The organism is Alsobacter sp. P4_H11, assembly GCF_056400925.1.
Map to the genome: position 1 here is coordinate 1 of NZ_JBFUKI010000017.1, position 82,057 is coordinate 82,057.

The 82,057-nt window shown below is 69.4% G+C and carries 72 protein-coding genes; 39 read left to right on the forward strand and 33 right to left on the reverse strand.

The window, feature by feature from the left end; all coding sequences use genetic code 11:
- The 3 genes from AC1DSZ_RS22770 to AC1DSZ_RS22780 all read left to right on the forward strand — a co-directional run.
- Positions 1 to 1,065 (forward strand): OmpA family protein (locus AC1DSZ_RS22770; RefSeq protein ID WP_476840602.1); only part of this gene is annotated, 1,065 nt, incomplete at its 5' end.
- A 131-nt stretch (positions 1,066 to 1,196) separates the two neighbouring features.
- On the forward strand, positions 1,197 to 1,394 hold the full coding sequence (locus AC1DSZ_RS22775) for a hypothetical protein (RefSeq protein ID WP_188518416.1): 198 nt from the start codon (positions 1,197 to 1,199) through the stop codon (positions 1,392 to 1,394).
- A gap of 93 nt (positions 1,395 to 1,487) precedes the next feature.
- A complete protein-coding gene (locus AC1DSZ_RS22780; protein WP_476840603.1) occupies positions 1,488 to 1,937 on the forward strand; it encodes a deoxycytidylate deaminase in 450 nt (149 codons plus the stop codon).
- Here AC1DSZ_RS22780 and acpS read toward each other — a convergent pair whose 3' ends face one another.
- The 5 genes from acpS to rpoZ all read right to left on the reverse strand — a co-directional run bounded on the left by acpS (position 1,938) and on the right by rpoZ (position 6,607).
- On the reverse strand, positions 1,938 to 2,342 hold the full coding sequence (gene acpS, locus AC1DSZ_RS22785; protein ID WP_476840604.1) for a holo-ACP synthase: 405 nt from the start codon (positions 2,340 to 2,342) through the stop codon (positions 1,938 to 1,940).
- Entirely contained in the window at positions 2,339 to 3,091 is a 753-nt protein-coding gene (locus AC1DSZ_RS22790; protein WP_476840605.1) for a pyridoxine 5'-phosphate synthase, read from the reverse strand. Before AC1DSZ_RS22790 ends, acpS begins: the two co-directional genes overlap by 4 nt.
- A gap of 4 nt (positions 3,092 to 3,095) precedes the next feature.
- Positions 3,096 to 3,680, reverse strand: a complete 585-nt coding sequence (gene pyrE / locus AC1DSZ_RS22795) for an orotate phosphoribosyltransferase (protein WP_476840664.1) — start codon at positions 3,678 to 3,680, stop codon at positions 3,096 to 3,098.
- Positions 3,681 to 3,822: 142 nt separating this feature from the next.
- Positions 3,823 to 6,030, reverse strand: a complete 2,208-nt coding sequence (locus tag AC1DSZ_RS22800) for a RelA/SpoT family protein (RefSeq protein ID WP_476840606.1) — start codon at positions 6,028 to 6,030, stop codon at positions 3,823 to 3,825.
- A gap of 181 nt (positions 6,031 to 6,211) precedes the next feature.
- A complete protein-coding gene (rpoZ, locus tag AC1DSZ_RS22805; protein ID WP_188518421.1) occupies positions 6,212 to 6,607 on the reverse strand; it encodes a DNA-directed RNA polymerase subunit omega in 396 nt (131 codons plus the stop codon).
- Positions 6,608 to 6,953: 346 nt separating this feature from the next.
- Here rpoZ and AC1DSZ_RS22810 point away from each other — a divergent pair, with 346 nt between their 5' ends.
- Together AC1DSZ_RS22810 and AC1DSZ_RS22815 are read left to right on the forward strand one after the other, a co-directional pair.
- Positions 6,954 to 7,562: a LabA-like NYN domain-containing protein gene (locus tag AC1DSZ_RS22810; protein WP_188518422.1), complete on the forward strand. Its 609-nt coding sequence runs from the start codon at positions 6,954 to 6,956 to the stop codon at positions 7,560 to 7,562.
- Positions 7,563 to 7,671: 109 nt separating this feature from the next.
- Positions 7,672 to 8,277, forward strand: coding sequence for a uracil-DNA glycosylase (locus AC1DSZ_RS22815; protein ID WP_476840607.1), 606 nt, complete (start codon positions 7,672 to 7,674; stop codon positions 8,275 to 8,277).
- A gap of 10 nt (positions 8,278 to 8,287) precedes the next feature.
- Here AC1DSZ_RS22815 and AC1DSZ_RS22820 read toward each other — a convergent pair whose 3' ends face one another.
- The 3 genes from AC1DSZ_RS22820 to mdoH are packed head-to-tail and all read right to left on the reverse strand — an operon-like array spanning position 8,288 to position 11,882.
- Complete coding sequence (locus AC1DSZ_RS22820; RefSeq protein WP_476840608.1) at positions 8,288 to 9,289, reverse strand: hypothetical protein; 1,002 nt, start codon at positions 9,287 to 9,289, stop codon at positions 8,288 to 8,290.
- Positions 9,286 to 10,104, reverse strand: a complete 819-nt coding sequence (locus AC1DSZ_RS22825; RefSeq protein WP_476840609.1) for an FkbM family methyltransferase — start codon at positions 10,102 to 10,104, stop codon at positions 9,286 to 9,288. The genes AC1DSZ_RS22820 and AC1DSZ_RS22825 overlap by 4 nt, the downstream gene beginning before the upstream one ends.
- Positions 10,101 to 11,882 (reverse strand): glucans biosynthesis glucosyltransferase MdoH, encoded by a 1,782-nt coding sequence (mdoH, locus tag AC1DSZ_RS22830; RefSeq protein ID WP_476840610.1) that lies wholly within the window; start codon positions 11,880 to 11,882, stop codon positions 10,101 to 10,103. Before mdoH ends, AC1DSZ_RS22825 begins: the two co-directional genes overlap by 4 nt.
- A gap of 183 nt (positions 11,883 to 12,065) precedes the next feature.
- On the opposite strand from mdoH, the gene AC1DSZ_RS22835 reads away from it, so the two are divergent.
- From AC1DSZ_RS22835 to AC1DSZ_RS22850, 4 genes are read left to right on the forward strand one after another with little or no spacing between them, the layout of a single operon-like run.
- Positions 12,066 to 12,971 (forward strand): zinc-dependent alcohol dehydrogenase, encoded by a 906-nt coding sequence (locus AC1DSZ_RS22835; RefSeq protein WP_476840611.1) that lies wholly within the window; start codon positions 12,066 to 12,068, stop codon positions 12,969 to 12,971.
- 15 nt (positions 12,972 to 12,986) lie between these two features.
- Positions 12,987 to 13,394 (forward strand): 6-pyruvoyl trahydropterin synthase family protein, encoded by a 408-nt coding sequence (locus AC1DSZ_RS22840; protein WP_476840612.1) that lies wholly within the window; start codon positions 12,987 to 12,989, stop codon positions 13,392 to 13,394.
- Positions 13,384 to 14,436, forward strand: a complete 1,053-nt coding sequence (locus AC1DSZ_RS22845) for a glycosyltransferase family 4 protein (protein ID WP_476840613.1) — start codon at positions 13,384 to 13,386, stop codon at positions 14,434 to 14,436. The genes AC1DSZ_RS22840 and AC1DSZ_RS22845 overlap by 11 nt, the downstream gene beginning before the upstream one ends.
- The gene (locus tag AC1DSZ_RS22850; RefSeq protein ID WP_476840614.1) at positions 14,433 to 15,284 is read left to right on the forward strand and encodes a methyltransferase; all 852 of its coding nucleotides are present in this window, start codon (positions 14,433 to 14,435) and stop codon (positions 15,282 to 15,284) included. Before AC1DSZ_RS22845 ends, AC1DSZ_RS22850 begins: the two co-directional genes overlap by 4 nt.
- 9 nt (positions 15,285 to 15,293) lie before the next feature.
- Here AC1DSZ_RS22850 and AC1DSZ_RS22855 read toward each other — a convergent pair whose 3' ends face one another.
- Complete coding sequence (locus tag AC1DSZ_RS22855; RefSeq protein WP_476840615.1) at positions 15,294 to 15,836, reverse strand: cytochrome b; 543 nt, start codon at positions 15,834 to 15,836, stop codon at positions 15,294 to 15,296.
- Entirely contained in the window at positions 15,796 to 16,572 is a 777-nt protein-coding gene (locus AC1DSZ_RS22860) for a RibD family protein (protein WP_476840616.1), read from the reverse strand. Before AC1DSZ_RS22860 ends, AC1DSZ_RS22855 begins: the two co-directional genes overlap by 41 nt.
- 125 nt (positions 16,573 to 16,697) lie before the next feature.
- On the opposite strand from AC1DSZ_RS22860, the gene ribA reads away from it, so the two are divergent.
- Positions 16,698 to 17,810 carry a GTP cyclohydrolase II RibA gene (gene ribA, locus AC1DSZ_RS22865; RefSeq protein ID WP_476840617.1) on the forward strand — a complete coding sequence of 371 codons (1,113 nt, stop codon included), beginning with the start codon at positions 16,698 to 16,700 and terminating at the stop codon, positions 17,808 to 17,810.
- Entirely contained in the window at positions 17,807 to 20,146 is a 2,340-nt protein-coding gene (locus AC1DSZ_RS22870) for a hypothetical protein (RefSeq protein WP_476840618.1), read from the forward strand. Before ribA ends, AC1DSZ_RS22870 begins: the two co-directional genes overlap by 4 nt.
- Before the next feature lie 78 nt (positions 20,147 to 20,224).
- Here the strand turns inward: AC1DSZ_RS22870 and smpB are convergent, their stop codons facing one another.
- Both smpB and dapA read right to left on the reverse strand, forming a co-directional pair.
- Entirely contained in the window at positions 20,225 to 20,701 is a 477-nt protein-coding gene (smpB, locus tag AC1DSZ_RS22875; protein ID WP_188518431.1) for an SsrA-binding protein SmpB, read from the reverse strand.
- Between the two features lie 12 nt (positions 20,702 to 20,713).
- Positions 20,714 to 21,607 carry a 4-hydroxy-tetrahydrodipicolinate synthase gene (gene dapA / locus AC1DSZ_RS22880; RefSeq protein WP_476840619.1) on the reverse strand — a complete coding sequence of 298 codons (894 nt, stop codon included), beginning with the start codon at positions 21,605 to 21,607 and terminating at the stop codon, positions 20,714 to 20,716.
- 318 nt (positions 21,608 to 21,925) lie between these two features.
- Here dapA and AC1DSZ_RS22885 point away from each other — a divergent pair, with 318 nt between their 5' ends.
- Both AC1DSZ_RS22885 and AC1DSZ_RS22890 read left to right on the forward strand, forming a co-directional pair.
- On the forward strand, positions 21,926 to 24,007 hold the full coding sequence (locus AC1DSZ_RS22885) for a lytic transglycosylase domain-containing protein (RefSeq protein ID WP_476840620.1): 2,082 nt from the start codon (positions 21,926 to 21,928) through the stop codon (positions 24,005 to 24,007).
- A gap of 75 nt (positions 24,008 to 24,082) precedes the next feature.
- Complete coding sequence (locus tag AC1DSZ_RS22890; protein ID WP_476840621.1) at positions 24,083 to 25,015, forward strand: alpha/beta fold hydrolase; 933 nt, start codon at positions 24,083 to 24,085, stop codon at positions 25,013 to 25,015.
- A gap of 64 nt (positions 25,016 to 25,079) precedes the next feature.
- Here the strand turns inward: AC1DSZ_RS22890 and AC1DSZ_RS22895 are convergent, their stop codons facing one another.
- From AC1DSZ_RS22895 to AC1DSZ_RS22915, 5 genes are all read right to left on the reverse strand, one after another.
- Positions 25,080 to 26,471, reverse strand: a complete 1,392-nt coding sequence (locus AC1DSZ_RS22895; protein ID WP_476840622.1) for a porin — start codon at positions 26,469 to 26,471, stop codon at positions 25,080 to 25,082.
- 298 nt (positions 26,472 to 26,769) lie between these two features.
- Positions 26,770 to 28,041 carry a porin gene (locus AC1DSZ_RS22900; RefSeq protein ID WP_476840623.1) on the reverse strand — a complete coding sequence of 424 codons (1,272 nt, stop codon included), beginning with the start codon at positions 28,039 to 28,041 and terminating at the stop codon, positions 26,770 to 26,772.
- A gap of 205 nt (positions 28,042 to 28,246) precedes the next feature.
- Complete coding sequence (locus AC1DSZ_RS22905; RefSeq protein ID WP_476840624.1) at positions 28,247 to 29,641, reverse strand: porin; 1,395 nt, start codon at positions 29,639 to 29,641, stop codon at positions 28,247 to 28,249.
- A 239-nt stretch (positions 29,642 to 29,880) separates the two neighbouring features.
- Positions 29,881 to 31,011: a porin gene (locus AC1DSZ_RS22910; RefSeq protein ID WP_476840665.1), complete on the reverse strand. Its 1,131-nt coding sequence runs from the start codon at positions 31,009 to 31,011 to the stop codon at positions 29,881 to 29,883.
- Positions 31,012 to 31,187: 176 nt separating this feature from the next.
- A complete protein-coding gene (locus AC1DSZ_RS22915) occupies positions 31,188 to 31,673 on the reverse strand; it encodes a hypothetical protein (protein ID WP_476840625.1) in 486 nt (161 codons plus the stop codon).
- Between the two features lie 145 nt (positions 31,674 to 31,818).
- On the opposite strand from AC1DSZ_RS22915, the gene AC1DSZ_RS22920 reads away from it, so the two are divergent.
- Positions 31,819 to 33,018, forward strand: coding sequence for a lytic murein transglycosylase (locus tag AC1DSZ_RS22920; RefSeq protein WP_476840626.1), 1,200 nt, complete (start codon positions 31,819 to 31,821; stop codon positions 33,016 to 33,018).
- Positions 33,019 to 33,070: 52 nt separating this feature from the next.
- Here the strand turns inward: AC1DSZ_RS22920 and AC1DSZ_RS22925 are convergent, their stop codons facing one another.
- Both AC1DSZ_RS22925 and AC1DSZ_RS22930 read right to left on the reverse strand, forming a co-directional pair.
- On the reverse strand, positions 33,071 to 33,565 hold the full coding sequence (locus AC1DSZ_RS22925; RefSeq protein WP_476840627.1) for a hypothetical protein: 495 nt from the start codon (positions 33,563 to 33,565) through the stop codon (positions 33,071 to 33,073).
- A 63-nt stretch (positions 33,566 to 33,628) separates the two neighbouring features.
- On the reverse strand, positions 33,629 to 34,546 hold the full coding sequence (locus AC1DSZ_RS22930) for a histone deacetylase family protein (RefSeq protein ID WP_476840628.1): 918 nt from the start codon (positions 34,544 to 34,546) through the stop codon (positions 33,629 to 33,631).
- A gap of 137 nt (positions 34,547 to 34,683) precedes the next feature.
- On the opposite strand from AC1DSZ_RS22930, the gene AC1DSZ_RS22935 reads away from it, so the two are divergent.
- Complete coding sequence (locus AC1DSZ_RS22935) at positions 34,684 to 35,928, forward strand: multidrug effflux MFS transporter (RefSeq protein ID WP_476840629.1); 1,245 nt, start codon at positions 34,684 to 34,686, stop codon at positions 35,926 to 35,928.
- Between the two features lie 87 nt (positions 35,929 to 36,015).
- On the opposite strand, the gene AC1DSZ_RS22940 is transcribed toward AC1DSZ_RS22935, so the two are convergent.
- From AC1DSZ_RS22940 to AC1DSZ_RS22960, 5 genes are all read right to left on the reverse strand, one after another.
- On the reverse strand, positions 36,016 to 36,471 hold the full coding sequence (locus tag AC1DSZ_RS22940; protein WP_188518441.1) for a Ros/MucR family transcriptional regulator: 456 nt from the start codon (positions 36,469 to 36,471) through the stop codon (positions 36,016 to 36,018).
- A 173-nt stretch (positions 36,472 to 36,644) separates the two neighbouring features.
- Positions 36,645 to 37,796, reverse strand: coding sequence for a helix-turn-helix domain-containing protein (locus AC1DSZ_RS22945; RefSeq protein WP_476840630.1), 1,152 nt, complete (start codon positions 37,794 to 37,796; stop codon positions 36,645 to 36,647).
- A gap of 220 nt (positions 37,797 to 38,016) precedes the next feature.
- A complete protein-coding gene (locus tag AC1DSZ_RS22950; RefSeq protein ID WP_476840631.1) occupies positions 38,017 to 41,169 on the reverse strand; it encodes an efflux RND transporter permease subunit in 3,153 nt (1,050 codons plus the stop codon).
- Positions 41,166 to 42,302, reverse strand: coding sequence for an efflux RND transporter periplasmic adaptor subunit (locus AC1DSZ_RS22955; RefSeq protein ID WP_476840632.1), 1,137 nt, complete (start codon positions 42,300 to 42,302; stop codon positions 41,166 to 41,168). The genes AC1DSZ_RS22950 and AC1DSZ_RS22955 overlap by 4 nt, the downstream gene beginning before the upstream one ends.
- A gap of 103 nt (positions 42,303 to 42,405) precedes the next feature.
- The gene (locus tag AC1DSZ_RS22960) at positions 42,406 to 42,837 is read right to left on the reverse strand and encodes a hypothetical protein (RefSeq protein WP_188518444.1); all 432 of its coding nucleotides are present in this window, start codon (positions 42,835 to 42,837) and stop codon (positions 42,406 to 42,408) included.
- A gap of 270 nt (positions 42,838 to 43,107) precedes the next feature.
- Here AC1DSZ_RS22960 and AC1DSZ_RS22965 point away from each other — a divergent pair, with 270 nt between their 5' ends.
- The 5 genes from AC1DSZ_RS22965 to AC1DSZ_RS22985 all read left to right on the forward strand — a co-directional run bounded on the left by AC1DSZ_RS22965 (position 43,108) and on the right by AC1DSZ_RS22985 (position 51,394).
- Positions 43,108 to 43,293, forward strand: coding sequence for a hypothetical protein (locus tag AC1DSZ_RS22965; protein WP_476840633.1), 186 nt, complete (start codon positions 43,108 to 43,110; stop codon positions 43,291 to 43,293).
- A gap of 110 nt (positions 43,294 to 43,403) precedes the next feature.
- A complete protein-coding gene (locus AC1DSZ_RS22970; RefSeq protein ID WP_476840634.1) occupies positions 43,404 to 44,795 on the forward strand; it encodes an AmpG family muropeptide MFS transporter in 1,392 nt (463 codons plus the stop codon).
- A gap of 37 nt (positions 44,796 to 44,832) precedes the next feature.
- On the forward strand, positions 44,833 to 46,002 hold the full coding sequence (locus AC1DSZ_RS22975; protein ID WP_476840635.1) for an NAD(P)/FAD-dependent oxidoreductase: 1,170 nt from the start codon (positions 44,833 to 44,835) through the stop codon (positions 46,000 to 46,002).
- Between the two features lie 361 nt (positions 46,003 to 46,363).
- On the forward strand, positions 46,364 to 47,593 hold the full coding sequence (gene sbcD, locus AC1DSZ_RS22980) for an exonuclease subunit SbcD (protein ID WP_476840636.1): 1,230 nt from the start codon (positions 46,364 to 46,366) through the stop codon (positions 47,591 to 47,593).
- A gap of 3 nt (positions 47,594 to 47,596) precedes the next feature.
- The gene (locus tag AC1DSZ_RS22985) at positions 47,597 to 51,394 is read left to right on the forward strand and encodes an AAA family ATPase (RefSeq protein WP_476840637.1); all 3,798 of its coding nucleotides are present in this window, start codon (positions 47,597 to 47,599) and stop codon (positions 51,392 to 51,394) included.
- A 213-nt stretch (positions 51,395 to 51,607) separates the two neighbouring features.
- On the opposite strand, the gene AC1DSZ_RS22990 is transcribed toward AC1DSZ_RS22985, so the two are convergent.
- The gene (locus AC1DSZ_RS22990) at positions 51,608 to 52,123 is read right to left on the reverse strand and encodes a cupin domain-containing protein (protein ID WP_476840638.1); all 516 of its coding nucleotides are present in this window, start codon (positions 52,121 to 52,123) and stop codon (positions 51,608 to 51,610) included.
- Positions 52,124 to 52,395: 272 nt separating this feature from the next.
- Between AC1DSZ_RS22990 and AC1DSZ_RS22995 the strand changes: the two genes are divergently transcribed.
- The 5 genes from AC1DSZ_RS22995 (at position 52,396) to AC1DSZ_RS23015 (ending at position 57,043) form a co-directional block, all read left to right on the forward strand.
- Entirely contained in the window at positions 52,396 to 53,379 is a 984-nt protein-coding gene (locus AC1DSZ_RS22995) for a sialic acid TRAP transporter substrate-binding protein SiaP (RefSeq protein ID WP_476840639.1), read from the forward strand.
- A 19-nt stretch (positions 53,380 to 53,398) separates the two neighbouring features.
- Positions 53,399 to 53,905, forward strand: coding sequence for a TRAP transporter small permease (locus AC1DSZ_RS23000; RefSeq protein WP_476840666.1), 507 nt, complete (start codon positions 53,399 to 53,401; stop codon positions 53,903 to 53,905).
- The gene (locus AC1DSZ_RS23005; RefSeq protein WP_476840640.1) at positions 53,902 to 55,185 is read left to right on the forward strand and encodes a TRAP transporter large permease; all 1,284 of its coding nucleotides are present in this window, start codon (positions 53,902 to 53,904) and stop codon (positions 55,183 to 55,185) included. Before AC1DSZ_RS23000 ends, AC1DSZ_RS23005 begins: the two co-directional genes overlap by 4 nt.
- Before the next feature lie 217 nt (positions 55,186 to 55,402).
- The gene (locus AC1DSZ_RS23010) at positions 55,403 to 56,344 is read left to right on the forward strand and encodes a ring-cleaving dioxygenase (RefSeq protein WP_476840641.1); all 942 of its coding nucleotides are present in this window, start codon (positions 55,403 to 55,405) and stop codon (positions 56,342 to 56,344) included.
- Between the two features lie 75 nt (positions 56,345 to 56,419).
- Positions 56,420 to 57,043 (forward strand): alpha/beta hydrolase, encoded by a 624-nt coding sequence (locus AC1DSZ_RS23015; protein ID WP_476840642.1) that lies wholly within the window; start codon positions 56,420 to 56,422, stop codon positions 57,041 to 57,043.
- A gap of 3 nt (positions 57,044 to 57,046) precedes the next feature.
- Here the strand turns inward: AC1DSZ_RS23015 and AC1DSZ_RS23020 are convergent, their stop codons facing one another.
- From AC1DSZ_RS23020 to AC1DSZ_RS23030, 3 genes are all read right to left on the reverse strand, one after another.
- Entirely contained in the window at positions 57,047 to 57,463 is a 417-nt protein-coding gene (locus tag AC1DSZ_RS23020) for a response regulator (protein WP_476840643.1), read from the reverse strand.
- A 6-nt stretch (positions 57,464 to 57,469) separates the two neighbouring features.
- Positions 57,470 to 58,918 carry a sensor histidine kinase gene (locus AC1DSZ_RS23025; protein ID WP_476840644.1) on the reverse strand — a complete coding sequence of 483 codons (1,449 nt, stop codon included), beginning with the start codon at positions 58,916 to 58,918 and terminating at the stop codon, positions 57,470 to 57,472.
- Between the two features lie 161 nt (positions 58,919 to 59,079).
- Complete coding sequence (locus AC1DSZ_RS23030) at positions 59,080 to 59,667, reverse strand: TetR/AcrR family transcriptional regulator (protein WP_476840645.1); 588 nt, start codon at positions 59,665 to 59,667, stop codon at positions 59,080 to 59,082.
- 206 nt (positions 59,668 to 59,873) lie between these two features.
- Between AC1DSZ_RS23030 and AC1DSZ_RS23035 the strand changes: the two genes are divergently transcribed.
- The 4 genes from AC1DSZ_RS23035 to AC1DSZ_RS23050 all read left to right on the forward strand — a co-directional run bounded on the left by AC1DSZ_RS23035 (position 59,874) and on the right by AC1DSZ_RS23050 (position 65,174).
- Positions 59,874 to 60,158, forward strand: coding sequence for a hypothetical protein (locus AC1DSZ_RS23035; RefSeq protein ID WP_476840646.1), 285 nt, complete (start codon positions 59,874 to 59,876; stop codon positions 60,156 to 60,158).
- Positions 60,152 to 63,310, forward strand: a complete 3,159-nt coding sequence (locus AC1DSZ_RS23040; protein WP_476840647.1) for an efflux RND transporter permease subunit — start codon at positions 60,152 to 60,154, stop codon at positions 63,308 to 63,310. Before AC1DSZ_RS23035 ends, AC1DSZ_RS23040 begins: the two co-directional genes overlap by 7 nt.
- Before the next feature lie 17 nt (positions 63,311 to 63,327).
- Complete coding sequence (locus tag AC1DSZ_RS23045; RefSeq protein ID WP_476840648.1) at positions 63,328 to 64,482, forward strand: efflux RND transporter periplasmic adaptor subunit; 1,155 nt, start codon at positions 63,328 to 63,330, stop codon at positions 64,480 to 64,482.
- A 236-nt stretch (positions 64,483 to 64,718) separates the two neighbouring features.
- Positions 64,719 to 65,174: a hypothetical protein gene (locus AC1DSZ_RS23050; protein WP_476840649.1), complete on the forward strand. Its 456-nt coding sequence runs from the start codon at positions 64,719 to 64,721 to the stop codon at positions 65,172 to 65,174.
- 739 nt (positions 65,175 to 65,913) lie between these two features.
- Here the strand turns inward: AC1DSZ_RS23050 and AC1DSZ_RS23055 are convergent.
- Both AC1DSZ_RS23055 and AC1DSZ_RS23060 read right to left on the reverse strand, forming a co-directional pair.
- The gene (locus tag AC1DSZ_RS23055; protein ID WP_476840650.1) at positions 65,914 to 66,675 is read right to left on the reverse strand and encodes an anti-sigma factor; all 762 of its coding nucleotides are present in this window, start codon (positions 66,673 to 66,675) and stop codon (positions 65,914 to 65,916) included.
- Entirely contained in the window at positions 66,672 to 67,238 is a 567-nt protein-coding gene (locus AC1DSZ_RS23060; protein ID WP_476840651.1) for a sigma-70 family RNA polymerase sigma factor, read from the reverse strand. Before AC1DSZ_RS23060 ends, AC1DSZ_RS23055 begins: the two co-directional genes overlap by 4 nt.
- A gap of 161 nt (positions 67,239 to 67,399) precedes the next feature.
- Between AC1DSZ_RS23060 and AC1DSZ_RS23065 the strand changes: the two genes are divergently transcribed.
- The 5 genes from AC1DSZ_RS23065 to AC1DSZ_RS23085 all read left to right on the forward strand — a co-directional run bounded on the left by AC1DSZ_RS23065 (position 67,400) and on the right by AC1DSZ_RS23085 (position 72,756).
- A complete protein-coding gene (locus tag AC1DSZ_RS23065) occupies positions 67,400 to 68,179 on the forward strand; it encodes a DUF4394 domain-containing protein (RefSeq protein WP_476840652.1) in 780 nt (259 codons plus the stop codon).
- Positions 68,180 to 68,300: 121 nt separating this feature from the next.
- Positions 68,301 to 68,810 carry a cupin domain-containing protein gene (locus AC1DSZ_RS23070; protein WP_476840653.1) on the forward strand — a complete coding sequence of 170 codons (510 nt, stop codon included), beginning with the start codon at positions 68,301 to 68,303 and terminating at the stop codon, positions 68,808 to 68,810.
- An 83-nt stretch (positions 68,811 to 68,893) separates the two neighbouring features.
- A complete protein-coding gene (locus AC1DSZ_RS23075; RefSeq protein WP_476840654.1) occupies positions 68,894 to 70,039 on the forward strand; it encodes a 2Fe-2S iron-sulfur cluster-binding protein in 1,146 nt (381 codons plus the stop codon).
- Entirely contained in the window at positions 70,036 to 71,979 is a 1,944-nt protein-coding gene (locus tag AC1DSZ_RS23080; RefSeq protein ID WP_476840655.1) for a mechanosensitive ion channel family protein, read from the forward strand. The genes AC1DSZ_RS23075 and AC1DSZ_RS23080 overlap by 4 nt, the downstream gene beginning before the upstream one ends.
- A gap of 36 nt (positions 71,980 to 72,015) precedes the next feature.
- Positions 72,016 to 72,756, forward strand: a complete 741-nt coding sequence (locus AC1DSZ_RS23085; protein WP_476840656.1) for a transporter substrate-binding domain-containing protein — start codon at positions 72,016 to 72,018, stop codon at positions 72,754 to 72,756.
- Positions 72,757 to 73,230: 474 nt separating this feature from the next.
- Here AC1DSZ_RS23085 and AC1DSZ_RS23090 read toward each other — a convergent pair whose 3' ends face one another.
- Complete coding sequence (locus tag AC1DSZ_RS23090) at positions 73,231 to 74,145, reverse strand: EamA family transporter (protein ID WP_476840657.1); 915 nt, start codon at positions 74,143 to 74,145, stop codon at positions 73,231 to 73,233.
- A 130-nt stretch (positions 74,146 to 74,275) separates the two neighbouring features.
- Positions 74,276 to 75,481 (reverse strand): TadE/TadG family type IV pilus assembly protein, encoded by a 1,206-nt coding sequence (locus AC1DSZ_RS23095; RefSeq protein WP_476840658.1) that lies wholly within the window; start codon positions 75,479 to 75,481, stop codon positions 74,276 to 74,278.
- Positions 75,482 to 75,777: 296 nt separating this feature from the next.
- Here AC1DSZ_RS23095 and AC1DSZ_RS23100 point away from each other — a divergent pair, with 296 nt between their 5' ends.
- Complete coding sequence (locus AC1DSZ_RS23100) at positions 75,778 to 76,065, forward strand: hypothetical protein (RefSeq protein WP_308469376.1); 288 nt, start codon at positions 75,778 to 75,780, stop codon at positions 76,063 to 76,065.
- 215 nt (positions 76,066 to 76,280) lie between these two features.
- Positions 76,281 to 76,571 carry a hypothetical protein gene (locus tag AC1DSZ_RS23105; protein WP_476840659.1) on the forward strand — a complete coding sequence of 97 codons (291 nt, stop codon included), beginning with the start codon at positions 76,281 to 76,283 and terminating at the stop codon, positions 76,569 to 76,571.
- A gap of 105 nt (positions 76,572 to 76,676) precedes the next feature.
- Here the strand turns inward: AC1DSZ_RS23105 and AC1DSZ_RS23110 are convergent, their stop codons facing one another.
- A complete protein-coding gene (locus AC1DSZ_RS23110) occupies positions 76,677 to 77,255 on the reverse strand; it encodes a TetR/AcrR family transcriptional regulator (RefSeq protein WP_476840660.1) in 579 nt (192 codons plus the stop codon).
- A 322-nt stretch (positions 77,256 to 77,577) separates the two neighbouring features.
- Between AC1DSZ_RS23110 and AC1DSZ_RS23115 the strand changes: the two genes are divergently transcribed.
- From AC1DSZ_RS23115 to AC1DSZ_RS23125, 3 genes are read left to right on the forward strand one after another with little or no spacing between them, the layout of a single operon-like run.
- Positions 77,578 to 78,072: a (2Fe-2S)-binding protein gene (locus AC1DSZ_RS23115; protein ID WP_476840661.1), complete on the forward strand. Its 495-nt coding sequence runs from the start codon at positions 77,578 to 77,580 to the stop codon at positions 78,070 to 78,072.
- Complete coding sequence (locus tag AC1DSZ_RS23120) at positions 78,069 to 79,130, forward strand: FAD binding domain-containing protein (protein ID WP_476840662.1); 1,062 nt, start codon at positions 78,069 to 78,071, stop codon at positions 79,128 to 79,130. The genes AC1DSZ_RS23115 and AC1DSZ_RS23120 overlap by 4 nt, the downstream gene beginning before the upstream one ends.
- On the forward strand, positions 79,123 to 81,378 hold the full coding sequence (locus tag AC1DSZ_RS23125; RefSeq protein ID WP_476840663.1) for a xanthine dehydrogenase family protein molybdopterin-binding subunit: 2,256 nt from the start codon (positions 79,123 to 79,125) through the stop codon (positions 81,376 to 81,378). The genes AC1DSZ_RS23120 and AC1DSZ_RS23125 overlap by 8 nt, the downstream gene beginning before the upstream one ends.
- The last annotated feature ends 679 nt before the right edge of the window (positions 81,379 to 82,057 follow it).

Consider the following 82,057-nt stretch of genomic DNA (forward strand, 5'->3'; position numbering starts at 1 on the left):
CAGCCGCCCCAGCCGCTCGCCGCGCCCGGCGCTCCACCCGCGCCCCAGCCCGGACAGGCCGCAGCGCCGCAGCGTGAGCGCCGCGGCATGAGCCCCGCGGCCGCGGCTGCGATCGGCGCAGCAGCCGGCTTTGCGGGCGGTTACATGGCGTCCGAAGGAGCGCGCTCCTTCGAGGACGTTCGCCAGCGCCGTCGCGAAACCGTGCAGGACGGCGTCACCGTCATCCAGGAGCCCGGTCGGCAGATCATCCGCGACGAGGACAACCGCGTCTTCCTGCGGCATGACGAAACCGAGCGCTTCCGCGAGCTGGGCGGGCGCGACGTCCGCACCGAGCGACGCGGCGGCGAGCAGGTGACCATCTACGAGCGCGACGGCGAGCAGATCGTCACCGTCACGGACGACAGCGGTCGCCTGATCCGGCGCAGCCGCCGGGACCGGGGCGGCCGCGAGGTGGTGATCATCGACAACGGCTGGCGCGCGGCGCCGCGCTCCTTCGAGGAGGACGTGATCGTGCTGCCTCCGCCGCCGCTTCGTATCCCGCGCGAGCGTTACATCGTGGACGCCGACAACGCCGACGAGAGCCTCATCTACGAAACAATCGCGGCTCCGCCGGTCGCCCCCATCCCGCGTCGCTACACGCTGGACGAGGTGCGCTACAGCCCGGATCTGCGCGCCCGCATGCGCAGCGTCGACGTCAACACGATCAACTTCGAGACGGGCTCCTGGGAGGTCCCGCCGGACCAGACCGGGCGTCTCCGCGCGTTGGCGCAGGCCGTGAAGCAGGCCATCCAGCAGAACCCCGCCGAGGTATTCCTGCTCGAAGGCCATACGGACGCGGTCGGGTCGGACGTCGACAACCTGTCGCTGTCGGATCGCCGCGCCCAATCGATCGCCGCGATCCTGACGCGGGACTTCGCGGTGCCGCCCGAGAACCTGACCACGCAGGGCTATGGCGAGCAGTACCTGAAGGTGCAGACCGAGGGGCCCTCGCGCGAGAACCGCCGCGTCACGCTGCGGCGCATCACGCCGCTGCTGAACGGCCAGAACGCCGCGCCGGCCGAGTAAGCGCTGCGCAACGTTGTCCGGAGGCGCCCCGCCATGGTGGGGCGCTTCTGGAACCTCAACCGCGGCAGCGGGATTGAGAGGGCGAACGGCGGTCTCGCGAGACTGCCCCACGCTTGAAGGAGCCTTTGGCGATGCGCACGCTGATTGGGATGATTTTCGGATTCATGCTCGCCGTCGGCGTGGCCTACGTCCACGACAACGGCGCACAGCCCGGCCAGAACATGGTGAACTGGGACGTCGCCCACCGGAGCTTCCAGTCCGCCACCGCGCAGGTCCAGGACGGCTGGCGCCGCCTCACCTCCAAGGTCGAGGAGAAGTCCACCATCTGAGCCGCCCACCTGGCTCGGATGAGGTCCGAACCCTGAGCGCTTCCGCGTCACGCCCGGCCTGCTAATCTGGCCTGGCGCAATTTGGGAGGCGACATGCGGGTCGGAGCGAACTGGGCGAAGGCGATCGCGGCCGCGGCGGGCAGCCCCAACCGCGTCCGCAAGGTCGGCGCAGTCGTGGCGACCGCGAACGGCACGGAAATCACCGGCTGCAACGACTTTCCGCCCGGCGTGCGCGACATTCCCGAGCGCCACGATGGAGACGGCCGCTTCGTCTGGATGGAGCATGCGGAGCGCAGCGCCATTCTGGAAGCCGCCCGCCGGGGCGTCGCCCTGCAAGGCGCTCACATCACCTCGACGTTCTTTCCCTGCATCGATTGCGCCCGCGCGATCGTGATGTCTGGTTTCCGCTGCCTGGACACGCTGGCTCCCGCCTACGACGATCCCGTGTGGGGCGTCGCGTTCGAGCGCTCGCGCGTCATCCTTGAGGAAGGCGGCGTCGAGCTGCGCTTTCTGGATCCCGCCGCATTTCCGGGCGGCGGCTGACTAAACCGGAAGCGGCCGGGCCTCGATCACCACGAAAGCCTGCGCCATCGGGTGCTCGTCCGTCATCGTGAGATGGACGACCGCCTCGTGCCCGGCCGGCGTAATGGCCTTCAGCCGCTCGGCAGCGCCGCCCGTGAGGTGCAGGGTCGGAGCGCCCGAGGGCAGGTTCACCACGCCCATGTCGCGCATGAACACCCCGCGGTTGAACCCGGTGCCCAGCGCCTTGGAGCAGGCCTCCTTGGCGGCGAAGCGCTTGGCGTAGGTGCCCGCCCTGTCGGCGCGCCGGTCGGCCTTGCGCTGCTCGATCGGCGTGAAGCATCGCTGGACGAAGCGGTCCTTGAAGCGCTCGAGCGACTGCTCGATCCGCCGGATGTCGCAGAGGTCCGAGCCGATGCCGATGATCATGCCCGCGCGCGCCCCGCCACCATGGCGTTGCGCATGCGGATGATGGCGGCGTCGAGGCCGACGAACACGGCTTCGCCGATCAGGAAATGGCCGATGTTGAACTCGAAGAACTCCGGCACGGATGCGAGCCGCTCGGCGGTGTCGAAGTCGAGCCCGTGGCCGGCGTGCATCTCCAATCCCAGAGAGGCGCCCATCGCGGCGCCCCGCGCCAGGCGCTCGAACTCGGCTTCGGCCCGCTCGTGCTCGCCATGCTCCACGGCGTCGCACCACGATCCGGTGTGGAGCTCCACCACGGGCGCGCCAAGCCGGGCAGCCGTGCGCAGCGCTGCCTCGTCCGCCTCGATGAACAGGCTGACCCGGCAACCGGCTTCGCCCAACCTGCGCACGATGGGAACAAGCTCGTTGTAGCCCTTGACGATGTCGAGGCCGCCCTCGGTGGTCCGCTCCGTCCGTTTCTCGGGAACGAGGCAGACGGCGTGCGGCTTCACGGCCAGCGCGATCGAAACCATTTCGTCGGTCGCGGCCATTTCGAAATTAAGCGGCTTGGAGATTTCGGCGTTCAGTCGACGGATGTCCTCGTCGCGAATGTGGCGCCGATCCTCGCGCAGGTGCGCGGTGATGCCGTCGGCGCCCGCCGCGATCGCCTGCAGGGCGGCGCGCACCGGGTCGGGCCGCCCGCCTCCGCGCGCGTTTCGCAGCGTCGCGACATGGTCGATGTTGACGCCGAGCCGGAGCGGAGGGAGCGCCATGACGTCAGGCTCCCAATCCGCGGCTGCCCGGCTTCACCGCCGGCAGCGCCGCGAGTTCGGGCGGCAGCGCATCGGCCGGATAGGCCGGTATGTCGAGCTGCGCCAGGCTCACCAGCGTCGTGCCGATGTCGGCCTTGCCGTTGGACCGGTCGATCAGGCAGGCCGCCCCCACCAGCGTACCGGGATGCTGCCGGATGGCGTCGATGCATTCGCGCGACGAGAGCCCGGTGGTGACGATGTCCTCCACCATCAGCACGCGCGCGCCCTCGGGGATCTGGAAGCCCCGGCGCAGCTGGAAACGCCCGTCCTCGCGCTCCACGAAGATCGCCTTCGCGCCGAGCTGCCGGGCCGTCTCATAGCCGGGCACGATGCCGCCGACCGCGGGTGACACTACCACGTCGATCTTGCCGAACGCGGCCGTCGCCTTCTCGGCCAGGGCCTTGCAGAGCCGCGCGGTCCGTACCGGGTCCTGGAAGATGAACATCTTCTGCAAAAACACCGGGCTGCGCAGGCCCGACGACAGAATGAAGTGCCCTTCCAGCAAAGCGCCAGCGTCTCGGAACTCGGCCAGGACCTCGTCTTTGGTCATCGTCATGCACCCCATCATCGCTCCCGACGCATCGCAGATGGGCGGTGCGGACGCAAGAGGATCGCGCGCGGCAAAGGGTCAGCCGCAATGGGCCCCCTCGCCCCGGAACGGGGAGAGGGCTGGGCGAGTGGCGGCCCCGGCCTCAGCCGTTCACCCGCCGCACCTCGCTCACCACAGGCTTGGCCTTGAGCTGGTTCATGATCGCGTTGAGATGCTTCAGGTTCCAGACTTCCAGGTCGATCACCACGTCGCGGAAGTCCGACGCGCCCTTGCCGCTCACCGATATGGAATCGATGTTGCCATCATTGTCGCCGATGATCTGCGCGATCTGGGCTAGCGTCCCCGGCTCGTTGATCGCCGTGATCTCGATCTGCGCCGGGAAGCGTTGCGGTTCGGTCTCGTCAATGTCCCAGCGCACGTCGAGCCAGCGGTCCGGCTGGTCGTCGAAGGCCGTCAGCGCCGGCGACTGGATGGGGTAGATCGTGATCCCCTCCCCCGGTGCGAGAATACCGACGATGCGGTCCCCCGGCACTGCGCCGCCATTGGGCGCGAAGCGCACCGGCAGGTCGCCGTTGAGTCCACGGATCGGGATGGAGCGCTTGGCCGAGCTTTCCACGCCCGGCACCTTGAACACGAGGCCCTCGGCTTTCTTCAGGCCAAACCAGCCGCCCTCGGTGCGGTCGGCCTCCGGGCCGGCGACGCGCTCCTCCTTGTAGTCGGGGTGCACGGCCTTCACCACGTCGCCCGAGAAGATCTCGCCGCGCCCCACCGCCGCCAGCACGTCCTCCAGCGATGTGCGAGCCAGCCGCGGCAGCGCCGCCTTCAGCTTCTCCTCCGAGAACGGCTTCTTGCCGCGCTCGAAGGCGCGCTCGACGATCTGCCGGCCGAGCCCAGCATACTGCTTGCGCACCGCCGCCCGCGTGGCGCGCCGGATCGCCGCCCGCGCCTTGCCGGTGACGACGATGGATTCCCACGCCGCCGGCGGCGCCTGCCCCGGGGCGCGCGCGATCTCGACTTCGTCGCCATTGTGCAGCTCCGACAGAAGCGGGACGATGCGGCCGTTGACCTTGCAGCCCACCGCCGTGTTGCCGACATCGGTATGCACCGCATACGCGAAGTCGATCGGCGTCGCGCCGCGCGGCAGCGCGATCAGGCGGCCCTTGGGGGTGAAGCAGAACACCTGGTCGTGAAACAATTCGAGCTTGGTGTGCTCGAGGAATTCCTCGGGGCTGTCGCCCTCCGCCAGCGTTTCTACGGTGCGGCGCAGCCACGCATAGGCGCGGCTCTCGCGCGCAAGCGCCGCCTGGTCGCCGCCGCGGCCGTCCTTGTAGAGCGAGTGCGCCGCGATGCCGAGCTCGGCCACCCGGTCCATCTGCTCGGTGCGGATCTGCAGCTCCACGCGCTGCCGTCCCGGGCCGACAACGGTGGTGTGCAGCGAGCGATAATCGTTCTGCTTGGGCGTCGAAATGTAATCCTTGAAGCGCCCAGGCACGCCCGGCCAGGTCGTGTGCACGATGCCGAGCGCCGCGTAGCAGGCCGCCACATCCGCCACGATGATGCGAAAGCCGAAGATGTCGGAAAGCTGCTCGAAGGAGACGGACTTGCGCTCCATCTTCTTCCAGATCGAATAGGCGCGCTTGCGCCGGCCTTTCACGACCGCCTTGGCCCCGAACGCGCCGAGCTTGCCGGTGAGTTCGCGCTCGATCTCCTCGATCACGGCGCCGCTCTTTTGCGACAACTCTTCCAGGCGCGCTGCGATCATGTCGTGCGCCTCGGGCGAGAAATGTCGGAAGGACAGGTCCTCCAGCTCCTCGCGCATTTCCTGCATGCCCATGCGCCCGGCGAGCGGCGCGTAGATGTCCAGCGTCTCCTCGGCGATGCGGGTGCGCTTCTCGGGCGGCACGAAATGCAGCGTGCGCATGTTGTGCAGCCGGTCCGCCAGCTTCACGAGCAGCACCCGCACGTCATCCGCGATGGCGAGCAGGAGCTTGCGGAAGTTCTCAGCCTGGGCGGCCTTCTTGGAAACGAGGTCGAGCTTCTTGATCTTGGTGAGCCCATCCACCAGCGCGCCGATCTCGTGGCCGAACAGCTGGTCGATCTCCTCGCGCGTCGCCTCCGTGTCCTCGATCGTGTCGTGCAGCACGGCGGCCACGATGGTGGCGTCGTCCAGCCGCAGCTCGGTGAGGATGGCGGCGACTTCGAGCGGGTGCGACATGTAGGGGTCGCCGGACGCACGCTTCTGCGTGCCGTGCGCCTTCATGGCGTACACATAGGCGCGGTTCAGCAACGCCTCGTCGGCGTTGGGATTGTAGCGCTTGACCCGCTCGACGAGCTCGTATTGCCGCATCATGGGCGGCTGGCCTTCCCCGAATCCGCGTTTTTCCGCATCGCCGATCGAGTATCGGGCTCAGGCCTCGCCTGCGCAACACGAAGTTCGGTAAGCCTTTGAAAACGTGACACAAGGCCGCGAGCGCAACAAAAAAGCCCGGCCTGCAGGCCGAGCTTTTTCGAAATCGCCAGGACGCAGAGGCTTACTCGCCTTCGTCGTCGGTCTCGGCCGGCGGCACGAGGCCTTCGAGGCCGCGCAGCAGGTCTTCCTCGGTCATGCGGTCGAACTCGACCGCCTTGTCGTCGCCGCCGCCGGTCGCTTCCGAGGAGGCGCCGATCATCGGCACGGACTCGGGCTCGGGCTCGTCAACGTCGACGTGCTTCTGCAGCGAGTGGATGAGGTCCTCCTTGAGGTCCTCGGGGATGATGGTCGTGTCCGCGATCTCGCGCAGCGCCACGACCGGATTTTTGTCGCGGTCGCGATCGATGGTCAGCTGCGAGCCCTGCGAGATCATACGGGCGCGATGGCTGGCCAGCAGCACGAGTTCGAAACGGTTGTCGACCTTGTCGATGCAATCTTCGACGGTGACGCGAGCCATGAATGCTCCGTTGTGCCCAGATGTGAAACAGCGCTTGAAGCGGAGCGACGGCTGATACACTCTTGCGGCGACTCGTGCAAGCGGTCGCCATACACGCTTAACGTCTGAAACGAAAATCCGCACGCAAACCGTGTGTTTGCCATATCCATAAGGTATATGCCTCCATCGCTTGACTTCTAAAACGTGTCGCTCATAACAATACGCAACTTTTGGTTGAATGCACCGCCAGCCGATTTTTTTGCGCATTGCAATGACGCGGACGACGCCGACCTGATAAAGCGACGGGGTTGATCCCGCTCCGCATTGGGTCGCGCGAGGCCGACGGCGGCAGAAATTGGGAAAAGCCATGCAAACTGAGCGAACCGCCCTCTTCATTGACGGGGCCAACCTTTACGCCACCGCGAAGGCTCTCGGGTTCGACATCGATTACAAGCGCCTGCTCAAAGAGTTTCAGACGCGTGGATACTTGGTCAGGGCGTTTTACTACACGGCCCTGATCGAGGATCAGGAGTACTCCTCCATCCGTCCGCTGATCGACTGGCTCGACTACAACGGCTACCGCGTCGTCACCAAGCCCACCAAGGAGTTCGTGGACTCCACGGGACGCCGCAAGGTGAAGGGCAACATGGACATCGAGCTCGCGATCGATGCGCTGGAGCTCGCGCCACACATCAACCACATGGTGCTGTTTTCGGGCGACGGCGACTTCCGGTCGCTGGTCGAGGCCATGCAGCGCCGCGGCGTGCGCGTCTCGGTTGTGTCGACCATCACGTCCCAGCCTCCCATGGTGGCGGACGAGTTGCGCCGCCAGGCCGACGAGTTCATCGACATCGTCAGCCTCGTTCCCAAGATCGGCCGTGATCCGTCCGAGCGGGCCGAGCGCCCGGCGCGGACCTTCGAGCGCCGCCCGATGCACCGTGACGCTCCCCTCGACGAGGGTGGCCACGACGTGTAATCAGCCCCGCATGGCTGCAGCTTTTCAACCCCCCGGGCCCTGCGGCGCCGGGGGGTTTTCGTTTCACCGGCACGATCCCGACCGCGACTGCCCCATCTGCCCCCGGCTGATGGATTTCAGGCTTGCGGCGCGACAACGCGAGCCCTCGTGGCACAACGCGCCGGTGCCGAGCTTCGGCGACCCGAGCGCGCGCCTGCTGATCGTCGGCCTGGCCCCAGGCTTGCGCGGCGCCAACCGCACCGGCCGCCCCTTCACGGGGGATTTCGCCGGCGACCTGCTTTACGGCACGCTCAGCGAGTACGGCTTCTCACGCGGAACCTTCGCGGCGCGGGCGGACGACGGGCTCGTCCTGGTGGATTGCTGCCTCACCAACGCGGTGCGCTGCGTCCCGCCGGAAAACAAGCCGACAGGGCCCGAGATCAACGCCTGCCGCCCCTTCCTGAGCGGCGTGATCGACGCCCTGCCCCGCCTCCGCGCCATTGTGGCGCTCGGCCGCATCGCGCATGAATCGACGCTGCGCGCGCTGGGCCGGCGGCTGGACGACCACAAATTCGCGCACGCGGCGCGCCACCTCATTGAGCGCCCCGACAGACCTCCGCTGACGCTGTTCGATAGCTATCACTGCTCGCGCTACAACACGTCCACCCGCCGCCTCACGCCGGAGATGTTCCGGAATGTGTTCCAGGCCGTACGGGCGGAACTGGACCTGGGCTGAACGAAACCGCTCAGGGTTTCGCCGCGCCCGGAAGCGCGGCCGGCGGAGCTGCCGAGAAATGGCTGAACACCATGTCGGGCGCGCTGGTGTTGTGCCGTGACGCGACGAGCCGCCCGGCCCAGAGCTCGGTTGCGTCCGCGCCCTTCCAGTCCAGGATCGGGCTCTCGCCCCAGCCTTTGGCGCCCGGCGCGCGCCAGGCCGTACGGGCGACGTCGCAATTGTATTCGGTGGCGTACATCGAGCGCAGCGCCGCGAAGGGCGCCTGTCCGGGCATGGCGCGGTCGAAGCCGACATCCAGGATCTGCCGGTCCGGATCGATGGTGGACAGCCGCAGCGTCGCCGACCCGCCGGCCGCGAATGAGATCGTGAAGGTCCGCGACGCGGGATCGAAGCTGACCTCCCGCAGGGCTACTATCGGGCGCTCCTGCACCTCCACGGGACCGACCAGGAACGAGCTCCCATAAGCGCTCCACCGCATGTGGGCGGGCGGCAGCGGGCGCGCACGCCAGTAGCCGTCGGGCGGGTAGATCACCAGGATCTCCTCCGCGCGCTCCTGATGCAGCATCCAGAGTTGCACCACGTGCAAGCCGTGCTCGACACGGTCGCCGACGCGAAACGGAACGTCCGCGGGGCGCCAGAACGACGGATAGGCATAGCCGGTCAGCCAGAACTCGGTGCTTTCGAAGAACGTCACCCGACGCGCCTTGGCGGCGAAGGACGGATCGCTCGACATGTCGCAACTGGTGAAATCAGGCGCCCAGCGGTCCGCCACGATGGAGCCGATGAAGGCCGGGTGCACGGCCTGGATGCGGCAGCTCCGCACGTCCGGCGAGGCGAAGCGCAGTTCGATATTGTCCTTTTCGGCGCACAACACCGGCTCGCTCAGGTTGGTGACCCGCACCGCGAGATCGTCCGACGCAGCCGCCGCGACGGCCGGGGATCGGCGCAACGCCGCGCCGGCGACGCCGCCGATCGCTCCGGCCAGGCAGGCTCGGCGGGACAGGAGTGTCATGCGGGAGTCCTTTCGGCCGGGTGCGCCGCGGCGCCGTTCAGAAACGCGTAGACGTCGCCGGAATTGGCGGCGGCCGGCAGAGCGTCCAGATAGCGCCGGACCTCGGCGATCCCGACCGGCGCGCCGAACACCATGCGCTGGGTCTCGCCAAGCGCCACGTCGAAACGATAGTCGCCCAGCGCCTCCAGCCGGTCCAGCGCCGCCTGGGCGACATCGCGCTGGATGGTGGTGAACTCGAACGACAAGGCCCGGATCGGCCGCGAAAGTCCGGCCAGAACCTCGTTCTCGAAGCCCTCGACGTCGATCTTCACGAAAGCGGGCTCGCCGAAGCGCCTGACCAACGCGTCGAGCGTGGTCAGCGGCGCGGATACGACATGATCCCACACCTGACCCTCCCAGCCCGGCGCGCCATCTGTCGCTTGCACGAAGGCGCCCGAAGCGGTCGAGATGGTCGGGTTGCGGCTGTTGACGCGCAGCGCGATCGTGCCCTCAACGGCCCCGCAGGCCGCTTGAACCAGCGTCGTGCCCCGATCCAGCGCGGTGAGCATGCGCACCACCGCGGCGGGCCCGGGCTGCGGCTCCAGCGCGACCACGCGGGCGCCGAGGCGGCGGAAGCTCAGGACCCGGTCGCCCACATGCGCGCCGATATCGAACACGAGGTCGCCGGGGCGGATGAAGCCGCCATACAGCGCATCCATGGCGCGCCGATGCGCGAGGTCGAGATGGTACACCCGGACGGAGCGCGCGAGACCGCTGAACGTCGCCCAGCCTCGCGCCAGAGCGGGGCGCAGGCCGGTTTCGCCGGAGGGCGTCATGCGGCTTCCAGAACGGCCGGCTCGGCGGACCTGGACCCCAGCGCGCGGATCTCCGGCGGGGTCTCGATCTCCTCCGGAATGGCCCCGAGCCCGCGCGCCGTGAGCCAATCCTCGAAGCGCGGATCGGCCGTCAGCACCGCGAATGGGATCGCCAGCGGGTAGCCGATGAGAAGCGGCAGCCCGAGCAGCGCCGCCATGGGGGCGTTGACGAGCAGCAGGAGCAGCGCCGCCGAGCCGAACGCCGTTGGGGCCCAGAGCCCGCGCGCGGCCGTGCGCCACGACAGCGCATGCGCGTCCCGCTCCTGGCCGCTCCACTGCACGGACCGGCCGAACGGCAGCCCGACCATGAACTGCGTCACCCGGAACGTCGTGATCGCGCCGAGCAGAAACGAGAACAGGATCTCCGCGCCGGCGCTGGCCAGGAACCGCAGGGCGCCGCCATAGCGCCGCGCGCCGCCCCGGGTCAGCAGCACGTCCAGAATGCCTGCGAGCTTGGGCGTCAGCGACATCAGCAGAAACGCGCCATACACGACCATGGCGGGCTTGGCCGGGTAGCCGGCCGCCAGATCGGCGGCTTCGAACGGCTTCAGGGCCGCAAGCCCGAACATCAGCGTCCAGGCCGGGACGCCGAGAAACATCAGGATCGCCCAGGCGAGCTGGAAGCGGCTCATGAACTTCAGCTCAGGCAGGCCCACCAGCCGCCAATACTGCATGTTGCCCTGGCACCACCGCAGATCCCGCCGAATGAAGTCGAGCACGGTCGGCGGATTTTCCTCCCAGCTTCCACCCTCGACGGGAAGCACCCGCACTTCGTAGTGCGCGCGACGCATCAACGCCGCCTCGACCTGGTCGTGCGACAGGATAGGCCCGCCAAGCGGCGGCTTGCCGGGCAAAACCGGGAGGTGGCAGTGCTGAATGAAGGGTCGGATGCGCACCAGCGCGTTGTGCCCCCAGAACGGTCCGCAATCGGCGCCCCACCAGGCGCTGCCCATCGTGTAAGGCCGCATGCCCTGGCGCATGCCGAACTGGAACAGGCGCGCGAAGCCGCTCGTCGCCGGCAACCCGACCACGAGGCTCTGCAGAATGCCGAGCCGGGGCGACGCCTGCATGATCCGCACGAGCTTCACGACGCTTTCGCCGCTCATCAGACTGTCGGCGTCGAGCGGCAGCATGAAGTCGTAGTCCGCGCCCCAGCGATGGCAGAAGTCGCGCAGATTGCCCGCCTTGAAACCCTCGTTCACGGCGCGGTGGCGGTAGAACAGCCGGTGCGGCGTGTCGTCGTTCTCGCGCCAGACGTCGAAATTCGCCTGCTCTGCCGCGATCACGGCCGGATCGCTGCTGTCGCTCAGCACGAAATAAGAGAAATGAGCCCCCTCGCCCGTGGTGTCGATGCTGGCCTTCACGATGGCGAGCCGTCGGAAGGCGCGGGCCGAATCCTCGTTGCGCAGCGTCAGCAATACCGCCACGCGGGCCCGCACCGGATCGTCGCCATCGCCCGTCGCCGCAAAAGGGGCCACGGCGTGCAATCCATAGCGGCGCCCGTGCAGCAGCCAGAGGCCCAGCACGGCGTTCCAGAAGCCGAGCACGCTCCAGGGTGCGGCCAGCACGAAGCACCCCATCATGAGCATGTCGATGACGGTCCAGCCGCCCGACCCGAGCACGGCCGCGAAGGTGAGGCCGAGCGCCAGGAAGGTGAAAAGGTTCAAGCCGAGAACGACGCGGCGGCGCACCGCGAGTTCTTGGGTTGACTGAAACCCGGCCGGAGTGATCGATGCCATGGAGCCTTGGATGTCGGAGGCGTGCGGGGGCGAAGCGTGGATCGGCAGGAAACGGGAAAGACGCCTTCGGGACAAGCGCTTTTCGGCGAAGCCGCAGGCGAGTCCCCAAGCGACGCTCCCCGGTCCGGCGCCCACGCGCTGTGGTACGTCGGCCCGGGACGCGCGGATCTTCGTTCGGCGACCTTGCCGGCCATCGCCGCCGGTGAGGTGCGGGTCCGCACGCTTTGGTCGGGCGTGAGCCGCGGCACCGAGCGCCTCGTCGCAGCGGGGCGCGTGCCCCAAGGCGAGTGGCAGCGCATGCGGGCGCCCTTGCAGGACGGCGACTTCCCGTTCCCGGTGAAATACGGCTACTGCGCGGTGGGCGTGGTGGAGGAAGGTCCCGACGACCTCCGGGGGCGAACAGTATTCGCCCTGCATCCGCATCAGGACTATTTCACCGCGCCAATCGGCCTTGTGGCCCCTGTCCCCTCCGGCGTGCCGGCGCGCCGCGCGATCCTGGCCGCCAACATGGAAACGGCGCTCAACGCGGTATGGGATGCGGCGGTCGGACCATCCGACCGCGTGATCGTCGTGGGAGGCGGCCTCGTCGGCATGCTGGTCGCCGCGCTGGCGGCCCGCATTCCCGGCGCGGACGTCACCGTGGTGGACATCGACCCCGCAAGGGCGCCGGTCGCCCGGGCGCTGGGCTGCGCCTTCGCGCTCCCGGACGAGGTGGGAGGCGACGCCGACGTGGTGTTCCACGTCAGCGCCACTGCGGCCGGCCTCTCCTGCGCGCTGGATCGCGCCGGGCAGGAGGCGACGGTGGTGGAAATGAGCTGGTATGGCGACCGGGACGTCGCCGCCCCGCTTGGCGGCGCGTTCCACAGCCGGCGGCTGCGCCTCGTCTCGTCGCAGGTCGGGGCCGTATCGCCCGGCCGCAGGCCGCGCTGGAGCCACGCCCGGCGGCTCGGAGCGGCCCTGAAGCTGCTCGACGACCCGAGATTGGACGCCCTGATCACCGAAGAGGTCGCATTTCGGGATCTGCCGGCCGCATTGCCGCGTATCCTCGCCGCGGGCGCGCCAGGCCTGGCCACCGCCGTTCGTTACTGACATCTGGAGAAGCGCATGTACGCCGTCGAAGTTCGCGACCACATCATGATCGCGCACAGCTTCAAGGGGGAGCTGTTCGGGCCCGCCCAGCAGCTGCATGGCGCGACCTTCGTGGTTGACGTCGCGTTCTTTCGCGAGACGCTCACCTCCGACAACGTCGTGGTGGACATCGGCCGCGCGCACGACGCCCTGAAGGCCACTCTCGCACCGCTGAACTACAGCAATCTCGACGAGGTCGAGGCCTTCAAGGGCCAGCAGACCACCACCGAGTTCCTGTCGCGCCACATCTTCGACGCCATGGCGGCTGAGGCCCGCAAGGGCGAGCTCGGGCCGGGCTCGGACGGCATCGTGAAGATCCGCGTCACGCTGCACGAATCCCACGTGGCGCGCGCCTGGTTCGAGGGGCCGGTCGGTGGCGCCTGACGTTTTCTTCGCGATCCCGGGCGACGTCGACACGCCGACCGGCGGCTACGCGTATGATCGCCGTGTTTTGGCGCTGCTGCCTCAGCATGGCGTCGCGGCGCGCCATCTCGCCTTGCCAGGCTCCTTCCCTTGGGCCTCGGTCAGCGACCTCGCCGAAACGCAAAGCATATTGCAGAACACGCCGGACGGAGCCGTGCTGCTGATCGACGGGCTGGCGCTCGGCGCCATGACCGATCTGGTTCTCACCAGCGTTTTCAGGCCCATCGTGGCGTTGGTTCATCATCCGCTTGCGATGGAGACGGGGCTCTCCGACCGCCAGCGCCGGGCTCTGGCGTCGAGCGAACGCGCCGCCCTCGCCCGCGCGCGGCATGTGATCGCCACCAGCCCCGAAACGGGGCGCTTGCTGGTCTCCGACTTCGGCGTCCCGCCCGACCAACTCACCGTGGCGCTCCCCGGCTGTGATCCCGCGCCGCGCGCCACGGGCTCGCACGAAGCCGCGCCGGTGCTGCTGGCGGTAGGGGCGGTGAGCCCCCGCAAAGGCTACGATGTCCTGATCGGCGCGCTGGCGACGCTGCGCGACCGGCCCTGGCGCCTGCGCATCCTCGGTGCGACGGATCGCGATCAGGCCGAGATGACCCGGCTCGCCAACCTGCTGGAGACGCACGGCCTGACCGACCGGGTGCGCTTCGAAGGCTCCCTCTCCGGCCAGGCGCTCGAAAACGCCTACGCGACCGCCGACATGTTCGTGCATGCCGCGCATTACGAAGGCTACGGCATGGTCCTCGCCGAGGCCATGGCGCGCGGGCTGCCGATGGTGGTGTCCACGGGCGGGGCGGCCGGCGAGACCGTGCCGGACGGCGCGGCCCTCAAGATTCCGCCCGGAGACGCGCAGGCGCTCGCGGCTGCGATCTCGACCGTGCTGGACGACCCGCAAAGGCGCAAGACGCTCGGCGAAGCCGCCTGGCGGGCCGGCCAGGTCCTGCCCAGGTGGGACGACACGGCCGCCACCATCGCGGGCGTGCTGAAAAGGATCGGCGCATGAGCGGCTTCGACCCCACCTGGCTCGCGCTGCGCGAACCTGCCGATCACGACTCCCGCAACGCCGACCTGCAGGACAAGGTCGCGGCCCGCTTCGGCAAGCGCCGGGACCTGCTCGTCCTCGATCTGGGTTGCGGCACGGGATCCAACCTGCGGGCTCTCGCCCCGCTTCTGCCCGAGCACCAGTTCTGGCGGCTGGTCGACCACGACCCTGCCCTGCTGGAGGCCGCGCGCGAACGCCTTCAGGCTTGGGCGGACGAGGCAGAGGGCGGGCCGGGTGGCGAGCTCATCCTCACCAAGGGCCCGCGCACGATCCGGGTCCGGCTCGAACAGGCGGACCTGCGGGCGGGCGTCGCCCCGCTACTGAACCCCGCCCCTGGCCTCGTCACGGCCTCGGCGCTGTTCGACCTCGTCTCGCCCGGATGGATGGCCGGTTTCGCCCGGGATGTCGCGGCCAGCAAGGCTGCTTTCTACACCGTGCTGACTTATGACGGCGAAGCCGCCTGGGACGACCCGCCCCACCCTGCCGACGCGGCCGTGCTGGAGGCGTTCCACGCGCACCAGCGCGGCGACAAGGGCTTCGGCGCCGCGGCCGGTCCGGACGCCGACACGGCGCTCCGACAGGCCTTCGAGGCGGCTGGCTACGTTTGTGAGGAGGCCGACAGCGCCTGGGTGCTCGGCCCTGCCGAGCACGCCCTCATCGGCCAACTCGTGAGCGGCATCGCGCAAGCCGCCGCCGAGGCCGGACCAATCCCGGCCGAGGACGCGCAGGCCTGGGCGGCGGCGCGGTCCACCTCCCGCCGCGCCGTGATCGGCCACAAGGATCTCTTCGCGGTTCCAAGGAAGCGCTGAGCCGGCCGCTCAGCCGCCCGGCAGCATGCGCCGCAACACGCCGTCGCGGCTGATGAACACATGCTTCAGCACGCCCGCGAGATGCAGCGCGACCAGACCGGTGAGGATGAAGCCGAGCACCTTGTGGACGCCCAGGATCCGCGCGGTGGTCTCCTCCGACCCCGTGAAAGTGATCGGAATCGGAATGGTCCAGAACAGGTTGACGGGCGCGCAGCACATTGAGGTTCCGATGAAGCCAAGGATCGGCATCGCGAACACGATCACGTACATGGCCCGGTGCACCCACGTGGAAAGCGTGCGCTCGAAGGGAGACAGCCCGTCCTCGGGCGGCGGCGCGCCACGGGTGAGCCGCACCACCACCCGCACGGCGACGATCAGGAACGCGATAATTCCGACCGACTTGTGCACCTCGTAGAGCGCGTTGGTCAGCGCCCCCTCGCCCAGCCGCACCATCGTGAACGCGACGGGCACGAGGATGAACACGCAGGCCGCCGTGAGCCAGTGCAGCCACTTAGCGGCTGGCGAATAGCCGTCCGGTTTCGCTTTCGACATCGCTCGCCCTTCCCTGTCTCAGGTCGCAGTCGAACAGCACGTCGCCGTCCGCGAAGACATGCACGCGTGTCGCCGGCCGGCGCGCGCGCGCCAGCACGGGCTCGGGCGCCAGATCCAGCGCCAGGCGCCCGGCCCCGATGATCAACGGCGCCACCAGCACATGGAGGCGGTCCACCGCGTCCGCGTCCATGAAATGCGAGATCGTCCTGGCGCCGCCCTCGATCAGAATGCGGCGCATCCCCCGGCGAAACAGCGCCTCGACCACCTCGCCGGGCGCGATCACGCCCTCGCCTTCCACCACGATCTCCTCCACCCCATCCGCCGCCCGGCCCCGCTTGCGGGTGACCAGCAGGCGGCGCGCCCCGTCTGCGGCGAAACAGCGCGCATCCGCGGGAACGCGCCCATTCGGGTCCAGAACGACCCTGGCGGGGCTTTGTCCCGCGCAGCGGCGAACGGTGAGCTGCGGATCGTCGGCCAGAACCGTTCCGACGCCCACCAGCACGGCGTCCACGTGCGCCCGGATTCCATGAAGATGATCCAGCGCGGCCGAGCCGTTGATGTAGCGGGATTCTCCCGTCACGGTTGCGATCCGCCCGTCCAGCGATTGCCCCAATTGGGCGATCACATAGGCCCGGTGGCAAGCAGCCAGCCGCAACGGCGCGAACACATCCGCGTCATCGCCCAGCGTGCGCCGCTTGATTTCTGCATCGGTCGCGTGTGAATCCTGCTCAGGCATATATGCTCCCACGGCGCCGCTCGCGATTGACGGAGGCGTTTAGCTTGAAAGCCGGCGTCGCCAGCCTAACCTATGGCGGGAGCGCTGCGCTGGCGAGACGGGTCGGAAAAGGTTCGCGTCGACACATGGAACACCCTTCGCCTCTCGCCCACGCTTTCGGCGATCCCGCGCACGCCGCCGTTGAGCGCGCCATCGCGGAACTGCGGTCCGGCCGCCCGGTCACCATCGTGGATGGCGAACAGGCCCTGATCGCCATCGGGGTCGAGGCCCTCGACGAAACGGTCGCGCGCGCGCTGGATGACCTCGGCGCAGCCCATCTGGTGCTGCCGTCCGCCCGCCTGCGGCGCCTCGGCGTCGAGCGGCTCGGCCCCGGCATCCTGGCCCTGCCGCAAATCGACCTCGCCCGGATCGAGATGCTCGCCCTGAAGATCGACGCCCGCATTGATGCCCCGGTGGGGCCGGCCGGCCCGCTCGACGGCGTGGCGCTTGAACTCGCATCGCTCACCCTGATCCTGCCCGCCATGGTGGCGGTTCCGATCAAGCCGGAGCTCGCGCCGCTCGATCTCCTGCGCGTGCCGGCCGAAGCCGTGCGCTGCTACCGCCGGGGCCTCGCCCGTACCATCCGCGCCGTCAGCCGCGCGCCCGTTCCGCTGGAGGGCGCGCCCGAAACCGAGTTCGTGGTGTTCCGTGGCGGCGAAGGCCTCCGCGACCAGGTCGCGATCCTGATCGGGCGGCCCGACCTTTCGAAGCCGGTCCCGGTCCGGCTTCATTCCGCCTGCCTGACGGGCGATCTCTTCGGCAGCCTGAAATGCGACTGCGGCGACCAGTTGCGCGGCACCGTGAAGTTCATGTCCGAGAATGGCGGCGGCGTGCTGCTCTATCTCGACCAGGAAGGCCGCGGCAACGGCATCGCCAACAAGATGCGCGCCTACAAGCTGCAGAGCCAGGGCTGGGACACCTACGACGCCGACGAGTTGCTCGGCTTCGGCCTCGACCAGCGCCGCTTCGATTTCGCCGCCGAGATGCTGAAGCAGCTCGGCGTCTCTCAGGTCGCCGTATACACCAACAATCCGCTCAAGATCGCGGCCCTGCGCAGCGCCGGCCTCGAAGTGGTGGAAGACCGGCGCGCCTATGGCCGGCAGACCACCGAGAACGTGCTCTACCTCGCCTCCAAGCGCGACCGCGCCGGCCATTTCATCGATCTCGACGACCTGGCGGCGCATCGGCCAGCGGAGTGACTTCCACAACGGGGATCGCCGCGCCCGCTGCGGCACCCGGGCCGGAGCGCTGGCCGCTGCTGCGAGCCGCGCTGTTCGTAGCCCTGGGTTGGCTGACGCTCTCCTGGCCGTGGCTCTCCGGCCGCGTCACCGTTCCGTGGGACGCGAAGGCGCATTTCCAGGCGCAACTGCAATTCCTGGCGGACAGCCTCCATCGCGGCGAGGCGCCGTTCTGGAATCCCTTCGTGTTCGCCGGGCAGCCGCAGATCGCCGACCCGCAATCGCTGATCTTTTCCCCGCCGCATCTCCTGCTGGCGCTGCTCGATCCTTCGCCCAGCCTGGAGGCGGCGGACGGCGTCGCGCTTGGCATGCTGCTGCTCGGCGGCCTCGCCATCCTGCTCCTGTTCCGCGACCGTGGCTGGCACTGGGGCGGCGCCGTGGTTGCGGCGCTCAGCTTCGCATTCGGCTGTTCTGCGGCCTGGCGCATCCAGCACACCGGGCAGGTGCTCAGCCTCGCCTACCTGCCGCTCGCCTGGTGGGCGCTGGAGCGTGCGCTTGACCGGCGCTCCCTCGCCTACGGCATCCTTGCCGGCGTGGTCGCGGGCTTCATGGTGCTTGGCCGCGATCAGGTCGCGCTGATCGGCGTGTACCTCCTGGCCGGCGTCGTGCTCTACCGCTGGGCCTCGGCCGCGAGGCCGCTGGCAGCTATCCGGGCCAGCATCGCTCCGCTGGCGGCCGGAACGATCGGGGGCGTCCTCGTGGTCGGGCTGCCGCTGGTCATGACGGCGCTTCTGGCCGGCGACAGCAATCGCCCGGCCATCGACTATGAAGGGGCGGCGCGCGGTTCGCTCCACCCCGCTTCGCTCCTCACCGCCTTGGCGTCGAACCTGTTCGGGACGGACGGCCCGCTGGTAGACTTCTGGGGCCCGCCGAGCCCGGCGTGGGGCCCGGTCGACCTGTTCCTCGCCCGCAACATGGGCGACGTGTACTTCGGCGCCATCCCGCTCATCGCCATCCTGGCCTTGGGCGTCGCTGGCCGGGCTTTCGCAGCCCGGGAGATCCGCTTCACGCTCGTGTCGACGGCCCTGCTCCTGCTCTACGCGCTGGGACGCTACACGCCCGCCTTCGCGCTGATGTTTCACCTGCCTGGCGCGAACCTCTATCGTCGCCCCGCGGACGCGACCTTCGTGATCGGCGCGCTCGCCGCCATCCTGGCCGGCTATGGCGTGCACCGCCTTCTATCCGGATCGCTCGCCAAGCTTTCGCCGAGCTCGATCGCGATTGGCGCTGCGCTGACACTCGGCGGCCTCGCGGCTTGCGTCGCGACCGCCTGGGCGAAACATCGACTGGGCGCCGCCGTGCCGCCTCTCGCGATTGCTGTCGTGTCGCTGGCGGGAGCCGCGATCCTCCTGTGGTTGGCCGCGCGCCTCGCGCCGAAACGGCCGACACTGGCGGTGGCGCTCCTCACGCTCGGGCTCGTAGTCGACCTCGCGGTCAGCAACGGCCCAAACGAATCCACGGCCCTGCCCTCAGCCACCTACGACGTGCTGCGCGCCGACAGCCGCAACCCGACCATTGCACTTGTAAAACAGAAGCTCGCCGCCGCCGCCGCGCCGGACCGCCGCGACCGGATCGAACTCGCCGGCGTCGATTTCCATTGGCCGAACGCCAGCATGGTGCATCGGCTGGACAATACGCTGGGCTACAACCCGGTCCGCCTGGACCTCTACAGCCGGGCCACCGGCGCCCAGGATCACGTCGCGCTGCCGAGCCAGCGCACATTCTCTCCGCTGATGCCGGGCTACCGCTCGCGCCTCGCCGACCTGCTCGGCCTGCGCTTCATCGTCACCCGCGGCGACGTCGCCGAAATCGACCCGGCGCTGGAGCCCGGCGACCTCGACGAGATCGCCCGCACGGTGGATGGGCGCATCTACGAGAACCCGCGCGCTTTGCCCCGCGTGCTTTTCGCCGCCGAGGCTCGCAAGGCCGACTTCGAGGCGCTGCTCGCGAATGGCCGATGGCCGGATTTCGACCCGGCCCGCACGGTCCTGCTGCAGGATGCCCCCATCGCGAAGCCGCTGGCGCTGGGCCCCGCCGGCAAGGTCGCGATCAGGCGCTACGCCAATACGCAAGTCGTCGTGAGCGCGGCCTCCACGACGGGCGGCTACGTGGTTCTCAACGACGTGTGGCACCCCTGGTGGTTCGCGGAAGTCGACGGCCAGCCTGCGCCCCTGCTCCGCGCCAACGTGATCTTCCGGGCCGTGCTCGTGCCGCCTGGCGACCACGAGGTCCGGTTCGTATTCCGCCCGTTGGCTGGCGCATGGGATGAACTGAAAAGCCGAATCCGGGGACACTGATACGCCGTGCGCGTAGCCTCTCCCCACCAGGGGAGAGGGACAGGGTGAGGGCCGGCCGTATATTGAGCGCCCGCGCCCTCAGCCTTTCTCGCGCATGAGCCGGGATTTCTCGCGGTCCCAGTCCCGCTTCTTCTCGGTCTCGCGCTTGTCGGCGACGTTCTTGCCCTTGGCGAGCGCGATCTCGACCTTCGCGCGGCCCTTTTCGTTAAAGTAGATCTTCAACGGCACCAGCGTCATGCCCTCGCGCTGGATCGCAGCCGTGAGCCGGTCGACCTGTCGCCGATGCAGCAGCAGTTTGCGCGGCCGCTTGGGGACGTGGTTGAACTTGTTGGCCTCGAGATATTCAGGGATGTAGGCGTTGACGAGAAAGATCTCGCCGTTCTTCTCGCCCGCGTAGCTCTCCCCGATCGTGGCCTTGCCGCCGCGCAGCGACTTGACCTCCGTGCCGGTCAGCATGATGCCGGCCTCGAAGGTCTCGCCGATATGATAGTTGAACCGCGCCTTGCGGTTGTCGGCCGCGATGGTGTTGTTCGGGTCGTCCTTGCCCTTCGACATCGTGTCCTGTTCTCAGCCGTTCAGCAGCCCGGCATGCGTCAGCGCAGAACGAATGACCGCCTTGGTTGGTTCGCTCACCGGCACCATCGGCAGGCGCACGTCCTCGAACATCCGGCCCAGCGCCGACAAGGCGTATTTCGGGCCCGCCGGGTTCGGTTCGACGAACAGCGCCGCATGCAGCGGCATCAGCCGGTCCTGGATCGTCAGCGCCGTGGCGAAATCACCCGCCAGGCAGGCGTTCTGGAATTCCGCACAGAGCTTGGGAGCGACATTCGACGTCACCGAGATGCAGCCGTGCCCGCCATGCGCCATGTGGCCCAGCGCGGTGGCGTCCTCGCCGGTCAGTTGGATGAAGTCCGGCCCCATTGCCTGCCGCTGGAGGCTCGCGCGATCGAGCTTGGCGGTGGCGTCCTTGACGCCCGCAATGTTCGGCAGCTCCCAGAGCCGCTTCATGGTCTCGACCGACATGTCGATCACCGAGCGCGGCGGGATGTTGTAGATGATGATCGGGATGCCGATCGCGTCGTTGATGGCCTTGTAGTGCTGGTAGAGCCCTTCCTGGTTGGGCTTGTTGTAGTAGGGCGTCACCACCAGCACGGCGTCCGCGCCGGTCTTCTCGGCGTAGCGGGCGAGGTCCACCGCCTCGGCGGTGTTGTTGGAGCCCGCGCCGGCGATCACCGGCACGCGGCCGCGCGCCTGCGACACGCACCACTGCACCACCTGCCGGTGCTCCTCGTGCGACAGCGTCGGGCTCTCGCCGGTGGTGCCCACCGGGACCAGCCCATGCGTGCCGTTTTCGATCTGCCAGTCGACATGGGCCCGGAAGGCGGCCTCGTCGAGCTTGCCGTCCCGGAACGGGGTCACCAGAGCCGTGAAAGACCCCTTGAACATACGGCTCGTCTTCATTCCGGCGGTTCCCTTCCCTGCCCGGCCTTTACCGGCCGAACCTTCGCGCTGGCGTACACATAAACGCTTGCGGCGCGCCAGAAAAGGGAAAGCCCGCGCGGGTTCGTCCGGCGTCCTGCCGTCGCCGCCTTCCCGCCACGGTCGTCCGTCATTGCAAGCAGGAATTAGACACGGTGAAGTTGTTGGTTCACCATTCGTAAACGAGACCGGCCCAGTGTGGTCGGGGGCAACCACTCAGGTGACGCAATGGCCCGATCTCGAACTGCGCGGCTAACCGCCGTCCTGTTCGCCTGTGCGGCGCTACCAGCATCGAGCGTGGTGACGCGATCGGCGGACGATTCCATCCTCGCCTATGCGCGTCTGGACACGGACGTGACCGGGCTTGCGGCGAGCATCATCCCTGTCGCGGCCACGACGGGGTCTCTCGGCGACCATGCGCCCGCGCCTGTCGAAACGCCCGCCTCAGTTGCGCCAAGCGCGCCGGTTCTCGCCACGCCGCCGAAGCCGGCGGTCGACATGGCGGCGCTGAAGGGCGCCATCGATCTCTACCGCAAGGGCGACAAGGCGGCCGGCGACGCCGCTGCGGCCGCCATCGCGGACCCGACCGCGCGCAAGCTGCTGGAATGGGTGGCCATCCGCTTCGTGTCGCGAGACCTCGGCTTCGCCCGGATCGACGACTTTATCCGCTCCAACCCGGACTGGCCGACGCAAAAACTGCTGCGCCGCCGCGCCGAGGAGGCGCTCGTGGCCGCGCGGCTCGACACCAAGACGGTGCGCGCCTTCTTCAAGGCGCATCCTCCGCTCACCGCGGGTGGCAAGATCGCCCAGGCGCGCGCGCTGATCGAGGACAACAAGCCGACCGAGGCCGCCGCCTTGATCCGCGCCGCCTGGCGCGCCGACGAGTTCGGCCCCGACATGGAGAGCCGTTTTCTCGAGGCCTTCCCCGAGCTGATCGACGCCGCGGACCATCGCGCCCGCATGGAGATGCTGCTCTTCAACGAGGACTGGACCGCAGCGCTGCGGGCCGCCAACAAGGCCGGCCCGGACGCCGTGAAGCTCGCCAAGGCGCGGGTCGCGGTCGGCCGCAGCGACTCCAAGGCCGCCCAGGCGCTCGAGGAAGTTCCGAAGGAACTCCGCAAGGACCCCGCCTACCTGTTTGCCAAGGCTCAGCTTTTGCGCCGGCAGGACAAGATCGTCGAAGCCGGCAAGGCGCTGGCCGCCATCCCGAAGGACGCCGTGCGCCCCGGCGACGCCGACGCCTGGTGGGCGGAGCGCCGCCTCGTCGCCCGCAAGCTGCTGGACGCGGGCGAGCAGAAGCTCGCCTACGATGTCGCGAGCGGCATGCCGTCTGATTGCCCGGCGGAAGTCCGCGCCGACGCCGAATTCCATGCCGGCTGGATCGCGCTGCGTTTCCTCCATCAAACGGCCGCGGCCGAGAAGCACTTCGCCGAGATCGCCAAGGCGGCGTCGACGCCGATGACGATCGCGCGCGCCGCCTACTGGCAGGGCCGCGCCGCCGAGGCGGCCGGGAAATCCGGCGAGGAGTTCTTCCGCAAGGCCGCGCAGCACGGCATCGCGTATTACGGGCAGCTCGCCCGCATGAAGCTCGACATTGCCGAGCTCCCCGTCCGCCGCGTGCTGCCGAGCGAGCTGACGCTGCCGAGCCAGGTCGCGGCGCTGCGGGCCGTGCGCCTGCTTTATGACGCCGACGCGCGCGACGTCGCCCAGCCGCTTCTCGCGGATCTCGCCAAAACCCTCGACGATCCCGCCGAGCTCGACGCCCTGGCGCGCATCCCGGCCGAAAAGGGCGACGCCCGCGCGCTGCTGATCGTCGGCAAGGCGGCGACGCAGCGCGGTTTCCCGCTGGATGACAGGGCCTTCCCGACCATCGGAGTTCCGGACATCGAGCTCGGCGCGAACGCGGTCGAAAAGCCGCTCGTCTTCGCCATCGCCCGGCAGGAGAGCGCCTTCGACCCCAAGGTCGTTTCCTCCGCCGGCGCGCGCGGCCTCATGCAGCTCATGCCGGCCACCGCCAGGCAAACCGCCCAGCGCACCGGCGTGGGCTACGACGCCGACAAGCTCACGGCCGACCCGGCCTACAACGCCCGGCTGGGCGCCGCGCACCTGGGCGACCTCGTCGGCGACTGGAAGGGCTCGTACATCCTCACCATCGCGTCCTACAATGCGGGCGGCGGCAACGTCCGCAAGTGGATCGAGGCCTATGGCGACCCGCGCTCGTCCGGCATCGATCCGGTGGACTGGGTGGAGCGCATCCCGTTCACGGAGACGCGCAACTACGTCCAGCGCGTGATGGAGAACCTGCAGGTCTACCGCACGCGGCTGACCGAGCGTTCCGCCCTGCTGATCGGCGAGGACTTCAAGCGCGGCGTGAACCGCTGAGCCACGCCGCCCTCTAGACGCTCGACAACCGCGCCGCCGCTCCCCACCATGCGCCCGCATCAGGAGCGACGGCGCATGACGGACGATGGGTATCGCAGCATCTTCACCACCGCGCAGGATGGCCTGTCGCTGCATGCGCGGGACTACGGCGTGCGCAGCTCCGCGCGCCTGCCCATCGTTTGCCTCGCGGGATTGACCCGCAACAGCGTCGATTTCCACGACCTCGCTCTGGCGCTGGCCAACCACCGCCACCGGCCGCGTCGCGTGGTGGCGCTCGACTACCGCGGCCGCGGCCAGTCCGCCTGGGATCCCGAGTGGAAAAACTACGACGTCCGGATCGAGGTCGGCGACGTCATGGCCCAGCTCGCCGCGCTCGGCGTCGAGGAGGCCGTTTTCGTCGGCACGTCCCGAGGCGGCCTGGTCACGATGGGGCTGGCGGCCGCGCGCCCGGCGGTGATCCGCGCCGCCGTGCTCAACGACATCGGCCCCGTGATCGAGGCCAAGGGCCTGATCCGCATCCGATCCTATGTTGGCAAGCTGCCGGCTCCGCGCACCATGGCGGAAGCGGCTGATTATCTCCGCCACATCTCGGATGCGCGCTTTCCGGCGCTGGCTGCAGAGGATTGGGAGGTGCTGGCGCGCGGCTCCTTCGTGGAGCGCGACGGCAAGCTCGCGCCGAGCTACGACCCCGCCTTGATGAAGCCGCTCGCGAGCCTCGATCTCGAGGCCGCCTTGCCGACCCTTTGGCCCCTCTTCGCCGGCCTCTCGGCCGTTCCGGTGCTGGCGATCCGGGGAGAGCATTCCGACCTGCTGACGCCCGAGACGCTGGACGCCATGGAGAAGGCCCATCCCGCCCTGCAGCGCTGGATCGTGCCCGGCCAGGGACACGCGCCCCTGCTGCGCGACGCGCCGACCGTGAACCGGATCGCGGCCTTTGTGGCCGCGGTCGAGGACGGGCTCACGGTTCCTCAAACCGAGGCCGCGGGCGTATCGGCGGCCCCGAACTGAGCGCAAACGAAAACCCCGGCTCTCGCGAGCCGGGGTCCGGGACTTTGGACGCGATCCTGGAGGATCAGAAGTCGCGCTGGATCTTCAGGCGGCCGACCACCGCCGAGTCCTTGCTGAACACGCGGGTGACCGGGTCCGTCGCGATGGCGGTGAACACCGGGCCGTTGCTGGTCTTGAGGTAGATGTAGTCCACCTCGGCGCCGATATCGAAGTCCTTCACCGGCGACCAGGTCACGTTGGTGCCCACCGTCCAGTAGGAGAAGTCGCGCAGCGCGTTGCCGGGCACGCCGGCGCCGGCCGCGATGAACGCGCCACCGGGCTGGTCCACCTTGATGTAGGAGCCGAACAGCGCCTGGCGGATGGTGGGGGTCCAGTAGTGCAGGCCGGCGGCCGTCAGGCCCCAGGCGGTGGTGAGGCCGAGCTTACCCACGCCGGCGCCCGCGTCGTAGAACGTCGCGTCCGGGAACGCGAGGTTGCCGAGCGCGCCGACGCCCGACCCGAAGGTGGTGCCGATGCCGAAGGGGTTGGAGGCGATGTAGGTCGCCGCGCCCTTGGTGTAGGTGCCCTGGAAGGTCAGCGTGTCGCCCGCCGCGAAGGGCAGGTTGAAGGTCACACCGGCGTTGAGCGCGAAGCCGTACTTGGCGTCCGGCGAAGCGCCGTTCGGCGTGATGCCGCCAACCGCCGCGTAGTTGCCGATGCGAACCTGATGGATCGCGCCCGACAGCTGGGCGGAGCCCCAGCCCTGCTCGACGCGCAGATTGCCGACCACGTCCGGCACGCCGTCGCCCGTGTAGCGGTAGGCGCCCGTCGGGTAGATGTCGGCGATCGACTGGCGACGATCCACGTGGTCTTCGATCGACAGCGTGGCCGAGAAGCCGGCACCGAACGTGGCCGTGTAGGCCAGCAGGTTGTTGTTGAGCGCCGAGCCCGCCGTCGTGCCGATATATTCGAGGTCGCCGGCGTAGAAGTCGAAGAAGGACTCGGTGCGGCCGGCCGTCAGGCCGCCGAACTGAATGAAGGCGCGGTCGAGGTTGACCTCGGTCTGAGCCTGGCCGGCGTAGTCGACGCCCGTGCCCGTGAAGGCGACGCCCTGGCGCAGCGAGGAGCCCGAGAAGATCTGGCCGGTGCGGCGCGAGATATCGTAACGGACATAGGCGCGGACGAGGCCGTATTCGGTGGCCGTGCGGGCGTCCACATAGATGCGGCCCGTGGTGCGCGAACCGGTGGTCGCGTCGTTGCGGGCGAAGGGCTCGCCGTACTGGTACTCGTAGCGGGCGCGGCCGCCGATCTTGATGCAGGTGTCCGTGCCCGGGATGTAGAAGTAGCCCTCGCCCATGGTCGAGCAGACGCGGACATACTCGACGGGAGCCGACTTGCGGGACGGCAGGTCCGCCGCGAAGGACGCAGTGGTCGTGATGGCCGCCGCGGAAGCGAGCAGGATGGTGGAAACGCGCATCGGTCAGTCCCCTGTAGGCGCTTGGGATCGCCTTCGAATCTCGATGGGACCGACAATGTCCTTCGCACCCGCAGCATACAACCTGAGATTGTGTTTTGGCCTCGGCGACGCCTTTGTTCGGTCACGCCTGTGACGAAGCTGCAACAACCTGACCGACAACTTTCGGCAATGTTGCCCGCACTTTAGTCGGCTGCTGAATTGTTGGGCGACAGCAGGCTTAACATTGCGCTAACACCTGCCCGAACGCAAAGAGCCCCGGCGTCGCCACCGGGGCTCTCGTGGTCAGCTAGAGCGCTGATCAGAAGTCGCGCTGGACGCGCAGACGCGAGATGATCGTGTCGTCGGACTTCTTGCCCGTGAAGGCGCCCGAACCCTCGACCTTCAGGTAGTCGACTTCGCCAGCGATCACAAAGTCCTTGACCGGCGACCAGGCGACGTTCGTGCCCACCGTCCAGTAGGTGAAGTCGCGATAGGTGCTGCCGTTCGACAGGGTGGTCACCCCGGGAACGTCGACCTTGGCGTAGCTGCCGAACAGAGACTGGCTGACCGTGGGGGTCCAGTTGTGCAGCAGGGCTGCGGTGAGCGCCCAAGCGGAGGTCAGCTCGACCTTGCCGGTGGAGCCGTTCGACACGACGGCCCCATCGACCAGCGAGGTGAACGAAGCAAGGCCAGCGCCAGAGCTGATGCCGTTACCCGTCAGACGGGTCACGTTGCCCTTCACGTAGGTGCCCTGCAGCCAGAGCTGATCGCCCGCGCTGAAAGGCAGGTTGAACTGCAAGCCGCCGTTGACTGCGAAGCCGTAGTCGGAGCTCGGAGCCGCGCCGAAAGTCGGGGTTGGGCCGGCCAGGCGAACCTGATGCACGGCGCCGGAGAGCTGAGCCGCACCCCAAGCCTGCTCCATGCGGACATTGGCGACCACGTCGGGAGCGCTGTTGCCGCCGGTGGTCAGAGCCGGACCGGATACGTTGACGATGCCGCCACGGTTCTCAATGCCGTCCTCGATCCCGAGAGTCGCCGAGAAGCCCGACCCGAACGAGGCCGTGTAAGCGAACATGTTGTGCGGGCTGCCGTCGCCGGCCGTGGTGCCGATGATTTCGAGGTCGCCCGCGTAGAAGTCGAAGAACGACTGGGTGCGACCGGCCGTGAGGCCACCAAACTGAATGAAGGCGCGATCAAGACGCACGTTCGTGCCGTAGGCGGCGCCGGCGGGCGAGATGTCGCCGGACTTCAGAACGCCGGTGCCGCGAGCCAGCTCGAAACGCACGACGGCGCGCAGAAGGCCATACTGAGTCGCATTACGCGCGTCGGCGTAGATACGGCCGACAGCGGCGGAGCCGGTGATGTTATCGCTGCGGCTGAACGGGGTCGCGTAGCCGAAGTCGTAACGAGCGCGGCCACCGATCTTGATACAGGTGTCAGTGCCCGGGATGTAGAAAAAGCCGGCGCCGAACGTCGAGCACACGCGGACGTATTCAACCGGGGCGGACTTCTTGGACGGAAGATCGGCCGCAAAAGCCGAGCCGCCGACCAGGGCAGCCGCCGAGCCGAGCAGCAGAGTGGAAATGCGCATTGTTGAGTTCCCTGAATTTGCGAAACGTCGCATTCGAGAACATGACAGTGCCCGTCACCTACGATTCAAACAAACAGATTTTTGATGTTTGATAATTAGATAGATGCTGATTTTGCGGTTTGTTGCAAAACCGCAACTGCTTTGGACGCCCAAAAACGAAAGACCCCGGCGCAAGCGCCGGGGTCTGACTAAGCAAATCCGAAGATCAGAAGTCGCGCTGGATGCGGACGCGCGTGACGATCTGGCTATCCGAGCTGACCAGCTTGCCGGTCGGATCGCTCTTCAGCACGCTGGTCGACGAGCTGCCGTTTGCCCTGATGTACTGAACCTCAAGGCCGATATCGAGATCCTTGATCGGCGACCAGATCACGTTCGATCCAACCGCCCAGTAGCTCCAATCGCGGAAGTAATTGCCACTAACGTTCGCCGCAGTGGTGCTGTACTTCGCGCCGGCCGCAGAAGCAGCGTTGCTGAAGTCGGTCTTGACGTACGAACCGTAGACAGCCTGACGAACGGTCGGTGTCCAGTAATGCAGCATGGCGGCGGTGAGGCCCCACTGCGTGGTGAGCTCAAGCGAGCCGCTGCCGCCATTCGCAACCACAACCGCGTCCGGACCATTGCCGCGGAACGCGCCGACGCCGAAGGTAGCCTTCGCGAAACCGAAGCCGTTCGACGTCGTGTAGGTCGCGGCGCCCTTCGAGTAGGTCCCCTGCAGGTAGAGAGCGTCGCCGGCCGCCAGCATGGGAAGGTTGATCTTCACGCCAGCGTTGAGCGCGAAGCCGTATTCAGTGCTGGGAGCGTACCCGGCAGTCGCCGGGAGGCCGGCCATGCGAACCTGATGGAGAGCGCCCGACAACTGAGCCGAACCCCAAGCCTGATCGAGGCGGATGTTGGCGACGACGTCCGGAGCGCTGTTGCCGCCGTAGCCGGTGTAACCCGTCCCGCCGCCAATAAGGTTCGGGTCCGAAATCGCCTGACGACGCTCGACGCCGTCTTCGATCGCGATCGTGCCGGAGAAGCCACCACCGAACGTCGCCGTGTAGGCGAGGAGGTTCGTCGGTCCAAGCGCCGAGCCGGCCGTGATGCCGTTCAGCTCCAGGTCGCCGGCGTAGAATTCAAAGAACGACTGCGTACGACCAGCCGTGAGGCCGCCGAACTGCACGAAGGCGCGGTCGAGATAAACGCCGGTCTGCGCGACCGCGTAGTCGCCGGTGCCCGTGAAGCCCTGACCGATACGACCGGTCGTGCCCGAGGCGAGAGTGCCGTTACGGCGGTGAATCTCGTAGCGCACATAGGCGCGGAGCAGGCCATATTCAGTCGCGTTGCGCGCATCGAGGTACATACGGCCAACCGAACGCGTTCCGGTGACGTTGTCGCCACGCTCGAACGGCTGGTTGTACTGGTACTCGAAGCGAGCGCGGCCGCCGATGCGGATGCAAGTGTCGGTGCCCGGGATGTAGAAGAAACCGGCGCCGTAGGTCGAGCAGACGCGAACGTACTCGACCGGGGCGGACTTCTTGGACGGCAGGTCAGCGGCCTGGGCCGCGACGCCCGTCGCCAGCAGCGCGGCTGACGAAAGCAGGACGGAGGAAAGCTTCATTCTATGCTCCTGAAAATTGCCCCGCCGGGAAGCCCCCCAACGGCACGGATCTCACGGGAGCACCTTGCGGGAACGCACAGGCTCTATCAACAAAAGCAATCTTATAATTAGCATGCCTCAATTATAACCGGCTCTAGCTGTGCCCTTATGGCTACAGTTTCATGCACTCCAGGTTGTTAACTCAGTTGAAAATCAACCTAAGATGGCGGTGCTGGCCCGACCTGCTGTTCTTCGGCGCCTTAAAAATCCTGCTGCAGACGGAATCGCCCGGACCACGCCTGCCGGCGTCCCGGCTGGGCCGGAAAATCGGGATCGAGCCGTAGGATGCGCGCTCGCGCGAAGGCGATTTCCGCGCCGGCCTCCATGCCGGGGACGGGCGACCAGACCGCGTTTGCGCCGATCGTCGTGATCTGCGCCAGGGTTCCATAGGGCCAGGTCGCCTGCACGCCCTGCTGAGTAAACACGGCGAACCGCAGCGCCGGCGACCAGCGGTGAACCAGCGCCAGCGAGGATGCGCCCGTCCAGGTGAGCCGGGGACCCTGCCCGCCCAGCCAGAGATCGGCCGTGCGCGGCGTCTGGCCGCCGACCGACGCCCAGCCCCAGCCGGTGTAGTCGCTCGCCCCGTAGGCGGCGGCGCTCTGCACGCGCAGTGTGGTGGTGGGCAGGTATGCCAGCGGAAACTCGGCCGAGGACTGCATCGCGTAGCCCAGCCGCGCTCCGACGCCGTCGCGCGCTGGGCGGGTCTCGTGCAGGGCCAGCGCGACGTGGTGGCGCCCCCAGCGCGTCTCGCCCGCGGCCGTGAGCACCAGGTCGGGCCAACGCGCGCCGTGCTGGTAGGCGCCGACCACGCTGACGCGGCGCTCCACCGGATCCTCCAGAGAGGCCGTCGCCGCCCAGGAGCCGAACAGCGGCATGCGATAGCCCAGCAGGTTCACGGCGCCGCGGTCCGAACCGCGGCCATTCACGCCGCCGCCCATCAGGGTCACGCCGCCGGTCGGGAAGGCGCGGTCGAAATAGGAGATCGCGCGGCCCGCCGTCGCGCCGTTCCAGTCCAGCGCCGCATATTCGAGTTCGGGCCAGCCGCCGTCTGGGCCACGCGTGCGGTTGCTCTCGATGGTCATCCGCATGGTCATGAGAAGCGGGCCCGCCTCCGTCGGCGTGCCGGCCTCGAAACCCAGGGTGGCGCGGGTCGCCATTCCGACCGCGTCGTCCAGCCGATGAAAGCTTTGGCCCATTGCGACGTCGAAGCGCACCCGGCCCGCGAGCCTGAGGCAGACATCGGCGTCCGGTATCGCGAAAGAGGCCCATGCCTGATCGGGGCAGCGGGCCAAGCCGATGCCTGAGGCCGCAGTGGTCGGCGGCTCCGCCATCGCGATGCGCAAAGCGGACGACGATGCGAGCCCGAGGGCGATGCAAAACGCAAGACGCAGCCGTCGCACGGGCGGCCTCAAAAGTCGGTCGACATGAACACCGTCCGAAACGGACGAGCTTCAGCCTAGCAGCGGGGCCCCGCTGCGCCACCGACCGACCACAACCGCCGCGGTCGTCAGACCACGTGGACGTCGATCCGTCCCGTCCGGGGATCGTCGCGGTAAACGATCGACTTGCCGGGCACGTTCACGGCGCCGAGATCCACCTCACGGTCGGGCAGGATCGCGATCGCCCTGTCGCGGATGAAGACGATCACCTGGCCGCGGCGGGCCGCCTGCGCGGCCGCCATGCGCTTGAGCAGCGCGAAGATGTCCGGCCGACGCCATGCGGCCGGCTGGTCCGCGTCCACATAGGCGCCCACACGGCCGCCGCCGAACTCGACCGCGAACACGACCTTGGACTTCTCGGGCTTCAGCTCGGCCGGAAACTGCTCGTCCGCCAGCCACAGGCAGCCGAATGTGCGGCATTCGCCCGGGCGGGTTTCATAGATCCCGCAGCCCACGCCCTTGCGGCAACTCGGGCACCAGGTTCCGGCCGGCTTGGCCAGTTCCTCGACCCGAAGCACCTTGCAGCACAGCGTGCACGAGCCACATTCGCGCATGGTAGTCCCTTTCCTCGGCCGGCCCTGCATGCCATCCCGGCGCGCCCGACGCCAGCAAAACGAGGCGGCTTCGCTTGCGAACGGGCGCGGATGCTGCCAGCAGAGGGCGTCGGGCGACAGCGCGCCAGTCACCGCAGGAGGCCTCATGAATTGGGATCGTCGCCAGCTGATCGCGGCCGCGCTGGCGTTCGCGGCCGCCCCCGCTTTGGCGCAGGACGGCGGCGCGCAGCCGGACTTCGAGGCGCATCTCGCCCGGCTGGCCGCCAAGGCGCAAGCCGCCGGCATACCGCGCGAGGTGGCCGACGCGGCGCTGCGGGGGCTCAAGCCCGATCCGTCGCTCATGGGGCGCAGCACGCGCCAGCCCGAGTTCTCGCGCCCGCTGCAGGATTATGTGGCCGAAGCCGCATCTGCCGGCCGCGCCCGGCGAGGACGCGAACTCGCATCGCGCTGGAGCGGGCCGCTCGCGGCGGCCGAGGCAGCCAGCGGCGCGCCCGGTTCAGTGATCCTGGCGCTCTGGGCGCTGGAGACGGATTTCGGCCGGGAGATGGGCTCGCGCGACGTGCTGCGGTCGCTGTGCACGCTGGCCTTCGCGCGCCCGGAGAACGGCGCCTTCGCGGACGAGGTCGTGGCGGCGCTCGTCATGGTGCGCAACGGCGTGCCGCGGGAGAAGCTGCGCGGCTCGTGGGCGGGCGCGATGGGCAACCCGCAGTTCCTGCCCTCGGCCTACCTGAAATATGCGACCTCGCCGGAGGGACGCCCCAACCCGGACATCTGGAGCTCCGTGCCGGACAGCGTCGCATCCATCGGCGCATTTCTGAAGGGCTCCGGCTGGCGGCCTGGCGTTCCGGCCGCCGTCGAGGTGCGCATGCCGGCCGGCTACGACATCGCGGCGCTGCGCCAAGATTCGCGGGCCTGGGCGGCGGCGGGGTTCCAGGCCTCGGACGGGACGCCATTGCCAGCCTCCAGCGAGGCCATGCTGTTCCTGCCCTCCGGCGCGCGAGGGCCGGCGTTTCTGCTCTACGCCAACTTCTGGGTGCTGAAGGTCTATAACTTCTCGGACAGCTACGCGATGGCGGCCTCCATTCTGGCCGATCGCATCGCGGGCGGCCCCGGCGTTCGGCAGCCCTGGCCGAAGAACGAGACGCTTCTGGGCCAGGCGGACCGGGAGCGGCTGCAGCGGGCCCTGCTCGCCCTTGGGCACTATCGCGGAGCCGTCGACGGCCGCTTCGGCCCGGTCACCCGCGAGGCGATCCACGCCTTTCAGCGCCAGATCGGGTACAGGCCGTCGGATGGCTACCCGTCGGCCGAGATCCTCGCCCGCGCGGTTGCGGCGAGCGGAGGATAGCCGACGAAGATCGCCGGCTATGCCGCCCTGCCCGGCGCAGCCGGACGATCGTTCAGCGCCGCCCGAACACGAATCCGATCATGAACGCGATGCCGATAGCGTGCAGGGGCTTGTCGCGCACATAGCCCATCACCTCGTCGAAGCTCGGGACATGCACGTCGGCCGCGGCTCCGGACGCCACCCGCCGGGCTCCGCCGCCGCTCCGGCCGCCGCCCCCGCTGGAGGCGAAGAAGCTGCCGCCCGAGCGCACCGCGTTGCGCGCATCCATGCTCACCGTGGCGTCGTCGTCGAGGATCGCCGAAACGCGCTCATAGTCGGCGCTCGCCGCGTCGACGCGCACGATGAAGCCGTGGCTGGCGCCGCCGCCCTCCCCGCGCTCGGCGTCCGACTGCGCCAGGCCGCCTTCCGCCGCGGCGCTGGCCTCCAGCGTCACGCGATCCGGGCCATATCCGATGGCCGCGAGATCCCGCACCGCCTTCTCGGCGGCCGCACGGGTTACAAAGAAGGCGGTGGTGCGCCTCGTCTCGCCAAACTGGTTCTGGTCCATCGCGCATACTCCCTGATCAGGCACGAACAACCCGCAGAGCGACGCGGTCGTTCCGGCTTGTGTTCAAACCGGACGGCGACGTCCAATGAAGCCCGAAGCCGTGCGATGCAGGATCGCGTGCCGGCGCGCCACGCGCTCCACCTCGCGGTCGTAGCCGCCGCCGATCACGCCCGCCACGGGCCGGCCCTTGCCCAGGCACGTGCGCAGCACGAAGGCGTCCCGGGCCGCCAAGCCCTCGTCCGAAAGCGCCAGCCTGCCCAGCCTGTCCTCGCGGTGAGGGTCGACGCCGGCGTTGTAGAACACCAGGTCGGGCTGCACCCGGTCCACCAATCCAGGCAGCACGTCCGAAAGCCGCGCCAGATAGGCGTCGTCCTCCGTGCCGTCCGGCAGGTCGATGTCGAGGTCGCTGGTCGCCCGGCGCAGCGGGTAGTTCTTCTCGCCATGCATCGAGAAGGTGAACACGCGCGGCTCGTCGGCGAAGATGAAGGCGGTCCCGTCGCCCTGGTGGACGTCGAGGTCCACCACCAGGATGCGGCTCACGCTGCCATCATCCAGCAGCGCCTGCGCGGCCACCGCCACGTCGTTGTAGGTGCAGAACCCCGCCCCGTGCAGCGGGCCGGCATGGTGGCTTCCCCCGGCCGTGTTGCACGCGAGCCCTCGCTCCAGCGCCAGCCGGGCGGTCAGCACGGTGCCGCCGGCCGCGGCCCGCGCGCGCGCCACCACGGAGGCCGTCATCGGCAGGCCGATCTCGCGCTCGATGGCGCGCGGGATGGCGAGGTCGAAAGTCTGGCGCACATAATCGGCCGCATGCACGCGGCTGAGCTGCTCGAAGCTCGCCGGCTCGGGCTGCACGAAGTCGCCCGCCGCCACCACCCCTTCCTCCACGAGGATCTCGGCCAGGCGCCGGTACTTTCCCATCGGAAAGCGGTGCTCGGTCGGGATCTCGGCGCTGTAGGCAGGGTGGTACACGATGGGCAGCATGAGCCGAGGAACTAGGGCGGCGCCGGCGCGAAGCGAGAGCCGCGCCGACGCGGACCCGCCAAGCGTCCCGCACGGGTTCGCAGCCGGGCCCGATCGGTCTACAAGGGGCCATCCCCCTCCCGACCATCGAGCGTGACGTGAAACCAGAGCAAGGCTCTCCCGGCAGCCCTCATCCGGGCATGGGCTTCAAGGAATTCGTGGCGCTCGTGGCCGCCATGATGGCCACCAACGCGCTGGCGGTGGACGCCATGCTGCCCGCCTTGCCGGCGATCGGCGAGAGCCTCGCGATCGAGACCGCCAACCAGCGCCAGTGGATCATCACCGCCTATCTGCTCGGCTTCGGCGTCGCGCAGCTCCTGTACGGCACCTTCGGCGACCGTTACGGCCGCAAGCCCGTGCTGATGTTCGGCTTCGTGATCTATGTGCTCGCCAGCGCGGCCTGCGCTTTCGCGCCGAGCTTCGGCGTCATCCTGGCCGCCCGCGCCATCCAGGGCGTGGGCGCGGCGGCCACGCGCGTGCTGGCCGTCTCGGTGGTGCGTGACTGCTATTCGGGCCGCCAGATGGCGCGGGTGATGTCGCTGGCCTTCATCGTCTTCCTGGGCGTGCCCATCATCGCCCCCACGGTCGGGCAGGCGATCATCTGGGTCGCGCCCTGGCGCTGGATCTTCGGCGTGCTCGGCATTTTCGGCGTCACGGTCGGCGCCTGGATGTTCTGGCGGCTGCCCGAAACGCTGCATCCGAAGGACCGCCGCGCCATCTCGGTCGCGGGCGTCACCGGGGCCCTGAAGGTGATCGTCACCAACCGGGTGTCGATGGGCTATTTCGCCGCCATGACGTTCATCCTCGCCGGCCTGTTCGGCTTCATCAACTCGGCCCAGCAGATCTTCGCCGACGCCTTCCACGCGCCGCACCTGTTCACGACCGTGTTCGCCCTCGTGGCCGTGTTTATCGCGGTTGCGTCGCTGGTGAACGCCCGCATCGTCGGGCGGCTCGGCAGCCGGCGCGTGTCGCATGTGGCGCTGATCGGCTACATCGCGTTCACGTCAATCCACGCCGCCGTGGCCATCGCCGGCTACGAGACGATCTGGACCTTCGCGGCGCTCCAGTCGGCCACGATGTTCTGCTTCGGGCTGATCGGCCCGAATTTCGGCGCGATCGCGATGGAGCCGCTCGGCCATGTGGCCGGCACGGGCTCCTCCATGCAGGGGTTCTTCACCACCATCGGCGGCGCGCTGATCGGCTTCTATATCGGCCAGCACTTTGACGGCACGGTCACGCCGATCACGATCGGTTTCTCGGCCTGCGGCTGCGCGGCGCTGGCCTGCGCTTACTGGGCCGACGGCGGCCGCCTGTTCGGCGCGGCTCCCAAAAAGCCGGCCTGACCCGGACGCGAAAACGGGGGCCAACAGCCCCCGCTCCATGATCGCTCGTTCTGGAAGGCGGGCCCTCCCCCGCCCTCGACGGCCGGCTCAGGCGTCGGCCTTGGCCTTGCGCGGCTTGCGGACGGCCTTCTCGGGCTCGGACTTCCGGCGGTCGAGACCCAGGCCCATGTTCCGGGCCAGCGCCGAGCGTGCCGCCGCGTAGTTCGGGGCCACCATCGGGTAGTCCTTCGGCAGGCCCCACTTGGCGCGATATTCGGCCGGGGTCATCCCGTACTTCGTCATCAGGTGACGCTTCAGGGACTTGAAGGCCTTGCCGTCCTCCAGGCAGATGATCGCGTCGGGGGTGATGGACTTCTTCACAGGCACGGCCGGCTTCAACTCCACCGGAGCCTCTTCGACCTTGCCGGTCGCCACGTTCTGAATGGCGGAATTCACGGAGCTGATCAGGCCCGCGATATCGCCGGCCGCCAGGGTGTTGTTCGACAAGTAGGCCGAAACGATGTCGGCGACCAAGTCGAGCCTGTTATTGGTGTCGTTGGACACTGCGCTCTCCTGATGTTGAGAGCGTCTGTATAGTCGTTGTGAAAGTAGAAGGATAGAGGGATTGTGCAAGTTTAGCACGACGTGAACGTTTCGTAACGCTTCCCCTCGACCCCCAAGCACCGCTCCGCAACGCGAATCAGCTTTCGGATGACGGGTTCCACATCACGAAGACGCTAGCTTGGTGTGCGTGGGCGAAAGCCCGATGCCAGCCGAGCCGCGGCCGGCGGGGTGATCTCGCGATCGATTCCCGGACTTCCGCCCCGCAGCGGCGAACCCACGAGACGCTCATACTCGGCCTCGGCCGGGCCATAAGCCGCGCCAGCCACCGCTTCGAGCCGCTCGCGATCCCGCACCGTGATCCGGCCACGCCGGGCCCGGATGGCGCCGTCGCCTTCCAGCACGTGCAGAGCCTGCGTCACGCCGGCGCGTCGCACGTGAAGAATGGTCGACATCACGTCGTGGATCACCGCGATCTCGTCGCCGACCCGGTCGGCGAACATCAGGATGAGGCGCGCCACGCGCTGCTCGATGCTTCCGGCGCCCGCGCCCAGAAGCGAGAACCCCGTCTGTAGATGCAGGTAGTGCTGGTAGCGCAGCAGCATCGTCCAGGTGCGCGGCGCCGCCCGAAGGCGCGCCAGGAACTGGTCGGACGCGATCGCGAGCGCCTCGCCCTCGATCTGCACGACGCAGCGCATCGGGAGCCGCGTCACGCCCATCAGCAGCGAACCGCCGATCATGCCTTCGCAGCCGACCATCGCGGCCTCGATGCCAACGGTGTCGTCGCCGATGTTCAGCGAGCACACGCCGCTGAGCGGAAACAGGATCTGCTCGAGCTTCTCGTTGGGCTGCACGATGGTCGCGCCCTTGCGCAGCTCGACGCAGAACACGTGCGGCCGGAGGCGGTCGATCTCCTCGTCGGGAGCGCGCGACAACAGCGTATTGGCGTTGACGTTCACCTCCGGCGCGCCGCTCACCTTCTCGAGCACCGAGCGCGCGAGATCGAAGGAGCGGACCGGCTTTTCGAAGCAGGGCACGCCGCGGAACTCCGGCGGGATCACCGTGTCGCCGTAGCCTGTCGCGAAGATGAAGTGAATGCCGCGCGTTTTCAGCTCCGACGCCAACGGGTAGACCGTTTCGCCGCCGAGCCGGATGTCGAGCACCGCGGCGCTGACCGTCTGGCTGTCCAGGAGTTTCGTCGCGGCGGTTTGGTCGGCGACCGGGCCAACGACTTCCGCGCCCATGCCGTGCAGTGCAGACGCAATATCGGCGGCGAGGAAATAGTCGTCCTCAACGACGAGAACACGCTTTTTGACTGTCTGAAGCACAATGACAATCCTTTTGAGCAAGCGGCGAAGCCGCGGCCGAGCGAGGAGCCATCATCCGGTCCCGGTTTTCTCGGCGTGAGGGTAATGGTTAGGTCGGGACAAAAGTTCGAAACGGGGTTTCAGCCCGATGCAATGAAGAGATCCATCTTTGGCAATTTGACGATCGTGATCGCAGAAAGATGCGAAAACGCGCCAAAACTGCCCAGCCTTGTGCGCCAACCTACGGTTGTTCGGCAGAATGCCCTCGAATTGAGCGCTTGTTGAGCCTGGAATTCGTCTTTTCGCGCATTGTCTGAAAGAGTACGTAGAGCGGCGGAATAAACAGGATGCCGATGAAGGTGGCGGCCAGCATGCCGCCCCACACGGTCGCGCCGATCGCCCGCCGACTTCCCGCGCCCGCCCCCGTTGCGAAAACGAGCGGGACGACGCCGAGGATGAACGCGAAAGCCGTCATCAGCACGGGCCTGAACCGCTGCTCGGCCCCGGCGATCGCCGAATCGACGATGCCGTGGCCGGCCTCCCGCTGCTCCTTGGCGAATTCCACGATCAGGATGGCGTTCTTGGCCGCCAGCCCGACCAGCAGCACGAGCCCGATCTGCGCGTAGATGTTGTAGTCGATCTTGGCGATCCACAGCGCCGCGACCGCGCCGACGGCCGCGAAAATCACGGACACGATCACCGAGATCGGCGTGGTCCAGCTCTCGTACTGGGCCACGAGGAACAGGTACGCGAACAGCAGCGACAGCGAGTAGATGATCCAGGTTTGCCCGCTCGCCTGACGCTCCTGCAGCGACAACCCTGACCATTCGTAGCCGTAGCCGGCCGGCAACTGGGTGCGGGCGATCTCGTCCAGCGCCGCCAGCGCCTCGCCCGAGCTGCGTCCGGGCTTGGCCGCGCCATTCACTGTCACGGCCGGAAACAGGTTGAACCGCGCCACCGTTTGTGGCCCCAGCACGGTTGAGGTCGTCACCAGGCTGCGCAGCGGCACCATTGCGCCCGCCGACGAGCGGACATAAAGGCGGTCGATCTGGTCGACCCGGTCGCGGAACTCGGCGGCGTCCTGCACCTTCACCTGGAAGACGCGGCTGAACAGGTTGAAGTCGTTGACGTATTGCGAGCCGAGATGCGCCTGCATGGTGCGGAAGATGTCGCCCACCGAGACCTTCAGGAGCTCGGCCTTGGTGCGGTCCACGTCCACGAACACCTGCGGCACGCCGGCCGTGTATGTCGTGTAGGCGCGCCCGATCGGGTCCGCCTGGTTGGCGCGCAGAATGAGCCCGCCCGCCGCCGCCGCGAGTTCCTGCGGCGACTGCCCCCCCAGCGCCTGCACGCGCATGTCGAAGCCGCCGCTGGCGCCGAGGCCCGAGATCGCGGGCGGATTGAACGCGATCACGGTAGCGGACGGAATGGCCGAGAGCTGCCCCGTGAGCTTGCCGATGATCCCCTGCGCGGTTTGCCCCGCGCCCGAGCGCTCGCTCCAGGGCTTCAGCACCGCGATCGCCAATGCGGCGTTGGGGGCCTGCCCGCCGAGCAGGCTGAACCCCGCCACCGTGATCACGTTGGCGACGCCCTCGGTTTGCTTCAGCTGGTCGCGAACGGTGTTCACTACCGCCTGGGTGCGGTTCAGCGACGCCGCGTCGGGCAACTGCACGTTGAGGAAGAAGTAGCCCTGGTCCTCGTCCGGCAGGAAGCCGGTCGGCAGCACGCGCAACGTCCCGTAAGTCGCCGCGCCCGCCACGAGCACGCAGCCCACGGTCACCACCAGCCGGCGCGACAGCCAGCCGACGCCGCGCCCGTAGCCGCCGCGGGTGCGGTCCAGCGTGCGGTTGAACAGCCCGAGCAGGCCCTTGCGGGAGTGCTCGGGCTTTTTCAGCAGGATCGCGCAGAGCGCCGGGCTGAGCGTCAGGGCGTTGACGCCCGACAACAGCACGGAGGCCACGATCGTGACCGCGAACTGACGGTAGAGCTGCCCGGTGATGCCGGGCAGGAACGCCACCGGCGCGAACACGGCCGCCAGCACCAGCGTGGTGGCGATCACCGGCCCGGTGATCTGCTCCATCGCGCGGCTGGTCGCCTCCGGGGCGTCCATCTCGGGATGTTCCTCGAGATTGCGCTGCACGTTCTCGACCACGACGATCGAATCGTCGACCACCAGGGTGATCGCCAGCACCAGCGCGAACAGCGAGATCGTGTTGGCCGAGTACCCCATCGCGAGCAGCACCGCGAAGACGCCGATCAGCGACACCGGAATGGTGAGCATCGGCACCAGCGTGGCCCGCCAGTCCTGCAGGAACACGAACACGACCACCACCACGAGGATGAAGGTGATCGCCAGCGTGTGGATGATCTCGTCGATGGTGGCCGACACGAATGCGGTGGTGTCGAACGTGTTGGCGTAGGCGAGATCCTCCGGGAAGCGCTGCGATAGCCGCTCCAGCTCCGCCCGGACGCCCTTGGCGACGTTGAGCGCATTCGCGCCCGGCGCCTGGTAGATCACCACGAAGGCCGAGGGCGCGCCGTTGAGCTGCGCCTGCGAGTCGTAGGTCTGGGCGCCGAGCTCCACTTTGGCGATGTCGCGCACCCGCACCACCGCGCCGAGCGCATTGGTGCGGATGATGATGTTCTCGAACTCCTTCACGTCCGTGAGCCGCCCGCGCGCCAGCACGGTGAGCTGCTGCTGCTGGTCCGGCCCGATCGGCGCGGAGCCGATCTGGCCGGCGGAGGCCTGCAGGTTCTGCTGCTGGATCGCGTTGGTGACGTCGCTGGCGGTAATGCCGAGCGCGTTCATGCGGTCCGGGTTCATCCAGATGCGCATGCTGTAGTCGAGCCCGCCCAGCACCTGCGCGTCGCCGACGCCCGGCACGCGCGCCAGCGCGTCGCGAATGTTGATGGCCGCGTAGTTGCTGATGAAGATCGCGTCGTGCGTGCCCTTGGGCGAGTACACGTTGACGCCCAGCAGCATGTTGGAGGACCGCTTGCGCACCGTCACGCCCTGCGCGATCACGGCCGAGGGCAGGCGCGACGTCGCCAGCGACACGCGGTTCTGCACGTTCACGGCCGCGATGTCGGAATTCGTCCCCACCGCGAACGTAATGGTGAGCGAATACGAGCCCGTATTGGTGCTCGTGCTCTCCATGTAGAGCATGTTCTCGACGCCGTTGACCTGCGCCTCGATGGGCGCCGCCACCGTGTTGGCGAGATCCTCCGCGCTGGCGCCCGGATAGCTCGCCGAGACCTGCACCTGCGGCGGCGTGATCTCGGGAAACTGCGCCACCGGGATGGCCAGCATGGCGAGCAGGCCGGCCAGCGTGATCACGATCGAGATCACGATCGCGAATTTCGGCCGCGAGATGAAGAATTGCGGGAAGCTCACGGCGTCGGCCTCGGCTGGGCCCGTACGGGGTTAACCACTGCACCGGGCCGCACCTTCTGCAGCCCGTCCACGATGATGGTGTCGCCGGCCTGCACGCCGCTCTCCACCGCCCAGTTCTGCCCCACCTGCGTGGTCGCCTGGATGCGGCGCTCCTCGACCTTGTTGTCGGCCGTCACCACCAGCACCTGCTTGCCCTGCCGCGTTTCCTGCACGGCCGCGACCGGCACCACCGGCATGATGCGCGGCTCGGCCGGCCGCACGCTCACGAACACGGTGCCGCCCGGCAGCAGGATGGTCTTGGGATTGTCGAACACGGCCCGGATCGGCACCGTCCCGGTGGAGGGATCCACCTCGTTGCCGCCGAACTCGATGCGGCCCGTCTGGTCGAACTGGCCGCCTGTCGCCAGCCGCAGCGTCGGCACGAAGGAGGCGTTCAGGTCCTTCTGGCTCGCCGCGCCCGCGTTTTTCTGCACCTCGATGACGTCGCGCTCGCTCACCGAGAACACCACGCGGATGGGGTCAAGCTGAACCACCCGGGCGAGCGCGCCCGAGTCCGGCCCCACGAGGTTGCCGACCGTGATGTTGGCCTTGCCGATGCGCCCGGTGATCGGCGTCGCGATGCTGGTGTAGCTGAGATTGAGCTGCACGGTCCGCAGTTGCGCCTGCGCGGCGGCCAGCGCCGCCTTGGCGGTGTCCCGGTTCGCGACGGCCGTGTCGAGATCGGCTTGGCTGCCGGCGTTGCGCTCGCGCAGCTCCTGGCGCCGGTCGAGGCTGATCTGCGCGTTGCGCAGCGTCGCATCGGCGCTGTCCACCTGCGACTGGGCCTGCGCGACGGCGGCCTGGTAAAGATCCGGCTCGATGGTGAACAGCGGCGCGCCGGCCTTGACGTCCTGCCCTTCCTGGAACTCCACCTTGCGCAGGAAGCCCTGCACGCGCGCCCGGATGTCCACCGCCTCGATGGCTTCGAGCCGCCCGATGAACTCCGTGCGTGGCGCCACGTCCTCGTTCCGCACCGAGTCGACCGTCACGGCGGGAGGCGGCGCGTTGGCGCCGGCCGGCGCCTGGGCGAGCGCGCCGCCGGACGGAAACCCGAGAGCGGCGAATATCAAGGCGGCGTTTCGCAGACGCGTCACATCGAGCCTCCCCATGCGGATGCGAGGATCAACAAAGGATAGCGCCGTTCGTTCCTGCGTCTAGCCGCGGTTGTGCGCCGCAGCTTCTACAGCTTATCCGCCGTCAGGCTTCGGGCGGCGTCGGCCGTCCCGTCAGCCACCACCGCGGCTTGCCGCCCCACCGCACGCTGATGAAGTCGGGCGACTGCGACAGGCTGGATGAGATCGAGTTCTCCGACGTGGGCGCTCCCAGCGCCTTGAGGCCGTCCGCGAGCTCGCCGGTGCTCAGCGGGGTTTCCCGCTCGCTGAGCAGTTGGCGCGCCAGAACGCGCAGGCTGCGGCTGCGATGCGGCCGATCGATGCTCGACGGAGCGCCCTCGATCGCCTGGATCGCCTCCTCGAGTGCGAGGTAAACCCGAAACTCCGATACGTTCCGCAAAAGCTTGTCGCGCAAGTCATCCCGCAAGGCTTTCATGACGTCGAGCGGCCCCTTGTCGTGGGGCGGCCCTCCCTGCGGGCCGGGCCGTGCCGCCTGCTGGTCCTCGTCTGAATTCATCAGGCCTTTCCGCACTCGGGATCAAACTCCGACTCTGTTGTACATTTTCAATCCTTATCGTCCAACTCGGTTTTCCTTTATACACGGTATTGATGTCTTAATATTAATGAGAACGTTTTTATTTAAATTTGCAACGCATCCACATGTCCTTTGAAGACTACACCTTATGAGCCATGCGTATAGAGCCCGGGCACACCTCTTGCTCACCTTGTGGAGAACGCAGCCGTGCGTTTCATTTCTGAACAGGGAGCAAACGACGTGGAGGGGCCAATGCCTGAAATGGGAAATCTCAGCGACGAAGCGCTGATGACCTGGATCGTCAACGCGCTGATGGAAGCCCAGCGGCGGGGCCTCACCACCGTGATGCTCGCCGAACCGGCTCCGCTGGGCGCCGACGACGAGAGCCTGTCCTACGCCGACGAGGACGACGCGCCGGCCGGCTCTGTTCTGCATTGAAGCCCCGCCTGCATTGAACTCCCGATTCGAGACGCGAGGGTGACGCCTGGGCCCCCAGGCGTGTATCAGGCAGGGCCTGCCCTCCGGCGAGCGAATCGGCGAGCGCACCCATGAGCCAAGATAGCCTGCGGCCCGCGACCCTGCAGGACGACACTTTGCAGGACGACACCCTGCAAGACGCACCGGCGCGCCGCGCCGGCTTCGGGGAAGCGCTCAAGGTCTACCTGCATCCGCGCGTGCTGGTCGTCATCCTGCTTGGTTTCTCGTCCGGCCTGCCGCTGGCGCTCACCGGCACCACCCTGTCGGTCTGGATGACGGAAGCCGGCGTCAATCTGGGGACGATCGGGCTTTTCTCACTCGTCGGCCTCCCCTACACGCTGAAATTCGTCTGGGCGCCCCTCGTGGACGCTCTGGACGTCCCCGTTCTGTCCCGCATGCTCGGGCGCCGACGCGGCTGGCTCATCGCCACCCAGGCCGCGCTCGCGCTCGCGATCCTGCTGCTCGGCCTGCAGAACCCCGTCGTATCGCCCTGGTCGGTCGCCGCCGGCGCGTTGCTGGTCGCCTTTCTGTCGGCCACGCAGGACATCGTCGTAGACGCCTTCAGGGTCGAGCGGCTCGACTCCACCGAGCAGGCCGCCGGCATGGCCGGCTATGTGGCGGCGTACCGCATCGGCATGCTGGTGTCGGGAGCGGGCGTCATCGCTTTCGTGAGCTGGCTTGAAACGCTCGGCCTGCCACGCGGCCAGCTCTGGATGTGGGGCTACGTCTTCGGCGCCGCGTGCATGCTGATCGGCATGGCCGCAACCCTGCTGGCGCGCGAGCCGGAGGCCGAACTCTCGCAGGATCGCCAGAAGCCCGCCCTCGCCCGCGTGGCCAGCACGGCCATTGGCGCCTTCTCGGAGTTCCTCTCGCGCCCGCAAGCCTGGGCGGTTCTCTCCTTCGTGCTGCTTTACAAGTTCTGCGACGCTTTCGCGGGCGTCCTCACCGCGCCCTTCATCATCGCGATCGGCTTCGACAAGCTCACCTATGCGGCGATCGTGAAGGGCGTCGGCCTCGCGGCCGCGCTGGCGGGAGGGTTCGCGGGCGGCATGCTGGCCCGGGCCTACTCGCTGCAGGCCTGCCTGTGGATCGGCGGCGTGCTCCAGATGGTGTCCAACCTCGCCTTCACCGGGCAGGCGCTGGTGGGCGTCAATGTCCCGTTTTTGACCGGGACCATCATCGTCGAGAACTTCACGGGCGCGATCGGCACGGTGATCTTCGTCGCCTATCTATCGGCGCTGTGCGGCGCGCGCGCCCACACGGCCACCCAATACGCGCTGCTGACGGCCCTCACGGCCGTGGGCCGCACGTTCCTGGCCTCGGGCGGCGGCTTCATCGTCGAGCGCACCGGCTGGGCGTGGTTCTTCGTGATCACGGTCTTCGTCGCCCTGCCCGGGCTCGCGCTGCTGCTCTATCTACAAGCCCGCGGGCATTTCGCCGAATTGGCGCGGCGCGAGCGCTGAGCCGCCGAACAAACCGGCGGTGTCCAAGGAGAGCGAGATGTCGCAGCCGATCGTGATCGTCGGGGCCGGCCAGAGCGCCGCGCAGGCGGTCGTCAGCCTGCGCCAGTTTGGCGAAACCGCCCCGATCCTGATGTTCGGCGACGAGCCGCACCCGCCCTATCAGCGCCCGCCGCTCTCCAAAGCCTTCCTGGGCGGCGAAACCACCGCCGACCGGCTGGCGCTGAAGGCCGCAGCCTTCTACGCCGAGCAAGGCGCCACGCTGCATCTCGACCGTCGCATCGCGGCGATCCACCCCGCCGACCACGCGGTCGAGACCGTGGACGGCGGGCGTTTCGCCTATCGAAGGCTCCTGCTCGCCACCGGCATGCGCCCGCGCACTCTGCCCATCCCGGGCGCCAACCTCCCCGGCGTCCACCACGTGCGCGCCATCCGGGATGTCGACGCCTTTCGGGCGGAGCTCCTGCCCGGCGCACGGCTGGTCGTGATCGGCGGCGGCTATATCGGGCTGGAAACGGCCGCAAAGGCGCGGACGCTCGGCCTCGACGTCACCGTGCTGGAAGGTGCATCGCGGCTTCTTCAACGCGTCGTGTCGCCGGCGATCTCCGCCTTTTTCGAGGAACGGCACCGGCGCGAGGGCGTCCGCTTCCTGCTCGACGCCCGCGTCGACGCCATCGAGGGAGCCGCCCGGGCCACCGGCGTCCGGCTCGGGAGCGGCGAGGTCGTTTCCGCGGATGTCGTCCTGGTCGCGATCGGAGGCGTTCCTAACGTTGAACTGGCCGCCCAGGCCGGGCTGACGGTCAACAACGGCGTGGTCGTGGACGAGGCGACCCGCACGAGCGCACCCGACATTTTCGCGGCCGGCGACGTCGCCAATTTCCCCAGCCGGCTCTATGGCCGGCGCATCCGCCTCGAATCCGTCCAGAACGCCATCGACCAGGCCAAGGCCGCCGCATCCGCGATGGTGGGGGCCCCGGTCAGCTACGACCCCGTACCGTGGTTCTGGTCCGATCAATACGACGTGAAGCTCCAGATTGCCGGGCTGTCGGAAGGCTACGACGAGACCGTGCTCGACGGCGACCCGGCCTCGGGCGCCTTCAGCGTTGAGTATCGCCGTGGCGGCAAGCTCCTCGCGGTGGATTCGGTGAACGCGCCCCGAGCCCACTTGCTCGCCCGCCGGGCGCTTGCGGCGAGCCTTTCCGATGGCTGAGCGGTTGCGTCCGACGCCGCATTTGCACTTCGAGAGTCCCTCATCCCAAGCCCGGCCAAAAAATCTCGAGCACCCTCGATACCCTCATCCTGAGGAGCAGGCCGTCTTCGGCCTGCGTCTCGAAGGACGAGGGACTCCAGCCTGCACGACGATTTCAGCCTTCTGGACCCTCGTCCTTCGAGACGCCATGCGAAGGTCGCATGGCTCCTCAGGATGAGGGCGTTGAGGGTGTGTGAGAGCATAGGTTGTGCGCGCTCCCATGCCTCAGGCGGCGGGGTCCATCCTGGGCAAGGGAATCAGATACACCCGGGGTCGCGTGTAGCCGGCCCCCTTCGGCTGCCCGCCTCGGGAGCCGAACCGGATGCGCATTCTCCACACGGCGGACTGGCACATTGGCCAGACCCTGAATGGCTGGACGCGAGACGCCGAACACGAAGCCTTCCTGCGGCGCCTCCCCGAACTCGTGGATGCGCACCGGGCCGACGCCCTGGTGGTGGCCGGCGACGTGTTTGACGGCGTCAACCCGTCCGCCGAGTCCATGCGGATGCTCTACGAGGCCCTGGCAGACCTTCGCGCCCGCCATCCCAGGCTCATCACCGTCATGGTGGCCGGCAACCACGATCCCGCCGGCCGGCTGGAAGCGCCCGCCGCGCTGTTTCGCGCCATCGGCGTTCATGTGGTCGGCGTCGTCCACCGCCGCGACGGCGTGCTGGATCTCGATCGCCACCTCGTTCCCCTTCCCGGCCCGACCGGCGCGATCGAAGCCTATTGCCTCGCAATCCCGTTTTTGCGGGCCGCCGACCTGCCCGGGCTCGGGCAGGCTGTCGAGGGCGAGGGCTCGCCGGTGGTCGCCGCTACAAGGCGGGTCTACGCCGAGGCCGTCGCGAGCGCGCTCGATCGCGTCGGGCGCGTGCCGCTGATCGCCACCGGCCACCTCCATTGCACCGGCGCGCTGGAATCGGAGGGCGCCGAGCGCCGCATCCTGATCGGCGGCGAACATGCGGTGCCGCACGACATCTTCCCCGACGCGCTCGCCTATGTGGCGCTCGGCCATCTGCACAAGCCGCAGCAGGTCGGCCGGGCCCATGTGCGGTACGCCGGAGCGCCCTTCCCGCTTTCGGCGACCGAGCTCGGCTACGACCACGGCGTCACGCTGGTCGACGTCGCGGCCGGCTCGGCCCGGACCGAGCACGTCCCCGTGTCGCGCGCGGTGCCCTGCCTTCGCCTGCCCGAGGCGGGGTCGGTCACGCCGGCCCAGCTCGCCGACGCGGTGGCCGCCCTGGCGCTCGATCCCGATTGCCCGCGCGACAGCCAGCCGCTGGTGCATGTCGTAATCCGGCCCGACGGCCCGGCCGCGGGCCTCGCCGGCGAGGTGCAGCGCCTGCTCGAGGCCCATCCGCTGCGCTGCGCCGGCGTGAAGATCGAGCGCCCGGCCCCGGCCGCCGGCGAGGCCGTTCCGGCCCCGGCCATCAGCCTCGCCGAATGCGACCCCGCCGACCTGTTCGCGCAGGCCTTCGAGGCCGCGCACGCGGTGCCGCCCGGCCCGGAGCATCGCTCCGCCTTCGAGGACATCCGGACGGAGGCGGCCTGACCCATGCGCATCCTCGCCATCCGGGGCCGCAACCTCGCCAGCCTGGCCGACGCCTTCGAGGTGAACATCGAGGCCGAGCCCCTGCGCTCGGCCGGCCTCTTCGCCATCACGGGCGAGACCGGCGCAGGCAAGTCGACGCTTCTCGATGCGCTGTGCCTCGCTCTCTACGGAACCTGCCCCCGCTTAAGTGGTGGGGGGCCTACGGACACAGTACCGGAGATTGGAAAACCGTTAGCAGCGGACGACGCAAAGACCTGTCTGCGCCGAGGGGCGACTGAAGGCTTCGCTGAGGTGGACTATATCGGCGCTGATGGAGTCCGCTATCGCGCTTCCTGGACGGCGCGCCGGGCCCGCAATAAGCCAAACGGTGTCCTTCAAACAGCTGCCCGCGCGCTGAAGCGCATCGACGACGAGACCGTGGTTGAGGCGTCCGTGACCGGCGTGAAAGCCGCGGTGGAGCGGACCACCGGGCTCACCTATGACGAGTTCCGCCGCACGGTGCTGCTCGCCCAGGGCGAGTTCGACGCCCTGCTGCGCGCCGACGCCAACGCGCGGGCCGACCTGCTCGAAAAGATCACCGGCACGGCCATCTACCGCGACATCTCCCGCCGCGCCTTCGAGCGCTGCGCCGGCGCCGAGCGCGACGTCGCCGCGCTGGAGACGCGGCGCGACGAGCATCAGGTGCTGAGCCCCGAGGCCCGGGCCGCGCTGGGCCAGGAGCGCGAGGCGCTCACCGCCGAACTGGCCCTCGCGCAGGCCGAACGCGCGCGGCTCGACGCGCTCGCGGGCCGCCACCGCGCCATCGCGGCGGCCGAAGCCGCGCTGGTCGCCGCTGAGGCAGGGCTGGACAACACCCGGCTAGCCGCCGGAAGCCTCGGCGCCGAACGCAACCGCCTCGCCGAGCTGATGGTGGCCGAACCGCTGCGCGCGCCGCTGTCCCGCGCCGCCGAGAAGGCCGCCGCCAGCGCCGAACGCCTCGCCAAGGTCGTGGCCGAGCGGGACCGCTTCGGCCAGGCCGGCGAACGCCGCCGCCTCCTCGCCGAAGCCGCCGAGGCCGCCGCCGCGGACTTGCAGCGCGCCGACGCGCAGCAACTGGCCTTCGAGCCCGAATGGACCCGCGCCGCGCAGCTCGACTCGGCCGTGGCCGCCGCCGCCGAGGAAGCTCGAGCGGCCGAGCAGCGCCTGGCTGCCGCGAACGGCGAACACGCCAAGGCCGCCCGGTTGTTCGCATCTGTCGTCGCCGAAGCGGACGCCGCCAACGCCGCCTATGGGCGGACCGAAGCGCAGCTCGCCGGCATGGCGGCCTGGGCTGCGTTGGCGGCCCGTTGGGACGAGGCCAAGCTTCAGATCACGAAGCGCGGCACGTTCGCGGCCGAGCGCAACGCGCTGCAAGGAGCGCTGGCGCAGCACGACGCCGAGATCGTCCGGCAGAACGCGATCCTGTCCGGCATGGCGGCCGACGACGCCGCCTCCGCCGAGCGGCGCGCGACCCTGACGACGCAGATCGGCGAACGCGCCGCCGCGCTGGAGGCCCTGGACGAACCCGCCGCCGAGACCCGCGCCGGGCGCCTCGCCACGCTGGCGGACGCGCTGCGCTCCATGCGCCAGGGCGCGCAGGAGCACGTGCAGGCGACCGCCGACCAGGCGGCCGCTCAGACGCAGCGCGCCGCCGCCGAGGCCGCCCACGCGGCGGCCGCCACGGACGCGGAAGCCGCCGAAGCCGACCGGCGCGCCGCCGCGGCTCAGATCGAGGTGCTGCAAGGGCCGCTCGCCCGCGCCGAGGACGCCGCCTCTGAAGCGGCGCTTCATCTGCGCCAGCGTCTCACGCCGGGCGAGCCCTGCCCGGTCTGCGGCTCCGCCGACCACCCGGTCCATGCCGACGAGGCGCTCGCCCGGGTGGCCGAGGACCTGCGCGCCACCGTCGACGCGGCCCGCGCCCGGCTCGACGCGGCCGGAAACGCGCTGGTCGCCGCCAACGGCCGGCAGGCCAGCGCCGCCGCGCAGAGGGAGGACGCCGCCGCCCGCATCGCGCGCGCCGCCACAGCCCTCGCAACCGCCGAGGCGGGCTTCGCCGCCGCCGCCGCGGAGGCGCGGACCCACTGGGACCTGCTCGGCCAGGATGCGCCGCCCTGCCCGGCCGCGCCGGACGCTCTCGACCCCACCGCCGCGTCGCTCTGCGCCGCCGCCCGCGCGGCCTGCGCCGAGGCGCTGGGCCGCGCCCGCACGCTGCGCGCCGACATCGCCAGCCTCACGCGCCAACGCGACAGTGAGGCCGACGCCGCCGAAAGCCGCGCCCGCGCCCGCCGCGACGCCGAAACCGCGCTCACGGCCGCCCGCGGCGAGGCCCGCGACGCACGCACCCGCCTCGACAACACGCTGGAGCGGATCGCCTCCTCCGACCGCGAACTCGCCGGGCTTCTCTCGCCTGTCGGCGTCGGCTCCGCCGATCTGGAACGCGACCTGTCCAACCTCCAGCACCGGCTCGACACCCGTGTGCGCGCCTTCCGCGACGCGGAGCGCGCCCTTGCGGCGGCCGACGCCGAGTGCCGGTCCTGGCAGCCGCAGGTCGCCGAGCGCCGCCTGCGCGAGGACGCGGCGCGTCAGGCCGCCGAAGCCGCCGCGCGCGACCTGGCCGAGCGCGCCGCCGTGCTCGACGCCCGCCGCGCCGAGCGCACGCCCCTGCTCGGCGGCGAGCCCACCGCCACGCATCGCGCCCGCATCGTCGCCGCCCGAGCCGCCGCCCAGGACGCGCAGGACCGCGCCCTTCGCTCGAGGGCGGCCGGCGAGGCCGAACTCGCCGCCGCCGGCGCCGCCCTGGAGGCCGCCGAAGCCGCGCTCGCGCAAGCCGCTGCGGACGCCGACGCGGCCGAAGCCGCCGCCGTGGACGCAATCGCCCAGGCCGGCCTGCTGCGCGCCCAGGCCGAGACGCTGCTGGCCGTCCCGGCCGCGGACGTCGCGGCCCTGCGCGAGCGCCTCCTGGCCGCCGACCGCCGCGTCGCCGAAGCCGAAACCGCGCTGCAACTGCGCCGGACGGATCGCGACGCTGCGCTGGCCGCCGGCGCGCCCGAAACGCCCCTCCCGGAGCTGATCGCCCAGCTGGACGCGCTGGAGATTGCGCAGCGCGAGCGCCACGGCCGCATCGCGGCCGTCGAGGCGTCGCTCGCGCATGACGCCGCGCAGCGCCTGCGCGTCGCCGGGCTGGAGGCCGACATCGAGGCGGCAGCCGCCAAGGCGAAGATCTGGAGGGAGGTCAACGCCGCCATCGGCTCGCAAAAGGGCGACAAGTTCGCGCGCTTCGCCCAGAGTATCACGCTCGACATGCTGGTCGAGCTCGCCAACACGCACCTCGCGGCCCTGAAGCCGCGCTATCGGCTGCTGCGCGCCGGGCAGGATCTCGGCCTGCACATCATCGACCGCCACATGGGCGACGAGGCCCGCTCCACCCGCAGCCTGTCGGGCGGCGAGCGCTTCCTGGTGTCGCTCGCGCTGGCGCTTGCCCTGTCGGGCCTCGGCGGGCGGCAGTTCTTCGCCGACACGCTCTTTATCGACGAGGGCTTCGGCTCGCTCGACGCCGAGAGCCTCGACCTCGCCATCGACGCGCTCGAAACGCTGCAGAGCCAGGGCCGCACGGTGGGCGTCATCAGCCACGTCGAGGCCATGAAGGAGCGCATCCCCATTCAGGTGCAGGTCGTCCGCCAGGGCGCCGGGCGCAGCATCGTCCGCACCGCCCAGCCGGACGCCTGGGCGGCCTTGCCGGCATCGGCCGATGGGTCGCCGGCGGCGTTGAAGCCGGCGGCGTGAGGTCAGGGTCCCCTACAATGCCCCTCATTCTGAGGAGCAGGCCCGCTCGGGCCTGCGTCTCGAAGGACGAGGGGATCCAGAACGCTGATTGTTTGAGCCTCCTGGAATCCCTCGTCCTTCGAGACGCATCGCCAAGGGGCGATGCTCCTCAGGATGAGGGGATTGTCGGTTTTAGCCCGATCATCCAGCGCTGACGCTACACGCCGCCCGCCCCTATCCCCCACGCCGCTCCCGCACCGCTTTCGGCAGCCCGTCATGCGGCCCGAACGCCCGCTCGGGCGCGTCGTCCCACAGGTCCTCGCGGTAGTTCTTCCGCTCCGGGTTCAGCGGATACCGCACCTTGTTGTCGGACTTGGCCACGTCCCCCACCACCAGCAGCCGGACCACCGCGTCCGTGTCGTTGATGAAGGTGTGGCAGAGCCCCGTCCCGGCCGGGAAACCCACGCCGTCTCCCGGCTGCAGCCGGTGGAGCGCGCCGTCGAGCCACACGTCCGGCGCGCCTTCCACCACATAGACGAACTCCTCCTCGGCGCTCTCGGCGTGCGGGTAGGAGGTGCGCCGCCCCGGCAGCAGCCGCACATGGTGGATGCCGATCCGCCGGAGCCCGAAATGCCGCCCGAACGGCGCGCCGATGCCCATCAGCTCGTCGTCGCCCGGATAGTGGGAATCGTCCGGCCCCTCGATGGCGCTCCAATGCGCGATGCAATCCGGCCGCTTCGGCTCGTCCATGGCGATCTCCCTCGGTTGATCCCGCAGGCTAGCAACGCTCCGAGCCGACGCCCACCGTCGTGCGCCCCGCCGTCATTGCGAGCCAGAGGCGAAGCAATCCAGCCTGAAGGCCCGCCGTTAGGCCGGATTGCTGCGCCGCGCTCGCAAAAACGGGAGGGTGTCGCGGCTTTTCAGCCGTTTCGCAGACGCGGGCCCATAGCGCGCGCTGCGCAATTCGGTCACACTGCGAGGCTCAAGCACGGCTCGCAGAGGCCGGATCCAGGGAGATGAGCATGACGATCCTTTCACGCCGCACCGTCGTGGCCGGCCTCGCCGCCGGCGTCTTCATGCCGTCGATCGCCCGCGCGCAGGCGACCGTGGTGCGCTGGGGCGAGTCGCTCGCCGCAACGCACCCGCAGCTCCTGATGGCGGATCGGATCTCCAAGGAGGTCAAGGAGAAGAGCGGCGGCCGCATCGACATCCAGGTGTTCCCGAACGGCCAGCTCGGCACCGGAAAGGAGATGATGGAGAACGTCTCGGCCGGCGTGCTCCAGCTCACCACCGAGGGCGCGGGCGCGCTGTCGGTGTTCCTGCCCGCCCTGTCGGTGGTGGAAGCGCCCTATCTCTGGCGCGACGCCGCGCACCTCGCCAAGGTGGCGACCGCGCCGCTCTTCCTGAAGATGAACGAGGACCTCGCCGCCAAGCGCGGCATGCGGGTGCTCAGCGTCACCTATTACGGCAAGCGCCACCTCACCACCGGCTCCAAGCCCGTGAAGTCCCCCGCCGACATGGCCGGGCTGAAGATCCGCGTCCCGCCCGTGGACGTGTTCCGCGCCATGATCGAGGCCTGGGGCGGCCAGGCGACGCCGATCGCCTTCCCGGAGCTCTACCTCGCGCTGAGCCAAGGCGCCGTGGACGGGCAGGAGAACCCGCTGCCCACCATCCAGAGCGGCAAGTTCAACGAAGTGCAGAAATTCCTGGTCCTCACCGAGCACGTCATCACGCCGCGCATGCCCATCGTCAACGAAGCCTTCTGGAAGGGCCTCCCGGCCACCGACCGCGACATGATCAAGTCGGCCATCGACACCCACTCGGCCCTGCAGGACAAGGAGCTCCTCGGCCAGGAGGCGACGCTCGTCGGCACGCTGAAGGCCGGCGGCATGACGGTGGTCGAGCCCGATGTCGAGCAGTGGCGCAAGCCCGTGCTGGCCTCCGTGCCGAAGAAGTTCGAGGAGCGCTGGGGCAAGGGGACCTTCGACGCCCTCGCGGCCCTCTGACGCCGCATCCCCCGTGCGGATGATCCTCCACGCCTTCGATCGCGTCATCGCCTGGCTCGCCGCGATCCTGCTCGCGGCGCTGCTGGGCGTGGTGACGCTCGGCATCGTCACGCGCGCCATCGGCCGGCCATTCAGCTGGACGGACGAGATGAGCGGCTACCTCATGGTCTGGCTCTCCTGCCTCGGCTGGATGCTGGCGACCCGCAACAACGCCCATATCCGCATCCGCTTTTTCCAGGACAAGCTGCCCGACGCCGGCTGGCGCGGAACCGAGGCGCTGATCCAGGTCGCGATCGCGGTGGTGGGCCTGGTGATCGGGGTGCAAAGCATCCACCTCGTGCTGAAGAACTACGACATCGAGGCCGTCAGCATCCCGGTCTCCACCGCCTGGGTATACGCGCCGATGATCCCGGCCGGCTTCGTCACCGCCGGGCAGGCCATCGCGGATCTCGTCGCCCGGGTGTCGAAGCGCCGGCCGCCCCCGGCCGTGCCCGCCCCCACGGCGGCGCCGGAACTCGCCCCATGATCGGCCTGATGACCAAGATCTCGGCCGGCTGGCTGGTCGCCATCATCGCCGGCATGCCGCTCTACGCTTCCATGGCGGCGGCCGCGTTGGTGTTCCTGTATGCGGGCGGCATCCCGCTCGGCCAGCTGCCGCAGAAGATGGCCGGCGCGATGAACTCGTTCCCGATCGTCGCCGCGCCGCTGTTCATCCTCATGGGCAACATCCTGGCGGCGGCCCAGATCACGGACCGCATCGTCGCCTTCGCGAGCGCCATCATCGGCTGGGTGCGGGGCGGCTACGCGCATGCGAGCATCCTCACCAGCATGATCTTCGCCGGCATGGTCGGCTCGGCCGTGGCGGACGCCGCCGGCTCGGGCGCGATCGAGATCCGCGCCATGACCAAGGCGGGCTACAAGCCCGAGACCGCCGCCGCCATCACGGCCGCGGCCGCCACCATCGGGCCGATCATCCCGCCCTCGCTTCCCATGGTGATCTATGGCGTGTCGGCGGACGCCTCCATCGGCCGTCTGTTCGTCGGCGGCCTCATCCCGGGCGTGCTGATGGGCCTGTCGCTGATGGTGATGGTCAGCCTCGTCGCCCGCCGCGAGGGCATGGGCCGCAAGCCGTTCCAGGGCTGGCGCGTGGTGGGCCGCACCTTCCTGTCGAGCTCCTTCGCGCTGATGACGCCGGTGCTGATCCTCGGGGGCATGTTCTCGGGGATTTTCACCCCGACGGAGGCCGCCGCCGCCGCTTGCCTCTGGGCGCTGTTCCTTGGCTTCGTGGTCTACCGGACGCTGGAGGTGAAGGACCTCGGCCCCATCCTGATCGACACGGTGGAGACCACCGGCCTCGTCACCGTGCTGGTGATGGCGGCCGGCGCGCTCGGCTGGTGCATGTCAATCTCGCGCCTGCCGCAGACGCTGGCGCCCATGATCACGCACACGATCACGAGCCCGATCGCGTTCCTGCTCCTGTGCAACCTGCTGCTGCTGGTTGTCGGCTGCTTCATGGAAGCGCTGGCCGCGATGCTGATCCTGATCCCGATCCTGGTGCCGGCGGCGCTGAGCTACGGGATCGACCCGACGCAGTTCGGCGTCATGGTGATCCTCAACCTGATCCTCGGCACCATCCACCCGCCCATCGGCGTGGTGCTTTTCGTGGTGACGCGCATCGCCAACGTCTCGTTCGAGACCATGTCGCGCGCAATCCTGCCCTGGCTCATCCCGCTGCTCGTGGTGCTCCTCGCCATCACGCTGTTTCCGCCGCTCACCACCTGGCTGCCGAAGCTCGTCTTCGGCTGAGCGGCGCAGCCAACTCTCTGCCGCGAAGCGGGGGAGATGTCGGCAACGCCGACAGAGGAGGCGGTCAAGCGCCGCGCCCTCCTCATCGCTTGCGCGCCTGAGCGGATCACCGACCGCCGCCTTCGGCCGTTTGCACGGCTGCAATGGCGTCGAGCGGCCGGCGGTTTATCTCTGTGAGCAACGAAGGGGCCCCCGCCCCTTCCACACGGAGGCAGCCATGACCGACGGCAAGACTCAGAACGGCATCCACCACGTCACCGCGATCGCGGGCCCGGCCCGTCGCAATGTCGACTTTTACACCCGCGTGCTCGGCCTGCGGCTGGTGAAGAAGACTGTGAACTTCGACGACCCGGGCACGTACCACCTCTATTTCGGCGATGAGGGCGGCGCTCCCGGCACGATCATCACGTTCTTCCCGTGGGAGCATGCCGCGCCGGGCCGGCTCGGCGTCGGCGAAACTCAGCAGACCGCCTTCCGCATCCCCGAGAGCGCCGTCGGGTTCTGGACGCAGCGCCTCATCTCGGCCGGCGTCGATCACGAGGCGCCCCGCAAGGCGTTCGGCGAAACCGTTCTGTCCTTCAAGGACCCGGACGGCATGCGCCTCGCACTGGTGGCGGTGTCGGGCATCGAGAGCGAGCCGGGCTACGCGACCGGAGACGTGCCGGCCGAAGCCGCTATCCGGGGCTTCCACGGCGTGTCGCTGCTGCTCGATAAGGCGGCCACGACGGGCGCGATCCTGACCGACGTGTTCGGCTTCGCCGAAGCCGGCCGCGACGGCCCGGTGACGCGCTATCGCTCGAACGCCGCGATGGGCTCGGTGGTGGATCTTCACGAGGCCGGCGGCTTCCTGCGGGGCCGGCCGGGCGCGGGCTCGGTCCACCACGTCGCCTTCCGGGCCGAAAACGACGCCGCCCAGGCCGCCATGGTGGAGAAGCTCACCGCCGCGCACGGCATGCACGTCACCGAGCAGAAGGACCGCAACTACTTCCGGTCCGTCTATTTCCGCGAGCCCGGCGGCGTGCTGTTCGAGATCGCGACCGACGAGCCCGGCTTCGCCGTGGACGAGCCAGTCGAGAGCCTCGGGCAGGCGCTGAAGCTGCCGGCCCAATACGAGAGCTCCCGCCCGCGGATCGAATCCGTGTTGCCTGCTCTCAGCTAGGCGCATCCCGGCCGGCCCCGCGCCGGCCGGGGTTCGCGTCCTCTCCCGCAGGGTCCCTCCCCCGGAGATCGCCACATGACCATCGCGACCGAACTCTCCTTCCTGCATCGCCACGTCCCCGCCACGACGCCGGGCCGCGCGCCCCTGCTGCTGCTGCACGGCACCGGCGGCGACGAGAACGACCTGATCCCGCTCGGCGAGGCGCTGGCGCCCGGCGCGGCGCTGCTCTCCCCGCGCGGCAAGGTGCTGGAGCGCGGCATGCCGCGCTTCTTCCGCCGCCTCGCGGAGGGGGTTTTCGACGAGGAGGACGTGCGCCGCCGCGCCGGCGAGCTGGCGCGCTTCATCGGCGAGGCGCGCGACGCCTACGGGCTGGCCCAGCCGATCGCGGTGGGCTTCTCCAACGGCGCCAACATCGCCGCGGCCGTGCTGGAGCTCCATCCAGACGCGCTGGCCGGGGCGGTGCTGCTGCGCGCCATGACGCCGCTGGCCGCAGCGCCGACCGTCTCTCTCGCCGGCAAGCCGATCCTGATCGTTTCCGGCGCGGCCGACCCCATCATCCCGGCCGTCGACGTCGGCGCGCTGGCGGCCCGGCTGCGCCAGGCCGGCGCGGACGTCCAGCATGAGACCCTGCCGGCCGGCCACGGCCTGACGCAGTCCGACCTCGCGCTGGCGAAGGCATGGCTGGAGCGGCGGGGCTAACGATCAGGCGGATTCGACCACCCGGGCCGCGGGCAGCAGCGTGGCGAGCGCCGACACCAGCATGTCGGCGCTCGTCGGCTTCGGTTGCAAGGCGACGCTCGGATAACGTTGCGCGAACGCCGCCGGCAGCGTGAGCGCGGTGTGGAGCACGGTCGGGATCGAACGGTCGCTCAGGAGAGCCACAACGGGCGTGATCGGCCCATCCGGCAGGTTGAAGTCCAGGATGGCGCCGTCGATCGCCGCGCCCCCCGCGGCTGCGAGCGCAAGCGCTTCCGCCACCGTGGCGGCAGGCCCGATCACCGCGCCGGACGCATCCTCGATGGCGGCCGCGATGTCGAGGGCGATGAACGGCTCGTCTTCCACCACCAGGATGCGTCGGCCGCGCAGGGCGGCGCCATCCATCGTGCTGCGGGCGCCCATGATCCGCTACCTCCGCAAACGATCGAGCGGCACCGTGATTTCGACCACCAGGCCGGCTGGCCGCCAATCATAGTGGATCGTCCCGCCAAGCTGCCCGGTCGCGCTGAGGCGCGCCAGCTGGGTGCCGAAGCCGCGGTGTTCCGGCGGTTTCTCGATGATCGGGCCGTTGCTCTCGGCCCAGCCGATCTCGAAATGATCCTCCCCCAGCGACCAGCAAATGCCGACCTGGCCGTTGGGAACCGAGAACGCCCCGTACTTGCCCGCGTTGGTCGCCAACTCGTGCAGGATCAGCGCCAGGCTGGTGGTCGCCTCAGGTCCCAGCAGCACGGGCGGTCCGCCCAGCCTGAGGTGAGCCTCGCTGCGCGTGTGCGGTTGCAGCACCACCCGGACGATCTCCCCGAGTTCCACGTCGCGGGCCGAGGACTGGCCCAGCACGGCGTCCTGGATCAACTCGTGCGCTCGCGCCAACGCGGTCAGGCGCCAGGACAGGGCGGTCGCCATGTCGTCCACGGTCGTGGCGGAGCGGGCCGTCAGCTTGACCATGCCCACCGCCACCGCGAACAGGTTCTTCACCCGGTGGTTCAACTCATGCAGCAGCAGAAGCCGGGACTCCTCGGCGACCTTGCTCTCCGTGATGTCATGGACGGCGAGCACGCCGTTCAGCGCCTGCCGCTGGCCGCGTTCGTTCTTGCCGTAGAACACCTGCTTGCGCGCCGATATCCAGCGCACCGCGCCATCCGAGCGCACGATCCGGTGTTGCCCCGCGAAAGAGCCCTCGCCGTCCGGGCCCACCAGCTTGGCTATGGCGGCGAAGAGCCATGCGCGGTCGTCCGGGTGGAAGCGGTCGTGCAGCCGCGCGCGGGACAGCGGCTCGCCGCCCGGCAGGTCGAACAGCTCCCCGGCGCGCGGATCCAGCGTGATCGTGCCGTTCACATAGTCGATGGAGCCCAGCCCGAAGCCCGACACCGCGAGCCCCAGCGCCAGCGCCTGCTCGGCGCGCCGGAGCCGGTCGATGTCGACCAGCACGGCGACGCCGGCCACGAGCTCGCCCGCATCCGACAGCACCGGCCGCGCCATGATGCGGATCCAGGCCCGCGCGCCGTCCCCGCGCTGGTAGTGCACCTCGAGCTCGGGCGCGAGGTCGCCGTCCAGAGCCATTCGGGCCAGCGGATGCTCGCGGCCGAGCACGCGCGAGCCGTCCTCGTGGTAGCTCACCCACGCGTCGTAATCCTGCACGGACGCCATTGGCTTGATCGGATGGCCAAGCAGCGTTTCCACATAGACGTTGCCGCCCAGGATGCGGCCGGAGGGCATCTCGGCCATCAGGATGCCGATCGGGGCGCTGTCGAACACTGTTCGAAGCTGGAGATCGATCGCGGCGTGCACGCTACGCGCGGCGTCCTCAGCCGCGCCCTGGCTCACTGGCGGCATGTCGGGGCTAGGCCCGGACCTCATGAGCGAACGCCCTTCCGTGACAAATATCTATCCGGAAGTCTACAATGGTGGATCGCGCCATTGCAATCACCGAGAGAAGATTCAACCCGGCATTGCGTCAGGTTGCTAAGTCAGGACTGGGCCGGCCCGCACCCGCCTGGCGGCGAGCACGGCACCCAGCGTCAGGCCGGCTCGCGCGCCGCCACGGCGTTGTCGATGGCGGCTTCGGCCACGCGGCTGAAGCGTTGGCACGGGCCTTCGGGCCCGACGCTCTGGCGGCTCACGCGGGCGCCCTCCACCAAAAGCGACAGCGTGTCGGCCAGCACTTCCGGGTCTCGGGCGCCGGCGCGGGCGCACAGGTCGGCGAGCCGGTCGCGCTGGGCGCGCTTGAAATCCTCCACCACCTTGCGAGCGGGGTGCCCTTCATCGGGCAACTCGATGGCCGCGTTGGCGAGGTCGCAGCCGCGGCTGTCGCACGACGCCATGGCGCTCGCCTTCACCCACGCCTTCAGGAGGTCCAGCGGGTCGGGGTTCTCGGCCTCCATGCGGGCCCAGAGGTCCGCGACGACGCGGGTCTGGTCGCGCAGGCACTCGGCGATCAGCTCATCCTTGGAGCCGAAATGTCGGTACAGCGTCATCTTGTTGGTGCCGGCGGCCTCCGCAATGGCGTCGACGCCGCAGCCCTTGATGCCGAACTTCCTGAACATGTCACGAGCGGCGTCCAGGATGCGATCCCGGGGCCGGGCGCCAGACGGGCAAATCAGGCCCATGACCCTATCCTCACGACCAAGCTCATCACGCGGTCCTCACAAATTTGGTTCCGGGGGGTTGACGCGGGTGTTACCGATCAGTAACTTCCGGAACGTTACTTACCGGTAACACCCTTCCAAAGAGGCGTCAACCAAATCGCAATCCGGGTTTTGCCGGACGCGAAGCGGGTCGTTTTTTTGAAGCGTGCGGCCGCCGGAGATATGCCATGAAGCCTTATTCCCCCGATCTCTCCCTTGATGAACTCCTGTCCGATCCGCTGGTTCGCGCCATGATGCAGGCGGACCGCGTCGATCCGGCCAAACTGCGCCGCGACCTTGCCGCGGTCACCCCCCGCCCCTTTCAGCGTGCAGGCCGACAGGCCGACAGCCTCCCCCGCTGGCCCACCGCCTGGGATGAGTTGCGGCATTTGGTGATCGGCTGCGTGGAATCCAACCCGGCGTCGTCTTCGCCCCCCGGGCGACGCCTCCAGAAGGTCGACCAGCCATGGTGAATTTCTTCATTCAGCGGCCGATCTTCGCCTCCGCCATCGCCATCATCATGGTGATGGCGGGGGCCATCTGCTACCTGACGCTCCCAGTCGCGCAGTTCCCGGACATCACCCCGCCGCAGGTGGTGGTGAGCGCCCGCTATCCGGGCGCCAGCGCCCAGGTGGTGGCCGACACCGTCACGACCCCGCTGGAGCAGCAGATCAACGGCGTCGAGGGCATGACCTACATGGCCTCGTCGAGCTCCAACGACGGCAGCGCCACCATCACGGTGACGTTCGACGTCGGCTACCCGCTCTCGACCGCCGCCGTGGACGTGCAGAACCGCGTCTCGCAGGCCGCCTCGTCCCTGCCCGCGATCGTCAACCAGTCCGGCGTGACGATCAAGAAGCAGAACCCCAACTTCGTGCTGATCGTGAACCTCACCTCGCCGGACAAGTCCGTCGATCCGGTGGCGCTCAGCAACTACGCCTATCTGCAGATCGTCGACCCGCTGAAGCGCCTCCAGGGCGTCGGCGACGTCCAGATCTTCGGCGAGCGCCGCTACTCCATGCGCGTCTGGCTCGACCCCGATAAGCTCGCCAAGCTGGGCGTCACCGCCACCGACGTGCAGGCCGCCATCGCGGAGCAGAACGTCCAGGTCGCGGCCGGCAAGATCGGCCAGTCGCCGGCCCCGGCCGGCACGGCCTTCGAGCTGCAGGTCAACGCCGTCGGCCGCCTCGCCGACCCGTCCCAGTTCGGCGAGATCGTGGTGCGGGCCGATCCCGCCAGCGGCGCCGTGCTGCATCTGCGCGACGTCGCCCGCATCGAGCTCGGCGCGCTGCAATACGCGTCCTCGGCCTTCTTCGGCGAGGACCCCACCGTCGTGCTGGCCGTCTACCAGATGCCCGGCTCCAACGCCCTCGACCTGCAGCAGCGCGTCAAGGACAAGATGCAGGAGCTGTCCGGCCGCTTCCCGGCCGGCATCGCCTACGCGATGCACTACGACACCACCCGCTTCGTTTCCGCCTCCATGCACGACGTGCTGGTGACGCTGGCCGAGGCGCTGGTGCTCGTGGTCGCGGTGGTGTTCGTCTTCCTGCAGAACTGGCGCACCACCGTCATCCCCACCATCGCGATCCCGGTGTCGCTCATCGCCACGCTCGTGGTGATGAAGCTGCTCGGCTTCTCGCTCAACATGCTCAGCCTGCTCGGCATGGTGCTGGCCATCGGCCTCGTGGTCGACGACGCCATCGTGGTGGTGGAGAACGTCGAGCGCCAGCTCGAGGCCGGCCTCAAGCCGCTCGCCGCCACCCGCAAGGCCATGCAGGAAGTGACGGGCCCCATCGTCGCCACCACGGCGGTGCTGATGGCCGTGTTCGTGCCGGTCGCCTTCATCCCGGGCGTCGCCGGCCGGCTCTACAACCAGTTCGCCCTCACGGTGGCGATCTCGGTCGGCATCTCGGCCTTCAACTCGCTGACGCTGAGCCCTGCGCTCAGCGCCGCGTTCCTGCGCCATCGCCCGGCCACGAACTTCGCGCCGTTCCGCTGGTTCAACACGGGCTTCGACCGCCTGTCGCATTCCTACGCGAACGGCGTGCGCCATCTCATCCGCTTCCGCTGGGCCATGCTGGCGCTGTTCGTCGCCGGCCTCGGCGCCACCTACGCGGTGTGGATGCGCATCCCCTCCACCTTCCTGCCCGTGGAGGACCAGGGCTACTTCTTCGTGGTCGTGCAGGCGCCCGACGGCGCCTCGCTGGAACGCACCGACGCGGTCGCCCGCAAGGTGCGCGAGGAGCTGATGCGCACCGAAGGCGTCGAGATCGTCGGCTCCATCAGCGGGCTCAACTTCCTCACCGGGGCGGCGCAGTCCAACTCGGCCGTGGAGTTCGCCATCCTGAAGCCGTGGGACGAGCGCGGCGCCGGCATGAGCGCGTCCGAGATCGTCGCCCGCGTGCGGCCCAAGCTGCTCGGCATCCCGGACGCGATCGCGCTCAGCTTCGATCCGCCCTCGATCCCGGGCCTCGGCGCCACCGGCGGCTTCGAGTTCCAGGTGCAGGACCTCACCGGCCGCGGCAGCGCCGCGCTCAACGAGGTCACGCAGGCCCTCATCGCCGAGGCCCGCAAGCAGCCGGAGCTCAACGCCCAGCAGCTCTTCACCAGCTTCAGCACGTCGACGCCGCAATACAATTACGACCTCGACCGCAGCAAGGCGAAGATGCTCGGCCTCAACCTGCCGGACGTCTTCAACACGCTGCAGATCTATCTCGGCTCGCTCTACGTCAACGACTTCAACCTGTTCGGGCGCACCTTCCGGGTCACCCTGCAGGCTGACCAGGCGGCGCGCGGCGCGGCGACCGACATCTCGCGGCTCTATGTCCGCAACTCCACCGGCGGCATGGTCCCGCTCAGCACGCTGGGCTCGCTGAAGCCCACCGTGGGGCCGGAGACGGTGCCGCACTACAACAACAACCCCTCGGCGCTGATCAACGGCGGCGCGGCTCCGGGCTACAGCTCGGGCCAGGCCGTGGAGGCCATGCAGCGCGTGGCCGCCAGCGTGCTGCCGCGCGACTTCGGCTACGAGTGGACCGGCATCACCTTCCAGGAGCTCAAGGCCGGCTCGGTGGCGACCCTCGTGTTCGGGCTCGCGATCGTGTTCGTGTTCCTGATCCTGGCGGCCCAGTACGAGAGCTGGTCCATGCCCTTCATGGTGCTGCTCTCGGTTCCGCTGGCGCTCTTCGGCGCGCTCGCGGGGCTTTGGGTGCGCGGCATGCAGATCGACGTCTACTCGCAGATCGGCTTCGTGATGCTGATCGGCCTGGCGGCCAAGAACGCGATCCTGATCGTCGAGTTCGCCAAGCGTCGCCGCGAGGAAGGCGTCGAGATCGTGGAGGCCGCCATGGAGGCGGCGCGGCTGCGGCTGCGTCCCATCCTGATGACCGCCTTCGCGTTCATCCTGGGCGTCGTTCCGCTGATGCTCGCCACCGGCGCGGGCGCGGCCAGCCGCCGCTCCATCGGCACCACGGTGTTCGGCGGCATGGTCGCCGCAACGGTGCTGACGCTCCTTTTCACCCCCGTGTTCTACGCCGTGATCGAGACGCTGCGCGAACGCCGCGACCGTCCCGATGAGGCCGCCCACCATCCTGAGCCGGCCGCTTTCAAGCAGGCCGCCGAGTAAGGTTCCGGAGATCCCCCATGCGCAAGCTCACCCTCACGCTCGGCGTCGGCGTCGCACTCGCGGCCCTCGCCTGGTACACGCCCCCGATACGCGAACGCCTCGGCCTGGCCCCCGCCCAGCCGACCACGCCCGCCGCGGCCGCGCCCCCGCCCTTCGCGATGCCGGCCCCGGTGGCCGAGCTGGTCACCCGCACGCTGCCGGTCAACCTCGACTACCCGGCCCGCACGGAGGCGTTCCGCACCGTCGCCCTGCAGGCCAAGGTCTCGGGCTACGTCGTGGAACAGCGCGCCCATGACGGCGCGGACGTGAAGGCCGGCGACCTGCTCTACCGCATCGACCCGCGCGACTACGAAGCCGCGCTCGATCAGGCCAAGGCGCAGATGCAGCAGGCCACGGCGTCGCTCGACTATCTGAAGTCCAGCCTCGACCGCGGCGAGGAGCTCGCCCGGCGCGGCTTCCTGGCCAAGGACAATTACGACCAGCGCAACAGCTCAGTCCGGCAGGCCGAGGCCGGCCTGGCGGTGAACCGCGCCGCCATCCGCACCGCCGAGCTGAACCTGGAGCGCGCCACGATCCGCGCCCCGTTCGACGGCCGGCTCGGGCGCGACCAGGCCCCGGTCGGCACGCTGATCAGCGCCGGCGGCGGTCCGCTGAACACGCTGGTGCAGCTCGACCCGATCTACGTCACCTTCACGCCGAGCGAGACCGACCTCGTCGCCATCCAGAAGGCGCAGGCCGGCGGCGCGGACGTGCAGGCCGACGTGGTGGTGCCCGGCCAGGACCGGCCGCCCCATCGCGGCAAGCTCACCTTCCTGGACAACGTCGTCGACCGCACCACCGGCGCGATCACGGCCCGCGCGACCATCCAGAACGACGACTTCGCGCTGCTGCCCGGCCAGTATGTCCGCATCCGGCTGCGCGTCGGCGAGCAGCCCGACGCGCTGCTCGCGCCGCAGGCGGCCGTGGGCTCTAGCCAGCTCGGCAAGCACCTCTTCGTGGTCGGCGACGACAACCGCGTGCAGCTACGCCCCGTGGTGCTCGGCCAGACGGACGGCGAGCTCGTCTCGATCGTGAAGGGCGTCGCCAAGGGCGACCGCGTCATCACCGGCAACCTGCAGAAGCTCGGCCCCGGCTCGCTGGTGCAGCCCCTGCCCGCCGCCGCCAAGCCCTGACCGGCGGGCGCAAGCGCCCCGCCGGCCCATTAACCAAAAGGCGGCCGTCTCGCGCATGGGACGGCCGCCTTTTCGCGTTCGGCCTCCGTCGGCCCGGCCGCCCCTGCACCCAATGGGGGATGGGGGGCCGCGGGGTTCAGCAGAATTCGGCAAGGCGCCGCGCCTGTTCATCCGTGATTCACCGGGTACCTTCACGCTGAGGCTCCGCCTAGACTCGGCGTTGCTGGAGAGGGCACATGATGATTCATGACGAAAGCAGGCTTGTACGCGCGCAAAGACGCGTGGAGCTTGCCCAGACATTCGCCGAAGACGCTCGCCGGATGGTCGGCGTGCTCGATGCGCAATCCAGGATCATGACCGCCGCGCTCGAGAAGCTGCGGCGCGACAACGCCTCCCCGCGCGAGATCGCCGCCCAGGCCGCCTGCATGGCCTCCTTCGCGGCCATGATGACCCAGGCGGCTGCGAACCTGCGCAAGAGCCACGCCGGCGCCCGCGAGGACCTCGCCGAACTCGAAGACCTCCGCCGCCTCGACCCCGAACTCGCCGCCTCCCTCCGCGCCGCCGTCACCACGTTGGGCGAAAGCTGCCGCGCCGTTACCCGCTGCAGCGAATCCCTGGAGCGCTGCCTCGAAAACGGCGCCCGCCGCGCCAACCGCTTCTGGCAGGACGCCGCAGGGGCCATGCCGCACTGAGGGGTGGTGCGGGGCGCCCATGACGAGAAGCGCCCAACCCTCCGCCGCCATTGCGAGCGCCAGCGAAGCCAGCCAGCTGATGCTGGGCGTTACGCCCAGCGCCGGGCTGACCCCAACCACCTGGATTGCTTCGCTCCGCTCGCAATGACGGGAGGGTGGCCGAAGCCTCGCAAGTCAATGCTCCGCCATGAGCCGTCATCCCCGGCGACCTGCGCAGCGGGTGATCAAACCATCAACGCCTCGCCGTCATTGCGAGCGCCAGCGAAGCAATCCAGCTGATGCTGGGCGTTACGCCCAGCGCCGGGCTAACCCCAACCACCTGGATTGCTTCGCTCCGCTCGCAATGACAGGAAGGTTGCCCCAGCCTCGCAGGTCGATGCCGCCGATGAGCCGTCATCCCCGGCGACCTGCGCAGCGGGTGATCAAACCATCAACGCCTCGCCGTCATTGCGAGCGTCAGCGAAGCAATCCAGCTGATGCTGGGCGTTACGCCAGCGCCGGGCTGACCCCAACCACCTGGATTGCTTCGCTCCGCTCGCAATGACGGCGAGGCGCTGCATCGTCGCGCGCGTCCCTCTCCCGCGTGCGGGAGAGGGGCAGGGGTGAGGGCGCCGGGGCAGGCCCAGCGGCACGGGATGGCGCCAAGTCGGACCGCCCTCACCCCTGCCCCTCTCCCAAGGGGAGAGGGAACGCGCTTTCACCCTCACGAGGGCGGCGAAGCGGCCCCAGCCACCCGCCCCTACAGCGCCGTCGCGGTGAGCCCCTTCATGAGGATCGGTCCGGTCGGCCGGCCAGTGGGCGAGCCGCTGGCGGGCTCCACGGTGATCTCGAAGAGCTGGTTCGGCCCCAGCTTCGGCAGGCGCGAGAGGTCGAGGCGGGTCGCCCTCGCCTCGCCGATGAGGCCGACCGATTTCGGCCCGACGGCGCGGTCCCACAGCGTCCAGATTTCGAGCGCACGCCCGGGCGGGGCCGCGATGGCGCGCAGCGGGACGAGTTCGGTCCGCCCGTCCGCGAACGCGTTCACGACGGCGGCCGGCTGGGCGCTGCCTTCTTCCAGCAGCACCGCGACCAGCGTCGGCGTACGCGCCGCCTTGTCGGCGAAATAGGCGGCGCCGATCGCCAGCACCACCGCGGCGGCGGCCGCGAAACCGGTGGCGGCCCGCCACGCCGGGAGGCTCTGCCAGACGGACGAACGCGCCGCGCCCGGGGGCCGGAACGGCAACACGTCGGCCGTGGCGGCCTTGACGACGGCGGGCGGCGACGCCGGTTCGGCGGGCGCGGCGGCCAGGCCGGACTCGATCCGCCCCCAGAGGTCGCGGCTCGGCGGGGCGCGCTCCGCAATGGCGTCGAGGTCCGACAGGCGCACGCGCCACTCCGTCACGGCCGCCGCGAAGGCGGGGTCCTGCTCCATCAAGGCGTCGGCGCGCGCCGCGTCGTCGCCTTCCAGAACGCCGAGCGCGTGTTCGGCCGCCAACTCGTCCCGGGTGGTCGCCTCGCTCATGGCAGGCACTCCCGCAGCGAACTCAGCGAGCGCCGCATCCACGACTTCATGGTGCCGAGCGGCACCCGCAGGCGCCCGGCGAGCTCGCCATGGGTCAGCCCGTGCACATAGGCGAGCACGATCAGCGAGCGGCGCGTCGGGTCCAGTCGCTCCAGGCAGCGGCGCAGCGCGCTGGCCTCCGACAGCCGCGACACGATGGCCTCGGCGTCCTCCTCGGCGCTGGCCAGCCCCATCGGCTCGAAATCCTCGACGAGGTCGGTGCGCGTCTCCACCCGCAGCACGTTCAGCGCCCGGTGGCGCACGATGGCGTAGAGCCAGGACCGCGCATGGCCGCGCTCGGGCGCGAAGCCGGCGGCCTTCTGCCATATCTGCAGGAAGGCGTCGTGCACAACCTCCTCGGCCACGGCGCGCCGGCCGACGATGCGCATCGCCACCCCGATCATGCGCGCGCCCTCGGCGTCGTAGATGCGCCGCAGGGCGTCCCGCTCGCCCGCCGCGCAGCGCGCAATCTCGGCCGCGAGGTCGACCGGCGCGTCAAGCATGTCTTCGGCGGGCATGGACATCGGCGCGGGGGCTCCGGGTGATCCGTCCCTCTAATACGCTCCGAAAACACGCACGGATGCAAAGCGGAAAAAACTTCATCCCGGCTGCATCCGCCGCCGATGTCGGCGTGTACCCGCTCCGTCAGCCCGGTCCATGAGGCCGGAACAACGGGAGAAACACGATGACAACCAAGACGCTGTTCGCTGCGCTTCTCGCCACCGCGGCTTTCTCCGGCGCCGCCCAGGCCCAGACCGCCGTCGCCCTGATCGGCGAAAACACCCTCGCGATGGTGGACGTGGCCGCCAAGAAGGTCACCGGTACCGTGAAGGTCACGGGCGCCAACCTGCTCGGCATCGACGTGCGCCCCGCCGACGGCATGCTCTACGGCCTCGCCTCGGACGGCCAGATCTGGACCATCGACGCCAAGACCGGCAAGCCGACCGCAAAGTCCAAGCTCGACATGCCGCTGCCCGCCAACGTGATGATGACCGTCGACTTCAACCCGGTCGCCGACCGCCTGCGCGTGATCGGCTCCAACGGCGCCAACCTGCGCATCAACGTCGACGACGGCAAGGTCACCAAGGACGGCGACCTGAAGTTCGCCGAGGCCGACATGCACAAGGGCGAGACGCCCAAGATCGTGGCCGGCGCGTACACCAACTCGATGAAGGGCGCGAAGGAGACCACCCTCTACGACATCGACGGCACGATCGGCGCGCTCGTGAAGCAGGCCCCGCCGAATGACGGCGTGCTCGGCGCTGTCGGCAAGCTCGGCGTCAAGGCCGACATGGCGGCCTTCGACATCGTCACCGACTCGGCCGGCAAGAGCGAGGGCTGGCTGATGTCCGCCGACACGCTCTACCGGGTCGACCTCGCGACCGGCAAGGCGACCGCCCACGGCAAGATCGACGGCGTCGGCACGATGCAGGTGCGCGACCTCGCCGTGCTTCCCGCCATGTGAGGCGCGAAGCGCCACCCTCCCCTTGAGGGGGAGGGTGGCGCTGCGGCATCCCCCCAAAGCCGAAAGCCGTTGCGGCCGTCTGGCGTGGCGCGATACTCACCTCCCAAACGGGAGACGCCCCATGACCGCGCACGACCACGATCACAACCACCCGCACGACCACGATCACTCCCCCCGCTGGAAGCACGACGGCGTGCGCGTGATCAAGGGCGACCAGCTCGACCCCAACACGGCCCAGACGCCCGGCATGTTCCGGCAGGCCGCCATCAACCACGCCCGCGTCGGCGCGCAGAAGATCTGGGCCGGCACGGTCGCGATCGAGCCCAACGCCAAGACCGGCGTCCATCACCACGGCGCGCTGGAAAGCGTCATCTACGTGGTGAGCGGCAAGGCCCGCATGCGCTGGGGCGACAAGCTGGAATTCGTCGCCGAGGCCGGGCCCGGCGACTTCATCTTCGTGCCGCCCTACGTGCCGCACCAGGAGATCAACGCCGACCCCGACCAGCCGCTGCAATGCGTGCTGGTGCGCTCCGACAACGAGGCCGTTGTGGTCAACATCACGGATGTGGAGCCCGTCGAGAAGCCCGAGGCGGTCTACTGGGTCGACCCCATCCACAAGCATCCCGCATAAGCCGCTCGCGCGAAGTTCAAGCCGCCGGGGCTCGCTTTCCGCGCCCCGCGCAGGCAATGTCCCGGGAGGTTCGGGGAACGACGATGTCTGCCACGATGGCGATCCGCGTAGTGAGGCTGGCGAGCGGCCTCGTGCTGATGGCCTTCGTGTTCACGCACCTGGCGACACTGGCGGCCGGGCTGATGTCGCTGGACGCCATCAACGCCGCCGCCGGCATGCTGATGGCGCCCTGGATGACGGGCGTCGGCACCGCACTGCTGGCCGGCTCCGCCATCGCGCATCTCGCGCTCGGCCTCGCCACGATCGCGACCAAGCGCACGCTGGCGATGCGCCGCGGCGACGCCGTGCAGTGCGTGCTCGGCCTCGCGGTGCTGCCGCTGCTCACGCCCCACATCCTCACGGTGCGGGTCGCCAACGCGTATGCGCCCGATCTGGAGGTGGATTTCGCCCGCCTCCTCACCTTCTACTGGCACTTCGCGCCCGTTTACGCGATCCAGCAGCTCGTGGTCGTGCTGGTGGTGTGGAGCCACGCCAGCATCGGCCTGCATGGCTGGATCAGCGTGCAGCGCTGGGGCGAGCGGGCCGGGCGCATCGTCACCCCGCTCTTGTTCGCCACCCCCATCCTGGCGCTGCTCGGCTTCGTGGAGGCCGGCAAGCAGGTGCTCGCCGCCCTGCGCGACGACCCCGCCTTCGCGGCCGACGTGGAGACGCACTGGGCCCGGCTGCAATCCGCCCAGCCCTCGCTGCGCGCCATCGCCAGCACGGTGTCGCTCACCTACTGGTCGGTCGTTGTGCTGGTCGTCGCCGCTCTCGCGGTCGGCCTCCTCCTGCGCCGCCGCTCGCCCGTCCACATCCGCTACGACGGCGGGCTGGAGGGCGTCGGCCTGCGCGGGCTCTCGATCCTGGAGATCAGCCGCCGCTCCGGCGTGCCGCACGCCAGCGTGTGCTCCGGCCGCGGCCGCTGCGGCACCTGCCGGGTGCGGGTGCTCAGGGGCGCCCAGGCCCTCACGCCCATGCAGGACGTGGAGCGACGCACGCTCGGCCCGGCCTGTGCGGCGGATTCGGTGCGCCTCGCCTGCCGCGCCCGCGTCTACGACGACGGCGTCGCGGTGGAGCGCCTCCTCGCCCCCGACGCCGACGCCGCGATGGCGCGACGGCTCAAGGAAGGCGAGATGCCTGCACCGGCCACGGAGGCGGCCCCGGCTCCGGCCACGGAGGCGGCGGCATGATGATGGCGACCAGCATCCTGGAGCGCGCGCAGAACGGCGTCGCCGCCACCCTGCGCGACTTCGCCGCCGCCCCCGGCGAGGCCGTCGGCCTCCTCGCGGACGTCAACGCGTCGCTGCAGTCCGGCGAGGGCGTGCGCGCCTTCGCGTATCTGCTGATCGTGTTCATCGTGGCGGCCGGCCTCGAATGGCTGTTCTGGACCTATGCGGGCCCGGCCTATCGCTGGCTCCTCGCTGAGGATCCGCGCCGCCGGACGGACGCCTGGCGCATCGCCGGCCGCCGCATCGCCACGGACGCCGCCGCCCTCACGCTCTCGGTGGTGTCGATGCTGGCCGTGGCGGCGATCTTCGCCTGGCCTCCCGGCGTGCCGGACGTCATCGTCGGCGTCGCCATGGTGACGCTCGCGGCGCGCCTCACCGCCGCGCTGGCCGGCGCCCTGCTGGCGCCCGGCAACCGCCGCCTGCGCCTCGTTTCGCTCCCCACGCCGGATGCTCGCGCCTGGTCGCTCTCTTTGCCGCCGCTGGCGGGCGTGCTGGCGGCCGGCCTTGTCGCCGCCGAGGCGTTCGAGCCCCACGCACCGCATCTCGCCGGCGCCTTCGCGGCGCTCACCGCGCTGGCGGCCGGCGTCGCGCTGGTCGTGATAGTGGCGGTGCTCGAGAAGCGCCGCCCGCCGCAACGGCGCCTCTTGCCGCGCCCGCTCGTGGCCGGCCTCTGGGCCGCGGTGGTGATCCTCGTCTGGCTCGCGGGCGAGCCCCGCTGGGCGCTGACGATCGTCATCGTCAGCGCCACCCTGATGCTCGAGGGCGTCGCCCGCCGGATCGTGCGCGCCGCCTGGGACCTCGCCGAGGCCGCCAAGGCCAACGCGGAGGCCGCCGCCTCGGCCCAAGCCGCCTCCCCGGCCGAAGCGCCCCCGGCGCCGGCCGCCTCCGTTCCGGCCGCGCCTCGCCCCCGCCGCCGCGCCCTCATGGCGGCGCTGAGCCGCGACGTCAGCATCCGGGCCGCCCGCTTCGTGGTTGCGCTCGCCGGCCTCGGCGCCTGCATCGCCGTATGGGGCCTCGCCATCCTGTCGCCCATGGACGTGCAAAGCCCGCTGGAGCGCTTCGTCTCCCGCACGCTCGGCGCAATCGTCCTGGTGCTCCTCGCCGATCTCGCCTGGACGGCCGTGAAAACCTGGACCGACGCCCTGCTGGACCGCGTCGCCGCCACGCCGCATGGCGATCCCGAGACCGGCGCCAATGCGCGCCTGCTCACGCTGGTGCCGATGGCCCGCAAGGCCTTCGGGGCGACCCTGGTCGGCCTACTGGCCGTGTCGCTGCTGTCGATCTTCGGCATCGCGATCACGCCCCTGCTGGCCGGCGCCGGCGTGCTCGGCATCGCGGTCGGCTTCGGCGCGCAGACGCTGGTGCGCGACGTGCTCTCGGGCGTCTTCTACCTCGCCGAGGACGTGTTCCGCATCGGCGACTATATCGAGGGCGGCTCCGCCAAGGGCACGGTGGAGCGCATCACGCTGCGCACCGTGGCGCTGCGCCACCAGAACGGCCCGCTGCATTTCGTGCCCTACGGCTCGCTGGGCTCCGTCCGCAACAACTCGCGCGACTGGGTGATCGACAAGTTCGAGCTCCCGCTTCCCATCGAGGTCGACAGCGAGTTCGTGCGCAAGCTGGTCAAGAAGATCGGCCAGCAGATGCTGGAAGACCCGGAAATCGGCCACCTCATCGTCGAGCCGCTGAAAACCAAGATCTACCGCATCGAACCGGGCGTGAAAGTGTTCCGCTGCAAGGTGCAGACCCCGCCCGGCAAGCAGTTCGAGGTCCGCGCCGCCGCCTACCGTCGCATCGAGGCGGCCCTGCGCGAAAACGGCATCCGCTTCGCCGACAGCCGCTCGCAGGTGGTGCTGAGCTCCGCCCCCCAGGGCGAGCCCCTCACGGCCGCGAACGCCTGACCGGCCGTCGCTTCGTCCAAACCCCCGGGAACGCACATGACATCCCCCCTCCCCGCCGCCGAACGCGCCCGCATCGCGGCCCTGCTCGCCCCCACGGGCGTGCTGCGCGCCGGCATCAACCTGTCCAATTTCCTGCTGGTTTCGCGCCGCACACCGGATGGCGGCCCCGCCGGCGTGTCGCCCGACATGGCGCGCGCGCTGGCCGACAGCCTCGGCCTGCGGCTCCAATATGTGCCCTACCCCAACCCCGCACAGGTCGCGGACGCAGCCGGGAAGGACGAGTGGGACGTCGCCCTGATCGGGGCCGAGCCGCAGCGCGCGGAGGTCATCGCCTTCACGCCCGCTTACGCGGAGATCGAGGCCACCTATCTGGTGCCGGAGAAATCGACCGCCCAGACTGTCGCCGACGTGGACGCCCCCGGCGGGCGCATCGCGGCGGCCGACCGCACCGCCTTCGGCCTCTGGCTCGACCTCAACCTCAAAGCGGCCGAAATCCACCGCGTCGCCACAATGGACGACGCCCTGGAAGCTTTCCGCACCCACGACCTCGACGCCCTCGCGGGCCTCCGCGCCCGCCTCATCGACGACCAGAAGGCCGTGCCGGGCAGCCGCATTCTCGACGGCCGCTTCATGACCGTGCAGCAGGCCATCGGCGTCCCGCGCGCCAAGGAAGCCGCCCTCCCATACATGGTCGATTTCGTCGCCGAAGCCCGCCGCACCGGCCTCGTGCAGGAGCTCATCCGCCGCCACAAGGTTCAAGGCCTCACGGCGGCTTGAGCCAGACATCCGCGCGGTCGTTAAGCGCCAGCCCCTCCACCGTCATTGCGAGCCGCAGGCGAAGCAATCCAGTCTAACAGCCAGGCTTTTTGCCTGGTTTGCTTCGCTGTCTCTCGCAATGACGGTGGAGGGCTCAACTCTCTCCGTCATCCCCGGCCGCGCGCAGCGCCGGGTTGGGGATCCAGGGGTGAGCGCCTTTGCCCTGGATCCCCTTCCCGACCTGCTGCGCAGGTCGCCGGGGATGACAGCGGGACGGGTCAAGGATGCACTCGAAACACGAGACACCCTCCCGTCATTGCGAGCCGGAGGCGAAGCAATCCAGTCTAACAGCCGGGCCATTAGACTGGATTGCTTCGCTGTCGCTCGCAATGACGGTGCAGCGCTCCACTCTCGCCGTCATCCCCGGCGGCGCGCAGGTCGCCGGGGGTGACGGCGAGGCGGATCCAATGACGGTGAGGTGAACCCGCCAGCCTCTCACCCCGCCGAGGACGGCAGCCGTGTCGCACCCTCGCGCCATGCCGCGATGCGTGGCCAGAACAGGCCGATGGCGAGGCCGCCGAGCACGAGGCCGGCCGCGAGCAGCTTCCAACCCGGCATCGGTTCGCCCAGCCAGAGCCAGGACGCCCCCATGCCGAACACGGGCACGAGCAGCGCCATCGGGGTGATGGAGGCCGCGGGATTGCGCGACAGCAGCCAGGCCCAGGCCGCGTAGCCAAACAGGCTGTTGCCGACCGACTGCCACAGCACCGCCGCCCAGGTGGTCGGGCCGGCGTCCCTCAGCCCGGTCGCAATGGCGGGCCAGCCCTCGAACAACAGCGAGAGCACGATCAGCGGCGGAACCGAGAACAGGCTGGACCACACCACATAGGCCACCATGTTCACCCGGCCGCCGGCCTTCGCGACCATGTTGCCGGCCGCCCAGCACGCCGCCGCGAGCAGGATGAGGCCGAGCCCCAGCGGCGTCGTGGTCGCGTCCACATTGGCGGCGATCACCCCGATGCCGACGCAAGACAACAGCAGCGCGGCGATCTGGAACGCCCGCACCCGCTCGCCCGTGAACGCCATCGAGAGCCCGATGGTGAAGAACACCTGCGCCTGCACGACCAGCGAGGCGAGGCCCGGCGAGATGTAGCCGTTGATGGCGATGAACAGCAGCCCGAACTGGCCCGCCCCGATCAAGAGCCCATAGGCGACCAGATGGCTCCACGGCACGGCCGGCCGCCGGATGAAAAGAAGCGCCGGAAACGCCGCGAACACGAAGCGCAGCGCCGCGAAGGTGAGCGGCGGCAGGTGCGACAGCCCGATGCGGATCACGACGAAATTGGTGCCCCACACCGCCACGACGGCAAGCGCGAGCAGGACATGGGACAGCGGCAGCGCGCGCGGCATCGGGGGCCTCCGAACTCGGCCGCACCATGCACGCGCCGGGGGGCGCTGAACAATTGAATTGCTTGACGCCGGCGATCAGCGAAACCGATCGAAGCCGCCCGGCCGGCGCCCCGCGAGCGAGGCCGGGCCTCTACTGAGAGAGACGCGCGCCGCTGAGCAGGGTCGGCAGCGACTGGACCGTGCTCATCTTCGAGGTGTCGATCTTGGCGGTGGTGTTGCCGCTGAATTTGATCTGGTCGGCCACGAGCGGCATGAACGGGCTGTTCTGGCCGAAGCTGCTGCCGCCGTTAAGCGTGATCGACTGGGTCGGCGTGTAGATCGCGCCCGTCAGCAGCATGTCGGCGCCGCCGTTCAGCGTGTTGCCGCCGCCCACATTGGACGCCGCGTCCTGAACGATCAACATTCCCGAATAGGCGCCCGTGGTCGGCGCGCTCAACGCAACGACGCCGCCGGCGTTGATCGTGAAGCCCGCATTGGAGCCGAGCAGGTAGAAGGTGACGCCGGAGCCCGAAACATTCGCCTGGCTGTTCAGCACCAGCGGCCCATCCTTGATCACATAGACGCCGGGGGCGAGCGTCGCCGCGCCCTTGATCGTCAGGCCGCCGCAATACACGCCGGGGGAGAGCGACTTCGTCTGGCTGGGCTGCACCTGCATGTTGTTGTAGGCGCAGCCGTTGCCGACCGAGAACTGCAGGCCCGCAAAGGGGTCGCCGAGCGTCATGCAGCCGGTCAGCGGCGCCGGCGCGAGGCCGACCGAACTCGACACTCCGCCAACCGCGCAGAACCCTGCGGCCTGCACGGTGGCGCTGCCCTGCACCATGATGGCGCTTGGCGACGCTGAATTACTGTAGATCGCGCACCCTTCTGCGATCAGCGTCGACGACCCCGCGATCGTCACCGATCCGGACGCCGTGCGGTTGAGCGCCATGATGCAGGAGGTCGGCCCGCCCTTCGTCAGCACGGCCGAGGATTTCGCCGCGACCGGGATGGCCTCCTTGCCGACGAGGCCCAGGAACGACGTCTTCACGGCTCCCGTCGCCGTGACGGTGGTGGTCGTCCCGTTGAAGCTCACGGTCACGACCGGGGTCGCGGCCTTCCCTTCGGTGAACATCGCCTCGGCGGCGGCCTGTCGCTGCGACCCGGTGGCGAGCAGCCCCATGGTGGCCAACCGGATCGCCGCCGAGTCGGCCTGCGCTTGCAAGACCAGCTGCACATTGGTGGCTTTCGCCAGGTCCACGCCGCCGCCAGCGATCACGGTGAGTGGGATCGCCGACAAGGCGAACAACACACCCGCTGCGCCAGACTTATCGGCGATAAACGAGGTCAGCATCTTCATGTCGCCACCGGTTCTCGAGACTACAGCAGCAAACTACGGAGGAGTTTTATAAGAAGTGTTCTCGCTCTGGCAGAAACTTAACGCTAAATAATCAATAAAACTGTTTTGGACCGGAACTGCAAAAAGCAGGTCAGCCATCTTCTCCCGATGGCGCGCGTTCCGCTGGCAGGACCTGGTCCGCCGTTATTCGATCGCCATGCGCGCAAACCAGCGCCGCCTGCGCCCGAAGTTGCCCCCGAATAAAGGAACCCCTCGCGCCCGGCGTCTGTTTCCTCCACATCAATTGGAGAACCAACATGACGATGAAGCTGATTGGCGTAATCGCAGGCGCCGCACTGGCCTTTGCGGGTCTTGCATCCACCGCGCAGGCCCAGGGCGTCGTACGCGGCGCGCAGGACGGCGCCATCGTGGGTAACCGGGCGGCTGGCCCCGTCGGCGGCGCGGTTGGCGGCGTCGTCGGCGGCGTGGCGGGCGGTGTCGTCGGCGGCGTCAAGGGCGTGGCCGGCATCCCGCAGGACACCCGCGTTCGCACCTACCGCACGCACCGCCACCACTACCATCGCCGGCACGCCCACCGCCGCTGAGGCCTTTCTCACACAACGCCTGAACGACCTCGCGTCACCCTGACCGGCGCCGCGTGTTCCCTCTCCCCCACCAGGGGAGAGGGACAGGGTGAGCGCCGCCAAGTTTGCGCTGCGGCGTCCACGACCGGGCTGCCCCTCAAGAACCTCCTCCCCGCAGGATCGAACTTCGTTGCGAAGCGTTGACGGGCGCTGGGGGCTAACGCGAGGTGGTTGCGATGAAGCTCATTCAGACAATGCCGGCTACGGCCGCAGTGGCGCTGGCGCTTGGACTTTCGGGCGCGGCGTTGGCGCAGGACCGCGTGATGCCCGCGCCGTCGACCCAGTCGCCCGAGGCCGCGAAGGGCCAGGCGCAATCCAGCGAGAAAATGTCCGGCGAAACCACCGGCTCCATCAAGGATGGAACCGCGCCGAAGGCCGGCATGTCGGCCGACTGCAAGGACAAGCTCGCCAACCAGACCAAGCAGGCCGGCGCAGACGTCGCCAAATGCGGGGTTGATTCCGAATAGCCGCGAGCCCGGGCCCTCTCCGCCCAGGCTGGGAGGGCCCCCGCAGAAGCTTTTCACGGTTATTCGCCGCAAAGGCGCCGGCGTTTGCGCGGTCGACCGCCGGCTTCAGGTTTTGCGCAGCCCGTCGATCATCACGTCCAGCATCCGCAGCACGCTGGCTTTCCAACCGGGCTGGTCGTGAATGAGGCACATGCCCACCAGGGCCCGGAGCAGATCTTCCGCACCGATGTCCGAGCGGATGGCGTCCGCCTCGACGGCCCTGTCCAGCAGGCCCTTCACGGCGGCGGTGAGGCGCTTCGTCGACGACGAGGTCAGATCCGACGCGCCCGTGATCACGATGGCGAGCGCCGCCGACATCCCCTTCTTGGTGGCGACGAAATCCACATTGGCGCGCAGCCATCGCCGCAGCGCCTCAACCGGGTCGGCCTCGCCCTTCAGGCGCTCGGCCAGTTCGCTCAGCTGCTCCACCTCGCGCCGGTAAACGGCCTCGAACAGCGCTTCGCGCGTCGGGAAATGCCGATAGAGCGTGCCGATGCCCACGCCGGCTTCGCGCGCCACGGCTTCCAGGCTCGCGCTCGCGCCGCCCGCGCCGAACACGATTGTCGCCGCGCCGAGCAGCCGTTCACGATTCCGTGCGGCGTCGGCGCGCGGGCGGGGGCTGGACGGTGGCGGATCGTGCTCCATGTGCTCCAACAACGGATCGCGTTGGGACGGGTTCGGGTCTGCGCCCTGCTTCTGCGAACGACCTGCTTCTTATAGGAGGTCGACGGCCCAAGGCGCCCGGGTTTTTACGGGCATCCTGAAAGTTTCGGGCGGAGTTGCAAAACGGAGGCATCCTCCGTATAGTGCGTTGGTCGATGCGGCGCCGGGCCACATGAGCGTTTCCCCGGCGCGGCGTTTCCATCGGCCGCATTCATTCGTCGCGTCGACGCCACGGGCCCGGTCACCGACCGCTGCGCCCCGGCCGCCCGACATTCGAACTTGTTGAAACCGGAGCACCCCCCGCATGAGCAGCCCCCTCACGCTCACCGTGAACGGCGTCCAGCGCCGCTTCGATCTCGACGACCCCCGCGCCACGCTGCTGGACCTGCTGCGCGAGCGCCTCGACCTCACCGGAACGAAAAAGGGCTGCGACCGCGGCCAGTGCGGCGCCTGCACGATCCTGGTCGACGGCCAGCGCATCAACTCCTGCCTGGCGCTCGCGATCAGCCACGACGGCGCCGACATCCTCACCATCGAGGGCGTCGCGCACGGCGAGACGCTGCACCCCGTGCAGGCCGCCTTTATCCAGCATGACGGCTTCCAGTGCGGCTTCTGCACCCCGGGCCAGATCATGAGCGCCATCGGCCTCATCCAGGAGGGACAGGCCGGCGACGATCCCGAGCGCGTCCGCGAAGGCATGAGCGGCAATCTGTGCCGCTGCGGCGCCTATGCGGGCATCACCGAGGCCGTGCTCGAGGCCCATCACACCCTCAACGCCAAGGCGGAGCAGGCGGCATGAACCAGTTCGAATATCTCCGCCCCGCCACCGCCGCCGAAGCCGTCGCGGCCGCCGCCCAGCCGGGCGCGGCCTATCTCGCCGCCGGCACCAACCTGCTCGACCTCATGAAGGGCGGAATCGCCCGCCCCGACACGCTGGTGGACATCACCCGCCTGCCCGGCCTCGACGCGGTCGAGAGCCTGCCGGACGGCTCCACCCGCATCGGCGCGCTGGTCCGCAACGCCGCGCTGGCGCATGACGCCGCCTTCGCGCGCCGCTACCCGGCCGTCGCCGAGGCGCTGCTGTCGGGCGCGTCGCCGCAGCTGCGCAACGCCGCCACGGCCGGCGGCAACCTGCTGCAGCGCACCCGCTGCGCGTATTTCTATGACACCGCCAGCGCCTGCAACAAACGCCAGCCCGGCTCCGGCTGCGACGCGCTCCAGGGCGACAACCGCCTCCACGCCGTGCTCGGCTGGAGCGAGCGCTGCATCGCCACCCACCCGTCCGACTTCTGCGTCCCGCTCGCCGCGCTGGACGCCGTGGTGGAGACCCACGGCCCCGCCGGGCCGCGCGAGATCCCGCTCGAGAACTTCCACCTCCTGCCCGGCGACGCGCCCGAGCGCGAGACGGTCCTGCACCCCGGCGAATTGATTCTGGCCGTGAGGCTCCCGCCGCAAGCGGCTGAGTTCGCGGCGCATTCGCGCTACCTCAAGATCCGCGAGCGCACCTCCTACGCCTTCGCGGTGGCCTCCGCCGCCGCCGCGCTTCGGATGGATGGCGACATCATCGGCGAAGCCCGCATTGCGCTGGGCGGCGTCGCCCTGAAGCCGTGGCGCGCCCGCCAGGCCGAGGCCCTGCTTGCCGACCAGAAGCCCGACGCGGCCCTGTTCCGCCGCGCCGCCGACGTCGCGCTGGCGGAGGCGCGGCCTTCCGCCCCCGCCAACGCCTTCAAGATCGAGCTCGCGCGCCGCATCGTCGCCCGGGCCCTCACGCTGGCCGCCGCCGGGACCCCCGACCGCATTCCCGCCCTGCCGGCTTCCCCCTTTGCGCATCAGACCGGAGGCGCCCACCATGCCTGAACTCAAGCTCAACCAGGCGCCCGCCCATGTCCGCCACGGCTCCAACATGGGCCAGCCCCTCACCCGCCGCGACGGCGTGCTGAAGGTCACGGGCGCGGCGCCCTACGCGGCCGACAGGGTGGTCCCGGGCCTGCTCCACGCCGTTTTGGCCGTCAGCACGATCGCGCGCGGCCGCGTCACGCATCTCGACGTTGCTGCCGCCAAGGCGCATCCGGGCGTCGTGGACGTCATGACGCCCGAGAACCGCCCGGCCCTGGCCGAGGATCCGGACGCCAAGACCAATCCCTTCATGTTCCGGCTTGATCTCCTCCAGAACGACCGCGTGCGCTATCCCAACCAGCCCATCGCGGTGGTGATCGCCGAAACGCTGGAAGCCGCCACCGAGGGCGCGGCCCTGCTCGCGCCCCGCTACGAGACCGAACAAGCCCGCGCCGGGCTCGACACGGAGGGCCGCTTCGCCCCCAACACGGTCGGCGTCGGCAACCCGGCCGAAGCCGGCCACGGCGACGTGGAGGCCGGCCTCGCCGGCGCTGCCAAGCGCGTCGAGGCGACCTACGAGACGCCCGCGCAATACCACAACGCCATGGAGCCTCACGCCATCGTGGCCCATTTCGAGGGCGACCGCCTCACGGTCGACACCCCCAGCCAGGGCCTCGCCATGGCGCAGGGCCGCCTCGCCGGCCTTCTCGGCATGGACCCGAAGAACATCCTCGTCCGCTCGCCCTTCCTGGGCGGCGGCTTCGGCTCCAAGGGCTTCATCGCGGGCCCGCAGATCCTTGGCGTCTTGGCCGCCAAGCTCACCGGCCGGCCCGTGAAGCTCGTGCTCCGGCGCGAGCACATGTATGGCCCCGTCGGCCACCGCGCCCCCACGCGCCAGACGCTGCGCCTCGCCACCGACGGCGACGGAGCGCTCCAGGCCCTGCATCACCACACGCTCACGGCCTCGAGCACCTTCGACGACTTCTTCGAGCCCGCCTCCGACATCGCCCACACGCTCTACGCCAGCCCGGCGCTGCGCACCTCGCACGAGGCCGTGCGCGTCGACAGCGGCACGCCGTTGTTCATGCGCGCGCCCGGCGAGGCCACCGGCTCGATCGCGCTGGAAAGCGCAATCGACGAGATGGCCGAGGCCTGCGGCATGGATCCGCTCGAATTCCGGCTGAAAAACTACGCCGAGATCGAGCCCCTGTCGGGCAAGCCCTTCTCGTCCAAGGCGCTGCGCGAATGCTACCGCCAGGGCGCCGAGCGCTTCGGCTGGTCGAAGCGCACGCTCGCGCCGCGCCAGATGCGCGACGCCGACGGCCTCCTGGTCGGCTACGGCATGGGCACCGCGACCTTCCCGGCCCTGATGTTCCAGGCCAACGCCAAGGCGATCCTCAAGCGCGACGGCACGGGCGTGGTGGAGAGCGGCACGCATGACATGGGCCAGGGCGCCTGGACGGCTTTCGCCCAGGTGGCGGCCGACAGCCTCGGCCTCGGTATCGACCAGATCGAGTACCGCGCCGGCCGCTCCGACCTGCCGGATGCCGGCATCGCGGGCGGCTCGGCCCACACGGCCACGGCCGGAACCGCCATCCACCGCGCCGGCGCGGCCGTGATCGCCAAGCTGGCGGCGCTCGCGACCGAAAACCCGGATTCGCCACTCTACGGCGCCGGCAACGCCGGCGTGATCGCCCGCGAGGGCCGGCTCCATCGCCGCGACGACGAGAGCCGCAGCGAGACTTTCGCCGCGATCCTCGACCGCGCCGGCCTCGACCAGATCGAGGACAGCGGCGCGGCCGCAACCGACCCCGCCGCCGCCGGCGCCTACGCGATGCACGCCCACGGGGCCGTCTTCGCCGAGGTGAAGGTGGACCCGGACTTCGGCCAGATCCGCGCCACCCGCCTCGTCGGCGCCTTCGCGGCGGGCCGGATCATCAACCCCAAGCTGGTGCAGAGCCAGCTCTTCGGCGGCATGATCTGGGGCGTCTCCTTCGCGCTGCACGAGCACGCGGCGGTCGACCACCGCACCGGCCGGGTGATGAACCCGAACCTCGGCGATTACCACATCCCGGTGAACGCCGACATTCCGGCGCTGGAGGCCATCACGGTCGACGAGCACGACCCGCACGTGAACGACCTCGGCGTGAAGGGCGTCGGCGAAATCGGCATCACGGGCTCCGCCGGCGCGATCGCCAACGCCGTCTGGCACGCCACCGGCGTCCGCGTCCGCCACTTCCCGATCACGCTCGACCAGCTGATGGGGTGAGAAGGCCACGTCGTCCCGACCGTAGAGGCTCGCGCCAAACACCCCTCGCCGTCATTGCGAGCGACAGCGAAGCAATCCAGCTGATGGTGGGAGTCACGCCCGGCTTTGCCGCGCAAAAGATTCAGGGGAATCGCCGCAGCTCACCCTCCCCTCGAGGAGGAGGGTCGACGGGCGAAGCCCGGCGGGGTGGGGTGCAGCCGGGGCCGCGTGCAATTGTGTCAGTGAGCGCTTCGCCCGGCGTCACCCCACCCCGCCGCTGCGCGGCGACCCTCCCCCTCAAGGGGAGGGTGTAGGCCGAGCCCTTCGCCAACCATCTGGATTGCTTCGCTGCGCTCGCAATGACGGGAGGGTGTCCGCACGCCCGCAGCGCGCGCCTTCTTCCCCGGAAGAAGAACAGCGCCCGACCATCAAGGCGAGCGCCAGCCGCCCCCTCGCCGTCATTGCGAGCGACAGCGAAGCAATCCAGCTGACGCTGGGCGCTAGGCTCTGCGAGGGGCCTCGCGAAGACGTGCAGAAAAACGCCGCAGCTCACCCTCCCCTCGAGGGGGAGGGTCGACGGGCGAAGCCCGGCGGGGTGGGGTGCAGCCGGGGCCGCGTGCAATTGTGTCAGTGAGCGCTTCGCCCRGCGTCACCCCACCCCGCCGCTGCGCGGCGACCCTCCCCCTCAAGGGGAGGGTGT

Excerpts from the sequence above, each read along its gene's own strand:
- AC1DSZ_RS22825 (WP_476840609.1), bottom strand. The coding sequence starts at position 10,104 with ATGACGCCCTCCGGCGAAACCGGCCTGCGCCCCGCTCTGGCGCGAGGC.
- AC1DSZ_RS22790 (WP_476840605.1), bottom strand. The coding sequence starts at position 3,091 with ATGGCGCTCCCTCCGCTCCGGCTCGGCGTCAACATCGACCATGTCGCG.
- AC1DSZ_RS22905 (WP_476840624.1), bottom strand. The coding sequence starts at position 29,641 with ATGAAGCTTTCCTCCGTCCTGCTTTCGTCAGCCGCGCTGCTGGCGACG.
- AC1DSZ_RS22855 (WP_476840615.1), bottom strand. The coding sequence starts at position 15,836 with ATGTCGAAAGCGAAACCGGACGGCTATTCGCCAGCCGCTAAGTGGCTG.
- AC1DSZ_RS22995 (WP_476840639.1), top strand. The coding sequence starts at position 52,396 with ATGACGATCCTTTCACGCCGCACCGTCGTGGCCGGCCTCGCCGCCGGC.
- AC1DSZ_RS22975 (WP_476840635.1), top strand. The coding sequence starts at position 44,833 with ATGTCGCAGCCGATCGTGATCGTCGGGGCCGGCCAGAGCGCCGCGCAG.
- AC1DSZ_RS23105 (WP_476840659.1), top strand. The coding sequence starts at position 76,281 with ATGAAGCTCATTCAGACAATGCCGGCTACGGCCGCAGTGGCGCTGGCG.
- AC1DSZ_RS22780 (WP_476840603.1), top strand. The coding sequence starts at position 1,488 with ATGCGGGTCGGAGCGAACTGGGCGAAGGCGATCGCGGCCGCGGCGGGC.
- AC1DSZ_RS23025 (WP_476840644.1), bottom strand. The coding sequence starts at position 58,918 with ATGAGGTCCGGGCCTAGCCCCGACATGCCGCCAGTGAGCCAGGGCGCG.
- AC1DSZ_RS23125 (WP_476840663.1), top strand. The coding sequence starts at position 79,123 with ATGCCTGAACTCAAGCTCAACCAGGCGCCCGCCCATGTCCGCCACGGC.
- AC1DSZ_RS23095 (WP_476840658.1), bottom strand. The coding sequence starts at position 75,481 with ATGAAGATGCTGACCTCGTTTATCGCCGATAAGTCTGGCGCAGCGGGT.
- AC1DSZ_RS22910 (WP_476840665.1), bottom strand. The coding sequence starts at position 31,011 with ATGGCGGAGCCGCCGACCACTGCGGCCTCAGGCATCGGCTTGGCCCGC.
- pyrE (WP_476840664.1), bottom strand. The coding sequence starts at position 3,680 with ATGACCAAAGACGAGGTCCTGGCCGAGTTCCGAGACGCTGGCGCTTTG.
- AC1DSZ_RS23010 (WP_476840641.1), top strand. The coding sequence starts at position 55,403 with ATGACCGACGGCAAGACTCAGAACGGCATCCACCACGTCACCGCGATC.
- AC1DSZ_RS23000 (WP_476840666.1), top strand. The coding sequence starts at position 53,399 with ATGATCCTCCACGCCTTCGATCGCGTCATCGCCTGGCTCGCCGCGATC.
- AC1DSZ_RS22890 (WP_476840621.1), top strand. The coding sequence starts at position 24,083 with ATGACGGACGATGGGTATCGCAGCATCTTCACCACCGCGCAGGATGGC.
- AC1DSZ_RS22815 (WP_476840607.1), top strand. The coding sequence starts at position 7,672 with ATGGATTTCAGGCTTGCGGCGCGACAACGCGAGCCCTCGTGGCACAAC.
- AC1DSZ_RS23100 (WP_308469376.1), top strand. The coding sequence starts at position 75,778 with ATGACGATGAAGCTGATTGGCGTAATCGCAGGCGCCGCACTGGCCTTT.
- AC1DSZ_RS23005 (WP_476840640.1), top strand. The coding sequence starts at position 53,902 with ATGATCGGCCTGATGACCAAGATCTCGGCCGGCTGGCTGGTCGCCATC.
- ribA (WP_476840617.1), top strand. The coding sequence starts at position 16,698 with ATGGAACACCCTTCGCCTCTCGCCCACGCTTTCGGCGATCCCGCGCAC.
- AC1DSZ_RS22775 (WP_188518416.1), top strand. The coding sequence starts at position 1,197 with ATGCGCACGCTGATTGGGATGATTTTCGGATTCATGCTCGCCGTCGGC.
- AC1DSZ_RS23050 (WP_476840649.1), top strand. The coding sequence starts at position 64,719 with ATGATGATTCATGACGAAAGCAGGCTTGTACGCGCGCAAAGACGCGTG.
- AC1DSZ_RS23015 (WP_476840642.1), top strand. The coding sequence starts at position 56,420 with ATGACCATCGCGACCGAACTCTCCTTCCTGCATCGCCACGTCCCCGCC.
- AC1DSZ_RS22985 (WP_476840637.1), top strand. The coding sequence starts at position 47,597 with ATGCGCATCCTCGCCATCCGGGGCCGCAACCTCGCCAGCCTGGCCGAC.
- AC1DSZ_RS23120 (WP_476840662.1), top strand. The coding sequence starts at position 78,069 with ATGAACCAGTTCGAATATCTCCGCCCCGCCACCGCCGCCGAAGCCGTC.
- AC1DSZ_RS23115 (WP_476840661.1), top strand. The coding sequence starts at position 77,578 with ATGAGCAGCCCCCTCACGCTCACCGTGAACGGCGTCCAGCGCCGCTTC.
- AC1DSZ_RS22800 (WP_476840606.1), bottom strand. The coding sequence starts at position 6,030 with ATGATGCGGCAATACGAGCTCGTCGAGCGGGTCAAGCGCTACAATCCC.
- AC1DSZ_RS23075 (WP_476840654.1), top strand. The coding sequence starts at position 68,894 with ATGTCTGCCACGATGGCGATCCGCGTAGTGAGGCTGGCGAGCGGCCTC.
- AC1DSZ_RS22925 (WP_476840627.1), bottom strand. The coding sequence starts at position 33,565 with ATGGACCAGAACCAGTTTGGCGAGACGAGGCGCACCACCGCCTTCTTT.
- AC1DSZ_RS22915 (WP_476840625.1), bottom strand. The coding sequence starts at position 31,673 with ATGCGCGAATGTGGCTCGTGCACGCTGTGCTGCAAGGTGCTTCGGGTC.
- AC1DSZ_RS22810 (WP_188518422.1), top strand. The coding sequence starts at position 6,954 with ATGCAAACTGAGCGAACCGCCCTCTTCATTGACGGGGCCAACCTTTAC.
- AC1DSZ_RS22960 (WP_188518444.1), bottom strand. The coding sequence starts at position 42,837 with ATGAATTCAGACGAGGACCAGCAGGCGGCACGGCCCGGCCCGCAGGGA.
- AC1DSZ_RS23035 (WP_476840646.1), top strand. The coding sequence starts at position 59,874 with ATGAAGCCTTATTCCCCCGATCTCTCCCTTGATGAACTCCTGTCCGAT.
- AC1DSZ_RS22920 (WP_476840626.1), top strand. The coding sequence starts at position 31,819 with ATGAATTGGGATCGTCGCCAGCTGATCGCGGCCGCGCTGGCGTTCGCG.
- AC1DSZ_RS23040 (WP_476840647.1), top strand. The coding sequence starts at position 60,152 with ATGGTGAATTTCTTCATTCAGCGGCCGATCTTCGCCTCCGCCATCGCC.
- AC1DSZ_RS22930 (WP_476840628.1), bottom strand. The coding sequence starts at position 34,546 with ATGCTGCCCATCGTGTACCACCCTGCCTACAGCGCCGAGATCCCGACC.
- AC1DSZ_RS22990 (WP_476840638.1), bottom strand. The coding sequence starts at position 52,123 with ATGGACGAGCCGAAGCGGCCGGATTGCATCGCGCATTGGAGCGCCATC.
- rpoZ (WP_188518421.1), bottom strand. The coding sequence starts at position 6,607 with ATGGCTCGCGTCACCGTCGAAGATTGCATCGACAAGGTCGACAACCGT.
- smpB (WP_188518431.1), bottom strand. The coding sequence starts at position 20,701 with ATGTCGAAGGGCAAGGACGACCCGAACAACACCATCGCGGCCGACAAC.
- AC1DSZ_RS23080 (WP_476840655.1), top strand. The coding sequence starts at position 70,036 with ATGATGATGGCGACCAGCATCCTGGAGCGCGCGCAGAACGGCGTCGCC.
- sbcD (WP_476840636.1), top strand. The coding sequence starts at position 46,364 with ATGCGCATTCTCCACACGGCGGACTGGCACATTGGCCAGACCCTGAAT.
- AC1DSZ_RS22860 (WP_476840616.1), bottom strand. The coding sequence starts at position 16,572 with ATGCCTGAGCAGGATTCACACGCGACCGATGCAGAAATCAAGCGGCGC.
- AC1DSZ_RS23065 (WP_476840652.1), top strand. The coding sequence starts at position 67,400 with ATGACAACCAAGACGCTGTTCGCTGCGCTTCTCGCCACCGCGGCTTTC.
- AC1DSZ_RS23110 (WP_476840660.1), bottom strand. The coding sequence starts at position 77,255 with ATGGAGCACGATCCGCCACCGTCCAGCCCCCGCCCGCGCGCCGACGCC.
- AC1DSZ_RS22895 (WP_476840622.1), bottom strand. The coding sequence starts at position 26,471 with ATGCGCGTTTCCACCATCCTGCTCGCTTCCGCGGCGGCCATCACGACC.
- AC1DSZ_RS22970 (WP_476840634.1), top strand. The coding sequence starts at position 43,404 with ATGAGCCAAGATAGCCTGCGGCCCGCGACCCTGCAGGACGACACTTTG.
- AC1DSZ_RS23085 (WP_476840656.1), top strand. The coding sequence starts at position 72,016 with ATGACATCCCCCCTCCCCGCCGCCGAACGCGCCCGCATCGCGGCCCTG.
- AC1DSZ_RS22820 (WP_476840608.1), bottom strand. The coding sequence starts at position 9,289 with ATGACACTCCTGTCCCGCCGAGCCTGCCTGGCCGGAGCGATCGGCGGC.
- dapA (WP_476840619.1), bottom strand. The coding sequence starts at position 21,607 with ATGAAGACGAGCCGTATGTTCAAGGGGTCTTTCACGGCTCTGGTGACC.
- AC1DSZ_RS23045 (WP_476840648.1), top strand. The coding sequence starts at position 63,328 with ATGCGCAAGCTCACCCTCACGCTCGGCGTCGGCGTCGCACTCGCGGCC.
- AC1DSZ_RS23060 (WP_476840651.1), bottom strand. The coding sequence starts at position 67,238 with ATGTCCATGCCCGCCGAAGACATGCTTGACGCGCCGGTCGACCTCGCG.
- AC1DSZ_RS23070 (WP_476840653.1), top strand. The coding sequence starts at position 68,301 with ATGACCGCGCACGACCACGATCACAACCACCCGCACGACCACGATCAC.
- AC1DSZ_RS22900 (WP_476840623.1), bottom strand. The coding sequence starts at position 28,041 with ATGCGCATTTCCACTCTGCTGCTCGGCTCGGCGGCTGCCCTGGTCGGC.
- AC1DSZ_RS22965 (WP_476840633.1), top strand. The coding sequence starts at position 43,108 with ATGCCTGAAATGGGAAATCTCAGCGACGAAGCGCTGATGACCTGGATC.
- mdoH (WP_476840610.1), bottom strand. The coding sequence starts at position 11,882 with ATGGCATCGATCACTCCGGCCGGGTTTCAGTCAACCCAAGAACTCGCG.
- AC1DSZ_RS23030 (WP_476840645.1), bottom strand. The coding sequence starts at position 59,667 with ATGGGCCTGATTTGCCCGTCTGGCGCCCGGCCCCGGGATCGCATCCTG.
- acpS (WP_476840604.1), bottom strand. The coding sequence starts at position 2,342 with ATGATCATCGGCATCGGCTCGGACCTCTGCGACATCCGGCGGATCGAG.
- AC1DSZ_RS22840 (WP_476840612.1), top strand. The coding sequence starts at position 12,987 with ATGTACGCCGTCGAAGTTCGCGACCACATCATGATCGCGCACAGCTTC.
- AC1DSZ_RS23090 (WP_476840657.1), bottom strand. The coding sequence starts at position 74,145 with ATGCCGCGCGCGCTGCCGCTGTCCCATGTCCTGCTCGCGCTTGCCGTC.
- AC1DSZ_RS23020 (WP_476840643.1), bottom strand. The coding sequence starts at position 57,463 with ATGGGCGCCCGCAGCACGATGGATGGCGCCGCCCTGCGCGGCCGACGC.
- AC1DSZ_RS23055 (WP_476840650.1), bottom strand. The coding sequence starts at position 66,675 with ATGAGCGAGGCGACCACCCGGGACGAGTTGGCGGCCGAACACGCGCTC.
- AC1DSZ_RS22850 (WP_476840614.1), top strand. The coding sequence starts at position 14,433 with ATGAGCGGCTTCGACCCCACCTGGCTCGCGCTGCGCGAACCTGCCGAT.